The organism is Enterobacter sp. P82 (assembly GCF_037053385.1).
Lineage (GTDB): Bacteria > Pseudomonadota > Gammaproteobacteria > Enterobacterales > Enterobacteriaceae > Enterobacter.
In genome coordinates this window covers 171,974-286,948 of sequence record NZ_JBALHX010000002.1, presented here as the reverse complement: position 1 = coordinate 286,948, position 114,975 = coordinate 171,974, and the positions used below count along the sequence as shown (strand labels likewise).

General features: G+C 54.9%; 111 protein-coding genes, 1 tRNA gene and 4 pseudogenes (2 of these 116 only partly in view). 54 read left to right on the top strand and 62 right to left on the bottom strand.

The annotated features are described in order from the left end of the window. The 13 genes from hpaE to yjiA all read left to right on the top strand — a co-directional run. Positions 1-211: the end of a 5-carboxymethyl-2-hydroxymuconate semialdehyde dehydrogenase gene (gene hpaE / locus WB237_RS14195; protein WP_336214016.1), read on the top strand. 1,256 nt of this gene lie to the left of the window's left edge; only the last 211 of its 1,467 coding nucleotides appear in the window; its start codon lies beyond the left edge, outside the window; the stop codon is at positions 209-211. Position 212: 1 nt separating this feature from the next. After that, positions 213-1,064 (top strand): 3,4-dihydroxyphenylacetate 2,3-dioxygenase, encoded by an 852-nt coding sequence (hpaD, locus tag WB237_RS14190; protein ID WP_316942183.1) that lies wholly within the window; start codon positions 213-215, stop codon positions 1,062-1,064. A 9-nt stretch (positions 1,065-1,073) separates the two neighbouring features. Next, positions 1,074-1,454, top strand: a complete 381-nt coding sequence (locus WB237_RS14185; protein ID WP_336214013.1) for a 5-carboxymethyl-2-hydroxymuconate Delta-isomerase — start codon at positions 1,074-1,076, stop codon at positions 1,452-1,454. A gap of 131 nt (positions 1,455-1,585) precedes the next feature. Then, positions 1,586-2,389, top strand: coding sequence for a 2-oxo-hept-4-ene-1,7-dioate hydratase (gene hpaH / locus WB237_RS14180; RefSeq protein WP_028016557.1), 804 nt, complete (start codon positions 1,586-1,588; stop codon positions 2,387-2,389). Between the two features lie 9 nt (positions 2,390-2,398). Beyond that, entirely contained in the window at positions 2,399-3,196 is a 798-nt protein-coding gene (gene hpaI, locus WB237_RS14175; protein WP_336214010.1) for a 4-hydroxy-2-oxoheptanedioate aldolase, read from the top strand. Positions 3,197-3,217: 21 nt separating this feature from the next. Beyond that, positions 3,218-4,564, top strand: a complete 1,347-nt coding sequence (gene hpaX / locus WB237_RS14170; RefSeq protein ID WP_336214008.1) for a 4-hydroxyphenylacetate permease — start codon at positions 3,218-3,220, stop codon at positions 4,562-4,564. Further along, on the top strand, positions 4,536-5,468 hold the full coding sequence (gene hpaA / locus WB237_RS14165) for a 4-hydroxyphenylacetate catabolism regulatory protein HpaA (RefSeq protein WP_336214006.1): 933 nt from the start codon (positions 4,536-4,538) through the stop codon (positions 5,466-5,468). Before hpaX ends, hpaA begins: the two co-directional genes overlap by 29 nt. Positions 5,469-5,645: 177 nt before the next feature. Beyond that, on the top strand, positions 5,646-7,208 hold the full coding sequence (gene hpaB / locus WB237_RS14160; RefSeq protein ID WP_028015397.1) for a 4-hydroxyphenylacetate 3-monooxygenase, oxygenase component: 1,563 nt from the start codon (positions 5,646-5,648) through the stop codon (positions 7,206-7,208). A 17-nt stretch (positions 7,209-7,225) separates the two neighbouring features. After that, positions 7,226-7,735 (top strand): 4-hydroxyphenylacetate 3-monooxygenase reductase subunit, encoded by a 510-nt coding sequence (locus tag WB237_RS14155; protein ID WP_336214003.1) that lies wholly within the window; start codon positions 7,226-7,228, stop codon positions 7,733-7,735. A 179-nt stretch (positions 7,736-7,914) separates the two neighbouring features. After that, positions 7,915-8,832, top strand: a complete 918-nt coding sequence (locus tag WB237_RS14150; RefSeq protein ID WP_336214000.1) for a helix-turn-helix transcriptional regulator — start codon at positions 7,915-7,917, stop codon at positions 8,830-8,832. Positions 8,833-9,022: 190 nt separating this feature from the next. After that, positions 9,023-11,176, top strand: a complete 2,154-nt coding sequence (locus tag WB237_RS14145; RefSeq protein WP_028016551.1) for a carbon starvation CstA family protein — start codon at positions 9,023-9,025, stop codon at positions 11,174-11,176. A 99-nt stretch (positions 11,177-11,275) separates the two neighbouring features. Beyond that, entirely contained in the window at positions 11,276-11,479 is a 204-nt protein-coding gene (locus WB237_RS14140; protein ID WP_028016550.1) for a YbdD/YjiX family protein, read from the top strand. 10 nt (positions 11,480-11,489) lie between these two features. Then, positions 11,490-12,443, top strand: coding sequence for a GTPase (gene yjiA, locus WB237_RS14135; protein ID WP_336213996.1), 954 nt, complete (start codon positions 11,490-11,492; stop codon positions 12,441-12,443). A gap of 430 nt (positions 12,444-12,873) precedes the next feature. Here yjiA and WB237_RS14130 read toward each other — a convergent pair whose 3' ends face one another. Then, the gene (locus tag WB237_RS14130) at positions 12,874-14,232 is read right to left on the bottom strand and encodes an esterase-like activity of phytase family protein (RefSeq protein ID WP_336213994.1); all 1,359 of its coding nucleotides are present in this window, start codon (positions 14,230-14,232) and stop codon (positions 12,874-12,876) included. A gap of 163 nt (positions 14,233-14,395) precedes the next feature. On the opposite strand from WB237_RS14130, the gene WB237_RS14125 reads away from it, so the two are divergent. Together WB237_RS14125 and WB237_RS14120 are read left to right on the top strand one after the other, a co-directional pair. After that, the gene (locus WB237_RS14125) at positions 14,396-15,139 is read left to right on the top strand and encodes an AraC family transcriptional regulator (protein WP_336213991.1); all 744 of its coding nucleotides are present in this window, start codon (positions 14,396-14,398) and stop codon (positions 15,137-15,139) included. A 48-nt stretch (positions 15,140-15,187) separates the two neighbouring features. Next, positions 15,188-15,826, top strand: a complete 639-nt coding sequence (locus tag WB237_RS14120) for a LysE family translocator (RefSeq protein ID WP_336213989.1) — start codon at positions 15,188-15,190, stop codon at positions 15,824-15,826. 30 nt (positions 15,827-15,856) lie between these two features. On the opposite strand, the gene WB237_RS14115 is transcribed toward WB237_RS14120, so the two are convergent. After that, positions 15,857-16,159: a BrnA antitoxin family protein gene (locus WB237_RS14115; protein ID WP_336213987.1), complete on the bottom strand. Its 303-nt coding sequence runs from the start codon at positions 16,157-16,159 to the stop codon at positions 15,857-15,859. Next, on the bottom strand, positions 16,146-16,433 hold the full coding sequence (locus tag WB237_RS14110) for a BrnT family toxin (RefSeq protein ID WP_336213984.1): 288 nt from the start codon (positions 16,431-16,433) through the stop codon (positions 16,146-16,148). Before WB237_RS14110 ends, WB237_RS14115 begins: the two co-directional genes overlap by 14 nt. A gap of 169 nt (positions 16,434-16,602) precedes the next feature. Here WB237_RS14110 and WB237_RS14105 point away from each other — a divergent pair, with 169 nt between their 5' ends. Next, entirely contained in the window at positions 16,603-17,874 is a 1,272-nt protein-coding gene (locus WB237_RS14105) for a DUF445 domain-containing protein (RefSeq protein ID WP_336213981.1), read from the top strand. On the opposite strand, the gene WB237_RS14100 is transcribed toward WB237_RS14105, so the two are convergent. The 6 genes from WB237_RS14100 to WB237_RS14070 form a co-directional block, all read right to left on the bottom strand. Continuing rightward, positions 17,871-18,947: a DUF2955 domain-containing protein gene (locus WB237_RS14100; protein ID WP_236920804.1), complete on the bottom strand. Its 1,077-nt coding sequence runs from the start codon at positions 18,945-18,947 to the stop codon at positions 17,871-17,873. The genes WB237_RS14105 and WB237_RS14100 overlap by 4 nt on opposite strands. Continuing rightward, complete coding sequence (locus WB237_RS14095; protein ID WP_336214361.1) at positions 18,937-20,004, bottom strand: HlyD family secretion protein; 1,068 nt, start codon at positions 20,002-20,004, stop codon at positions 18,937-18,939. The genes WB237_RS14100 and WB237_RS14095 overlap by 11 nt, the downstream gene beginning before the upstream one ends. Continuing rightward, positions 20,001-20,471 carry a MarR family winged helix-turn-helix transcriptional regulator gene (locus WB237_RS14090; protein WP_336213979.1) on the bottom strand — a complete coding sequence of 157 codons (471 nt, stop codon included), beginning with the start codon at positions 20,469-20,471 and terminating at the stop codon, positions 20,001-20,003. Before WB237_RS14090 ends, WB237_RS14095 begins: the two co-directional genes overlap by 4 nt. Before the next feature lie 51 nt (positions 20,472-20,522). Continuing rightward, on the bottom strand, positions 20,523-20,954 hold the full coding sequence (locus WB237_RS14085; protein WP_336214370.1) for a hypothetical protein: 432 nt from the start codon (positions 20,952-20,954) through the stop codon (positions 20,523-20,525). A gap of 234 nt (positions 20,955-21,188) precedes the next feature. Beyond that, a complete protein-coding gene (locus WB237_RS14075; protein ID WP_336213977.1) occupies positions 21,189-21,782 on the bottom strand; it encodes a hypothetical protein in 594 nt (197 codons plus the stop codon). Continuing rightward, on the bottom strand, positions 21,769-23,940 hold the full coding sequence (locus tag WB237_RS14070) for a hypothetical protein (protein WP_336213974.1): 2,172 nt from the start codon (positions 23,938-23,940) through the stop codon (positions 21,769-21,771). Before WB237_RS14070 ends, WB237_RS14075 begins: the two co-directional genes overlap by 14 nt. 307 nt (positions 23,941-24,247) lie before the next feature. On the opposite strand from WB237_RS14070, the pseudogene WB237_RS14065 reads away from it, so the two are divergent. Continuing rightward, positions 24,248-24,520, top strand: a pseudogene (locus WB237_RS14065) (IS481 family transposase); the annotation flags it as partial. Positions 24,521-24,581: 61 nt separating this feature from the next. Here the strand turns inward: WB237_RS14065 and WB237_RS14060 are convergent. From WB237_RS14060 to WB237_RS14045, 4 genes and pseudogenes are all read right to left on the bottom strand, one after another. Further along, entirely contained in the window at positions 24,582-25,277 is a 696-nt protein-coding gene (locus tag WB237_RS14060; RefSeq protein ID WP_336213972.1) for an ArsR/SmtB family transcription factor, read from the bottom strand. Continuing rightward, a pseudogene (locus WB237_RS14055) lies at positions 25,270-25,422 on the bottom strand (amino acid-binding protein); the annotation flags it as partial. The pseudogene WB237_RS14055 and the gene WB237_RS14060, both read right to left, overlap by 8 nt. Positions 25,423-25,447: 25 nt before the next feature. Then, on the bottom strand, positions 25,448-25,771 hold the full coding sequence (locus tag WB237_RS14050) for an antibiotic biosynthesis monooxygenase family protein (RefSeq protein ID WP_336213970.1): 324 nt from the start codon (positions 25,769-25,771) through the stop codon (positions 25,448-25,450). A gap of 75 nt (positions 25,772-25,846) precedes the next feature. Then, entirely contained in the window at positions 25,847-27,262 is a 1,416-nt protein-coding gene (locus tag WB237_RS14045) for an aldehyde dehydrogenase family protein (RefSeq protein WP_336213968.1), read from the bottom strand. Between the two features lie 100 nt (positions 27,263-27,362). Between WB237_RS14045 and WB237_RS14040 the strand changes: the two genes are divergently transcribed. Continuing rightward, on the top strand, positions 27,363-28,265 hold the full coding sequence (locus tag WB237_RS14040; protein WP_336213965.1) for a LysR family transcriptional regulator: 903 nt from the start codon (positions 27,363-27,365) through the stop codon (positions 28,263-28,265). Here WB237_RS14040 and WB237_RS14035 read toward each other — a convergent pair. Further along, positions 28,252-28,731 carry a carboxymuconolactone decarboxylase family protein gene (locus tag WB237_RS14035; RefSeq protein WP_336213963.1) on the bottom strand — a complete coding sequence of 160 codons (480 nt, stop codon included), beginning with the start codon at positions 28,729-28,731 and terminating at the stop codon, positions 28,252-28,254. The two genes, WB237_RS14040 and WB237_RS14035, sit on opposite strands and share 14 nt — an antisense overlap. Positions 28,732-28,833: 102 nt before the next feature. Between WB237_RS14035 and pdxR the strand changes: the two genes are divergently transcribed. Continuing rightward, entirely contained in the window at positions 28,834-30,222 is a 1,389-nt protein-coding gene (gene pdxR / locus WB237_RS14030) for a MocR-like pyridoxine biosynthesis transcription factor PdxR (protein WP_336213961.1), read from the top strand. A 41-nt stretch (positions 30,223-30,263) separates the two neighbouring features. On the opposite strand, the gene WB237_RS14025 is transcribed toward pdxR, so the two are convergent. Beyond that, complete coding sequence (locus WB237_RS14025) at positions 30,264-30,425, bottom strand: DUF1127 domain-containing protein (RefSeq protein WP_336213960.1); 162 nt, start codon at positions 30,423-30,425, stop codon at positions 30,264-30,266. A gap of 176 nt (positions 30,426-30,601) precedes the next feature. Between WB237_RS14025 and WB237_RS14020 the strand changes: the two genes are divergently transcribed. Beyond that, the gene (locus WB237_RS14020; RefSeq protein WP_049004983.1) at positions 30,602-32,020 is read left to right on the top strand and encodes an aminotransferase-like domain-containing protein; all 1,419 of its coding nucleotides are present in this window, start codon (positions 30,602-30,604) and stop codon (positions 32,018-32,020) included. Between the two features lie 61 nt (positions 32,021-32,081). On the opposite strand, the gene WB237_RS14015 is transcribed toward WB237_RS14020, so the two are convergent. The 4 genes from WB237_RS14015 to WB237_RS14000 all read right to left on the bottom strand — a co-directional run bounded on the left by WB237_RS14015 (position 32,082) and on the right by WB237_RS14000 (position 36,659). After that, positions 32,082-33,203, bottom strand: coding sequence for a ribosomal protein uL16 3-hydroxylase (locus tag WB237_RS14015; RefSeq protein WP_336213957.1), 1,122 nt, complete (start codon positions 33,201-33,203; stop codon positions 32,082-32,084). 135 nt (positions 33,204-33,338) lie between these two features. Next, on the bottom strand, positions 33,339-33,941 hold the full coding sequence (locus WB237_RS14010) for an ATP-dependent Clp protease proteolytic subunit (protein ID WP_128348620.1): 603 nt from the start codon (positions 33,939-33,941) through the stop codon (positions 33,339-33,341). Positions 33,942-34,131: 190 nt separating this feature from the next. After that, positions 34,132-35,526, bottom strand: a complete 1,395-nt coding sequence (locus WB237_RS14005) for an MFS transporter (RefSeq protein WP_336213954.1) — start codon at positions 35,524-35,526, stop codon at positions 34,132-34,134. A gap of 44 nt (positions 35,527-35,570) precedes the next feature. Beyond that, positions 35,571-36,659: a cellulase family glycosylhydrolase gene (locus tag WB237_RS14000; RefSeq protein WP_336213952.1), complete on the bottom strand. Its 1,089-nt coding sequence runs from the start codon at positions 36,657-36,659 to the stop codon at positions 35,571-35,573. A gap of 185 nt (positions 36,660-36,844) precedes the next feature. On the opposite strand from WB237_RS14000, the gene WB237_RS13995 reads away from it, so the two are divergent. After that, positions 36,845-37,852, top strand: a complete 1,008-nt coding sequence (locus tag WB237_RS13995) for a LacI family DNA-binding transcriptional regulator (protein WP_336213950.1) — start codon at positions 36,845-36,847, stop codon at positions 37,850-37,852. Here WB237_RS13995 and fosA read toward each other — a convergent pair. Then, positions 37,838-38,263 (bottom strand): FosA/FosA2 family fosfomycin resistance glutathione transferase, encoded by a 426-nt coding sequence (gene fosA / locus WB237_RS13990; protein WP_023303023.1) that lies wholly within the window; start codon positions 38,261-38,263, stop codon positions 37,838-37,840. The genes WB237_RS13995 and fosA overlap by 15 nt on opposite strands. Before the next feature lie 199 nt (positions 38,264-38,462). On the opposite strand from fosA, the gene trpS reads away from it, so the two are divergent. From trpS to WB237_RS13955, 7 genes and pseudogenes are all read left to right on the top strand, one after another. Beyond that, positions 38,463-39,464: a tryptophan--tRNA ligase gene (gene trpS / locus WB237_RS13985; protein ID WP_336213948.1), complete on the top strand. Its 1,002-nt coding sequence runs from the start codon at positions 38,463-38,465 to the stop codon at positions 39,462-39,464. A gap of 251 nt (positions 39,465-39,715) precedes the next feature. Continuing rightward, complete coding sequence (locus tag WB237_RS13980) at positions 39,716-40,198, top strand: hypothetical protein (RefSeq protein WP_336213947.1); 483 nt, start codon at positions 39,716-39,718, stop codon at positions 40,196-40,198. 3 nt (positions 40,199-40,201) lie between these two features. Continuing rightward, on the top strand, positions 40,202-41,743 hold the full coding sequence (locus tag WB237_RS13975; RefSeq protein ID WP_336213946.1) for a colicin E3/pyocin S6 family cytotoxin: 1,542 nt from the start codon (positions 40,202-40,204) through the stop codon (positions 41,741-41,743). Continuing rightward, entirely contained in the window at positions 41,743-41,994 is a 252-nt protein-coding gene (locus tag WB237_RS13970; protein WP_336213945.1) for a DUF7683 domain-containing protein, read from the top strand. Before WB237_RS13975 ends, WB237_RS13970 begins: the two co-directional genes overlap by 1 nt. A gap of 39 nt (positions 41,995-42,033) precedes the next feature. Next, the gene (locus WB237_RS13965; RefSeq protein ID WP_336213944.1) at positions 42,034-42,291 is read left to right on the top strand and encodes a colicin E3-like toxin immunity protein; all 258 of its coding nucleotides are present in this window, start codon (positions 42,034-42,036) and stop codon (positions 42,289-42,291) included. A gap of 58 nt (positions 42,292-42,349) precedes the next feature. After that, positions 42,350-42,597, top strand: a pseudogene (locus WB237_RS13960) (bacteriocin immunity protein). Between the two features lie 114 nt (positions 42,598-42,711). Further along, positions 42,712-43,083, top strand: coding sequence for a hypothetical protein (locus WB237_RS13955; protein WP_213802444.1), 372 nt, complete (start codon positions 42,712-42,714; stop codon positions 43,081-43,083). 79 nt (positions 43,084-43,162) lie between these two features. Here the strand turns inward: WB237_RS13955 and WB237_RS13950 are convergent, their stop codons facing one another. Next, positions 43,163-43,636 carry a SymE family type I addiction module toxin gene (locus WB237_RS13950; protein WP_336213939.1) on the bottom strand — a complete coding sequence of 158 codons (474 nt, stop codon included), beginning with the start codon at positions 43,634-43,636 and terminating at the stop codon, positions 43,163-43,165. Between the two features lie 401 nt (positions 43,637-44,037). Between WB237_RS13950 and WB237_RS13945 the strand changes: the two genes are divergently transcribed. After that, positions 44,038-45,051: an HNH endonuclease gene (locus tag WB237_RS13945; RefSeq protein WP_336213937.1), complete on the top strand. Its 1,014-nt coding sequence runs from the start codon at positions 44,038-44,040 to the stop codon at positions 45,049-45,051. Beyond that, complete coding sequence (locus tag WB237_RS13940) at positions 45,051-45,635, top strand: class I SAM-dependent methyltransferase (protein WP_336213935.1); 585 nt, start codon at positions 45,051-45,053, stop codon at positions 45,633-45,635. The genes WB237_RS13945 and WB237_RS13940 overlap by 1 nt, the downstream gene beginning before the upstream one ends. A 250-nt stretch (positions 45,636-45,885) precedes the next feature. Here the strand turns inward: WB237_RS13940 and WB237_RS13935 are convergent, their stop codons facing one another. From WB237_RS13935 to WB237_RS13890, 10 genes are all read right to left on the bottom strand, one after another. Further along, positions 45,886-46,728, bottom strand: a complete 843-nt coding sequence (locus WB237_RS13935) for an HNH endonuclease (protein ID WP_336213932.1) — start codon at positions 46,726-46,728, stop codon at positions 45,886-45,888. Then, positions 46,725-48,371: an AAA family ATPase gene (locus WB237_RS13930; RefSeq protein WP_336213930.1), complete on the bottom strand. Its 1,647-nt coding sequence runs from the start codon at positions 48,369-48,371 to the stop codon at positions 46,725-46,727. The genes WB237_RS13935 and WB237_RS13930 overlap by 4 nt, the downstream gene beginning before the upstream one ends. A gap of 22 nt (positions 48,372-48,393) precedes the next feature. After that, positions 48,394-50,106, bottom strand: a complete 1,713-nt coding sequence (locus WB237_RS13925; protein WP_336213928.1) for a restriction endonuclease subunit S — start codon at positions 50,104-50,106, stop codon at positions 48,394-48,396. Further along, positions 50,103-51,692 (bottom strand): N-6 DNA methylase, encoded by a 1,590-nt coding sequence (locus WB237_RS13920; protein ID WP_336213926.1) that lies wholly within the window; start codon positions 51,690-51,692, stop codon positions 50,103-50,105. The genes WB237_RS13925 and WB237_RS13920 overlap by 4 nt, the downstream gene beginning before the upstream one ends. 71 nt (positions 51,693-51,763) lie before the next feature. Beyond that, entirely contained in the window at positions 51,764-55,276 is a 3,513-nt protein-coding gene (hsdR, locus tag WB237_RS13915) for a type I restriction-modification system endonuclease (protein WP_336213924.1), read from the bottom strand. Between the two features lie 943 nt (positions 55,277-56,219). After that, complete coding sequence (locus WB237_RS13910; protein ID WP_336213922.1) at positions 56,220-58,553, bottom strand: primase-helicase zinc-binding domain-containing protein; 2,334 nt, start codon at positions 58,551-58,553, stop codon at positions 56,220-56,222. Between the two features lie 14 nt (positions 58,554-58,567). Further along, positions 58,568-58,888 carry a DUF5375 domain-containing protein gene (locus WB237_RS13905; protein WP_038421034.1) on the bottom strand — a complete coding sequence of 107 codons (321 nt, stop codon included), beginning with the start codon at positions 58,886-58,888 and terminating at the stop codon, positions 58,568-58,570. After that, on the bottom strand, positions 58,885-59,112 hold the full coding sequence (locus WB237_RS13900) for a hypothetical protein (RefSeq protein ID WP_032983269.1): 228 nt from the start codon (positions 59,110-59,112) through the stop codon (positions 58,885-58,887). The genes WB237_RS13905 and WB237_RS13900 overlap by 4 nt, the downstream gene beginning before the upstream one ends. Beyond that, positions 59,109-59,657, bottom strand: a complete 549-nt coding sequence (locus tag WB237_RS13895) for a host cell division inhibitor Icd-like protein (RefSeq protein WP_094917773.1) — start codon at positions 59,655-59,657, stop codon at positions 59,109-59,111. Before WB237_RS13895 ends, WB237_RS13900 begins: the two co-directional genes overlap by 4 nt. Beyond that, positions 59,654-59,920 (bottom strand): helix-turn-helix transcriptional regulator, encoded by a 267-nt coding sequence (locus tag WB237_RS13890; protein ID WP_176521520.1) that lies wholly within the window; start codon positions 59,918-59,920, stop codon positions 59,654-59,656. Before WB237_RS13890 ends, WB237_RS13895 begins: the two co-directional genes overlap by 4 nt. A gap of 539 nt (positions 59,921-60,459) precedes the next feature. On the opposite strand from WB237_RS13890, the gene WB237_RS13885 reads away from it, so the two are divergent. From WB237_RS13885 to WB237_RS13875, 3 genes are read left to right on the top strand one after another with little or no spacing between them, the layout of a single operon-like run. Continuing rightward, a complete protein-coding gene (locus WB237_RS13885) occupies positions 60,460-61,203 on the top strand; it encodes a capsid protein (protein WP_336213917.1) in 744 nt (247 codons plus the stop codon). 2 nt (positions 61,204-61,205) lie between these two features. Next, the gene (locus tag WB237_RS13880; protein WP_014830132.1) at positions 61,206-61,424 is read left to right on the top strand and encodes an ogr/Delta-like zinc finger family protein; all 219 of its coding nucleotides are present in this window, start codon (positions 61,206-61,208) and stop codon (positions 61,422-61,424) included. Positions 61,425-61,452: 28 nt separating this feature from the next. Beyond that, positions 61,453-62,016, top strand: coding sequence for a phage polarity suppression protein (locus tag WB237_RS13875; RefSeq protein WP_336213913.1), 564 nt, complete (start codon positions 61,453-61,455; stop codon positions 62,014-62,016). A 13-nt stretch (positions 62,017-62,029) separates the two neighbouring features. On the opposite strand, the gene WB237_RS13870 is transcribed toward WB237_RS13875, so the two are convergent. Further along, positions 62,030-62,314, bottom strand: a complete 285-nt coding sequence (locus WB237_RS13870; protein ID WP_254925104.1) for a hypothetical protein — start codon at positions 62,312-62,314, stop codon at positions 62,030-62,032. An 11-nt stretch (positions 62,315-62,325) separates the two neighbouring features. Between WB237_RS13870 and WB237_RS13865 the strand changes: the two genes are divergently transcribed. After that, positions 62,326-63,150 (top strand): RES family NAD+ phosphorylase, encoded by an 825-nt coding sequence (locus WB237_RS13865; protein ID WP_094917765.1) that lies wholly within the window; start codon positions 62,326-62,328, stop codon positions 63,148-63,150. Between the two features lie 47 nt (positions 63,151-63,197). Here the strand turns inward: WB237_RS13865 and WB237_RS13860 are convergent, their stop codons facing one another. The 6 genes from WB237_RS13860 to rraB form a co-directional block, all read right to left on the bottom strand. Further along, positions 63,198-64,799: a TIGR04141 family sporadically distributed protein gene (locus tag WB237_RS13860; protein WP_176463066.1), complete on the bottom strand. Its 1,602-nt coding sequence runs from the start codon at positions 64,797-64,799 to the stop codon at positions 63,198-63,200. A 179-nt stretch (positions 64,800-64,978) separates the two neighbouring features. Next, entirely contained in the window at positions 64,979-66,232 is a 1,254-nt protein-coding gene (locus tag WB237_RS13855) for a tyrosine-type recombinase/integrase (RefSeq protein WP_094917761.1), read from the bottom strand. 163 nt (positions 66,233-66,395) lie between these two features. Then, positions 66,396-66,480: transfer RNA gene (locus WB237_RS13850), tRNA-Leu, on the bottom strand. A 106-nt stretch (positions 66,481-66,586) separates the two neighbouring features. Continuing rightward, positions 66,587-67,318 (bottom strand): topoisomerase II, encoded by a 732-nt coding sequence (locus tag WB237_RS13845; protein WP_336213903.1) that lies wholly within the window; start codon positions 67,316-67,318, stop codon positions 66,587-66,589. A gap of 30 nt (positions 67,319-67,348) precedes the next feature. Beyond that, the gene (gene miaE, locus WB237_RS13840) at positions 67,349-68,107 is read right to left on the bottom strand and encodes a tRNA isopentenyl-2-thiomethyl-A-37 hydroxylase MiaE (RefSeq protein WP_336213901.1); all 759 of its coding nucleotides are present in this window, start codon (positions 68,105-68,107) and stop codon (positions 67,349-67,351) included. A 45-nt stretch (positions 68,108-68,152) separates the two neighbouring features. Next, positions 68,153-68,578 carry a ribonuclease E inhibitor RraB gene (rraB, locus tag WB237_RS13835; protein ID WP_025759886.1) on the bottom strand — a complete coding sequence of 142 codons (426 nt, stop codon included), beginning with the start codon at positions 68,576-68,578 and terminating at the stop codon, positions 68,153-68,155. A 99-nt stretch (positions 68,579-68,677) separates the two neighbouring features. On the opposite strand from rraB, the gene argL reads away from it, so the two are divergent. The 3 genes from argL (at position 68,678) to xynR (ending at position 70,831) form a co-directional block, all read left to right on the top strand. Next, positions 68,678-68,773 (top strand): putative translational regulatory protein ArgL, encoded by a 96-nt coding sequence (gene argL, locus WB237_RS13830; RefSeq protein ID WP_213014347.1) that lies wholly within the window; start codon positions 68,678-68,680, stop codon positions 68,771-68,773. Then, positions 68,743-69,747 carry an ornithine carbamoyltransferase gene (gene argF, locus WB237_RS13825; protein WP_336213898.1) on the top strand — a complete coding sequence of 335 codons (1,005 nt, stop codon included), beginning with the start codon at positions 68,743-68,745 and terminating at the stop codon, positions 69,745-69,747. The genes argL and argF (WB237_RS13825) overlap by 31 nt, the downstream gene beginning before the upstream one ends. 325 nt (positions 69,748-70,072) lie before the next feature. Further along, positions 70,073-70,831 carry a DNA-binding transcriptional repressor XynR gene (gene xynR / locus WB237_RS13820; RefSeq protein WP_336213895.1) on the top strand — a complete coding sequence of 253 codons (759 nt, stop codon included), beginning with the start codon at positions 70,073-70,075 and terminating at the stop codon, positions 70,829-70,831. A 4-nt stretch (positions 70,832-70,835) separates the two neighbouring features. On the opposite strand, the gene WB237_RS13815 is transcribed toward xynR, so the two are convergent. The 5 genes from WB237_RS13815 to WB237_RS13795 all read right to left on the bottom strand — a co-directional run bounded on the left by WB237_RS13815 (position 70,836) and on the right by WB237_RS13795 (position 77,649). Beyond that, the gene (locus WB237_RS13815; protein WP_336213893.1) at positions 70,836-72,446 is read right to left on the bottom strand and encodes a glycoside hydrolase family 43 protein; all 1,611 of its coding nucleotides are present in this window, start codon (positions 72,444-72,446) and stop codon (positions 70,836-70,838) included. Between the two features lie 11 nt (positions 72,447-72,457). Beyond that, positions 72,458-73,840, bottom strand: coding sequence for an MFS transporter (locus WB237_RS13810; protein ID WP_181594292.1), 1,383 nt, complete (start codon positions 73,838-73,840; stop codon positions 72,458-72,460). Positions 73,841-74,066: 226 nt separating this feature from the next. Continuing rightward, positions 74,067-76,034: a xylonate dehydratase YagF gene (gene yagF, locus WB237_RS13805; protein WP_336213888.1), complete on the bottom strand. Its 1,968-nt coding sequence runs from the start codon at positions 76,032-76,034 to the stop codon at positions 74,067-74,069. A gap of 14 nt (positions 76,035-76,048) precedes the next feature. Next, complete coding sequence (gene yagE, locus WB237_RS13800; RefSeq protein WP_336213886.1) at positions 76,049-76,957, bottom strand: 2-keto-3-deoxygluconate aldolase; 909 nt, start codon at positions 76,955-76,957, stop codon at positions 76,049-76,051. Between the two features lie 239 nt (positions 76,958-77,196). After that, complete coding sequence (locus WB237_RS13795) at positions 77,197-77,649, bottom strand: YhcH/YjgK/YiaL family protein (RefSeq protein ID WP_336213884.1); 453 nt, start codon at positions 77,647-77,649, stop codon at positions 77,197-77,199. Between the two features lie 675 nt (positions 77,650-78,324). Here WB237_RS13795 and arcA point away from each other — a divergent pair. The 5 genes from arcA (at position 78,325) to WB237_RS13770 (ending at position 83,507) form a co-directional block, all read left to right on the top strand. Beyond that, entirely contained in the window at positions 78,325-79,545 is a 1,221-nt protein-coding gene (gene arcA / locus WB237_RS13790; RefSeq protein ID WP_008501384.1) for an arginine deiminase, read from the top strand. Positions 79,546-79,555: 10 nt separating this feature from the next. Further along, entirely contained in the window at positions 79,556-80,467 is a 912-nt protein-coding gene (arcC, locus tag WB237_RS13785; RefSeq protein ID WP_336213881.1) for a carbamate kinase, read from the top strand. A 25-nt stretch (positions 80,468-80,492) separates the two neighbouring features. Next, positions 80,493-81,497, top strand: coding sequence for an ornithine carbamoyltransferase (gene argF, locus WB237_RS13780; RefSeq protein WP_336213878.1), 1,005 nt, complete (start codon positions 80,493-80,495; stop codon positions 81,495-81,497). A 46-nt stretch (positions 81,498-81,543) separates the two neighbouring features. Further along, on the top strand, positions 81,544-82,947 hold the full coding sequence (locus WB237_RS13775) for a YfcC family protein (protein ID WP_129324112.1): 1,404 nt from the start codon (positions 81,544-81,546) through the stop codon (positions 82,945-82,947). Between the two features lie 80 nt (positions 82,948-83,027). Next, entirely contained in the window at positions 83,028-83,507 is a 480-nt protein-coding gene (locus WB237_RS13770) for an arginine repressor (protein ID WP_028016503.1), read from the top strand. A gap of 3 nt (positions 83,508-83,510) precedes the next feature. Here the strand turns inward: WB237_RS13770 and WB237_RS23050 are convergent. Beyond that, positions 83,511-83,628: pseudogene (locus WB237_RS23050) on the bottom strand (hypothetical protein). Between WB237_RS23050 and WB237_RS13765 the strand changes: the two are divergent. From WB237_RS13765 to ridA, 4 genes are all read left to right on the top strand, one after another. Continuing rightward, positions 83,608-83,712: a pyrBI operon leader peptide gene (locus WB237_RS13765; RefSeq protein WP_022646880.1), complete on the top strand. Its 105-nt coding sequence runs from the start codon at positions 83,608-83,610 to the stop codon at positions 83,710-83,712. The pseudogene WB237_RS23050 and the gene WB237_RS13765 sit on opposite strands and share 21 nt — an antisense overlap. Positions 83,713-83,746: 34 nt before the next feature. Next, positions 83,747-84,679 (top strand): aspartate carbamoyltransferase, encoded by a 933-nt coding sequence (gene pyrB, locus WB237_RS13760; protein ID WP_025759900.1) that lies wholly within the window; start codon positions 83,747-83,749, stop codon positions 84,677-84,679. A gap of 12 nt (positions 84,680-84,691) precedes the next feature. Next, positions 84,692-85,153, top strand: a complete 462-nt coding sequence (gene pyrI, locus WB237_RS13755) for an aspartate carbamoyltransferase regulatory subunit (protein ID WP_028016502.1) — start codon at positions 84,692-84,694, stop codon at positions 85,151-85,153. A gap of 74 nt (positions 85,154-85,227) precedes the next feature. Beyond that, positions 85,228-85,614, top strand: a complete 387-nt coding sequence (gene ridA, locus WB237_RS13750) for a 2-iminobutanoate/2-iminopropanoate deaminase (protein WP_014068687.1) — start codon at positions 85,228-85,230, stop codon at positions 85,612-85,614. A 49-nt stretch (positions 85,615-85,663) separates the two neighbouring features. Here ridA and WB237_RS13745 read toward each other — a convergent pair whose 3' ends face one another. Together WB237_RS13745 and mgtA are read right to left on the bottom strand one after the other, a co-directional pair. Then, positions 85,664-88,048 (bottom strand): beta-N-acetylhexosaminidase, encoded by a 2,385-nt coding sequence (locus WB237_RS13745; protein WP_336213873.1) that lies wholly within the window; start codon positions 88,046-88,048, stop codon positions 85,664-85,666. A 200-nt stretch (positions 88,049-88,248) separates the two neighbouring features. Beyond that, a complete protein-coding gene (mgtA, locus tag WB237_RS13740) occupies positions 88,249-90,957 on the bottom strand; it encodes a magnesium-translocating P-type ATPase (RefSeq protein ID WP_336213871.1) in 2,709 nt (902 codons plus the stop codon). 388 nt (positions 90,958-91,345) lie between these two features. Here mgtA and treR point away from each other — a divergent pair, with 388 nt between their 5' ends. The 5 genes from treR (at position 91,346) to nrdG (ending at position 98,651) form a co-directional block, all read left to right on the top strand. Then, the gene (treR, locus tag WB237_RS13735; RefSeq protein ID WP_336213869.1) at positions 91,346-92,293 is read left to right on the top strand and encodes a trehalose operon repressor TreR; all 948 of its coding nucleotides are present in this window, start codon (positions 91,346-91,348) and stop codon (positions 92,291-92,293) included. Between the two features lie 128 nt (positions 92,294-92,421). Beyond that, on the top strand, positions 92,422-93,840 hold the full coding sequence (gene treB / locus WB237_RS13730) for a PTS trehalose transporter subunit IIBC (protein ID WP_336214357.1): 1,419 nt from the start codon (positions 92,422-92,424) through the stop codon (positions 93,838-93,840). Between the two features lie 51 nt (positions 93,841-93,891). Further along, positions 93,892-95,535 (top strand): alpha,alpha-phosphotrehalase, encoded by a 1,644-nt coding sequence (gene treC / locus WB237_RS13725; protein ID WP_336213867.1) that lies wholly within the window; start codon positions 93,892-93,894, stop codon positions 95,533-95,535. A 372-nt stretch (positions 95,536-95,907) separates the two neighbouring features. Then, positions 95,908-98,046 (top strand): anaerobic ribonucleoside-triphosphate reductase, encoded by a 2,139-nt coding sequence (nrdD, locus tag WB237_RS13720; protein WP_336213864.1) that lies wholly within the window; start codon positions 95,908-95,910, stop codon positions 98,044-98,046. Between the two features lie 140 nt (positions 98,047-98,186). After that, positions 98,187-98,651 (top strand): anaerobic ribonucleoside-triphosphate reductase-activating protein, encoded by a 465-nt coding sequence (gene nrdG, locus WB237_RS13715; protein ID WP_336213862.1) that lies wholly within the window; start codon positions 98,187-98,189, stop codon positions 98,649-98,651. Positions 98,652-98,654: 3 nt separating this feature from the next. On the opposite strand, the gene WB237_RS13710 is transcribed toward nrdG, so the two are convergent. From WB237_RS13710 to pmbA, 14 genes are all read right to left on the bottom strand, one after another. Next, positions 98,655-98,939: a type II toxin-antitoxin system RelE family toxin gene (locus WB237_RS13710; protein ID WP_028016494.1), complete on the bottom strand. Its 285-nt coding sequence runs from the start codon at positions 98,937-98,939 to the stop codon at positions 98,655-98,657. Beyond that, positions 98,929-99,171, bottom strand: a complete 243-nt coding sequence (locus WB237_RS13705; protein WP_336213859.1) for a type II toxin-antitoxin system RelB/DinJ family antitoxin — start codon at positions 99,169-99,171, stop codon at positions 98,929-98,931. The genes WB237_RS13710 and WB237_RS13705 overlap by 11 nt, the downstream gene beginning before the upstream one ends. Before the next feature lie 77 nt (positions 99,172-99,248). Further along, positions 99,249-101,159: a BglG family transcription antiterminator gene (locus WB237_RS13700; RefSeq protein ID WP_336213856.1), complete on the bottom strand. Its 1,911-nt coding sequence runs from the start codon at positions 101,157-101,159 to the stop codon at positions 99,249-99,251. Positions 101,160-101,178: 19 nt separating this feature from the next. Beyond that, positions 101,179-102,315 (bottom strand): lactonase family protein, encoded by a 1,137-nt coding sequence (locus WB237_RS13695; RefSeq protein WP_336213854.1) that lies wholly within the window; start codon positions 102,313-102,315, stop codon positions 101,179-101,181. A 54-nt stretch (positions 102,316-102,369) separates the two neighbouring features. Beyond that, positions 102,370-103,110 (bottom strand): 2-dehydro-3-deoxy-phosphogluconate aldolase, encoded by a 741-nt coding sequence (gene dagF / locus WB237_RS13690; RefSeq protein ID WP_336213852.1) that lies wholly within the window; start codon positions 103,108-103,110, stop codon positions 102,370-102,372. Further along, positions 103,107-104,225: a DgaE family pyridoxal phosphate-dependent ammonia lyase gene (locus WB237_RS13685; RefSeq protein ID WP_336213850.1), complete on the bottom strand. Its 1,119-nt coding sequence runs from the start codon at positions 104,223-104,225 to the stop codon at positions 103,107-103,109. Before WB237_RS13685 ends, dagF begins: the two co-directional genes overlap by 4 nt. Continuing rightward, positions 104,209-105,342 (bottom strand): amidohydrolase/deacetylase family metallohydrolase, encoded by a 1,134-nt coding sequence (locus tag WB237_RS13680; RefSeq protein WP_336213848.1) that lies wholly within the window; start codon positions 105,340-105,342, stop codon positions 104,209-104,211. Before WB237_RS13680 ends, WB237_RS13685 begins: the two co-directional genes overlap by 17 nt. Positions 105,343-105,384: 42 nt before the next feature. Beyond that, a complete protein-coding gene (locus tag WB237_RS13675; protein ID WP_015572508.1) occupies positions 105,385-106,026 on the bottom strand; it encodes a DUF4310 family protein in 642 nt (213 codons plus the stop codon). 13 nt (positions 106,027-106,039) lie between these two features. Further along, positions 106,040-106,816, bottom strand: a complete 777-nt coding sequence (locus WB237_RS13670; protein ID WP_006810337.1) for a DUF4311 domain-containing protein — start codon at positions 106,814-106,816, stop codon at positions 106,040-106,042. Between the two features lie 22 nt (positions 106,817-106,838). Continuing rightward, a complete protein-coding gene (locus tag WB237_RS13665) occupies positions 106,839-107,138 on the bottom strand; it encodes a DUF4312 family protein (RefSeq protein WP_006810338.1) in 300 nt (99 codons plus the stop codon). Positions 107,139-107,140: 2 nt separating this feature from the next. After that, positions 107,141-107,503: an SFCGS family glycine-rich protein gene (locus tag WB237_RS13660; RefSeq protein ID WP_023293430.1), complete on the bottom strand. Its 363-nt coding sequence runs from the start codon at positions 107,501-107,503 to the stop codon at positions 107,141-107,143. A 10-nt stretch (positions 107,504-107,513) separates the two neighbouring features. Next, complete coding sequence (locus WB237_RS13655) at positions 107,514-107,852, bottom strand: glycine dehydrogenase (protein ID WP_236920965.1); 339 nt, start codon at positions 107,850-107,852, stop codon at positions 107,514-107,516. A gap of 320 nt (positions 107,853-108,172) precedes the next feature. Further along, positions 108,173-108,559, bottom strand: a complete 387-nt coding sequence (cybC, locus tag WB237_RS13650) for a cytochrome b562 (protein WP_336213843.1) — start codon at positions 108,557-108,559, stop codon at positions 108,173-108,175. Positions 108,560-108,600: 41 nt separating this feature from the next. After that, on the bottom strand, positions 108,601-109,953 hold the full coding sequence (gene pmbA / locus WB237_RS13645; RefSeq protein WP_032666755.1) for a metalloprotease PmbA: 1,353 nt from the start codon (positions 109,951-109,953) through the stop codon (positions 108,601-108,603). A 95-nt stretch (positions 109,954-110,048) separates the two neighbouring features. Between pmbA and yjgA the strand changes: the two genes are divergently transcribed. Beyond that, positions 110,049-110,600, top strand: coding sequence for a ribosome biogenesis factor YjgA (gene yjgA, locus WB237_RS13640; RefSeq protein WP_008501414.1), 552 nt, complete (start codon positions 110,049-110,051; stop codon positions 110,598-110,600). 72 nt (positions 110,601-110,672) lie between these two features. On the opposite strand, the gene mpl is transcribed toward yjgA, so the two are convergent. Beyond that, positions 110,673-112,046, bottom strand: a complete 1,374-nt coding sequence (gene mpl, locus WB237_RS13635; protein ID WP_028016483.1) for a UDP-N-acetylmuramate:L-alanyl-gamma-D-glutamyl-meso-diaminopimelate ligase — start codon at positions 112,044-112,046, stop codon at positions 110,673-110,675. A gap of 197 nt (positions 112,047-112,243) precedes the next feature. Here mpl and fbp point away from each other — a divergent pair, with 197 nt between their 5' ends. Both fbp and WB237_RS13625 read left to right on the top strand, forming a co-directional pair. Continuing rightward, positions 112,244-113,242 carry a class 1 fructose-bisphosphatase gene (gene fbp / locus WB237_RS13630; protein WP_108089461.1) on the top strand — a complete coding sequence of 333 codons (999 nt, stop codon included), beginning with the start codon at positions 112,244-112,246 and terminating at the stop codon, positions 113,240-113,242. A gap of 150 nt (positions 113,243-113,392) precedes the next feature. Next, positions 113,393-113,749, top strand: a complete 357-nt coding sequence (locus tag WB237_RS13625; protein WP_336213838.1) for a helix-turn-helix domain-containing protein — start codon at positions 113,393-113,395, stop codon at positions 113,747-113,749. Here the strand turns inward: WB237_RS13625 and WB237_RS13620 are convergent. Then, positions 113,721-114,975 carry the 3' portion of a methyl-accepting chemotaxis protein gene (locus WB237_RS13620; RefSeq protein WP_336213836.1) on the bottom strand. 317 nt of this gene lie beyond the right edge of the window, so only the last 1,255 of its 1,572 coding nucleotides appear in the window; the start codon falls outside the window, past its right edge; it ends in the stop codon at positions 113,721-113,723. The genes WB237_RS13625 and WB237_RS13620 overlap by 29 nt on opposite strands.

Here is a 114,975-nt window from a genome sequence, read left to right as displayed (position 1 = left end):
GAGCAAAGTGCTGCGCCTGGCGCGCAATATCGAAGCGGGCATGGTGTTTGTGAACACTCAGAACGTGCGCGACCTGCGCCAGCCGTTTGGCGGTGTGAAGTCCTCCGGCACCGGCCGCGAGGGCGGCGAGTACAGCTTCGAAGTGTTTGCGGAGATGAAGAACGTCTGCATCTCTATGGGCGACCATCCGATTCCAAAATGGGGAGTCTGATATGGGCAAGTTAGCGTTAGCGGCAAAAATTACCCACGTTCCGTCGATGTACCTTTCTGAGCTGCCGGGGAAAAACCACGGCTGCCGTCAGTCGGCCATCGACGGACACAAAGAGATCAGCAAGCGCTGCCGCGAGCTGGGCGTCGATACCATTATTGTTTTCGACACCCACTGGCTGGTGAACAGCGCGTACCACATTAACTGTGCGGACCATTTTTCCGGCATCTACACCAGCAATGAACTGCCGCACTTTATCCGCGACATGACCTACGACTACGACGGTAACCCTGAGCTCGGCCAGTTGATCGCCGACGAAGCGGTGAAGCTTGGGGTGCGTGCCAAAGCGCACAACATCCCGAGCCTGAAGCTGGAGTACGGCACGCTGGTGCCGATGCGCTACATGAATAGCGACAAGCACTTCAAAGTGATCTCCATTTCAGCGTTCTGCACCGTTCACGACTTCGCCGACAGCCGCAAGCTCGGCGAAGCCATCGTCAGCGCGATTGAGAAATACGACGGCACGGTCGCGGTGCTGGCCAGCGGGTCGCTGTCGCACCGATTTATTGACGACCAGCGCGCGGAAGAAGGGATGAACAGCTACACCCGCGAGTTCGACCGCCAGATGGACGAGCGCGTGGTGAAGCTGTGGCGCGAAGGCCAGTTCAAAGAGTTTTGCAGCATGCTGCCGGAGTACGCCGACTACTGCTACGGCGAGGGCAATATGCACGACACGGTGATGCTGCTGGGGATGCTCGGCTGGGACAACTACGACGGCAAGGTGGAGTTTCTCACCGAGCTGTTTGCCAGCTCCGGCACCGGCCAGGTCAACGCTGTTTTCCCCCTGCCCGCGTAAGGAGCCACCATGCCGCATTTTATCGCTGAATGTACTGACAATATCCGCGAGCAGGCCGACCTGCCGGGATTGTTCGCCAAAGTGAACGAGGCGCTGGCCGCCACGGGTATCTTCCCGCTCGGGGGTATCCGCAGCCGCGCACACTGGCTGGACACCTGGCAGATGGCCGACGGTAAGCATGATTACGCCTTTGTGCACATGACCTTGAAAATCGGTGCCGGGCGAAGCCTGGAGAGCCGTGAGGCCGTGGGTGAGATGCTGTTTGAGCTTATCAAAACGCATTTCGCGGATCTGATGGCGGCTCGCTATCTGGCGCTGTCGTTTGAGATCGACGAGCTTCACCCGACGCTCAATTACAAACAAAACAACGTGCACGCGTTGTTTAAATAATACCGGCACGGCCCTAACCCTCTCCCTCCGGGAGAGGGTTAGGGTGAGGGGAAATCACTGCGGCCTGATGCCCTCACCCCGGCCCTCTCCCACGGGGAGAGGGAGAAAACAAACATAAAACAGGATACGCCATGCTCGATAAACACACCCATACCCTGATCGCCCATCGTCTGCACCAGGCGGAGCAATCCCGCGAGCAGATCCGCCAGATCTCGCTGGACTACCCGACGATCACCATCGACGACGCCTACGCCGTGCAACGCGAATGGGTCAGCCTGAAAATCGCCGAAGGCCGCGTGCTGAAAGGGCACAAGATCGGCCTGACCTCCAAAGCGATGCAGGCCAGCTCGCAGATCAGCGAACCGGATTACGGCGCGCTGCTGGACGACATGTTCTTCCACGACGGCAGCGACATCCCCGTCGATCGCTTTATCGTTCCGCGCATCGAAGTGGAGCTGGCCTTCGTGCTGGCCAAACCGCTACGCGGCCCAAACTGCACGATCTTCGACGTCTACAACGCTACGGATTACGTGATCCCGGCGCTGGAGCTGATCGACGCCCGCTGCCACAACATCGATCCCGACACCCAACGCCCGCGCAAAGTGTTCGACACTATCTCCGACAACGCCGCCAACGCAGGCGTGATCCTCGGTGGGCGCCCGATTAAACCCGACGAGCTGGATCTGCGTTGGATCTCCGCCCTGCTCTATCGCAACGGCGTGATCGAAGAGACCGGCGTCGCAGCAGGCGTGCTGAACCATCCGGCGAACGGCGTGGCGTGGCTGGCGAACAAACTGGCACCGTACGACGTGCAGCTTGAACCGGGGCAAATCATCCTCGGCGGTTCGTTTACCCGCCCGGTGCCCGCCAGCAAGGGCGATACCTTCCATGTCGACTACGGCAACATGGGCTCCATCAGTTGCCGCTTCGTCTAGGAGACAACCATGCAAAACGCATTCAAAGCGGCGCTGAAAGCCGGAACGCCGCAAATTGGGTTATGGCTGGGGCTGACCAGCAGCTACAGCGCCGAACTGCTGGCAGGCGCGGGCTTCGACTGGCTGCTGATCGACGGTGAACACGCACCAAACAATGTGCAAACCGTCTTAACGCAGCTACAGGCAATTGCGCCTTACGCCAGCCAGCCGGTCGTGCGCCCGTCGTGGAACGACCCGGTGCAGATCAAACAGCTGCTCGACGTGGGCGCGCAAACCCTGTTGGTACCAATGGTACAAAACGCCGATGAAGCCCGGCTGGCGGTAAGCGCTACCCGTTATCCCCCTGCGGGTATTCGCGGTGTGGGCAGTGCGCTGGCCCGTGCGTCGCGCTGGAACCGTATCCCGGATTACCTGCAACAGGCGAACGATGCCATGTGCGTACTGGTGCAAATCGAAACCCGCGAGGCGCTAAAAAATCTGCCGCAGATCCTGGACGTGGAAGGGGTCGACGGGGTGTTTATCGGCCCGGCGGATCTCAGTGCCGACATGGGTTTTGCGGGTAATCCGCAGCACCCGGACGTACAGGCCGCTATCGAACAGGCCATTGCCCAGATACGCGACGCAGGTAAAGCGCCCGGCATCCTGATGGCGAATGAAGCGCTGGCAAAACGCTACCTCGAACTCGGCGCATTGTTTGTCGCCGTCGGCGTTGATACCACCCTGCTCGCCCGCAGTGCCGAAGCCCTGGCAGCGAGATTTATCGAAAAACCGGTTACGTCAGTTAATAACAATAAATCCGTCTACTAAACGTAAGATCTGGAGCGCACCATGACGACCTCTACCCTGCAAAATAATAAAGCTGTTGAACATCGCGTCATTAACAAACTGTTCCGTCGCTTGATCGTGTTTCTCTTTATCCTGTTTGTCTTCTCGTTTCTCGACCGCATTAACATTGGCTTTGCCGGGCTGACGATGGGCAAAGATCTGGGCCTGACGTCCACCATGTTTGGCCTGGCGGCAACGCTGTTTTACGTCACCTACGTGCTGTGTGGGATCCCGAGCAACATCATGCTGGCAAAGATCGGCGCACGCCGCTGGATCGCCGGGATCATGGTGGTGTGGGGCATTGCCTCGACCTGCACCATGTTCGCCACCAGCCCTGAAACGCTCTACGTCCTGCGTATGCTGGTGGGCATTGCCGAAGCCGGCTTCCTGCCGGGGATCCTGGTCTATCTCACCTGGTGGTTCCCGGCGTATCACCGCGCCCGCGCCAACGCGCTATTTATGATTGCCATGCCAGTGACGATGATGCTCGGCTCGATCCTCTCCGGGTACATTCTGGCGATGGACGGGCTATGGAACCTGAAAGGCTGGCAGTGGCTGTTCCTGCTGGAAGGCCTGCCGTCCGTGGTGCTTGGCGTGGTGACCTGGTTCTTCCTTAACGACACGCCGGATCAGGCCACCTGGCTTGATGATGACGAAAAGCAGGCGCTCAAAACCATGATCGCCCGCGAGCAGGAGCTTGCCGTTGCGCATTCCGTCACGCCACGCTCGACGCTGCGTGAAGTATTGACCCCTGCAGTGCTGCTCTACACCCTGGCCTATTTCTGTCTGACCAACACGCTGAGTGCAATCAACATCTGGACGCCACAGATCCTGCAAAGCTTTAACAGCCACAGCAGCAATATCGTGATCGGCCTGCTGGCGGCGATCCCGCAATTTTGTACCATCCTCGGGATGATCTGGTGGAGCCGCCGCTCCGACAGGCTGAAAGAGCGAAAAAAGCACACCATCCTGCCGTATCTGTTCGCGGCGGCGGGATGGATGCTGGCCTCGGCGACGGATCACAGTCTGATCCAACTACTTGGCATCATCATGGCCTCAACCGGATCGTTTACCGCCATGGCGATATTCTGGACCACGCCGGATCAGGTTATTAGCCTGCAATCCCGCGCGGTGGCACTGGCGGTGATCAATGCCATCGGCAACGTGGGATCTGCCGTCAGCCCGCTGCTGATCGGCATTCTGCGTGATGCGACCGGAAGCTTCAGTTCAGGGCTGTGGTTTGTCGCCGGGCTACTGGTGGTCGGTGCGCTGGTATTAACACGCATCCCGATGACGCACCGGGATCAGCAGAGGAGCGGCCATGTGCCAGAGCCCCATCGCCAACATTGATATCAGCAAGGAGTACGACGAAAGTCTGGGCACCGACGATGTGCACTACCAGTCGTTCGCGCGCATGGCGGCCTTTTTTGGCCGCGACATGCAGGCGCATCGTCACGACCAGTATTTTCAGATGCACTTTCTTGATACCGGGCAGATTGAGCTTCAGCTCGACGATCACCGCTATTCGGTGCAGGCGCCGCTTTTCGTCCTTACGCCACCGTCGGTGCCGCACGCGTTTATCACCGAATCTGACAGCGACGGGCATGTCCTGACGGTGCGTGAGGATCTGATCTGGCCGCTGCTGGAAGTGCTCTACCCCGGCACGCGCGAAACGTTCGGCCTGCCGGGGATCTGCTTGTCCCTGGCCGACAAACCGGATGAACTGGCGGCGCTGAAACACTACTGGCGGCTGATCGAACGCGAATCCACGGAACAGCTGCCCGGACGTGAACATACGCTGGCACTTTTGGCACAGGCGGTGTTCACCCTGCTGCTGCGCAACGCGAAGCTCGACGACCATGCTTCAGGCGGGATGCGCGGCGAGCTCAAACTCTTCCAGCGCTTTACGCAACTGATTGATGCTCACTACCACCAGCACTGGACGGTACCGGAATATGCCAGCGAGCTGCACCTCACCGAATCCCGCCTGACCGATATCTGTCGCCGCTTCGCCAACCGCCCGCCGAAACGGCTGATCTTCGACCGGCAGCTGCGGGAGGCCAGGCGGTTGCTGCTCTTTTCCGACAGCGCGGTCAGTGAGATTGCCTGGCAGTTGGGGTTTAAAGACCCGGCCTATTTTGCCCGCTTTTTTAACCGGTTAGTGGGGTGTTCGCCAAGCGCGTATCGGGCACAGAAAGTACCGGTTTCCCCTGTTCCCCTCACCCCTGCCCTCTCCCAAGGGGAGAGGGAGTAACAGTCCCCTCTCCCTTTGGGAGAGGGTTAGGGTGAGGGAAATCACACTCTGCGATCTCTCGCGAAAAGTACCCGTCGTTGTCCCAATCGTCCCTTCACGTTACGCCTCTCTCACGCTTCAATTAAACAACAAAAACAAAACATAAATTTAACAACCCTATTCCGATACGAGGTCCCTATGAAGCCTGAAGATTTCCGCGCTGATGCCAAACGTCCATTAACCGGTGAAGAGTATTTAAAAAGCCTGCAGGACGGTCGTGAGATTTATATCTACGGCGAGCGCGTCAAAGACGTCACTACCCACCCGGCATTTCGTAATGCGGCAGCCTCCATCGCGCAGATGTACGATGCCCTACACAAACCAGACATGCAGGACACGCTGTGTTGGGGCACTGACACCGGCAGCGGCGGCTATACCCATAAGTTCTTCCGCGTGGCGAAAAGCGCCGACGACCTGCGCCAGCAGCGTGATGCCATCGCCGAGTGGTCGCGCCTGAGCTACGGCTGGATGGGTCGCACGCCGGATTACAAAGCGGCATTTGGTTGCGCGCTCGGCGCTAACCCGGCCTTCTACGGTCAGTTCGAGCAGAATGCCCGTAACTGGTACACCCGCATTCAGGAAACCGGCCTGTACTTCAACCACGCGATCGTTAACCCCCCGATCGATCGCCATAAACCCGCCGATGAAGTGAAAGATGTCTACATCAAGCTGGAGAAAGAGACCGACGCGGGAATTATTGTCAGCGGTGCGAAAGTGGTGGCAACCAACTCGGCGCTGACTCACTACAACATGATTGGCTTCGGCTCCGCGCAGGTGATGGGCGAAAACCCGGATTTCGCGCTGATGTTCGTCGCCCCGATGGATGCCGAAGGCGTGAAGCTGATCTCCCGCGCCTCTTACGAGATGGTGGCAGGCGCAACAGGCTCCCCGTACGACTACCCGCTCTCCAGCCGCTTCGACGAGAACGACGCGATCCTGGTGATGGACAATGTGCTGATCCCGTGGGAAAACGTGCTGATCTACCGCGATTTCGACCGTTGCCGTCGCTGGACAATGGAAGGTGGCTTTGCCCGTATGTACCCGCTGCAGGCCTGCGTACGTCTGGCGGTGAAGCTCGACTTCATCACTGCCCTGCTGAAGAAATCCCTGGAGTGTACCGGTACCCTGGAGTTCCGCGGCGTGCAGGCAGATCTCGGCGAAGTGGTGGCCTGGCGCAACATGTTCTGGGCGCTGAGCGACTCCATGTGCTCTGAAGCCACGCCGTGGGTCAACGGTGCCTATCTGCCGGATCACGCCGCGCTGCAAACCTACCGCGTAATGGCACCAATGGCCTACGCGAAGATCAAGAACATCATCGAACGTAACGTCACCAGCGGGCTTATCTACCTGCCGTCCAGCGCGCGTGACCTGAACAACCCGCAGATTGATCAGTATCTGGCGAAGTACGTGCGCGGCTCTAACGGCATGGATCACGTCGAACGCATCAAAATTTTAAAACTGATGTGGGACGCCATCGGCAGTGAATTTGGCGGCCGTCACGAGCTATACGAAATCAACTACTCCGGTAGCCAGGATGAGATCCGCCTGCAGTGTCTGCGTCAGGCGCAGAGTTCCGGCAACATGGACAAGATGATGGCAATGGTCGACCGCTGCATGTCCGAGTACGATCAACACGGCTGGACAGTGCCGCACCTGCACAACAACAGCGATATCAACATGCTGGATAAGCTGCTGAAATAACGCAGCGGGAGATGACAATGCAATCAGAACAACGTCTGCGTTTTCGCGATGCGATGGCCAGCCTGTCGGCCGCAGTGAATGTTATCACCACTGAGGGTGAGGCTGGTCGCTGCGGGATCACCGCCACCGCCGTCTGCTCGGTAACGGACACCCCACCCTCGCTGATGGTGTGCATCAACGCCAATAGCGCCATGAACCCGGTATTTCAGAGCAACGGCAAACTGTGCGTTAACGTGCTGAACCATGAGCAAGAGATAATGGCTCGCCACTTCGCCGGAATGACCGGTATGGCAATGGAGGAGCGCTTTGCGCTCTCCTGCTGGCAGAACGGCGCACTGGCACAACCGGTGCTGAAAGGCGCGCTGGCCAGCCTTGAGGGCGAGATAAACCAGGTGCAAACCATCGGTACACATCTTGTTTATCTTGTTGAAATTAAAAATATCATTCTGAGTGACGCGGAACATGGCCTGATCTACTTCAAACGCCGTTTTCACCCGGTCATGATGGAGACGGAAGCCGCAGTATAACCCCTCTCGCGCTGGCCTTTTTCTCTGGCCAGCGCCGCTTTCCACAAAAATCCCTAAGGTTTCCACTAAATCACGCCGTTATATAACCATAAGAGAAATTTTCTGTGCCTGAATACTGACATCTGTTGTCAGTGCCATCCGCATCATTCAGCGCATACACAAATATACAGGATCACCTTATGGCTAAAACGACGCGGAGCCGCTCGGCTGAACGTCTGGTCGATATTCTGGTTGAACTACATTTAAACGGTGTGGTAAACCGCAGTGCGCTAATGGAAAAATTTAAAATTACCGAGCGTACCGTCTACCGGGATTTAAATGCACTCTCTCCGATTGTTGAACATACCGGTAATGGGCTATATCGACTGATCCATTCTTCACAATCTCCCGGCGGACAAGGATTACATCACTCACTGGCTAACTTCCTGAATGCTGATAGCTTTTTCCCTGAAAGAAATACGGAATTCTGGCAGAAACTTGAAACACGCGTTGACGAAAACCATATTCTTATCCTTGGAAATGAAGCAGAACACACGGTACAACGCGATATTCGTCGTCATTTAGCGAAAATCGAGAAATCGATTAAGAACCATAATGTTTGCCAGATCGTTTATAAGAGTAAAACCCGTCTGATTAATCCCTATAAACTGATTAACAAAAAAAATATATGGTATTTACAAGCCACCGAAAATGGCAGACTCAAATCCTTCTCATTGAGTCAGATTAGCTGGCTTGATATTCATACGACCACCTTCACTCCTGAAGAAAATGCCCGCGAGCTACTGGAAAAAAGCCTCGACCCCTGGGTATCGGAAGATACTTTCGCAGTGAAAATATTCATTAAAAATAATATTTCACATTACTTCCTGCGCCGCGATCTCCTGCCGAAGCAAGAGTTGCTGGAGGAGCAACACAGCGGCGTCACGCTCCGATGTCAGGCGGCACATGAAAATCAGATCCTGCCGCTGCTTTTCTACTGGCTGCCAGACATTCAGATCCTGGAGCCGAGCTGGCTTAAGGAGAAGCTCATCAGAACACTGGAAAGCTACCTGGCAATGGAGAGCAGCGCGCATAACCAAGTGATCTCAATCACATAATTTCGCCCGCTGGCGGCGAACCGGAACCACTCGCCGCCACCTTTGACCGCTCACCTGGCACTTTCAACCACTCATCCATTTACCCTCCTTTACACACGCGACGTTCTGGCAAGATCCCACCAGCATTAATCAACACCTCCTCACAACGAACCCTGACCCTTTTTTCTTTACATAAAAAACCAGGTCTATTATGGATACTAAAAAACTACTGAAGCACGTGCCCTGGGCCTTACTCGGGATCCTCGGCGCTTTTTGTCTGGCGGTTGTCGCATTACGCCGGGGCGAGCACGTAAGCGCCCTGTGGATCGTGGTCGCGTCTGTTTCCGTCTATCTTGTGGCTTATCGCTACTACAGCTTGTACATCGCGCAGAAGGTCATGAAGCTCGACCCGACGCGTGCCACTCCGGCGGTCATTAACAATGACGGCCTGAACTATGTGCCAACCAACCGCTACGTGCTGTTTGGTCACCACTTTGCTGCTATCGCTGGCGCTGGCCCGTTGGTCGGCCCGGTACTGGCCGCGCAGATGGGTTACCTGCCGGGTACCCTGTGGCTGCTCGCCGGTGTCGTGCTGGCGGGTGCGGTGCAGGACTTTATGGTGCTGTTTATCTCTTCTCGTCGTAATGGCGCCTCTTTGGGTGAGATGGTCAAAGAAGAGATGGGCCGCGTGCCGGGGACTATCGCCCTGTTCGGCTGCTTCCTGATTATGATCATCATCCTCGCGGTGCTGGCCCTGATCGTGGTGAAAGCCCTGGCTGAGAGTCCGTGGGGTGTCTTCACCGTCTGCTCTACCGTGCCGATTGCGCTGTTCATGGGTATCTACATGCGCTTCCTGCGCCCAGGACGCGTGGGTGAAGTGTCGGTGATTGGTATTGTGCTGCTGGTGGCCTCCATCTACTTCGGCGGCGTGATTGCGCACGACCCGTACTGGGGCCCGGCACTGACCTTTAAGGACACCACCATTACCTTCGCGCTGATCGGTTATGCGTTTATCTCCGCTCTGCTGCCGGTATGGCTGATTCTGGCTCCGCGTGACTACCTGGCGACCTTCCTGAAAATCGGCGTGATCGTCGGTCTGGCGATCGGTATCCTGGTGATTAACCCGGATCTGAAAATGCCAGCAGTGACGCAGTACATCGACGGTACTGGCCCACTGTGGAAAGGCGCGCTGTTCCCGTTCCTGTTCATCACCATCGCGTGTGGTGCTGTATCGGGCTTCCACGCGCTGATCTCTTCAGGTACCACACCTAAGCTGCTGGCGAACGAGAAAGACGCACGTCTGATCGGTTACGGTGCCATGCTGATGGAATCCTTCGTGGCGATCATGGCGCTGGTTGCTGCGTCCATTATCGAACCGGGTCTCTACTTCGCGATGAACACGCCTCCGGCGGGTCTGGGCATTACCATGCCAAACCTGCATGAGATGGGGGGTGACAACGCGGCGCTGATTATGGCGCAGTTGAAAGACGCAAGCGCACATGCTGCAGCGACCGTCAGCTCCTGGGGCTTCGTGATTTCGCCTGAGCAGATCATGCAGACCGCGAAAGACATCGGCGAACCGTCCGTGCTGAACCGTGCAGGTGGTGCTCCGACGCTGGCTGTTGGTATCGCACACGTGTTCCACAAAGTGCTGCCGTGGGCGGACATGGGCTTCTGGTACCACTTCGGTATTCTGTTTGAAGCCCTGTTCATCCTGACCGCGCTGGACGCCGGTACCCGTGCTGGCCGCTTCATGCTGCAGGATCTGCTGGGTAACTTCGTGCCGTTCCTGAAGAAAACCGATTCTCTGGTTGCGGGCGTTCTGGGCACGGCGGGTTGTGTTGGCCTGTGGGGTTACCTGCTGTATCAGGGCGTTGTCGACCCACTGGGCGGCGTGAAGAGCCTGTGGCCGCTGTTCGGTATCTCTAACCAGATGCTCGCAGCCGTTGCTCTGGTGCTCGGTACTGTTGTCCTCGTGAAGATGAAACGCACCAAATACATTTGGGTCACCGTGGTCCCTGCACTGTGGCTGCTGCTCTGCACCACCTGGGCGCTTGGCCTGAAACTGTTCAGCGCCAATCCGCAGCTGGAAGGCTTCTTCTTTATGGCTAACCAGTACAAAGAGAAGATTGCCGCAGGCGGCGCGGACCTTACTGCGCAGCAGATTGCCAACATGAACCATATCGTGGTGAACAACTACACCAACGCGGGTCTGAGCATTCTGTTCCTGGTGGTGGTGTACAGCATCATCTTCTACGGCATCAAAACCTGGCTGAAAGTGCGTAACGCCGAGGGTCGTACGGATAAAGAAACCCCGTATGTGCCGGTGCCGGAAGGCGGCGTGAAGACCTCTTCACACCATTAATCCGCAATCCTCCCCCTCTCCCTTTGGGAGAGGGTTGGGGTGAGGGGAACACAAGCCCAGCGGACTCACATCGCCGGGCTTTTCTATCTGGAACCCACAATGTTTGGTAACTTAGGCGAAGCAAAAAAATACCTCGGTCAGGCGGCGAAAATGCTGATTGGCATTCCGGACTATGACAACTACGTTGAGCATATGAAGGCCAACCATCCGGATAAGCCGTACATGACCTACACCGAATTCTTCCGCGAGCGTCAGGAAGCGCGCTACGGCGGAAGTGGAGAAGGCGGCGTCCGCTGCTGCTAAAGGAGACACCATGACCCCGATTGCCGTCACCCTGCTGACCGGTTTCCTCGGCGCAGGTAAAACCACCCTGCTGCGCCATATTCTGAACGAGCAGCACGGCTTCAAAATCGCCGTTATCGAAAACGAGTTTGGCGAAGTTTCGGTAGACGATCAGCTGATTGGCGATCGCGCCACGCAGATCAAAACCCTGACCAACGGCTGCATCTGCTGCACCCGCTCTAACGAACTGGAAGACGCTCTGCTTGACCTGCTCGACAGCCGCGATCGTGGTGAAATCAATTTCGACCGTCTGGTGATTGAATGCACCGGCATGGCTGACCCCGGCCCAATTATTCAGACCTTTTTCTCCCATGAGATCCTCTGTCAGCGCTACCTGCTGGACGGCGTGATTGCACTTGTCGATGCCGTCCACGCCGACGAACAGATGAACCAGTTCACCATTGCTCAGTCTCAGGTGGGTTATGCCGACCGCATTCTGCTGACCAAAACCGACGTGGCGGGCGAGAGCGAAAAACTGCGCGAGCGCCTGACGCGCATCAACTCCCGTGCCCCGATTTACACGGTGACGCACGGGGATATCGACCTGTCTCAACTGTTCAACACCAACGGCTTTATGCTGGAAGAGAACGTCACCACGAAGCCGCGCTTTCACTTTATGGCCGACAAGCAAAACGATGTGTCATCGATTGTCGTCGAGCTGGACTACCCGGTGGATATCAGCGAGGTCTCCCGCGTGATGGAGAACCTGCTGCTGTCGTTTGCCGACAAGCTGCTACGCTACAAAGGGATGCTGTGGATTGACGGCGAGCCGAACCGCCTGCTGTTCCAGGGTGTGCAGCGCCTGTACAGCGCCGACTGGGATCGCCCGTGGGGAGAGGAATCGCCGCGCAGCGTGATGGTGTTTATTGGCATCCAGCTGCCGGAAGAGGAAATTCGGGCGGCGTTTGCAGGGCTGAAGAAATAACCGCTATGCATCCCCTCTGCCCTGTAATTTATTAACCTGAAGCGATGAATTTTGTATCAGGAAAATGAATAAATTACAGCGATGTCCTGGTCCGGCTGTAAATCGCCGAAGCGTTTCCGTAGGGCCGGGGCGAGGCGCAAGGATGCGCCGAGAGGGCGTGGCCTGCAGGGATGCAGGCTCATGCCCGACCCGATAGCCCGAAGGAATAAGCTGAGGGAACCGCGAAGCGGCGATTTACCGCCGGGAGCCCGGGTCGCCAGGGTGGTGGCGATTGAGCCACCCTGGCACGTTCACAGGTCATGCCGTTCCAGAGTAGCAAGGAACATAAAGTGAACGGAATAACCTCCACAGCCGTATGTTCCCCCTCACCCCAGCCCTCTCCCTCAAGGGAGAGGGGGCCGTCTGTGCAGGCATTATTTTGTGGGGAAACTTATTTCACCGCCTCCGGCAGCGTCACAATCCACAGCTCGCTGTCTGAGTCCGGCTTCTTCAGCGGCTTCACGCTGAGCGTGGTTTCCACCGGTTTATCATCCAGCGTCAGCTTGCCTTCCCCATTCACTCGATAATCCTTGAGCTTCTTGCCCTCGACCGGGTTTTGCATTACCGCTTTCACACCAAAGTCGTTATCGTTCGCCACCGCCAGCGTTTTGCTGTCGATCAGCGCCATCCCTTCGGCCTTCTCCTGCTGCCAGCCGAGGGCGCGTAAATCGACGACCTGCGTTTTCTCCGCAAGGGTTATGCCGCGCTGCGCCAGGGTCTTCTCATCATCAAACTCGGGGTACTCGCCCGGCTTGTCAAAGGCGGAAAGGTCGCTCGCCTTGCTGAGATCCACCTTGTAGATCAGGTTACGCATCCCGTCGTTTTTATCGCTTCCCTGCTCAATCAGCAGGATGTGCTGGTCATCGAGCGCCACAATGTCGCCAATTTTGGCATCACTGTTTTTACTGTAGGCGGAGCTGTCGATGGGATAACCGTACATCGCGGTTTTCCCGGTCGCCGGATCGAAGCTGACCAGACGCGTAAACAGCGCCTGTTTTTTACTTTTACCGTCGATATCCAGCGTGCTTTGCACAGCGGCAATAATGCGCCCATCAGGCATACGGGTCAGGCCTTCAAAGCCCCGGTTCGGTTGACGCCATTTGATAATGTTTGGCAGACCGCCCGCGATGGATTTTTCCCCTTCCGCCGCCTGCGGCCCGTGGATCGCCAGGATTTTCCCTTTGCTGTCGACGTTTATCAGGAACGGACCATACTCATCGCACAGCCAGTACCCCCCTTTTCCGTCCGGCGTGATGCCTTCCGTGTCCAGCCCACGGTTATCACCTTTCAGCGTTTTTAACGTGTCGCTTAACGCGACCTCATTAGTGGAGCCAATCACGCCGCTTTGCAGTGGCAGACCGTTAATCTCGCCTTTATCGTCATGCAGAGGACGGGCGTCCGTTGCTTCTGCTTTGCCGTTCTCGACGCGGATAGTCATCAGCAACGGCGCGAAATCCGGCGTAACAAAAATTTTGGCTTCGTTTTTACCCATTTTTGGCGCGTCCGCATTCGGACCGCGATCGGTAACCGTCACGAAGGTCAGCGCATCGCCCTGCTTGCCGGTGAACAGCAGGCCAGAACCGATTCCGACAGGAAGTCCATGCGGAAAAGCATCCGCAAACGCCCCGCTGTAGTTCACGTGGGAGCCTTCGGGAAAGCTAACGACATAGTGTTCAGCACCAGGCTGTGCTGCCAGACCAGAGAAAGAGAGCGCACAACCGATGAGTACAGGAATAATTTTTCTTTTCATATTGTTAGCATCCATAGAGTGAAGCCAACACCGTAAAGAATAAACGTGTCAGAAAAATGACATCTGACTATGGACGTCAAGTTGGGTATATCCGGAAGCTTCTTAATGAAGCGCTGCCAGACGGTAGTCTGACGTGGTATAAAAAAGTCCAGAAGGAGTTCCCATGACCAATACCCGACACATCCGCCAGACGTTTCACCGCACCTCAGGGCTTGAGTTGCGCAGTACGTGGCAGAGCACGCAAGCGTACAAACGTCATTGTCATCCTCAGCTCTCCATTGGCGCGATAGTAGAAGGCCAGACCAGCTGCATATGCCATGACAGAGAGTACATCCTCCAGCCCGGGGATCTGATTGTGATCCCGGCTTATGTGCCGCACAGCTGCAACCCCGTCGCCGGGAAGACGCGCAGCTACCACATGCTCTATATCGACACCGGGCTTCCTTTGGCGCTTCAGGTGGTTCGCGACCCTACGCTCTTTAAGCACTACCTTGATATTGTTGAGGTGATGTCTCCGGCATCCGTGAGCACGCTGCTTTCTGCCCTTCCCCGTTGTGCGGATCATGCAGAGTCGCTTCGCTCAACCAGCCAGCAGGTTCAGCAGGCGTTTCTTGACGACCTTGCCGCACCGCCTTCCCTCGACGAACTTGCCCAACGATTCTCGCTGCGCAAGGAGACGCTGATCCGCACTTTCAGACAAGATACCGGCCTGACGCCGGGTAGCTTCCTCAACATCTCCCGCGTGGAGTATGCCAAAGCGCGGCTGCGCGCCGGGGATAATATCGCCGACGTCGGCTACCAGAGCGGGTTTGCCGACCAGAGCCATTTTCATAAGACCTTCGTGAGCTATACCGCCGCCACGCCGCGCCAGTACGCCACGGGCCGATCAATATCAGACAATAAATAGGTTCTGCCTTTCCGTAGTCTGTACCCGGTTTTGCATTCTGAGGTCGCTATGGAACTGTTCTTCCCTTCCGCTTTTCTCGCCCTGGCGCTGGCGCACTTTGTTGCCCTGTTAAGCCCGGGCCCGGATTTCTTCCTGCTTGTGGGCTACTCGGCGCGCTATCGGCTGCGCGGCAGCGCCGGGCTGTGCCTCGGTATCGCTGCGGGCAACGGGTTGTATATCTTACTGGTCATTATCGGCTGGAGCGCGCTGCGCCAGTTTACGTGGCTGTTTACGCTTATCGAGCTTTGCGGGGCGCTGTACCTGCTGTGGATCGGCTCGCATCTGGTGCGCAGCGGCCAGCAGGCGCTGGCGCTGAATGAAACTCGCCAGCGCTTCCCTTCGCTGCGTAAGCAGATCTTTTTGGGGCTAGGTTCCGCGCTGCTTAATCCGAAGAATGCGTTGTTCTATCTGGCACTGATGACGGCGCTACTGGGACCGGACGTCACGCTGCTTCAGCAATCGATCTGCGGTGTCTGGATGGTGATGGTGGTGCTGGTGTGGGATCTGGCACTGGTGTCGGTGATGGGGTTGCCCGCCGTTCAACAGAAGCTCAGCCGCTCGCTCTGGTTGATTGAACGCGCGGCAGGAGTAGTGCTGATGGGGTTTGGTGGGTGGGTGTTGTGGCGATTGGTGGAAAATGCACGCTGAGAGAGCGGGCAGCCCAACGCTGCCCGCTATTTATTTTTTGTTTTGATCGCGCAGCATCGCTTCACGCAAAATAGCATTCAGCCGCGTCTGGTAACCTTTTCCAGGCCGTTTAAGCCACTCCATCACGTCAGCGTCAATGCGTACAGATGCCTGAGTTTTGAGTGGTCGATAAAATTTCCCTCGCACCGCCCCTGACCACTGTTCATCGTCCATAGCAGGGATATCGCTGTAATCAATCTCTGCTTCTGGTTTTTCAGCTAATGCTTTGAACTCAGCCTCACGACGAGGGCTTACCTCAGACGCACTACCTCGTTTATGTTTAACGATGCTCATAACGGCTCCTCTCTTTGCGGTCCGCCTTTCGTGCGCTAATTATACGGATGATTTCTCCTCCGCTTTCAAAACGCACCGTATGTGCGACCAGAATAACAAGAAGGCCTTGCACAAGGCCGATGGTTTGCCAGCGAAATTCACCGTTCTCATAGCGATCCTGAATAGACAAATGATAAGGATCGTCGAAAACCATAACCGCATCCTCAAAGCGTATGCCATGTTTTTGCAGGTTACTTTTCGCCTTATTGCTATCCCACTCATACTCCATTGGCATAGTGTACTCTTCCCTGTTTGTATATACAAAAAAGCATATACAAATTACACAAGGATTAAACACAATATGCAAAAGATGTGTTTACTTCCGGAAGGCAGATTCCAGAAGCGGGAAAGACATAACGCTCCCTGCTTTGCACTTTCCTCCCGTCTCCCTCTATCCTTACCCCATGGAAAAAATAACCGAACTCAAACGCGCCAAGCTGTTGGCGCTGTCGCTGCTACTGCTGGCCACTGCGGCGTTTATCATCACCCTGTTCCTGCCGCAGACCTTCTGGGTGCGCGGCGTTAAGGCCATTGCTGAGGCGGCGATGGTCGGCGCGCTGGCAGACTGGTTTGCCGTTGTCGCGCTGTTCCGCAGAGTGCCCATTCCCTTCATCTCGCGCCATACGGCAATTATCCCGCGCAATAAGGACAGGATCGGCGACAATCTTGGCCAGTTCGTGCAGGAAAAATTTCTTGATACCCAGTCGCTGGTGGCGTTGATCCGCCGCTATGAACCCGCGCAGATGATCGGTGCCTGGTTCAGTAAACCAGACAACGCCCAGCGCGTCGGGCTGCATCTGATGCAGGTAATGAGCGGTTTTCTCGAACTCACCGACGACGGACGCATTCAGCGTCTGCTCAAGCGCGCGGTGCATAAGGCTATCGACAAAGTGGATTTCACCGAAACCAGCGCCGTGATCCTCGAAAGCATGACCAGAAATAATCGCCACCAGGTGCTGCTGGACGCCATCATCAACCGCCTGATTACCCTGATTCAGCGGGAGAGCACGCGGGACTTTATTGCCGACCAGATTGTCCACTGGCTGAAGACCGAGCATCCACGTAAGGCAATGGTGCTGCCCACCGAGTGGCTGGGCGATCAGAGTGCGGAGATGGTATCGAACGCGGTAAACACCCTGCTGGATGATATCAGCCATGACCGCACACACCAGATCCGCCAGGCGTTCGACCGCGCCACGCTGAAGCTTATCGACAATCTGAAAACCGATCCGGAGATGGCGATAAAAGCCGACAACATCAAACACTATCTGAAGAACGACGAGGCGTTTAACCGCTATCTGGGTGAGATGTGGGCTGACCTGCGCCAGTGGCTAAAGACGGATATGCAAAGTGAAGACTCGCGTGTGAAGCAGCGTATCGCCAATGCCGGGCAGTGGTTTGGCGAAACGCTAACAAACGACGCCAGCCTGCGCGCATCGCTGAACGAGCATCTGGAGCAGGCCGCGCACCGCGTCGCACCGGATTTCGCCGCGTTCCTGACGCGACATATCAGCGACACGGTGAAAAGCTGGGATGCCAAAGATATGTCCCGTCAGATTGAGCTCAACATCGGCAAGGATTTACAGTTTATCCGTGTCAACGGCACGCTGGTGGGCGGGACGATTGGCCTAATCCTGTTTTTACTCTCTCAGCTCCCCGTCGTACTGAGGTTCTAATCTTCTTTGGGCGGCGCGATAACGTAGCGCGTCGCCTCGAAGCGATTGAGGATCAGGTGTACCAGAAAGATCATCGTCAGCGTCGCCACCAGCGAAAAGGTGACGGAGGTGATGCGATAGAGATCGCTGAACACCAGGTCGCTGTCCGGGTGCATGTTTTGCCCGAACATAATGCCGATGGTGGTGATGCTGGAAAACCCCACCCCGGCCCCCACTTTCTCCATCACATGCAGACGCGCACCAAACGCCAGGCCGAGGCCAATAAGTGGCATCATCAGCAGCATATGGCTGCTGTGATCGTAGAGGATAAGCTGGACGACCAGAATATAGAGACAGCCCAACACCACGCCAGCCACGCGCCAGATGGAGCTCATCACCGCGCCGCGATAGTGCATCGGGAACAGAATCAACACCCCGGCCATTAGCGCGGAAAGGGAGTCACTCAAATCACTTATCTGGAAAACCACGAAAATCAGCGTTGCGACTGTGCCGGAAAGCAGCGACTCGTGTCGCACCCGGGCGTCATCTTTCTCAATCAACGGCGGTGGCTTGCGTGGCTCCACATCCGGCAGGAGATAATTCATTAACGCGCTCAGGCACACGGCCATGACGCTCGCTTCAATGTTCGAAAACAACAGCGTGTGCCAGTTAGTCGTGGGATAGCTCATAAAATTGAGCATCACGCTCTGACACACCACTCCCATCGAACCGAACAGGAACAATGGCCCCTTGCTCATAAAGCGAAAACGCATCACGTACAGGGCAAACACCACCAGCGTCATAATGAGCGGCCATTGCGACAGATAGCCGATGATAATCACCATTTCAACGCAGTTGAGCGATGCGCTGAAGATAAACTGCTTCGCCACGTGACGGTTAAACACCGGGACCAGCGACAGAAGCATGATCGGGTAGACCACATAAAACACGCCGTAGCTGGTGTTGTAGAAGCTGGAGATGCTCAGGGCAATCATCCCGGCAAAAACGATGCGCAGTGTCTGACGAAAATCGTTTGCCGTGTAGACGATATTACCGTGCGGGGTAAATACCCGTGCCAGCGTATTAATAGACATAGTGCAGCAGGCTTACCAGATGGATCTGCATCCCGGAGAAGAAGCGCGCAAACGGACCTTCGCTGTTGTAGAGCTGCACGGTCGCGCGTGCCCCGGTTGGCAGATGCTTCGGCAGCGTTTCATCCAGCGTCACGTGAATGCGCATCCGCTGGGCATCACGTACCCAGCGGTTAGAGGTTTCCGGCTCTGACAGTTGGCCGTTAACGGCCTCCTGGCCCGCCAGGATCCCCGCATCGCTGCTGGTCACGTGGGCGCGGAAAACGTGCCCCGGAAAAGCGTCAAACACCACAGCCGCGTCAGTGCCCTGATGGGTATGACGCAGACTTTTTTCACGGAAATCGGCCACGATATCGGTCTGATTGTTCACCAGTGCCAGCGCGGCTGAGCCTGACGAGGCATAGAAGCCGGGGCTTAACTGCAGGTTACTCACCGTACCGTCCGCAAGCGCGTAGACCTTCGTCCAGCCGAGATTCAGTTCTGCGTCATCCAGCGCGTTACGGTATTTTTGCAGCGTCACATTGCGGTGTTCTTCCCGTTCGCCACGCTGGATACGCAGGTTCTGGATATTGGCTTGAATCGAGCTGACAGACTGTTCGCTGCTCTGCCAGGTGGTACGGACTTTATCCAGATCCGCCTGCGAGACGTTCTGCAGGGTGCTCAGCTTCTGATAACGATCAAACGTGACTTTGTCGTTACGCGCGGTCAGGACCGCGGTCTTCAGGTTGGCCTGCACGGCGGCGATCTGCGCGTCCAGCTGTTCGTTGGAAAGGCGAGCCTGCTCCAGTGCGATTTGCGCCGCTTCCACTTTATTGCGAAACGGTGTGTCATCCAGTTCAAAGAGCAGATCGCCTTTCTTCACCTGGCTGTTGTTGTGGACGTGAACTGCCGCCACGTAGCCGGAGACGCGTGGAGAAACCGGCGTCACCACGCGCATCACGGTGGAATCCGGCGTCAGCGGGATCCAGATATCCGCGACGATAAAGTAGACAAACATCAGCAGGAAAGAGGCAAAACTCACCCTTACCCAGCGGGCAAACTTTTGTTCAGGCGTCATTATTTTTCGATCTTGTTATCTTCTTCGCGGATTGTCCGCAAATTGCAGGCGAATTGATTCAGGGTGGCGCTGAAAATGTCGATATGTTCCGGCGCGATGTTTTGCGATACACGCGTCTGATATGTCTCAATCACCTGAGTAAGCCTTTTTAATATGGCCTTTCCCTCAGGTGTCAGCGTCAGAAGCCGGATGCGCTTGTCATAAGGCGATACAATGCGCAACAGGTAGCCCTGTTTTTCCAGCTGTGTCAGGGTTCGCATCAGCGGCGGCAGTTCAATGCCCTGCACTTCCGCCAGTTCACTCACCGAGACGTTATCCCCAAGTTGATGAAGCTGCATCATTACTGTCCAGCTCGACTGGGTTAACCCGGTATCGAGAATGGCATCGTCAATGACGGCACGCCACTGACGCACGATCATTGCCATCCGCATGCCCATCGGCCTGCGGCTAAACAGCTCTTCTTCACTCATGGGGAAACCTCTCGTCACACGCGGCCACGATAATAGTTATCAGGGTAAGCATCAAGAAACGAGAGGTAAAAGCGCAGGAATTGCGAAACGATATCTCCCTTTGGAGGATGATCTGGCAATGGTAAATCTATTGAAATTAAAAGGATTTTTGATTGTTCGATAAAATTTAACCCCCAAAATCGCCCCCAACTGGTTTTGTTGTCGCTGAAATGGACTTTTACAACTGGCTGGCGTTTCAGGAGTGGACGCCAGTACAGTATCAAAAATGCGGGACTGTAACGCTTCGTAGGTTGTCGCTAGTGGGTAAATATCATCGAGCTCCGGCACAATGGCGGCGGCCTCGTCAGGGTCTGTCTGAATGGTCTGATATTTCTCCTGCGAATAATCCTGCGTAGCTTTCGGTGAGATGTTGACCAGCCTGCTATCGTCGAACCACGCTGCCGGAATATCGGTGTTTGCTGTTTTTTGTTCGGTGGCGCTCACGTCAATTTTTGCGCCCACCCGCACAAGCTCGCTTTTTTATCTGGTTGTAAACAGTCTGACGGCTTACGCCTTTGTGTCTGGCGTAGGCGGCTTTGGCCATGAGCATGATGAATACCCCATGTCATTATTATGTTATCGTTCAATGTAGTTTAGGTGGAGCTATATTTGGTAGCAAAAAGGAACGATAACATTCCTTTTTGCTATTGTTATTTCTTTTTGAAACGAAGGTGATGCTCAATGACCATAAATAACGTTTTGTTCGGATAATTTACAGCCATTGCTCACTTCATTGAGTGTATCAAAATCTGAACCGTTAAAACGATACGTGATCAAACGACATTCAGGAACTGCAAAATCCCCATTATCACGCTGAAGCGGTGCATTAGCAGCGCGTCCTTGGATGGTTAATTCTTTACTATCTCCTTTAGCGGTATATTTAAATTTTAACCCTGTAGATGTACCATCATCAACAGCTTCAACATAACTGTCCCCCCCTTCTGGAGAGCGGGGGAGTGTAGAGACAACTTTGCCTGTTAACTTGTCAATAACCCATCCGCAGATCCAATAGTCGTGCAAGCACTCACTGCCGTGTCCTCCAGAGGTAACAAATAGTCGGTAATGCCCGGCAAAGTTTACGGGATTATTCAATTGTGTATTTATTTGTTTTTTCCACCAGCTTGAATAATTTTCTTGCTCTGTATTTAGAGATACTGACTGTGCGAATGGCCCTTTGCTAATTTGCATTGGTTTTTCAGCACTTCTAACATCTGTTATAAAGGGACATAGCGAGAAGAGTAGGCTAAAAGCCATATATTTATTTTTTCCCATTTTTTGAAACCTCAAGTATTGAAACCATTTCATCTGGCATAATGTGAGATCTATTTAAACCATCACCAGAGTAATAAGACACACCTTCAATGTGTGCTGTACGTCCTTTACTTATTATCTTACCTTTACGCACCCCAGCAGAAGCAAACTCCATTGCCCAAGCGTAAATAGCATCCTCTACGCTTCCATTTCCGTCAAGATAATTAATAATAGACTCACGTTTAATTTTAATAAGATATTCTTCAAAGATCTTATCCTGCATAGCCTCGTCATACTGTGCATTTACATCCAGGTTTAACACTCTCACCGCTTCTTTAAGAGTATCCGGGATTATTTGAAAACGTCCGGTCGCGAACATATCGAATTTTCTTTGGGCCGCCATAACCTCCCCAAGCGTCATTGATGTCAAATTTGTCTTATAGTGCGCCTCAGTGTGTTTGGGATGAGGGTGCGGCCATGTCCGGTTGTACGCAGTGTAATCATTTTTCGATTCAACATTCCCCAGTAAATCCGCAAACGGTGAATGTGCCCAGCCCTTCGCCTTCGGTGTGCTTATCGCGTCCAGAAACACCACTGGGTGCATATGCCAGATAGCCTGACCCTTATCAAACGACGGAACCTGACTCATCCATTCGTGCGTGTCGCACCACTGTTTCATGTAATTAATGCGCAGCGGGTCATAGTTCTGGAAAAACGTCTCCCATTTGTGATGGCTGCTGCCGCCGAACCATTCAGAGTCGTGTTTCACCACCAACCGTGACACTATCTTACGCACGCCCATTTCCGGGTGGTGTATCGCCTGGAAAAGCTCCCGCCCACTCAGTTCGCCGTCCTGGTCAGTATCCAGTTTATCCATCATTCCCCTGTAGTACCGGGATACCATGCCCTGCCGCATTCCTTTTTCCGGGTTTATCCGCTCAGCCAGCCAGTTGTAAGTGTCACGCATCCAGCCTTCCCGCAGGGAGTTTTTCATGTCACTGTCGGACTCCTCCACCAGCGCACAGAACTCTCGCCCGGCAAGGTCGAACTGCTCCATCTCCTTCACGTCATATCCATTCATCCAGGAGTGCGGGCTTATCTGATACCACGTCAGACCGCCCGAGGTGTAAGGATTGCATTTATCCCGCTCCAGCAGTTTTTCGCCATCCTTTTCTGTCATGGCTTTTGCCTGGGTAAACGTGTCACCGTTGCGGATATACACTGGTTTATTCAGCCCGACCTGGATAAATTTTTTCCCCGTCGTGACTTTTCCGGGATTGCCGAGAAAGTCGGGCATCCGGGTATCCACACTCAGCACCTCGATATGGCTGAAATGGCTGGTGTCTGTTTTCCCCATTCCCACCGGGTCGGTCTCTTCCTGTAAAAAGCCCACTGCATCCCCGGCTGCAATGGCAACAGGAGCCGACGGTTTCACCACGCTGTCAAAGCGTCCCGCACTGAGGGCGTGCTGCATCCATCCCGGCAGGGCGGCGTACTGCTCCCCGTCCTGCGTCATGTACTCCGGTAACAGCGTTACCAGAAACGCCTCCCCGGTGGCCTCACCGCCGTCGGTCAGGCATTTTACCAGCCCGAACGGCTGTACCTCGCCGTGGTTGCGGAACGGCATTTCTTTCAGAACGATAACCCGGCAGCCCTGATTCAGGCTGCCGTGCGACGGCGGAATATCTGCCACCCCGTCAGCCGGGGCGCTGCTGGCATAGCATCCCGCCGGGTGACGAAGTACCGTGGTGCGTGCAACCATCGTCCTGCGTTTCGGGTAGGCAGAGAGTGGGGCTAACCCCATATACAGGGAGTAAAATTCCAGCCAGGTGCTTTCCTGCTGCGGGTCAGGTTTACAGACGGATTTCACCAGCAGAAAGCTGGTGGAGTATTGCAGTGCCTTACCGATATAGTTGCCTTTCAGGTAATCCTGATTCACCCGCCAGGCGGCTATCTCACCGTCAGCCATACACTGGAGAGGCACGGCGGTATCGGCATTGTCTGCGGTCAGTACCGCGCCGGGTGCCGTGACCGGGGTCAGGTGGATACCGCCGTGCCACATGGTGTTGGTGCCTGCCAGCCATGAGCCGTGCGGCTCACGTCCGATACAGTCCATTATCTCGTTGACGCTGGCATACTGCGTCCCGTTCTCTTTACGTGCCGGAAAACAGATATTCATGATACTGCTCCTCAGTAAGCTTTTTATTCAGCGCACCAATACTTAACGCCTTAAAAATAAAGGAAAATTACGAAGAACATTATTACGACACACCACCATGCCAACAATGCGGTTTATATTTATAACGGCGGTTATTGGTAATCATTTGTAACCAGCGAGGTTTATACAGCGCTGTACCGGATGCGTTATTTTTCTCTGTCCGGCACGACCCGGCGCGGGTCACTTTCTTCGAACATTTCCGTCACTATCCCGCCGGGCCTGCCTGGCTGTATTGTCATTTGCCTACCACCAGCGGTCCGGACAGTTTCCGGCCTCGCGATATCAGCCGTCTGCGCGGCAGTACAGCAGCAACACAGTGGCACCGGAATATGACGAAGGGGTGATGGTCAGGAAAGTGGATATCAGCGGTAAGCTGAGCATCAAAGGAGTCCGCCTGAGTGCAGGAAAGGCGTTCAGGGGAGAACAGGTCGGGCTTAAGGAGACGCAGGAGGATGGCTGCTATGACGTGTGGTGGTACAGCACGAAAGTGGGGGTGATCGACCTGAAGAAACAGTCGATCACCATGGGGAAAGGATGTTAAAAAGTGTTCACCATGTCCCCGGACTGTACAAGGGTGAGGGGGGAACATACGGCAGCGGAATTTAACGGCTAAAATGTTTGGTAATGGCATCCTTCCCCAATGCCGTCACCACCACCTCCCGATACCCCACCACCCGCTGGATCCAGCCTTTACTTTCCAGATGAGTAAGCAGCGCCGCGCCCGCCTCTCCGCCAAGATGAAACCGCCGCTCGCTCCAGTCGAGACAGGCGCAGCAGGCCTTCCGCCGCGGATGAGCGCTTAACGAAATGCCGAGCGTCAGGAACTGCTCCCGGCCATACAGGGTCAGCGCTGAACCGTCTGCCTCCAGCCAGCCTTCAGCCTGCATGAAATCGTAGATCTGCACCGCCACCGTACCCGCCAGATGGTCGTAGCAGGTTCGGGCTTCCCGCATGGCTTTCGGCGCGGTGGTTTCCGGTGGAGTAATGCGGCTCCACGAAAGCCCCATCATCTGCTCCACCAGCGCCGCCACGTCGTGCCCGGCAAGGCGATAATAGCGATGCCGCCCTTGCGACAGGCAAGTAATCAGTTGCCCTTCAAGCAGCCGGGCGAGATGCCCGCTGGCGGTCGACGGTGCGACATCTGCCGCCGCGCTCAGTTCGGTAGCCGTCCACGCGCGTCCGTCCATCAGCGCGCAGAGCATTTTCACGCGCGACGGATCGGCCATTGCCGCCGCCACCGCGACAATCGCCTTTTCCAGCATCGCGCTGTTGTCAGGGGGTAAACTCGTCTTAAGCATGGGCCAGCCAGGGTTCGGTGATCTCAGCGGACAGCTTATCATCATCCGTCAGCAGAATAAGGTGATTTGCGTGGTCGCTGTACTGAGTAAGAATAGACACACCGCGTGCCGCCAGCGTCGCCGCGATATCGCTTAACTCGCCGGGCCCGTCGCTGAAAATCACGTGAAGGTCATACATCGGCATGCCCTCCGGTTTCGGAACTATACTCCCGCACCATCTGTGCCACCCGAATGCGGTAGTACGCAAAAATTGACGCTCGTCCTTCAGCCTGCGCCGCCTGGTGAAAAACGTTCTGCTTCCAGTGACGGATAGCCTCTTCGTCACGCCACCAGGAAAGGGACAGAATTTTGCCGTTGGTGGTCAGGCTCTGGAAACGTTCGATATCAATAAAGCCGTCGATGTCGGCCAGCAAAGGCTTAAGCTCTGCGGCAAGCTGAAGATAGCGCGCCTGATGGGCTGGCGCGGCTTTGGCTTCGAAAATGACTGCGATCATGAGGGTCTCTCCGTAGTGATGTTGAGGAGAGCATGCGGGATGGAAAAGCACAATGCTTCGGTGAATAGCGAAGTTTTAGCCCAGAATTGACCTCGGCTCCATAAACGCCCGAATTCCCCACTCGCCCATCTCACGCCCCACGCCAGAGTGCTTAAACCCGCCGAACGGTGCTTTCGGTTCATGAGCAAGCGTGTTTACCAGCACGCGACCGGAAACAATCTGCTGCGCCACGCGACGCGCACGCTCCACATCATCGCCCAGCACCACCGCACTCAGGCCATACTCGGTGTCGTTGGCAATGGCAACAGCCTCCGCCTCGTCCTGATAGGGGATCACGCACAGCACCGGGCCAAAAATTTCGTCGCGGGCAATCGTCATCTGGTTATTCACGTCCGCAAACAGCGTCGGGCGCACAAACCAGCCGTCCTGCGTGCCTTCCGGTCGCCCTTCACCGCCTGCCAGCAGGCGTGCTCCCTCTTCTGTGCCCTTGCGGATATAGCCCTGCACCCGCTGCCACTGCTTTTCGCTGACCATCGGGCCGACATCCGTTTCGCTATCGCGCGGGTCACCGGATTTCACCGCCGCCACTGCCTGCGCCAGCGCGGTTTCGATCTCCAACTTACGCGACTGCGGCACCAGAATGCGCGTTCCGGCCACACACGCCTGCCCGCTGTTCATAAACCCGGCCTGAATCACAAGCGGGATCGCCTGAACCAGATCCACATCATCCAGCAGGACCGTCGGCGATTTACCGCCTAACTCCAGGGTCACGCGCTTAAAGCTTTCCGCCGCGTTGCGCAGGATAGCCTTACCGGTATTCGTCGAACCGGTGAACGAAATTTTTGCCACGTCCGGATGGCGGCTGATGGTGTCACCCACCGTCTCGCCGCGCCCGGTGACGATATTAAACACGCCCGGCGGCAGCGCGGCATCACGCAGCGCTTCGGTGACAATCTGGGTTTGCAGGGCGCTCATTTCGCTCGGCTTGATAACTGCCGTACAGCCCGCTGCCAACGCGGCTGCCAGCTTGCCGCAGATAAAGCCCGCGTCGCTGTTCCACGGCGTAATCAGCCCGGCTACACCCAGCGGGGTCATCTGCACCGTTGCTGCGCCTGCGAGGGTAACGAATTCAAACGCCTCCAGCGCCTCTATCGCCTGAGCAATAACATCTGCCGGATAGCTGGCCATCCACGCCGAGCGCGAGGCCGGCGCGCCGTACTCTTTGATGACGGCTTCCAGCAAATCGTCATGACGGGCCACCACAGCCGCGTGCATACGCTTCAGCGCTGCGATGCGCTCCTGCTTTGAGGTCTGCGACCATGCCGGAAAGGCCGCTTTTGCCGCCGCGATGGCGCGCCCGGCGTCAACCTCATCCGCCAGGCGGACCTGCCCTATGACCTGCGCCGTCGCCGGGTTGTACAAATCAAACCGTTCGGTGCCGTGCGGGGTAACAAATTCTCCGTTAATAAAGATCTGCTCGATAGTGTGCATATAACCCTCCTGAGGCTGTGTGAGGACAGTCTGGCACGGCTTTTCCGTTGCGATAATCCACGCTATGCTGCAAGGGTTGTTTCGATTTTCAGGATAATCTATGCATCGTTCAGGTCTGACAGAGCTGGAAGTGGTAATGGCCGTCGTGCGGCGCGGTAGCTTTCGCGGCGCGGCGCAGGAGCTGGGGATGTCCGCCACGGCGGTGAGCAATGCCATCGCCGGGCTGGAGAGTCGCCTTGATATCCGCCTTTTTAACCGCACCACCCGCAGCGTAGCGCTCACCGACGCGGGACAGCGCTACGTGGCACGTATTGGCCCAGCCCTGCAGGAGATCCGTCTCGCCAGCGAGGAGATCCACAGCGATACCGGGGAACCCGCCGGAACGCTGCGTCTGAACGTGCCAAACAATATCGGCACGCTATTCCTTGATCAGTTGCTGATCGACTTTATGATCCGCTACCCGAAAATGCGCGTGGAAACAGTAAGCGAAGCAAAGATGATCGACATCGTTGCTGAAGGCTATGACGCGGGGATCCGCCTTGAAGAGTCCGTGCCTCAGGACATGATCGCCGTGCCGCTGACAGGAGAGATCCGCCAGCTTGTCACCGCTACGCCGGGCTATTTCGCCCAGTACGGCATACCCGAGACGCCGGACGATCTGCTGCAACACCAGGGGATCGGCATGCGTATGGCCCACGGCGGGATCTACCGTTGGGAGCTGGCGCGTCGGGGTGAAACGTACGCGCTTGCCGTGCCGCCGCGCTTTGCGACGTCCGATCTTTTTGCTTCGATTCGCGCCGTGAAAGCGGGATTAGGCGTGGGATTTTTGCCGGAACTGTATATTCGGGAAGAGCTTGAGAGTGGAGAACTGGTGAGCGTCCTGAACGACTGGGCGCAGCCGTTTGCCGGGCTGCGCCTGTATTACCCCGGCCACCGCCACGTCCCGCCAGGACTACGGGCGCTGGTGGCGATGATCCGCGAGCGCGGGATTATTCCAGGTTAGCCTTATTCAGCCCGTAAGCCGCGTCCAGCGAGCCAGGTGCCATGCGGGACGTGATCCCCAGGCGGTTCCAGGCGTTGATGGCCACGATGGCGAAATTCAGCTCTGAAATCTCGACGTCCGAGAAGTGCTCCGCCACGCTGCGGTAGAGCGTATCGCTCACACCATGCACACCAATCTGGGTCAGCGCTTCGGTGAAGGCCAGCGCGGCTTTTTCGCGGGCGCTGAACAGCGGGGATTCACGCCACGCGGCCAGATGGTACAGGCGCAGCTCGCGCTCGCCGGCAATTTTGGCCTCTTTCGAGTGCATATCCAGACAGAAGGTGCAGCCGTTCAGCTGCGACACGCGAATGTCGATCAGGTGCTTCAGCGCCGGGTCGATGGAGGTTTTCGCCACCTCCATGCTCAGGGCAGACAGCGCGTTGGCGAGGGCGGGAGTGGCTTTATGGTGGTTAACGCGAGTGCTCATTGTCTTTCCTCTTTTTTGTGCGGCATATGTCATGCGATGAGGCAAATCTACGCCGTTCATGACATAGTAAAAAGATACAAAAGACGTGAAATGAGGTAGGACATGAAGCCGGGCTATCACGAGATCTATACCCGCTATCGCGACAACATCACGCGCGGCGTGCTGAAGCCCGGCGACAAAGTGCCTGCTATTCGGGTTCTGGCCGAAGAGCTGAAAGTGGCGCGCAAAACCGTCGAAACGGCCTATGCCATCCTGACGGGCGAAGGGTATCTGGTGAGTCAGGGTGCGCGCGGCACGCGGGTCAACCCGGATTTACTGTTACCGGATAAAAATGCCCCTGCGGAACAGCCCACCGGTACGCTTCCGGAATCGCTTATCAGCCAGCGCGAACGGGCCGGTTTTCTGCGCCCGGGCATCCCCGCGCTCGACAGCTTCCCGTATAAAAAATGGCTGCTGCTGGCAGGCCAGGCAACGCGCGCCATGCGCCAGGAGGAGATGCTCAACCCGCCTGTCCTGGGCTGGTATCCACTGCGCCAGGCCATCGCCAGCTACCTCAACATCTCGCGCGGGCTCTCCTGCAGCGCCGAACAGGTGCTGATCACCAGCGGCTACAGCGGCAGCCTGCGCCTGATCCTCGACACCCTCGCCAGCCGCAGCGATAAGGTGGTGTTTGAAGATCCGGGCTACTTTATGGGCCAGCAGTTGCTCAAGCGGATCGTCCCGCGCCTGCACACGGTGCCGGTCGATCGCTGCGGCATCGATACAGAGTATCTACTTCGTCACCATCGCGATGCGCGTTTTGCCATTGTCACCCCGTCGCACCAGAGCCCACTGGCGGTGACGCTCTCCCTGCCGCGTAAACAGCAGCTTCTCGACTGGGCCAGCCAGAATGAAGCGTGGATTATCGAAGACGATTACGACGGCGAATTTCATTACACCCGCAAGGTACTGCCTTCGCTGAAAAGCCTCGACCAGCACGACCGGGTGATCTTTATGGGTACCTTCAGTAAAACCATTATGCCGTCACTGCGCATGGGTTATGTGGTGATGCCCGCCAGCACCGTCGGGGCGTTTACCGACTGCGCTGACATCACCACCAGCGGCCAGCCGGTGCTGACGCAAAAGATCCTCACCGCGTTTCTCAACGAAGGCCATTTTTTCCGTCACCTGAAAAAGATGCGCGCGCTATACCAGACCCGCCGCGACTGGATGATTGCCGCTCTGCGCGAGGTGTATGGCGATCTGTTTTTCACCGAGCAAAACGATGGCGGGATGCATATTGTGGCCTTTCTGGCGAAAGGCAGTTGCGACAGAGAAATCGCCCGTTGCTGGCAGGAACAGCAGTTGCAGGTGAATGCACTCTCGGAGTGGTATCGCGGGTCGGGTAAACGCTATGGGCTGGTGATGGGGTATAACAACGTGCGGACATATCAGGAGGCTATTGAGCTGCTGGAAAGGCCGAAACGGCAGACGCTTGCGCTGTTGAGCTGAACATTGCCGGGTAGCGGCTACGCCGTACCCGGCCAGGACGATCACACATCATGCCGCGACAACCCAACATCCCTGAGCTGCTCGTCGCTCATCTGACTCAGAATGCGGCGGGTACGGTTGATGCGGTACCAGTTGCGTAGCGTTTTCGCGATCCAGACAAACGCAATAAACGGACGTTTTGAACGATTCTCATAGAATTCCATGATGCTCTCCTCGCTGTGCCAGTGGGGATATCATCAGGGAAAACAGCATGCACAATACAGATTCAAAAACAGCTTTTGTTTAACATACAGATCCGCTAAAACAGTATCTGCATGCCGTTTTTTGCGGCAATCTGTACTGGTTTTACAATCTGTATGGTGAAAACAAAGGATACAGCATGACGCGCTACCAACATCTTGCCAACCTTCTGGCAGAACGCATTGAACAAGGGCTGTATCGCAGCGGGGAACGTTTACCGTCGGTACGTGCGCTGAGCCAGGAGCACGGCGTGAGTATCAGCACCATACAGCAGGCTTATCAGATCCTCGAAAATCTCCAGCTGATCACCCCCCAGCCGCGTTCCGGCTATTTTGTCTCACAACGTAAATCCCAGCCCCCCGTTCCGGCCATGACGCGCCCGGTGCAGCGGCCCGTGGACGTGACACAATGGGATGAGGTGATGATGCTGCTGGATGCCCGCGCCGACAAAGAGATGATCTCCTTCGGTGGCGGCTCACCGGACATTAACCAGCCCAGCCTGAAGCCTCTGTGGCGCGAAATGAGCCGTATCGCGCAACATAACCCGAGCGAAATGTTGAGCTATGACGTACTCGACGGCCGTCTTGAGCTGCGCGAGCAGATCGCCCGCCTGATGCTGGATGGCGGCTCGACCGTAGCGGCGAATGAGATTGTGATCACCAACGGCTGCCACGGCGCGCTGTCGATTGCTCTGCTCTCAGTCTGCAAGCCGGGTGATATCGTGGCAGTCGAGTCGCCGTCGTTTCACGGCACCATGCAGATGCTGCGCGGCTTTGACATCAAGGCGATTGAAATTCCCACCGATCCTGAAACCGGGATCAGCATTGAAGCGTTAGAACTGGCGCTGGAACAGTGGCCGATTAAAGCGGTGATCCTGGTGCCAAACTGCAATAACCCGCTGGGATTCATCATGCCGGAAGCGCGTAAAAAGCAGGTTTTGGCTCTGGCCCAGCGGCACGACATCGTGATTGTGGAAGATGATATCTACGGTGAGCTGGCGGCGGAATATCCGCGCCCGCGCACCATTCATTCGATGGATATTGATGGTCGCGTGATCCTCTGTAGCTCATTTACCAAAACCGTTGCGCCGGGTCTGCGCGTCGGCTGGATTGTCCCGGGACGCTATTACGACCGGGTGATGCACATGAAATACGCCGCAGGTGGCTTTAACGTGCCCGGCACCCAGATGGCGGTGGCGGCGTTTATTCGCGACGGCCATTATCATCGCCACGTGCGCCGTATGCGTCAGATTTATCAGCAGAATATGGAAACCTACACCTGCTGGGTACGGCAGTATTTTCCGGCAGGGATTTGCGTGACGCGACCGCAGGGAAGTTTCCTGCTGTGGGTTGAGCTACCAGAGAAAGTGGATATGGTGTGCGTCAGCAAACAACTGTGTCGGCTGAAGATCCAGGCGGCAGCCGGGTCGCTGTTTTCCGCCTCCGGGAAGTATCGCAACTGCCTGCGGATCAACGTGGCGCTACCCCCGACGGACAAAAATCGTGATGCACTGAAGAAGATGGGTGAGGCGATTGTGATTGCGATGGAGGAGGGCTAGTGCGGCCTGATGCCCTCACCCCGGCCCTCTCCCACAGGGAGAGGGAGAAAACCGTGCAGCACTACTCGTCGAAGTACCAGTATCCCTGGTTAATCAGCCCGGTGAGCTCGTCGACAAACGCCGGGTTTTTCAGCGCATCGCCCAGCTCGGCCTGACCAAGTTCGGTGTAGCGGCACAGCGCATCTGCGGCCTTCGTATCTACCGTTTCCAGCAGTTCGCTGTTGATAAAGAAGCTGCCGTTAATGTTCAGCACGCGCAGCCCGCTCAGGCGAGATAACCTTTCGCCACCCTGCAGCGCATCGAGCACCTCTGCTGTTGAGTACGGCGGTTCCGCAGCAGCAATATCCAGCTCGTGACGCGGCGTAGATACAAAGCTGCCGAACCACTTCGTAAAATCGTCAGGTTTGCTGATCATGTCGATCATCATCTGGCGAATACGATCGAGTTCATACTGCTCCACGCGGCCGGGGTGTTCGCGGCAGGTCAGATCCGGATCGCTGTAATGCTCTCCCCCCAGATCGTTTTCCAGCGCGTAATCGGCAAAACTGCTGATCAGATCGCGGCCATTTGGCCCACGGAAACCGACCGAGTAGTTCAGCGCGGTTTCATGGGTAAAACCGTCGTGCGGGAATCCTGGTGGAATGTAGAGGATATCGCCCGGAGCCAGATCTTCGTCGATGATCGGCTCAAACGGATCAACGTGCAGCAGCGCCGGATGCGGGCAGAACTGACGCATTGGCAGCTTGTCGCCCACGCGCCAGCGGCGGCTGCCCATCCCCTGAATGATAAACACATCGTACTGATCGATATGCGGGCCTACGCCACCACCCGGAACAGAGAAGGAGATCATCAGGTCGTCCAGACGCCAGTCTGGCAATACGCGAAACGGACGCACCAGCTCCGCCGCAGGCATATGCCAGTGGTTCACCGCCTGCGCCAGCAGCGACCAGCCGGTTTCACCCAGACCGTCAAAGTGCTCGAACGGACCATTGCTGGCCTGCCATTTACCGTTGAAATGGCTCACCAGACGGCTATCGACTTCCGGCTCCATCGCCAGGCCAGCCAGCTCATCCGGGGTAATCGGGTCAACAAAATTCGGGAAGGCATTTTTCAGCACAACGGGTTTTTTCTGCCAGTATTTTTCGAGAAATTCCGGCCAGTTCAGGTTCAGTTGATACGCCATGGGTAGCACCAGTGAGAGGGGAAACAGGCGCGATTATAGGGGAGACGGTGGAGGGGGAACTTGTCATGGGTCAAACGAGCTCGCGTAGGTCGGGTAAGGCGAAGCCACTACCCGACACATACACGATTTTAACGCTTAATCGAGCTTCAGCTCGTCATAATGGGTAATCAGTTTACCCACGATACCGTAATCCAGCGCTTCAGCCGGAGACATCCAGAAGTTACGGTCGGTGTCTTTTTTCACTTTTTCCAGCGGCTGGCCGGTGGCGTCAGCGATCAGCTTGTTCACGCGATCCAGCATGCGGATGATCTCACGCGCTTCGATTTCGATATCCGTCGCCTGACCACGTACGCCGCCCAGCGGCTGGTGGATCATGAAGCGGGTATTTGGCAGCGAGTAGCGGTGTTCTTTTTTCGCCGCCAGGAAGATGGTGATCCCGGCGCTCGCGACCCAGCCGGTGCCAATGATGTGCACGTCCGGACGGATAAATTTAATGAAGTCGTGGATGGTATCACCCGCTTCCACGTGGCCGCCCTGGCTGTTGATGTACAGTTTGATCGGATCGTTACTTACGCTTTGCAGCAGGATCATCTGGGTGATAACTTTCTGCGCCAGTTCCTGGTTGATCTCACCAGAGATGACAATCGAACGGGATTCCAGCAGTTTTTGCTGCAGTGCGCCTGCGCCGTTTGCCCCTTCTGCCTTATCCTTGTCACTTTCTTTCAGTGTGTAGTGCATTGTTATTTCCTCAGCTTATCGCGCTCAAAACCAGAGTGTAGCCTGTTTTACGGGTCAAAGTCCTCTGAGACAGACAGCGAGGGAGTTTATAAGATTGCAGCTACCGCACCGGGTTCCGAACGGCAACACAGATTGAGCTGGTCGGAGCAAACGATTAAAAGCGAAGCCTTTTGGGCTTCGCTTATCTGACCTACAAGGGTTGGTTTTGTAGTCCGGGTAAGGCACAGTCGCTACCCGGCGCTTTCGCAGATGCGTTCCGCTCCGCCAGCAGACGACAAATCTCCGCGTGTTTCTCCTCGGTAAAGGTAAAGCGCGACATAAAGCCAATACGGATCAGCGACCCTATCGCCGGCAGCAGACAAATCCCGAAGAACAGCCCAGACAGCACGCTCTCGCTCTGGATTTGCGCCTGCGGCACGTAGCCAATCATCGTCAGGAACACGCCGATTAACCCGCCGCCCACCGCCACAGACATCTTGCCGGTAAAGGTCTGCCCCGAGAAGGTGATCGCCGCGCAGCGCTTGTTAGTGTGGTACTCCGCGTACTCGATGGTGTCGGCAATCATCGACGAGGTGAGGATGTTAGTCATCATCACGAACAGCGTGCTCAGGCCGAGCAGAATGAACAGCATCGTCACCTGCTGATAGCCGACAAACCACATCACCACGCGCACCGCCACGTCCAGCCCGCAGAGGATCATAAACAGCTTCCGCTTCTGCATGCGCCGCGTCAGCATCGGGGCGACCAGGCACAGCACCGCCGCCACGATCCCCATCACGCCAATCGCCATTTGCAGGCTACCGTCGCCCAGGTTGTTGATAAAGAAGTAGATATAGAGACCGCCTGCCACGTTGTGGAACACGCAGAAGAAGAACGACAGCAGGACGATAAACAGCGGCTTGTTCTGGCGCAGGTTGTGGAAGGTATCACGCATCGTCACCTTTTCCGGGCTTGGCGGCACGCGCTCTTTGATCTGCATAAAGCCGTTGAGCATCAGCGGCAGCCCCACCAGCATCATCACCAGCGCTGCCATAAAGTAGCCTTTATCGTTGCTGTGCTGAGCAAAAAACGCCGCCAGTTTCGGGAAGAAGATGTTGGCGCAGGCAATCCCGGCGTTTACCCCCAGCATCGCCGCCGTTACCGCGCGGGTGCGCTGGGCGGAGTCGTTGGTCATCACCGATGACATCGACCAGAACGGGATATCAGAGATAGCGTACAGCGTTCCCCACAGGATGTAGGTCACCCCGGCGTAGAGGATTTTGGTGGTCATGTCCGCTTCGATTTTATAGAACGACAGCAGCGTGACGCCGGTGATCAGCAGCGGCGCAATCAGTAAAAAGTGGCGAAACTTGCCGAACCGGCTGTTAATGGTGTCCATAATGCTGGCAAACAGCGGATCGTGAACCGCGTCCCATGCGCGGGCAATCAGGAAAATGGTACTCGCCGCCAGCGCCGAGATCCCCAGCACGTCGGTGTAAAAATAGTTAATAAACGAACCCACTAAACCAAAGCTAAAACACTGACCTAAACCATAACCAAAATAAGACCACAACTCGCGAGACGGTATTTTCATTATCGTTGCCATAGTGCGTACCTGATTACCCGGCGACAGGCGCCGGGTCAATATGATTAGCCCTGCGCTTTCGGGGCGATCTGACGAAACTTCTGCATCAGCGCGATTTCACGGCGCGAGAACGGAATACCGTTCTCCTCGAACACGTCGTGGAACCACAGGCGGCAGTAGTCTGGGGACTCCTTCATCACCACCGGCCACGGCAGCCACGTCTGGGTTTTGCCGCGCACCAGCCCCCACTGATACGGCGCGACTTTCGCCATGTACATCAGCGGGAGTTGCTCTTCGATGGTGCTGCCCACGTGGCGCGCCAGCCATTCGGTGCAGAACAGTGGGCGCCCAAGCGCCTCCAACTGCTGGATAATCGCCGTCATCCGCCCGGTGTTGGTGTAGGCGTGGAAGCTCACCACGTCCGAGAGCGCCAGCGCGGTCTGGTCCAGCGGATGCTGGAAGAACGTCTCGCCCTCCTCTTCCGGCGGGACTCGCCACGCGCAGACTGTGAGCGGCTGGGTTGGGTCTTCTTCACGCACCCACTGGAACGCCAGCTTCATGAGCTCGTGGGCGCAGGTCTCCAGCTTCGCGTCGTACTGCACCTCCTGTGTACCCGTCGCGAAAATGCCACGGTTGCCCGGCTCGTTATAGAGATCCCACAGCAGCACGCGCCCGTCTTCACGAAACTGGCGAACAACGTCGCGGATATAGCGCTCAATCTGCGGCCAGCAGTCGCGATCGCACACTTTGTCACGTCCCGGGCTCGCCGCTGCCTGGCTGTTGTGCTTGCCCGGCACCGGTGGCTTTTGCGGGCCGAGATACGGCTCGTCGCCGGAGAAGCCGCAGTCGTCCATCAGGGTCAGCATGGTGCTGAACCCGTGACCGTCGGCAATCGTCAAAAATCGATCGATGCGCGCCATCAGCCCGTCGCGGTCATGCTCCCAGACGATAAACGGCAGGTTGATGCGCAGGGTGTTGTAACCCGCGTCCGCCGCCCAACCCAGTTCGCGGTCGATGGTTTCGGCATCGAAAGTCTCTTCCTGCCAGATATCAGTCCAGTTCACCGCCGTCGACGGCAGGTAGTTAAACCCGCACAGCCAGCCTTTTTGTTCATACCACGCCTGTGCCTGCTCCCTGCTCCACTGCTCTTTCATTACGCGTCCTCTTACTGATAATATTTAGCTAATAAATATTAGTTGCGGGATAAATGCGCAGTTTCTCGCACGAAGAAAAGCGATGCCCCTCACAAAGTTCGCGCTTCGATGAATGAGAAACGTGATCGACGGCGCTAAAGCGTGCGGTTAGGGTATGATGCGAAGTCGCGAAAGGGAGAGGACGGATGAAGCGAAAAACGAAAGTGACGATGAACGATATTGCGCGGGCGGCAGGGGTGTCGCAGGCGACGGTATCGCTGGTGCTTAACCAGTCCCGCAACATCAAGCTTAGCGACGACACCCGCCAGCGGGTCATTAATGTGGCTACTGAGCTCGGCTACGACCGCCTCCCCGCCGTACACGCCCCTCGCAACCAGGAAGAGATCGCCCTGCTGGTCAGCTCGCTGCAAAGCTTCGACCCGTTTATCGACGCCATCAGCCAGGCACGGGAAGCGGCGTGGCGCAACGAGACCCTGCTCACCGTCTACGACTACGGCGACGACATCGAGCTGGCGCTGAACATCATCCGCCAGCTGGAGAAGCGCAACTGCATCGGGATTATTCTTGCTTCCCCGGTCACCACGCTGGTGGACATGACGGCGTTCCAGGACTGCACCCGCATCCCGCTGGTGCTGCTCAACCAGCGCGACCCCGGCTCGCCGCTGCTGCCGTCGTTTATCCCGGACGACTACGCCAACGCTTTCCAGGTGACGAAACACCTCATCGCCTGCGGGGCCACGCGCATCGCCCATATCACCGGCGAGAGCTGGATGGAGGCCTCGCGCCAGCGTCTGGCGGGCTACCAGGCGGCGCTGCAGCAGGCCGGACTCGCGTGCGACGACGGCCTGGTGCGCCAGACCAACTGGCAGTTCAGCGAGTCCTTTACCGCGACGACCTCTCTGCTGGAACTGGCCGAGCGCCCGGACGCCATCTTCTGCGCCAGCGACTGGCTGGCGATTGGCTGCTACCAGGCGCTGGCGGTGAACGGCGTGCGCATCCCGCAGGACATGCTGCTGGCGGGCTACGACGACCAGAAGATCTCCGAGCAGCTCACCCCGCCGCTGACCAGTATCCAGCTGCCCTACAGCGAGCTGGGACGGCTGGCGATGGAGTACCTGTGCAATCAGGAAGATGCCGCCACGCACGTGACGCTGGCGGGCAGGCTGAAGGTGCGCGCCTCAAGCCTCGTCTGAGGTAAACACCATGCCCGCGTAGGGCTTCTCGCGACACGCCGCCAGCCGCGCGGCGAGGCTGCCCACGTGCAGCTCCAGCTTGTGCCCGTCCGGGTCGAGAAAATAGAACGATGCCCCCTCGCTTTTGTTCTGCTTCCAGACGGTGACGCCCGCCTGCTCGAGCCTTTGCGAGAACGGTTCAAAATCCTCCTCCGCCACGGTAAACGCGTAATGGGTATAGTCGCTCTCCTGCGGCGGAACATACTGGCGCGCCTCGTCGTACGACAGGCAGACCCACAGATCGCCGCAGGTGAGATAGGCCCCGGTATTCCAGCGGGCGTGCAGCGCAAGCCCCAGCAGCTCGTGCCAGAAGGTGACGCTTTTTTGCAGGTCGCTGACCGCGAGTGTCAGATGGTTGAGAGATTGCAGCATGACGTGCCCTTTTGTTTTTCGCGCCGGACGTGGTACGGTAAAGAGATGAACATAAACCACGCCGTGCTCACCGTAAACCGCTGGTGGCTGCCTTCTTAAAGGCGGCACGGAGTAGTTTTCCCCATTTTCAGATAGCCGCCGAAAGGCGGCTTTCACATTTCTAAGACCCCTTTCGGCAATTGCACATTAAGGAGTCTTTATGAACGCTCAAACCATCCTCACCGGCGACCGCCCAACCGGCCCGCTGCACCTCGGACACTTCGTCGGATCGCTGCGCCAGCGCGTGGCGCTGCAGCAGACACACAACCAGTTTGTGCTGATTGCCGACCTGCAGGGGCTGACCGACAACGGCAGCAACCCGCAGAAGATCCGCGACAACATCCCCGAAGTGCTGGCCGACTACCTCGCCGCCGGCATCGACCCGAACCTGACCACTATCTGCCTGCAGTCCGCCCTGCCCGCCCTCGCCGAGCTGACGATGCTGTATATGAACATCGTCACCGTCGCCCGCGTGGAGCGTAACCCGACGGTGAAAAACGAGATTGCGCAGAAGGGTTTCGTCCGCTCGCTGCCGGTCGGGTTTATGGCCTACCCCATCAGCCAGGCGGCGGACATCACCGCGTTTAAGGCCGAGTGCGTGCCCGTCGGCGACGACCAGCTGCCGATGATTGAGCAGACCAACGAGATTGTGCACAAGATGAACAGCCTGCTGCCCGCCCCTGTGCTGCGCCACTGCAAGGCAATGCTGAGCGATACCAGCCGCCTGCCCGGCATCGACGGCAGCGCCAAGATGTCTAAATCGCTGGGCAACACGCTGCACCTTTCGGCCAGCGAAGAGACGATCCACCGTGCGGTCAGCGCCATGTACACCGACCCAAACCACCTGAAGGTGAGCGACCCGGGGCAGATTGAAGGGAACGTGGTGTTTACTTACCTCGACGCGTTTCATCCGGACAAGGAGAAAGTGGCGGCGATGAAGGCACACTATCAGGCAGGCGGGCTGGGTGATCGGGCGTGCAAGAACGAGCTGGAGGGGTGCCTGCAGGAGCTGATTGCGCCGATGCGGGAGCGGAGGGCGATGTATATGCGTGACAGGGGCGAGCTGATGGCGATGCTGAAGCGCGGGACCGAACAGGCGCAGGGGGTGACGCAGGCGACGCTGAGGGAGGTGAAGGTGGGGCTGGGGGTGCCGGTGTTTTAAAATAACGTCATACAGCGTATGTATTCAAATAATACATGCGCTGCATAATATTATTTATCGGCAATCCAGCAAATATTACATTTATTATTAACAGGAACCATTACCATCCCTTCTTTAAAAGATGACCAATATCAATCTGGATATTTATTTCGGATTTTAGCCCGGCTTATTAACCACTTTATGTATATTCGCCTTACAGTCTAAAACCTAGCATTGCTGCATTTACTCTTCTGCCCCTACAAGGAATTGTCATGCAGCTTTATACCAATGAATTCACAGCTGAATTAAAAGCGGAAATAGATTGTTCGCCTTTTTCCGATGAAGAACTGGCCGCCATGCCTGAGGACGCGCGCGCCATTATTGCCGAACAGGAAGCCTTTCATCGACAACATCCCGTCACCGCCATCTGGCGGATCGCCACGGCTGGCAGCCAGACCCGACTGGGCGGCATGGTACTTCCCGTCGATCGTGAAGCCACAATACTCATGGACGATGGGAGTTACACCAGCGTGATCGTCGAAGGCGACTGTGTGGCCTATCCGGATGGAACGCTCGCCACGATTATGACCTCAGCTGGAGAAGCCTTTTCCTGGAGGCATCAGGGCGTTGCGCTGGTCGGCAGCTTGCTTGATAACGATGACGAGATTATCAGCACACCGCTCGGCAGTACTTATCTGGTCACCCGCGAAGGGATTCCACCTCAGGAGGATTTCTTAACCTGGCCCGGAGAATAGGCCATGGGCTACCGTTCAACGAACTACGGCCGCGGTCAGGCGCTGCACGGCGACAGAACGACCACCGGCGCAATATGTTGTAGCACCCTGCCCAACTGCACCGAGCACGGTCGCGGCGTTATCCGCGTTGGCGATAAAACTACGGCATGCCCTAAATGCGGCAAACAGGGCGTTGTTGCAGACGGCGAACCTCGCGTTAACTGGATGGGACAAACCTCAGCCGTCGATGGTTCTGTCGTCATTTGTGGCTGCCCGCACGGAACCAACCGCGTGATCGCCCCATCGGGAGAGTGGCTCGGCTCCAGCCCCTCTCCTGAACAGATCGCACAGGAAAAGCATCAGGCCATGCTCGCAGCACGCCGAAAAGAGCAAGAGGCCGAAGCGCAGCGACAAGCAGAAGAACGCGATCGCAACCGGGTCTTTGCGAAATCCTGCCTGCGCGGTGAAGGATGTAACGATGCAGGCACCGGAAGTGAGCCCCACACCAACTTCGCCGAGATGGCGTTTTACCAGGCCATACCCAACAATGCCCCACAACACGCCCAGGCGGCAAAGCGTAAGGCGCTCCCAAAACCCAAGCAACGCAGCGCGCTTTATCTCTGGTGGAATGGGCATCACGAGGAGATGGACTATCAGGCTGCCGTTGCAGCCGAAGAAAGGGCCTGGACAGCGCGGAACGCGATAGCCGATGCCAGCGAACTCGCACTCGTTGGCGGGCGCACCATCACTTCCGGCACATGGGCCGTGCGCGGCGCTGCACTTGGTGAGATAGCGACGGGAGGCCTTGGTGCACCTGTCGCAGGGCTGCTCATAGGGATGTATCCCGGCAAGCTGAACGACGGAGAGCAGGATTTTATCGACCGCATGCGCGCCGAGCAGATGCGGGAAGCCCCTACCCGCGTTCGCTTCACCTGGGAGAACGACGCCAGCGGTAACCCGACACCGCGCGGCTGGCATACGCCGCCGGGCAAAGACAGCGTGCGCGTTCGCAGGATGGAGTGGGATAGCCAACGCAAGGCATATACCTTTACTACCGAAGAAACCCCCGGTATCACCCTCATCTGGACACCGGACCGCACCGGAGAGAATAAGCCGTGGGATACGGGCAATCATAACCCGGTACGGATACCGAACCCGGTTGTGGTTGATCCGCTGCCTGAGGATACGGGGATTGGTGCGACTACCAGCCCGACACCGGAAGAGAAGACGTTTGCGGATTATATTCTGATTCTGCCGGTGGGCGGGGTGCCGCCGATTTATGTCTATATTAATTCAGATCACAAATACCATGCACCTCCTAAAGGAAATCCTCCTTTATCTGCATTTCCTGATGCTAAGAAAGCTCAAGCGAAAACACCAGTTAAAGGGGGAGGAAAACTGCGTACCCGTTGGAAGGATTCAAAAGGTAAAATTTACGAGTGGGACTCTCAGCACGGTACAGTTGAGGTCTATGATCGCTCAGGACGCAGTCACCTCGGTGAGTTTGATCCCACTACGGGTAAGCAAACTAAACCAGCAGACCCAACCAGAAAGGTAGAAAAATAATGATTGTTTACACAATTGATGCCTACAGTAAAACGGATGAAAATTTGCTTTTCGAAATCGAAATACCGCATCAAAACCTCAATGATCTATGCATGATTATGGGAATGAATGCAGAAGATAGAAGCGATTTTTCGCATGGTATTGGCGTCTATAATATCAATGAGCATCAGGCACATCTTTTAGAAAGCCTTCTTGGAAGAATATTTTATTCTGATGATTTAAACTTTCAGCTTTCTGGAGGGGAGATTTAACCTAACTTTAGAATCAATAATTTAAAAAAGAGGGCTACCGTGGGGTTGAAGATTAGATTGCAATGGTATGATTTGAGGACTGAACTAGGTGAAGGTACAGAATTTTCGAACGATTTCGGCGATAATGCGGAGATCATGACCATAGGTCTTCGTATACCGACTAAGAACAATGTGAATAATGGTTTTTTTGATGTTGAAGCCGAATGGATACCCGTTCTTCAACCCCACTTCGTACATAAAATAACCCCCACTATTTATGACTATCAGGTTTCTTTCGACTATAGGGATAATTGGTGAGAGACATTGCCCGATAATCGTATCGGGCATACTAAAAGATCTCATCTAAGATGAAAAAATGGATAAAATTGAAGATTACACAGAAAAACAATTTTTGGAATTTGTAAGAAAATTTTTTGATGTATCTGGTACCACTGAAGCTGAAGATATAAAAAACATCCTCGAATTCAAACGATTGACTGAGCACCCTGATGGTTCCGATCTTATTTACTATCCACGAGAAGATAGAGAAGACAGCCCCGAAGGCGTAGTTCAGGAAGTAAAGGAGTGGCGTAGGGAAATGGTAAATCCGGTTTCAAACCATAGCAGAGATAATCATGCTTTCTGGACCAGTACTCTACTTCGCACCTTATCGAATAGCGGGTGACTGTTAAGTTCCGGATAGCCAATTGAAACTAACGAGTACGGAATACTTTGTAAATGGAACCTACTCTCGCACAAGTTATTGAGGTCGTACGTGAGTCATCTGGGATACATCGTAAACCTATTGATAGCAACACCTGGATTGAGGCCGATTTGCATATTTGCGGTATGGATGGCGAAGACCTACTGGAAGACTGCGAAGAAGCTTTTGGCGTTCAGCTTGCCACAGAAGAAGATGGCTATATGAAAACGTTCTCTCTTGCTGAGAACGAGTATCTGTTTACGGGTGAGGGTATAGATTTTTTTGGCATCTGTAGATTTATGCGCTGGGTGCGTGGCATACCCGAACCTGTGATACGCGATTTAACCGTTGGCGAACTTCACGCTGTGCTGGTTAAGGCTGTGAAAGAGCAGGTTAAGCACGAGTGATTTCTGAAGATTACGGGCATGGGATAACATGCCCGTATCGTTTTATTGCTTCAAGAATTACATGAGGTGGGAGGCACGGTTACTCCGACATCGCCTGCCCTGTTCCACGCTTAACAGCCGGTATATCGCCTGTATCATTCAGCGCTCCCGGAAACGTCTTCAACCACTGCGCGACTTTCTGTTTATTTATATTCACCACGCTCATCCCTTCCAGACATCCCCATAATTCTCTTGTATGCTGCGGCGTAATCACAATGCAGTCTTTCATGGCGCGGATTTTCACGGGCATACCGTTGATAAAGCCCGCGCGGGTTAACCAGTCGCCACCCAGCAGAAGATATTTCATATCGATGCGCGCATACAGTTCGCAGCAGGCGGCACTGTCCTGCGGCGTTTCCGCGCGAGGGTGGACGGGCGCCGCGTTGGGCTGGTTGCCGTGAAGACGGCGGGCGCTGTTTTTGCGTATCAGCTCGCGGTTTTCAATCATGCCGGTGAAAGCGTCTGATTCTGTTTTGCAAACAGTAAACTCTGGCTTAAAATTCGTCGCAGCCATTTTCAACTCCTGTCTAGTTGGTTGTGGTTAGCGGTATGGGGGTGTTGCAGCACCTTCATATCGCGAATTCCTCGTTAAATTCTCTTTGATACTTCCTTTGCCATTCGGCGTAATTTCTGGTGCTCATTATACAGGGCTGAATATAAATACAGCGGTTTTGGGTGGAGTAAATTTGGAATTTGCGAAGGGGATTCAGGAAATAACGGTAGGTATTTTTTAAATCGAGGAACAACAACGCTTCGGCCTGAAAATCACTTCAACTCCCCCCCTTTTCCTCTCAGACCTCTCAAAAATTCATCAAACCTATAGATTAACGATTTACATCACCCTTATTTTGTTATGTGATCCTTTTACAGGCTTTAGTAACGCCCTGCCCAGCCAACCGTAACAGGACTTCATAGATGGAATTTTATCAGGCCGATCCGACGCTTGAGAACTACTGGCGTGGTGTGATCCTCTTTGGAAGGAACGTCGCATCTTACAAATTTGCGCTGGCGTCAGCGTTGTATGAAGTGGATAAGACGGGCAGCGATTTGATTAAGCTCGACCAGCTTGCTGTGCCGTTTAGCCGCTATCTTTGCGAGCACCTGAAGCATGCGCCAAAACAGATCACCTCTCGCAGCAGCCAATTCCTGGAAACCTGTCTGAAATTCAACAGAGGTGAAATCACCCACGCCCAACTCATTGAAGCGACGGTGCGCCTTGGCTTTAACAACGTAATCGATGCCTTTCACTACGTGAACCAGGGTGAGATCGATAAACGTTTTTTCCTCGATGAGCGCAAAACCCACAACGGGATCCGCCTGACGGATAACTTCTTTTTACTGGGCGAACGCCTGCAGTATAAAAACCTCGCCTTTGAAACCAATGCCCGCTGGAACCTGGTGGAACAGGCCTGGTCGATGGGGATTTCACGTAACCTCGTGGGCGTGGAGTTTGACGAAGATAATCAGCTGCTGTTCACGAGGGTGAACGCGCGTCGCGTAGACATCACCAGCTGTCGCCACAGTCTGAATGGATACCAGAAAGGACGATGCTTTTACTGCTTCAAACCCATCAGTCTGCTAACGGGAGACGCAGCTCTGGCGGACGTCGACCACTTTATTCCCTGGGCTGCCCGCAATGAAGTGAGCAATATTAACGGCGTATGGAACTTAGTGCTGGCCTGCCGGTGTTGTAACCGTGGCGTCGAAGGTAAATCTGCACGGATTCCCGACCTCAGGCTCCTGCAGCGGTTACACACCCGCAATGAGTATTTTATTCAGAGCAAACTGCCGTTACATGAGACGATTGTTCTACAGACAGGGCAACGTCCTGAAGCACGGAGAAGCTTTCTTCAGCGTAACTGGCAGGCTGCGCTGGACAAACTTATCCATACCTGGAAACCCAACGCGGAAGGCGAGGCAACGTTTTAATGACACTTCACTACTATCAGAACCACGCACAGGATTTCTTCGATGGCACGGTCAATGTCGATATGACCCCGCTATACGAGGCCTTTACCCAACGTCTGCCTCACGGCACACGGGTTCTGGATGCGGGCTGCGGTTCAGGCCGGGACGCAAAAGCCTTTCATGAGATGGGTTATCAGGTGGATGCTTTTGATGCCTCTTCCGCGATGGTGGAGCTGGCAAGGCAACATACCGGGTTACCCGTGCAGCTGATGACGTTTTCAGAGATCGACGGTAAAGAGCAGTACGATGGGATCTGGTGCTGTGCATCTTTGCTGCACGTTCCCTCTTCTGAGTTACCTGCGGTGATGCAAAAGCTTGCGGATGCGCTTAAGCCTGGCGGCGCCTGGTATGTGTCCTTTAAGTATGGCAACGGTGAGCGCGTGCAGGGTGAAAGACGGTTTACGGATCTGGATGAAGAGGGATTGCGGGAGTTGCTGAGGGCGGTTCCGGGGATAGAGATAGCTTCGCTGTGGGCGACTCAGGATAACCGCCCGGACAGGGATGAGACATGGCTGAATGGGGTATTACGAAAAAAAACCGCTTGAGCATCAGGCGGTGCTAATCGAAACGGAGTAAGTGAGTTCAGTAATTCATCACTTTAGTCAGCTCAACTTCACCCGTGGTGGCGTTGAAGTACAGATAGAAAATGTCCCCTTTTACCTGATCGGGTTTTGACCAGATTTCCGTTTCGCCCAAGCGACGTTTTATATTGACTGATATGCTAAAAAAGGAAGTGATAAAAGAAAAAATACTAAAATGTGGTCATCTATAATTGACCACATTTTTAAACGTATCTTACTCAGCATCTAAGCTTCGATCGATCAAATAATCATCCGCACCAATTTTTATAAGCTGAGTACGGACTGCACGACTAAATGGAGCATCAGCTCGAGTTTTCATTCTTAATTGTTCAATTTGACGTTCTATAGATCTCATTGGAGCATCATCGCCAAATTGCTCTAATTCTAGAGCAGACTGCTGAATGATTTCAAATAACTCTTTTGCATCCTTCATAACCTCGAACCGAGCCTCTCTCATCTTCTCCAAGTTAAGGCCATAAAAGATTGCGGATGACCTAACTCTTAACGCTGGTATTCCAACACAAAGCTGGCTTGGCTTAAACCTACCATTATCATCATAGTCTATATAAATCAGGTCAGTTTTGAGGACAGGGTCCAATAAAACGACCATTTCATTCTCAATACATCGATTATCCCATGAAGCTTTAGGGCTTCCTTGCAGTAATGGAAACCAACTACCTTTGCCGTGAGTTTCCCCTTTATCGTCAGTATTCAGTCGATTACAGTTTTGTGCAGAAAGCCGGAAGTTGTCCCAATCAAATGCAAGCCACGAATATCCGTCAGCATCGACGGTCTCTTCGGTTCTTCTTGCTTCAGCTTTAGGTCTGAAATGATCAACATCAAAATTTGCACCTGCATCCTTCGCCTCTGAATACCAACACTTTCCATAAGACATTTTTGCCAGATATTTTGAAAACCCTCTCCAAATATATGACTTTTTCTTAATGAATTCTTTTCTTTTTTCAGGTGATAATTTCTCAAGATCGCTTTGTGCTCGCAGGGCAACATCCAAAACCTTCTTGGGAATAAGAGCTGCATCACGTCTAATGAAAATCATGATTCATCCTTCTTAGTTAGGATTACCTCAATTACTTTTTTCATCGCTAAGCGACGTTGAGCCGCCTTATCTGGTGTTAACAGAGGTTTGTCCGAATACCGTAAATCCTGCCAAGCCAAAAGAAAATCACTATATAGAGGGTCTCTATTTTCAAACGAAAAGCCTAATCTATTCAAATGGTCATTAATTAGGTCAAGTTGATTGTTCTCATCCTCTGAACGATTTTCTATGTGGGCAAGTTCGTTTCTCTGATCCAGTAAGCTTTGTGTTTCTAGGTCTAATGTAGTGTTGAGACCGAAAATCTCAGTAAGCGTTGCCATAAAACCGGCACCACGGGGATCAATATAGGGCTCTTGTGAGTGGACTTTATAATCATCATCACGCCACATAACCTGTACTTGTTGTTTTTTTAGCTCTGCGATTGCAAGTGGATGATGCGTTACCATTAGCAAATGACTAGTTTCATGATTAGGTACGAACTCACGCAAAAACTTAAGGTATTTCACAGCCCAAGAAGGATTGAGGTGGGTATCGGGTTCATCCAGTAGGAATAATGAATCCTTACCACCAGTAAATTTGAGTAAGCCCAATACGGTAAGTAATTGTTGTTCGCCTTCACTTAATTCACGAAAGGTGAGTGGCTCTTCACTGCTGGATACCTTAACCCGAATGCTGACTTCAGAAATAATTTCAGACAACAGTGTGCTCTCAAGCATTTTAAACAGTTCATCAGCGCTGAGGTCCTTGGCGAAATCGCGTAAAGCATATTGGTCAGGTAAGAAAAGATGGAAAAATTCATTACGAATATTGCTTCCAGTTAAGGAAGTGTCTTCCTGTCGGGTAATTTTCACCGGTGATAATGTGTATTTAATCAGCTCATCTAAAAAACGGCGCACCACGCCACGAGCCCCCCAAAATAATTCTCCCTTTTCCTTAGCCCAACCGGGCTGGCGCATCACAAAGTGAATGCTATCCAAACCGTCGATACCTAAATGCTCACGTAAAAATGCTTTTTCTTTGCTGTCTTGGTCTGATAAGAAAAAAGCCAGCAATACAAATTGACTATGATGAGGTTTGGCGTAGAAAAGTGGCCGAATATCCCCCTTCAGATCTAGTTCATTTTTTAACAAGCTTCGATAAAAATCTGTTCTATGTTTTCTAAAATATCTTTCCAGCCTATCACTAGGCCCAGAATAATAAGCGAACACATATTTAGGAAGATAAGGCGCAGCCCCTTCTTTATCACGTTTAACCTTAGAAAAAGGTATCGTTATCCCTTGTGGTTTATCAGCGAACATATCCGCAGGTGTTTCACCACTTAATAAGTCTCGAACACAAACTTCATATTGCTTCGCCAGAGTGCCACGAGTTGGGTCGGCATCGATGATTACCTCCAACCACCGGTCACTGGGTTGGTCTATACTGTGCGGCTCACCCAGTCTATAAACCAACTCATAAGAAAACGGTGGTGCCTCCCCTAAATCTAGATTGCGAAATATGGAAACCAAGGCTTCTAAAACATTGGATTTTCCCGAGCCATTACGGCCAACAATTACCGTCATTAGATGGTCTTGATCAAAGTCCACCGTCACGTTCTCGAGATTTTTAAAACGCGAGCGAATGTGCAGTTTATCGACTTTCATAAGCCTACCTTAGAATTTGACGTTATTCATTAGAGCCCACCTCTGCCAAGGAAAACCAATCCTGACCATCTTCACTACGCTCCAGTTTCACAATAGACTTTTCGACTATAAGCGCTTGACGAATATCGAGAAAGAACTTTTCTAGATCGTCTGTATTGCTATCGCCAGGATAGCCTGCAGCAACTAACAATTGTTGGCCACTAAGGGGTTCACCTGCTTGTGTCAAGGCTTCGACCACTTTGATGATTTGTTTGCTCATGCGTTTACCTGTCTTTTTTTTTATGGCGGAGCGCTTTGGTTTAGGAAGTCTTTTTATAGCTTCCCGCTCGTCCTTAATTTTTTTCAGCAAAGCAGCCGCGCTATTTTCACCGGTAATAAGCTCAGGATTTTCTGCTCGCCATTGCGAAGACAATTCACCACGAAATGCTTTTGCCAATATTGACTGAGTAAGATTGTTGACGCGCGTCAAAGCATTATTGACCTGTTTTTCAATGGTATCAACATAGACAAAGAGCTGTTCGACACGACGAACGATTTCTTGTTGTTCAGAGAGTGGAGGAAAGGGAATAGCTAAGCTACGTATATCATCGAGTCCAAGACCAGCCTTAGTTGCTCCTTTTTTAAAGAATTGAATTTGCTTCACACCTATATTTTGCGATGCAATACATAAAGCAAAATATTCTGAGTCAATATTTTTGGTTGGCCTTACCAAGGCAAGATGTTGATTTATGTAAGCTTCACCTAGGTCTTTATCTATTCTCGCAACTCGCCCAACATCAGCAGTAAGAGATATGATTAGATCATCAACTTTTACATGTGAACGCTTACCTTCTACACTGCCTGGCAGGTTAACAAATTGCAAATCATCCAGATCCAATTTAGTTGTATTATAGCGTACATTACTCATCCGAAGAAAAAGAGCCCCCTCAGTAGAGTAATAATCCGCCCAACCTCTTGAACCACTAGTGATATATTCGATCAAATGAGCAGAGGGGATTATCTGCCATGAACTAGGTATTTCAGGAACTGATGATTTTGCTTGTTCAAAGAGTCCATTATTAGGCTTATACTTACTTACTGAAATATTATTTATATCTATATTGCAATGTTTATTCCGCCACGCTTCTGTTAAATGACCACTCACAGCTGCAGCCATCAGGGCCTGACGAAAACGTTTAAGGATTTGTGGGATTTGCTCAAGACGTGCTTTGGTGCTGTCTACCTGCGCCAGCAGCGTATCAAGTTTTTCGGCGATTATTATTTGTTCAACAAGTGGAGGTATTGGTACTATAAGAGTAGATAATTTTTGGGCATTCACATTTTGGACGGCATTTCCTGCCGACATTGAGGAAAGCTGATTCCAATAGTTTCCAGACTCTAAAAAACGCTTAAGGTAGAGCTCTGAAAAAAAATCAGATGGTTTAAAACGAATAAGATAGGAAGCGAACACTGCATTACTTGGTGGATTCTTCAATAAGGAACTAAAACCTATTGACCCAGCCCGAGATATAACAATATCCCTATCATGTAATTGATATTTTGATACATCATCAGGGATATCTAAACAATACGGTACATTAGACCAATTGACAGCCCCCTTTGTAATATCGGTAGTTCTTAAATATTTTATTTCCCCTGAAGCACTGGACTTAGTTGTATACCCATATTGCGGCTTACTACATATTTCAGAAAGCTGGCTTTCAACCCACCCCTCCGGCAATTTCCCTGCACTCATTCCTTCACCTCTCCAAATGCTTCGTTCAGCAACTGGCGCTGAGCATCCGCCACATCGTCCGCCCCCAGTTCACGCATCAACGCATCCAGCTCACCCAACGCCTGTACCAGCTCGCTCATAGCTTCTGCCGCTAATACATCCGGCTCCGGCAGATTGTCGGCGTCGATGCTGTCTTTGTCCTTCAGCCATGAGATATCCAGCGAATCAGACTTGGCAGTACGGATCCACTCGCGGCTGAATTTACGCCAGCGGCTGGTGGCCTGGTGCTGGTCGATATTTTTGTTCTCTTCATTATCAGCAACTTCAGCCTCTTCGGCGTTAAAGCTCCACTCGCCTTCAGGGCGCGGGCTAAGGCCGTGTGGATCCACGCCGTAGACAGTTTCAAAGGGCTGCAAATGCTGCTCGGTGAATGGTGTGCGCTTGCCAAAGCTTGGCATATTGGTACGCAGGTCATATACCCAGACATCGTCAGTGCAGTTCTTATCCTGGTTAGGATTTGCCACCGTGCCTTTAGTAAAGAACAGCACATTGGTTTTTACACCCTGGGCATAAAAGATGCCGGTCGGCAGACGCAGAATGGTATGTAGATGACACTTGTCCATCAGGTCGCGACGGATATCAGTTCCCTTCCCACCTTCGAACAACACATTATCAGGTACAACTACTGCGGCACGACCACCAGGCCGCAGCGTCTCGATAATGTGCTGCATAAAGCACAGCTGTTTGTTGCTGGTTGGGTGAACAAAGGTACGGGTAATGTTAGTACCTGCGGCACTGCCGAACGGTGGGTTGGTCATCACCACATGAGCCTGCGGCAGGTTTTCACCGTCGCTACCCAGCGTGTTACCAAGGCGGATGGCACCACCGTGATCAAGGTTGCCTTCAATATCGTGTAACAGGCAGTTCATCAATGCCAGACGACGGGTACCTGGTACCAATTCTAGGCCGATAAAAGCGCGATGGATCTGGAAATCCTGAGTGTCACCGTCAAGATCATCCAGATCGTTAGTTTGTGATTTTATGTAGCGGTCGGCTTCAATCAAAAAACCTGCCGTACCCGCCGCCGGATCCTGGACAATTTCACGCGGCTGTGGCTTCAGCAGATGAACGATAGTTTTAATCAATGGACGTGGGGTGAAATACTGGCCTGCGCCGGATTTGGTTTCGTTGGCATTTTTCTGCAACAGCCCTTCGTACATATCGCCGAAGTCATCGCGAGATTTACCATCAGTTCCGTTGTACCAGTCGAGCGAGTCCATGTTGCTGACCAGCTCAGTCAACTGTTTTGGCTGAGTGATGGTGGTATTAACGTTCTGGAAAACCGCTTGCACGAGCTTCTGTTCATCCGTCCCCAAATGCACCAACAGGTTACGGTAGAACTGTAATTGCTCTTGCCCGATACGCGATTTCAAGTCATCCCAGCGGTAGCCTTCCGGCAGGTAGTCCGCTTCCTGGCCGGTCTCTTTACACATTTTCAAAAACAGCAGCGAGGCGAGTTCATTGACGTAGTTTTGATAGGAGACGCCGCCGTCGCGCAGGTTGTCGCACAGTTTCCACAGCTTGGCGACCAGATCGTTATTGTTCATCGAAGATCCCATGTAAAACAGCGGCCCTTATCGGGGCCGCAGAAGAAGAAATTGCCGGGGATGATAACGCGTCAGGCGAGCTCATCCCAGATGTAATCGCTGAACTTATCCAGCACGCTGTCGAGGTTGCCGTCAAAGGTGCGCTGTAACATTGGCTTACCACCGCGACGGTGGAAATTGCCGGTTTTGAAAACGTCGTCGTCGAGCACCACTTTCTCTTTTAGCGCCTGCGCTAAACGGTCGAGCCAGCTTATCTGCTCATCGCTCCAGTCGTTTTCGCCTTTGATGCGCGCCAGCGCGTGATCAACACGCTCGTCGAACGGTTTGAGCGCATCGCCCACTGCCGCACGACGGATATGGCCGATCAGCCGGGCGGCGATATCCTGATTGCGCGTTGCTTTCCACGCGCCACGCAGGGACGACTCTTCAAAATGCTGGCGGTCAAACCACTCCTGCAATTCCACCAGCCCTTTACGGGTGAGGTCGCGCGGGCGATTGATCACCGCCTGAAGCGCGGGCTGGCCGTTCGGGGCATGCTGTACCAGCGCATCGAACGCTTCGAGGAAATCCTGCGGCGTGTCGTAGTCACCGTACAGCGATTTGACGGTCACCACCTCATCGTCAATATCGAGGAAGATAGGCGCGTCGCGCAGGGCGTTGATATCGGTTTTCAGCCTTTCCAGCCGGGCGATAAAGCCGGGGAGCTTATTGAAAATCTCTGCGCTCCAGTGCGGCCCTTTTTCCCGCAGGCGGGAAGCCAGGCCACCGAAGTTGACGCCCGCGGCATCCTGACACAATTCGTCCAAACGGCGAACCTGCTTATCCACCGCTTCGCTGCGATCGCGGTTATAGGCGGCGAGGCCGATAATCCGCTGCAGCTTGGCGACCAGCTGTTCATGGCTGTGTTCGGCAAAACTGCGACCATCCGCTTCAACGGTTTTGTAGGTTTCTGAGTCGGTAATTTCATTGACCAGCGTTTGCAGTTCCACCTGCGGACGCACAACCACCGGGCGCATGGTGTCGACGCTTTCCAACGAGCTGTAGATATCAACACAGTCGAAAATCTTAAAGCTGGTTTTCCCTACTGACGGGCACAGACGCGTGGCACGGCCCTTCATCTGCTCGTAGAGAATGCGGCTTTTGACTTTGCGCAGAAACACAATATTACAGATAGACGGAATATCCACGCCGGTAGTCAGCAGATCGACGGTAACCACAATATTGGGTAGCCGCTCTTTGTTGAAGCGGACGATCATGCTTTGCACTTTCTTCGCGTCTTTATCGGCATCACCGGTGATCTTGATAATGGCGTCGTGTTCAAGCTGCGGAAACTTTCTCTTAAACGCGGTGCGCAGCTCGTCAACCACCATGTCGGCATGGGCGTTGGTGACGCAGAACACCAGCGTTTTTTGCTGGCCGGTGGGATCCAGGTATTTGGTGAGCTCACCGCATACCGCACGGTTAAACGCCGGGATCACTAGGCCGCGGTTAAAATCGGCGACCTCAAAATCCTGATCGTCAGCCAGCGTGTCGTTGATCAGCTCGCCTTGCGGGTTCAGGCGTTCCACCTGTTCACCTTCTGATAGATAAACTCCATCCTGCGCGTTGCGGGTGACGATCTGAATAGGGGGATCCTGGTCAATCAGGTAGCCATCGATCACCGCCGTACGGTAGGTGTAGCGGTATACTGGTTCGCCGAAAATATCAACCGTGTGCAGGGCTGGCGTGGCGGTCAGGGCAATTTTTACCGCGTCGAAGTGGTCGAGAATGCGACGGTAGGCGGAAACGTAATCCAGCTGGCTACGGAACTGCAGCTCGCCTTCGGTCTGCTCTTTATCAAGAATGTAGCCGCGGTGTGCTTCGTCAACCACGATACAGTCGTAGCGGCCAACCGGCATCGGTTCATCGGATTGCAGCGTACGCTTGACCAGAGACTGAACCGTAGCGACGTGAATTTTGGTGCTGTCTTCCGGGAATTTGTCGGTCAAGCCTTTGATATCGAAAATGCTGTTAAAAGTGTCGCCGTTAATCCGCGTATCTTCGAACGATCCCAGCGCCTGCTCGCCGAGCGAGCGACGGTCGACCAGAAACAGGATGCGTTTGAAACGTTGCGACTGGATCAGGCGGAACATCAGGGCGATGGCGGTACGGGTTTTACCGGTACCGGTCGCCATCGCCAGCAGGATCTCTTGTTGGCCGTTAACAATGGCCTTCTCTACCGCGTGAACGGCATCCTCCTGGTAATAACGCAGGCCCAGTTCGCTCATTCCGGGGTTATCGGCAAACCACCGATTCTGTTTTTGCGGGTCACTGCCCAGCATATCCACCAGCTCTTCCGGGCGATGCCATTCCGGCAGCGCTTTCGACATATTGGTGGTGTGGCGGACGTCGCGATACCAAATACCGCTTTTGGTCTTCATCGCCGCGCGATATTCACGCCCGTTGGTGGAGTAGCAAAAGGGGATTTTAAAACGCTGTGTGCCGCTGGTATCTTGCCAGCTGATTTCGTAAACCGGTAGGGCTTCGTGTATATCGTCGGGGGTAAATTGCTCCAGAAGCGTATCGCGCAAAAACGCATTATCGAAATATTTACTGTATCGATAAGCCTCATTCAGCTTGCCGGGAACATCAATATTTTTACGTTTTGCTTCGACAACGGCGATGGGCTTGAGGCCAACGAACAGAACATAATCCGCAAATCCTTGCTTACCCGTTTCATCTACGCCCGTAGGCCATTCGGCAATCGCTTTATTGATACCCGGTTCCGGGCGAGCACCTTTGGCAAAGCGCAGCATTTTACTATCCGCCTGCCAACCCGCTTTACGTAACTGAGCGTCAATCAGGAAGCGACTCTCCTCTTCATTGAGATTCAGTGTACGCTTGACGGCCTGGTCGGTAATTTCTTTATGGTAGGCTTTTCTTTCCTGTTCCGTGAGCTTAGCCAGCTTCGCATTTTTCTCAGCTAACTGCGCTTCCAGAGCTGAGAAACGAGCCAATGTCTGTGCTTCAGTTTCCTGCTGCTTACCTTCAAGAATGGCAATATAGCCGTTCAGAGCAATCAGTTTCTGCTGCTGTGCTTCGAGTTCAGCCTGACTGAGTGCTTTCTCACGTGACTGCTCTTCTAGCTTTTGTTTTAACGTCAGTACTTCCTGACGGTAAAGATTTTCTCCGCGCTCCGGTAAAACAAAAACAGGCACAGGGAAGTCATAATCTTTCGTAACCAAACGGTAGTACCAGACCCCCAGCCGAAAACCCAGCCGTAAGCACATCTGCGCGTCATCAAGATCGTTATGGTATTCGTGGACAGCCTGGTTACCAATACGACGTAATTTATGAAAAACGGAAAGAATGCTGTCGTCAACGAAGGCAATTTTGCCAAGCTCACGCAGGAGTTCGTGCTGATTTTCACAGGGAGGAATGTCCAACAGCAGGCCAAGATGTTTTGCCGTCGCTTCGCCAAACATACGCATTTTTACCAGCGCAGTATTGGGATCATCCGGGTAGTTATTTTCCGCCGCGCATGCGATGGCATAGGTGAAATCGTTCACGCCCTTCAGGAACTCAAAATTGGATTTATTCATCATTGTTATGCAGGCCTGCGCATACATTTTAGGAACATAATTTTTACTTTAACTTTCTGAAGCTTCCCGAGCAATGACCAAAATCACAGCAAGTTAATCAATGATGGAGAAAGTTTGGGGTTCGTTACAGCAGATGAGCGATATTTAAACCATGCGGGATATGCATACATTCCTTTTCCAGGTAAAGCGGAAAGCGTCAGGCTAAGACAAATAACCTTTCAAAATCACCGGAAAGCTTATGCACAAATATGACAATTATCGAATGAGAATATATTCTGTTCTATACTTATAAGAAATTTGATATTGGCTGAATCAGATTGTCTTCCGTTGAAAGGAAAACTTTACGTGTATTTCAGACACAAAAAAAGCCGCCCTTAAGCGACTTTGATTTGCATCTTTATGGTGCGAAGGCCGGACTCAAATCACAACTTAAGCAACTGAAATACAATAACATTCACAACAATCATAAGTAATATGCCCCCTTTTGTGCCCCCAACGATTTTTTTGAACATATCAAACTTAGCTATTTGATATTGCTACCAAATTCAAGATTAACGCCCTATTCGGTTAGGATCCGAAATCCGGATCCTAACCGGGACTCAATGCCACAAAAAAAGTTTTTTTGCATTTTACTGTTCACACTGTTCACCTCAGTTATTTCTCATTTTATATCATGAAGTTAAGTGGTGATGAGTTGGTGAAGGGTGAACAGTCGACTCTTCACCTTTGTTCGTTTTGCTCGTTCTGGCTGCGCCCGGTCAGGCAATACACGGGGGGTATAAAAAGTTTTTTCCGGTTTTACTGTTCACACTGTTCACCTTTGATTTTTTATCAATAATTTCATAGTGATACAGGGTGAATATACGGTGAAGGGTGAACAGTGGAGTGTTCACCTTATGACAATGGCCGGAAAGAAAAAGACCGGCTGTTGCCGGTCTGGAGTGGGTTATGTCGCTGCAGGTTCGTCGCATTTCGGCAGCCAGTCGCCGTAGCTTTCCTCTTTCAGCGACAGATTGGTCTGTATCCCCAGCTTTGTGTGCCGCTTCTCATAATTCAGGCCGTACTCTTTCAGCATCATGGGCAGCCCCAGCCCGAACATTTTCAGGCTGAGCACGTTCCTGTACCCGTTGGCCTCCATATAGGCCAGATACGCGTGATAGAGATACTTACGGTAATTACGCGGGACAATGCTGGCATTGCCCATAAACATCCCGTTAGTCTGCGGCAGCATTTCCAGATAGCCGCAAAAATCAAACGTCGGGTCTGCGTCGCGCTTGATGCTGAGCGCCTCGTCGGAGTTCTGCTGCGACTGGAGCAGTGCGCGCGCTGCCATCGGGTCGCTGAATTTCTGCATAAGCTGGCGCACGATAACGGCCAGCTCGCGCGCAATTTTATCCCTGAGCTGCGGGTCGCGTTCCTCCGGGGCAATCTGCTCCGGGAAATGAATAATCACCCGGCGACGCGACACACCGCCACTGCGGTCGGTGAAGCGCATTGGGTTATTGTTCACGGCCAGAATCACCGCCGGGATATGCGTTGAGTACGGATTCTGGTATTTCGGGTCAACCGAGACCGCATCGCCGCCGGTGATGGCCTTCAGCCCTGCACCGTCACCGCTCCATTTTTCCTGGTCAGGCAGACGTATCAGCGAGAAGCCAATCAGGGATGCACGTTTACGCGGGTCTTCCAGCGTGTCGATGTCGGCCGACGTGGCGTTATCTTCCCCGGCAAGCAGGGTCGCGATTTCGGCCAGAATACTTTTGCCGCTGCCACCCGGACCGGTGACTTCGAGAAAGAGCTGCCAGTCGTAGCGGTTCGCCAGCACCATAAACAGCGCGGCCAGAATCACGTCGCGTTTTTCTGGTCTGCTACCGGCAGCACGGTCGAGCCAGCGCCAGAAATTCGGGGCATGGGTTTCCAGTGTTTCGCCTTCCACCGGCGGGGTAAAATCCACGTCGCACAGCGTGCGCAGCCAGTGCGATTTACTGTGTGGGCTGAACAGGCCGCTTTGGGTATCGAGTACCCCGTTGCGAAAACCAATCAGACGGCGTGCCGGTGCGGCCTGCTGAGGAATAATCAGCTTCAGCGTCTCCACCACTGAGGTGATTCTCCCCGACGAGAACGGGGCGCGCAGGCGCTGGAAAAGCCCGGCTACGTCGCGTTCGAAACTGGACGGCTGAACGACTTTCCATATCCCTGCTTCATAACGGGACAGGAGCTGGCCGTTCGCATCCACCGCCAGCGCTTCGCCGTAATGCTCATGCACCCGCAGAGCCTTGTCGCTGGCGCTCATGGCGGTAAATTCCGCCTCGCTCATGGTGTCGAACGGGCTTTGTGCCGGTGGCCGGATGGCGTCATAAATCGCTTTTCGGGTGGCCTCCCCGCCATTCTGCATAAACGCATCATTCCAGTCACCGAACACCGGCGGCAGGGCGACAATGCCCTCACAGGCTTCTGCGGCCGCGGCGGCTTTTGTCTGACCATCGCCGTTAAGGTCACGGTCAGCAGCGAGGACAATCTGACAGGCCGGGTGTTTCTGACGGGCAAGGCTCGCCAGAGAAAGGAGGTTCACGGACGACAGCGCCACCATGACGGTTTCGCCGGTCAGGTGATGCACGGTGAGCGCGGTTGCATAGCCCTCTGCAATCCACAGGCGTTTTCCTGCCTGTTTTTTCCCTTCGATAGTGTGGCACGCCCCTTTTACCGTCCCGCCTTTCAGGGTGCGTTTGAGCCCCTCAGAACTGATAAGCTGAAGGTTAACCAGTGCGCCGGTATCGTCATACAGCGGGACAACCACATCACCGGCGCGGAACGTCAAGCCGCCGGTTTTATGCATGACCGACAGTACCGGACATTCCCGGTCAGGGAAGCCCTTGCGGGTCAGATAGACGTTGCCACTGGCCGTGCGGGTTTTCTCCATCAGTCTGACGGCCAGCGCGGCGGCCGCTTTACGGTCAGCTTCGGTTTCAGCCTCTGCGGTCGCAATCACTTCCGGGGCAACCGGCGGCAGGTTGCCGGTCACGGCGTTCACCTTCCCGGCAGCCTCTGATGCGGTCATGCCGAACACCTTCTCAACCAGCTTAAGCCCGTCACCCGCACCGCACTGGTTACAGAACCATGTGCCGCGCCCCTCTTTATCGTCAAAGCGGAAGCGGTCAGAGCCGCCGCACACCGGACAGGCCTGATGCCGGTTTTTAATGACCTTCACGCCCAGCGCCGGGAGAATGCGCGGCCAGTGGCCGCACGCCTGTTTTACAGTTTCCGTTACGTTCATTTTCATCGTTATTTTCTCCCTCAGTGCATAACAGGCGATGTGATATGACGGGCACAGAGTTCATCCATCACGGCGAGTCCCAGAAAGGACAGCGACGGGGTTGCCTTGAGCGGTCCGGCTTCCATTAAATCTTCCAGCAGCGCACAGGCAATCTGGCGGCCTTTTTCCTCGCCGTGCTGGCGCAGGTAGAAGCCCTCCAGCTCGGCGGCAATGGCGCTTTCCAGCGCGTCGAGGGTGAGGTGCGGGTAGCGGCGCTGGCGTTCGCATACCGTCAGCCATGCACAGGCCACGGCGCGACGATACAGCGCGGCGCGTAATACGGGGGGTAATGGCTTTTTCATACGTTATCCTCCCCGGTCAGCCAGCGCTTTTTGCAGCGCTCGACCACGCCGTCGAGCTGGGCGGTCATGAGGTAAATCACGGAGGTGAGCTGCAACTGCTGCGCCGGGTCGCGACAAACGGAGGTTGAGTCCTGCACCTTCATCAGCTCGTCAACGAGCTGGCCGAGATTACGCATATGCTCAAGGCACTCGATATCATGAGGGGTGATAAGGGTCTGTTTCATGGTCGCACCTCCGTAACCGGCAGGCGGCCAGCGAACGACAGAACGTAGTCGCGAACGAGGGACAGGCGTGCGGCGTGTTCATCACCGGCAACGGTGCGGAGCATACAGATACGGGGTTTACGGTCTGCGCGACGAACGGCGGCAAACACAAAGACAAACTGCGAATGTGACGGGGTGAGGGTCGTAGCCATGATGGCAGCCTCCATTGAGTAGCGGTTAACGCCACCACCGGAGTTCTCACGCTCGGGTGGTAGCCCAGACGGGGGTGAGAAACCGGCCTCAATGGGTACCGGCCAGCCCGAAGGCTGCCCCGCCTGAGCCACCATTACGCAGATACAGCAACGGCTCAAGAACCGATGCGTAAACAACAGGTGCACATAGGCATAGACACAAAAAAAGACGCATGGCGCGTCCGGTGTCGCCACTGAGTAACTCGGGTTCTCACGCCCGGCTGCCGATTTTGCGACAGCGGGAAAACTATACCTGGAAACAGCGACAGGAAGCAAGCCAGAAAAAGGGGCTGTTTGCTGAACGGTCATCATCATGCCACATAACCCCGGTTGCGCTCGGCAATGCGATCTGCCATCCATGCGGTGATTTCAGACTGCGCCCACGCCACGTTTTTTCCGCCCAGGCTGATTTGTTTCGGGAAAGCCTCCCGGCTGATGAGGTCGTAAATGGTCGACCGGGACAGACCGCACAGATGCATCACTTCGGGCAGGCGGATAAAGCGTTCCTGAACGGCATCAGAGACCGGCATCATCGGGGCTGCAGGGGCAGAAGACGGGGAAGAAAAAGCGGTGTGCATCGGGCTACCTCATAAAGTCCATACTGTGCCGGTCGTGTCCGTCCGGCCTCGGGTAGCTCTCTATTTTGTGAATATTTACCCTCAGGGCAACAAGTCTTTTACGGACGATTTTGCATCCAGACCGTTGATTTATCGAATGTGGCAAACCCGTGGCAACTGCTGGCAATCAGTGGCAATTGATGGAAAACCCATGATTACTTTTACTGATTAAAACTTCCTGTATTGACCGGAATAAAATATAAAAGCCCTGAGATAAGCCAGAACGGCAGGTGAACAGTGGTGAACAGACGGTGAACAGTCAGACCTGCAACTGTTCACCCTTTAACTTACTGTATTATTTATATTTTTATTTATGGTGAACAGTGGTGAATAGTTATCAGTAAAAAAACAAACGATGAGTAAGGTTTTGCTGAGACCTTTCTCTGGCAAGCCGGGTTTTGAGTGCTGTTTGTGCCAGAACTGCCACAACTGCAATGAATCGAGATGTTGTGTGATGAAGGGCAGAATCATTTCAGGTTGAACACACGGAGAGCCTGAACATGAAACCCGAAACAGTCATTACCGCCCTGCAGAATGTAGCCGCTCAACAGTCAGCAGAGAGCAGCCAGCGCATCACCGACAAGCTGAGCGCATTCACTGCGGCCAGAGACACGCACGCGGCCAGCATGCAGGAACTGAAAGAGATTGATACGTCCATTGAACGCTGTAAGCAGGAGCGGCAGACCGCCCTCAGTGAGAGTGCAGAGGCGGAGCAGGACTGGCGCAGTCGCTTCCGCAACCTGCGCGGCAGTCTCACCCCTGAAATGAAAGCTGAGCACAGCAGGCGTATCGCCAGTCGCGAGCTGGCCGACGAGTTCACCGGCCTGATTGCGGAGCTGGAAACCGACCGGACACGCGCCATGCTGAGTGCCTGCTCCACCGCCAGTAAATACCTGTCAGCGCATGATGATGCCTTTACCGCTTATGCCGGTGCGGAATGGGCTCAGGCGGTCAACACGCTCTCCGTCGCGCTCATCCGCGCTTTCCTGCTGCGTGTTCGTGCCCTCGAAATGCAGGGTGACAGCGCACCGCAGTCCGTGGCCACCGGCGAGCTGCGCGATGCGCTGAGCCGTCAGGGCAGCCTGTATCACTTCGATATGAAGCAGGAGCCGGTATTGTCCGTGACGGGCATGCACCGGCCGCAGATTAACGGTGTCGATATGGAGCTGTTACGCAGCCCGGCGAAGAGAATGATGCTCGCCAGAAAACTGGCTGATAATGGCGAGACAAAAGCGGAGGTATAAGCATGTTTCACTGCCCGTTCTGCAAAACCAGTGCGCACGCCCGCACCAGTCGCTATCTGTCTGAGAACGTCAAACAGCGCTATCACCAGTGCGTGAACGTCGAGTGCTCGGCAACCTTCCGTACGCTTGAATCCGTTGACGGGATTATCCGTTCACCGGTTACTGAGCCGGTTATCCCTGTACCCGCACCGGCGGCCACCGTTAACCGTGCCGGTGCGTGAGCACGGCCAGACATCAGGAGAGATATACGTGACCACACTGACGCTACAGAAAGCCTTTGAGGCCTGTCAGGCAAATAAATCCGCATGGCTGCAATGCCGGGATGAACTGAAGCAGGCCGAACAGGCATACCGAGAACAGCTTGCCGGTAACGGCCACAGCGGCCGGAGCCTGCAAACCCTGCGCGAAATTATCGACGTGAAAAAGTGGGAAATAAATCAGGCTGCCGGGCGTTATATTCGCTCGCATGAGGAGGTGCAGCGAATCAGCATCCGTAACCGTCTGAATGATATTATGCAGGCACATGGCGCGGAGCTGGCCGCCGCCCTTGCCCCGGAGCTGATGAATTATTCCGGGCAGCATTCCGCCATTCAGCGCTGCGCCATGCAGCACTCACTCGACTATCTGCGTGAGGCGCTGCAGGTCTGGCTGGCCGCCGGTGAAAAAATTAATTATTCGGCGCAGGATAATGACATTTTAACGGCCATCGGATTCAGACCTGACGCGGCTTCACGCGATGATAATCGTGAAAAATTCACACCCGCACAGAACCTGAATTACACCCGCCGACGCGCAGAGCTGGCCGCGCAGTAGTCCTTTCAAAAATTCACGAAAATCCCGCCTTTTCCCCTAAAAAAGCCATGCATGCATAAGGTGCATGGTTTTGCATGCGTTTTACCGATACTGGAACCCCCGCCAGCGCCAGCACTGGCGCGCCCTGAGGCCGGTCATGCACCTGCATTAAAAGCGCCCCCTTAAGCGGGCAGGCGTGGCGGGGAGAGCATTGCGCGCTGACGACCAAGTATTTTTTTCTCCATGTGTAGAATTGGCTACGCAATTGACTTTGAAAATCATAAATTGCAAGATCGATTAATAAACACTGATGATGCATAAGGTTATGCTGTGACTCTTAATAAGAAACTATTGCAGATTGAATACTTAAATGAAATTGCAAGTGAGATAAAAAATAGCCAGTCCGAAGAATTTATAAAAAACAAACTTGGTTATTTACTAGAATTTTACGATTTACTCAATTTTTCATTTAGCTATGAAACCCCATACTTCCGTGCAAGAAAAACCATTGATGGGAAACCGTACGTATCTACCAGTGATACTTACTACCCACCCAATAATTTGACAAGCGCCGGTAGATTAAACGAGAGAGGCGATTCATTTCTTTATTTAAGCATGTCGCTTGACACCGCACTTTCAGAGATTAATGCAACAGATGGAGATATAATTCAAGTCTCTGCATATGTAACAAAAAGAAAATCATTAACACTTGGTGTAATTGGTGAGTTTTATCGATCATCAAGAGGCTCAGCAAGTCTTTTAGATAAGACCCACTCATTCAAAATATCTAATTTCGTTCGCGAATTAAGCCTCAAAGATAGAGGTTTGGCGCTTTCATTTCTATACACAGATCTGTTTTTTGATGAACTCCTTCGTTCTCCAAATGCAGTTAAAAATGAATACCTACATTCTAGGGTGTTATCTAAATTAATTTTCGAAAAGTATCCTTTTCTTGATGGGTTGATTTATCATAGTGTTGCAAGTGAAGCAAACTTTAATTTAGGACTACCTAATAAAAAGGCTGACTCCGCTGTTGCTTTAACAAGCACAATGCTTATGAAAATCAAAAAACGATACCCGTACGGGTTATATGACATTGAAGCTTATAAAATACCAATAGAAATAAAAAGAAATGGAGACATAATATGGGAGTGATTAATTTCAATGACCGACAGTCTTTAATTGGAAAATTAAATATAGATTTATGTGGATTTAAATTTCTTCAACTTTTCGAGAGTAGGATGAACTTTTATCTGTGCAATTTTAATTGTAAATCCTAGGTTCTCCAGTGATTTCACGGTGTTTTTCAATGTTATCTTGGAAAACAATGGAAGTTTATTAGGTATAGCCCTGTTGATGGCAATTGCATAAATAACCACGAATTTTTGAGTATCAGGTCTCTTGTTGACATCCGTTAGTTTAATTTCATCTGGAAGTAATTTATTTAATTTTGCACGAAACCCTGGATCGCTTACAAATAGCTCTAGAGATACATAGGCTTGAGCAAATAAATGACTTAATGTGCTTGAACTTCTGTAATATTTTACATGAATAAACTCACATCCTTTACGTAAAACATCTGCAAATTCAAACTTGCTCCCCCGTCCTCCATGATGAATTAGTTTTTTATCCAAAATTAGACAATCATCTAGGCTTTCACAAACAAACTTATTATATTGATCTTCACGCTCATGGTTATACAGGGGCAACTCAATTTCATATGGGATGATATTTTTTAATGATCTATCAACAGATGCGACAAAATCGACATTAACTGTATACCAAGTACCATTCCTAAGAATATAGAGCTCGTCATTACTAGTAACTTCTGCATATAAGCAATTATATGCAGACCATGAATCAAAGGTGGTTTCATTCTCTTTAATAATATGTATATTAGTTCTTTTTAAAGAATCACAGCTTAAAGTTTGCCCAGTAGATACGATGTAGTCTTTGAGAACATCAAATGATAATGTTTGGTGTATCGGCGCTCGCGAGGAAACACGACCAATAATATATCCAATTTGCAAAGACCAATCGACTAATTCAGGCTCACCTATCCAAAAATCTTCACTTTTATTTTCATCAATCAAATAGTCATTGAGCTCAAGCTCAAGCACTTCACATAATGTTTTATCTTTTATTTTGCTAATATTATCAATCCATTCAAATTCTTTGGGCAGTTTGCTTTTGAACTTCTTCAATGCTTCATCTAGAATGCTTCGGATGGAGTTAATGCCTAGTGGTGGCACAATCGTCAGAGAATCCTTACCAGTGACAATTTCGCCAAATATTTCAACATTAGATTTTCCTGTTAGAGTAGATAATATTTCCAATTCGGAATCTATATTAAGCGACGATATATCAACTTCTTTAGCTGATTGGTTTCGTGTATTTAATGGCGTATCTTGATAGTTGCTTTTATCAAGACTTTTTAACTTATCAGGATCAACTGAATTCAGCGTTACTCTCAACCCAAAATCTCTTTCTATACTATCTTTCTTTACCTTGTGATGACCGCCACCAAAGGTCATGAGAAAGATATATCCGTCGAAAGATAAAACTATTACAGCGGTTTCACTCTGACACTTTGAAAAATCCTCATAGCTAACATTACTTTGAGAGCTAATGATATAATTAACCCAATCAGGATATTTGGCAGGTTTAGGCTGGTGAATATATATATAAGATTCAGTGCCAGGTATATCCAAAGGTATTGCCCGCTTCATCCTATCAAGATCAAGTATATGATTATGGTCAATGATCCCCTTTTTAACTAGAAATATAGATAATCTCTGTTTCATTGTCATACCTTCCTTGACCATGTCAACTATCGATTATATCATCAGAAAAAAAATGTCAATAAAGAGTTAAATTGCCAATGAAAAAATGTGATCCATCTAAAAAACAATTACAACTTAAGTGAAATTTTGGTGATTTGACGAAAGTTACAAAATCATTTGGAACTCAAATAATTTTTACCCTATAACTTTGCAAAATCATAAGGCCCTATGTGATTCCCCTGATTCGCATCAAGATAATCAGCCCACCACTGTACCATTAACCTTCGTTCATCCAGATGCTCAGATGTGTGGATATAAGCTGCACGTACGTTATTCCGCTCCGAGTGACTCAACTGCCGCTCTATAGCGTCATCGCTCCATAACCCTGACTCACCGAGCGCACCACGCGCCATCGTCCTAAAACCATGCCCACAAACTTCAGTTTTTGTATCATACCCCATCGCTCGCAAAGCGCTATTTACAGTGTTTTCACTCATTACCTTCGTGGCGTCGTGATCCCCCGGAAAAAGCAGCTTTTTATCCCCACTTATCTGCTTTAACTGGTTTAGCAAAATCATCGCCTGCCGGCTAAGCGGAACGATATGCTCCTCTTTCATCTTCATCCCACGGTACGAGTAACGCACACCTTTAATTTCTTCTCGTTTTGCAGGTACGCGCCAGAGAGATTTATCGAAGTCGAACTCATCCCAACGCGCGAAACGTAACTCACTGGAACGCACAAAAGTGAGTAAAGAAAGCTCGACTGCGATCCGCGTCATTACACGGCCACGATATGCTGCAAGACGAGCAAGAAACTCAGGGAATCGGCTAGAGGGTAAAGCGGGGTAATGTCGCGCTTTGGTTGTCGAAAGCGCACCGGCCATATCACTGGCTGGATTTGAGTCGATGTAATCGTTCTGTACGGCATAACGCATAATGGCCGTAACACGCTGTTGCAGGCGCTGAGCAACATCATGCTTACCACTGGCATCAACTTTTTTAATCGGGGCTAACAGGTGACTAGTTTTGAGCTGGCGAATGTCGGACGAACCAATATGAGGGAAAATATAAAGCTCAAGATAGCGAAGTACACGCGATCGATGATCTTCACTCCAGCGCTTGTTACTAGCATGCCATTCACGAGCGATAGTTTCGAATGTATATGCCCCCGAATTCTCGGCCTGAGCCTCTTTCTGTTCTGCTTTAGGGTCAATGCCCTGCACTAACAGCTTTTTGGCTTCATCGCGCTTTGCCCTAGCCTGAGCCAGAGTCACGGTAGGCCAGACACCAAAAGCGAGGCGATCTTCTTTTTTGTCTGAGGGGCGTCTGTATTTCATGCGCCAGTATTTAGCACCCTTGGCCGAAACCTCGAGATACAAACCGCCGCCATCGGCCAATTTGTAGGTTTTGTCTTTTGGCTTTGCGGTCTCGACCTGTCTGGCGTTGAGCTTCATTTGGGGGCACATTTCTAATCGAAGTTAAGATGCCCCCAATTATGCCCCCAATAACATCCGGATTTCAACGGACTATCTCGGACAACTCAGGACGTTAAAATCGCTGCAAGCATTGATTTTAAAGGGATAATTGGACATTCTCGGATGGTCTTGGAAATGCTAATGGTGCCGAAGGCCGGACTCGAACCGGCACGTATTTCTACGGTTGATTTTGAATCAACTGCGTCTACCGATTTCGCCACTTCGGCACTGAAGGGGATGCGGAAACGTTGTGGATTATACCTGTCGCGCGCCGCCATGCAAGCGGCGACACGCTAAACCCGCGCTAAGTGCCCAAAAAACCAGCGCCCTTCATCAATCCAGCTCCGAAACCGCCAGCCGAATCACCCTCGCCGCCTTCTGCTCCGGCAGCGCCAGCACCTTCGCCCACATCTCCTGCACCATATTGCAGGAGAGCTTCTCTTTGCCCACCGCGTTCTCCGGCATCTGCAGCAACTGGATGTCCTCGCCGTACTTATCGGCAAGTTCCTTCATAATGGGTCGGACATCCACGATAGCCGCCTCGCGTTCGGCCGGGGTCACGGTGTGGCTGTTTTTGCCGTAGGCTGCGCGCATCATGTCGGCGTCGGCCTGCATACGGCGGGACATCATCTGTTGATCGAGCACGCGCATCGGGTTGACGCCGCCTTTCACCGCTGGGTAGAGGAAGCGGAAACAGGCGTCGTCACTCACCTTCTGGATGGCGGCAGTCTGCTCCATGTTGACCTTCATATATTCCACCACGTTGGCGTCCGGGGCATGCTGCAGGCGTGACATCTGCAGGGTCAAAATCTGCGGCTGGATGACGTCGATAATGTGCTGTTCAGACTCGCCCGCTTTCTGCATGGTGAGAATCTGCTCGCGGATGCGTTTCTGGAACGCGGGTTCCTGCTCTTTAATCACCTGCCAGGCGGGCATCGTGTTGAGGGTGGTATCAAGCTGCTGTTCGGGGGTGCGCTGCATACGCTGTTTGTCGAAGTACACCCAGAACGCCACGGCGGCGGCCGCGACGACGACAATGACAATACGGGTCCACGTTTTATTCATCTCGCATCCTTATCCTTGAGTTGTGCCGGTTTACACCGGCACGCCACTGTGGAAGCGAAACTCGTTGTCCGGTGTCGAGATAAGTGTGGCTTCAATTTCGCCAAAAAGCTTTATGCGAGGTGAGATATCGTTATCGCTCACCTGCTGGGCCAGCGTCAGGTAGTCCTGATAATGGCGCGCTTCCGAGCGCAGCAGCGAGAGATAGAACTTCTGCAAATCATCGTCGAGGAACGGGGCCAGCGCGGCGAAGCGTTCGCAGGAACGGGCTTCGATGTACGCGCCGCAGATCAGCTTGTCGATCAGCGTCAGCGGTTCGTGAGTGCGTACTTCTTTCAGCATTCCTTTGGCGTAGCGGCTGGCGGCGATTTTGACGTACTGAATGTCGCGCGCCAGCATCGCCTCGCGCACCTGCCAGAAGTGGTGCAGCTCCTCTTTGATCAGCAGCACCATGCTGTCGATAAGCGCCTGGCCCCACGGGTCGTCGGTTTTGGGCATCACGCTTTTGCCAATCTGCTTGTGCAGGGCGATGAAATCCGGCTCCGGGCCGTCGCGGAAGGTGAACAGTTCGTAGGGTTTGAGCCAGTCGAGCAGCGCGTCAGCACCGCTTTCGTCGGCAACGTATTTACGCACCAGCAGCAGCGCGGTCTGGGCGGCCTTGAGCTCGCACACCATGTGGTCGGTGAGCAGCAGCGGCAGGTTCGCCGGGTCACGGGCTTTATCAATCCATGCTTGCGGGGTCGGGCACTGGAGGAAGTTGAGTACGGGGGCGAGTATCTGCGGGTAATCCATGTTTAAACCTTGAAAGCGGCAGCATGCACTGCCGCTTGAACGCTATTAGTGACGCACGCCGTCGTCGTCTTCGTCGATGTAATCTTCGTCGTCGCCTTCTTCGCCGTCTTCACCGTTTGGATCTTCGAAGTAGGTTCCCCAGCCGTCGTATTCCACGTCGAACTTCTCGGCCAGGTTCATCAGCTGTTCAACCTGTGCGTCGATAAGCTCCGCCTTCAGCGCGCCTTCGCTCAGGATGTCGCAGCAGATGACGGTGTCGCCCTCTTCCACTTCCAACTCTTCCGGCTCGGTCACTTCGTAACCCAGTTTGAAGGCTTCCACCGCCATTTTTTCCAGCGCGTCGAAATCATCCGCAGAGAAATGGTGCTCGATGGTGTACAGCGCGTCCGGATCGCTACCGTCTTCCAGCAGCTCTTCAATAATCAGACGCGTCTCTTCGCGTTGCTCTTCCAGGTGTTCCGGGTTTGCCATGGCTCAATCCTCTTTAAAGTGCGGCAGATACTTCTATTTTCACACACGGACGTGTTTGCCTCCACCTTTGTGAGAAAGATTTGTTAAACGGGGTTGCAAATGAATAATTACACATATAAAGTGAATTTTAATTCAATAAGTGGCGTTCGCCATGTGAGGATAAAATGTCTGATTTGTACAAGAAACACTTTCTGAAATTACTCGACTTTACCCCTGCACAGTTCACTTCTCTGCTGACTCTTGCCGCACAACTCAAAGCCGATAAAAAAAATGGCAAGGAAGTACAAAAGCTTACCGGTAAAAACATCGCGCTCATCTTCGAAAAAGACTCAACCCGTACACGATGCTCTTTCGAAGTTGCCGCATTTGACCAGGGCGCACGCGTCACGTATTTAGGGCCGAGCGGCAGCCAGATTGGGCATAAAGAATCAATTAAAGATACCGCACGCGTGCTTGGCCGTATGTACGATGGCATTCAGTACCGTGGTCACGGTCAGGAAGTGGTTGATACCCTGGCACAGTATGCGGGCGTGCCGGTGTGGAACGGGCTGACCAACGAGTTCCACCCGACGCAGCTGCTGGCGGACCTACTGACCATGCAGGAGCACCTGCCGGGCAAAGCGTTTAACGAGATGACGCTGGTTTATGCAGGCGATGCGCGCAACAACATGGGCAACTCGATGCTCGAAGCCGCGGCGCTGACCGGGTTGGATCTGCGTCTGGTGGCCCCAAAAGCCTGCTGGCCGGAAGAGAGCCTGGTGGCAGAGTGCAGCGCGCTGGCCGCGAAGAACGGCGGGAAGATCACTCTGACGGAAGATGTGGCAGCAGGCGTGAAAGGCGCGGACTTCATCTACACCGACGTATGGGTGTCGATGGGCGAAGCCAAAGAGAAGTGGGCGGAGCGGATTGCGTTGCTGCGGAGCTATCAGGTGAATAGCCAGATGATGGCGCTGACCGGCAACCCGAACGTGAAGTTCCTGCACTGTCTGCCGGCGTTCCATGACGACCAGACTACCCTCGGCAAGCAGATGGCGAAAGAGTTCGATCTGCACGGCGGGATGGAAGTGACGGACGAGGTGTTTGAGTCGGCGGCGAGCATTGTGTTCGACCAGGCGGAAAACCGGATGCATACGATTAAGGCGGTGATGGTGGCGACGCTTGGGGAGTGATTGGGTCCTCTGCGCGCTGGTGCCCTCACCCCAGCCCTCTCCCACGGGGAGAGGGAGAACACCCAACCCGTAGGCCCGTGCAAGCGTAGCGCCGCCGGGCGAATCAGGCGGCGCTGCGGCCTGATGCCCTCACCCCGGCCCTCTCCCACGGGGAGAGGGAGAAAACCCGGCCTGTAGGCCCGTGCAAGCGAAGCGCCGCCGGGCGAATCAGGCGACGATGCGGCCTGATGCCCTCGAGAGGGAGAACATCGGCTCCATTTCATTGATTTTTCACCCCGAAAAAGGTACGTTTTCGCCTTAATTCCAGCGTGGACATACCAGCATTATGCCGATTATTCAGTCTGTTGAACGTGCGTTGCAGATCCTCAACCTGTTCAACGAGCAGGCCACCGAGCTTAAGATCACCGACATTAGCAAACTGATGGGGCTGAGCAAGAGTACCCTCCACTCGCTGCTGAAAACCCTGCAGCTTCACGGCTATATCGATCAGAACCCGGAGAACGGTAAGTATCGCCTCGGCATGAAGCTGGTCGAGCGCGGTCATTTTGTCGTGGGCTCCATCGATATTCGTCAGAAGGCGAAAGGCTGGCTGACGGAGCTGTCCCAGCGGACCGGGCAGACCACCCACCTGGGGATCCTGGACGGGCGTGAAGGGGTCTATATCGAGAAGATTGAAGGCAAGCTGGCCGCCATCGCCTATTCGCGCATCGGCCGCCGCCTGCCAGTTCATGCCACCGCCATCGGCAAGGTGTTGATTGCCTGGCTGGGCGAGCCCGAGCTGAACGCCCTACTGGAGGGCTATCAGTACACCACCTATACCCCATCCACTCTTGCCTCTCGCGAAGCCTTAATGAGCGCCCTGGCGCAGACCCGCGAGCAGGGTTTTGCCCTGGACCGTGAAGAGAACGAGCAGGGCGTGCGCTGCGTGGCAGTGCCGGTGTGGAACCACGAGTCCCGCGTCATCGCCGCCCTGAGCCTGTCGACGCTGACCTCCCGCGTGGACGACGCCGAGCTGGCTAATTTCCGCGAGCAGCTTCAGCAGGCCGGGCTCCAGCTCTCACGCGCGCTGGGCTACCCGGCCTGAGCCGTTAAACCGGCTCGTAGGTGAAGTAGTCGAAGTCCGCATAGCAGCCGTCGCCGCTGATGTCCTCGCAGTGCAGCCCCACAAACGCGCCGGTGAAGAAGCCGCGCCCGCCGATGTAGTCATCCGACAGTTTCCACGCCTCATACGTTACCGGCACGGCGTGCCACGTCTCGCCGTCGAACGAGTAGCTGTAGCGGTAGACCAGCGTATCCACGTCCACGCGCAGCCAGACGCTCTCCGCATGTTCCGGCACCGGAATCGGCTGCTCATGCAGCGGCCACGACGGCACGTTGTGGTCGAGCTGAATAACCTTGATGGTTCTGCCCTGCCCCTCCTCGTAGTCCACAAAGCAGTAGCTCCAGTTTTTGCTGTTGTAGTAGCAGGTCAGCCCCGCGCTCTGCTGGAAGTGGACCGGCGAGAACTGCATCCGCGTTTCTGAGCGGAAAGCGAAGTGCTGCCAGCGGCGCGCCACGGTCGACTGGGTGAAGGTCGAGTTGAGCGAGTCGTTGCCGTAGAGCCGTAAGTAGCCCGGCCGCACGGTGAGCGAGCCGAGGGTGTCGTCGAACGGAATGCGCAGGGTCTGCAGCTCCGGGTCGAGCGAACCGGAGTCAAAATCTTCCCGCCAGTTGCCCTGAACGGCAGCGGGCTGTTCCACCACCTGTGGGCCTTTTACGGTCAGCTGCGCGTGCTTGCCGCCTTCCACGTACGGCCAGCCGTCGCGCCACTCAATGCGGGCGATGCCGGTCTCGCGCCCCAGCGGGCAGTAGCCACGCCCGCCGGAGGCCAGCAGCGGCACGCCGGGCAGGCGCAGCGGGCGGCTGGTGAGGTAGGCCATGTACCATTCTCCCGTATGGGTCTGCAGCAGCGAGCCGTGCCCGCTCTTCTGCAGCGGGTTCTCCGGCAGGTGCCAGCTGGTCATCATCGTCACGTTCGGGTGCAGCTCGTACGGTCCGTCGATGTTTTTGGAACGCAGCACCACGACGGCGTGCTCGTAGCTGGTGCCGCCCTCGGCGACCATCAGGTAGTACCATCCCGCGTGGCGATACAGGTGCGCCCCTTCGGTGTAGCAGAGCGGCGTGCCGGTAAACAGGGTTTTGCGCTCGGGCGAGAGCGTCCCGGTCTGCGGGTCAAACGCCTGCATCACAATGGTATTGTGCGGGTTGCTGTGGTGGCGCGGCCCCCACGGACGGTAGAGGTAATATTTGCGGCCATCGTCGTCGTGGAACAGGGACGGGTCGAACCCGCCGTTGCCCATCGGGATCGGCTCGCTCCATGGCCCCTCAATGGACGGCGCGGTGACGAGGAAGTTGCGGCCGTTTTTCCATGGCGAATCAACAATTTTCACGTCGGTGTAGAGCAGCCAGAATTTGCCGTCGGCGTAGCTCAGGCACGGCGCCCAGATACCGCCTGAGTCCGGGTCGCCCTTCATGTCCAGCATCGACACGCGGTCCAGCGGGGTGCTGACCAGCGACCAGTTTTTCAGGTCGCGGGAGTGGTAGATGCGCACGCCGGGGAACCACTCGAAGGTCGAGGTGGCGATGTAGTAGTCCTCGCCCTGGCGGCACAGGGACGGGTCCGGGTTGAAGCCGGTGAGTATCGGGTTAGTGATTTCCATGTTGCCTCCGGTTAATGGGATGCTGCTGTCGCAGCGTCGGGAACGACCTCGCCCTGCGCCGCGCGGTGCTTGATCAGCTGCTGGCTGATGGCCTCCACGCGGGCGTCGGTGAGCTTGTAGAACGACAGCATGATGAACATGCCCGCGTAGAGCACCACCGGCACCACGCAGAACAGAATTTTGATGGTGGTCAGCACCTCGACCGGCTGCACGCTGCTGCTGGCGGAGTAGTTCACATACGCCAGGATCCAGCCCACCACCGCTCCGCCAATCGCCAGGCCAATCTTCAGGCTGAACAGGTAGGTGGAGAACACCAGCCCGTCGAGGCGGCGACCGCTGCGGCTCTCCTCGTAGTCCACCACGTCAGAGGCCATCAGCCACTGCAGCGGCGTGGTGGTGTTGAAGACGAACAGGAACAGAATGTTGAGGGCAAAAATCAGCGCGATGTGCTCGGCCGGGGTGACGAAAATCAGCAGACTAATCAGAGAGTAGGCGACGATGATCCACTTGAAGGCGGTGACGCGGTCGAAGCGCCCCAGCAGGCGGGAGGAGCAGAGCGAGCCGAACATAGTGGCGAGGCTGCCGTAGAGTAAGAACTGGGTCGCCATCTCCGGGTGATCCATCACGTATTTCACGAAATAGAGCGTCGCCCCGCCGCGCACCACGTTGGAGCAGGTCGCCATCATCTTGAACGCGCACATGATGCGCCACTGGCCGTTGCCCAGCAGCAGCTTAAGATCTTTCGCCACCGACGAGCCCGGCTGCACCTCAAAGGTGTAGCGCTCTTTGGTGGTAAAGAAGCAGACGTAGAGCAGCACCACGCCGCTCAGGCCCAGCACGCACATGGCACCGAAATAGCCCACCTGCTCGTTCCCTTTACCGATGATGCTCACCAGCGGCAGCGCGATGCCGCTGATGGCGAGCGAGCCCGCCGCCGCCAGGAAGAAGCGCCAGGACTGCAGGGCGTGACGCTCTTTCGGGTCGGCGGTGATGACGCCCGGCATGGCGCAGTACGGGACGTTAACGAAGGTGTAAACCAGGGTCAGGAGAATGTAGGTTACGCAGGCGTAGATGATCTTGCCCTGCGCGGAAAAGTCCGGCGTGTAGAAGGTCAGCACGCAGACGATGCCGAACGGGATGGCGCCCCACAGCAGGAATGGGCGGAACTGGCCGTGCCGCGTGCGGGTGCGGTCTACCAGCAGCCCCATCAGCGGGTCGGTCACGGCGTCGAGCACGCGGGAGACCAAAAACAGCGTGCCCATAATCCCCGCCGACAGGCCGAAGACGTCGGTGTAGAAGTAGGCCAGCAGGAACATCGTAGCCTGCCAGACGAAGCCGCAGGCGGTGTCACCCAGCCCGTAGCCAATTTTGTCTTTCATGGTTAATTGCGTCATCAGAATTACACCCTTATGTAGTGTGCTGAATTACAACATCGTGTTAATGGAGTGTAATGAGCTGTTCAATTAACCAGCAATGGTCATATCTTATTTCTGAATTACGTTATTTTGCTTTTGTGACGCCACCGATATATCGCAAAATATTGTTTATATTAATAAATAACAGGAACAGCAAAGCCACCCGCGGAATATTTCCCGCAGGCGTTTTTATCTCAGAAAATAATTAAATGCCGAGCGCTTTTTTACCGGCGTTAATTACCTCAATGATTTTATCGGTGTCATAAATACAGCCTTTCCAGGTGCCGCCGCTCACCGACTGCAGCGCCGCCCACAGCCGGGTATCGTCCGGCAAAAAGTCGTGGGCGTGCAGGTCCGGGTGCGTCGGCCTGACTGCCAGCTCGCGCGCCCCCTCTTCCGGCGTCAGCGGGTTGTCCGCCGTGCCGATAAAGTTCACGCTGCCAGTTAACGTCAGACGATCCACGGCAATCTCGATGATGTCGTTATCGCGCAGCTTGCCAATCGGCCCGCCCGCCAGCGCCTCCGGCGACACGTGGCCGAAGCAGGCGCCCGTCGACACGCCCGAGAAGCGCGCATCGGTGATTAACGACACCGTCTTGCCCCACGAGATGTGTTTGAGCGCGGAGGTGAGCTGGTAGGTCTCTTCCATGCCGGTGCCGGACGGCCCCCCGCCGATCACCACCATGATATCGCCCTGCTTAATCTCTTCCCGCTTGATGGCCTTGATCGCCTGTGCTTCCGAGACAAACACCCGCACCCGGCCGGTGTGGCGGTACATGCCATCGTCATCCACCACCGACGGGTCGATCGCCGTGGCCTTGATCACCGACCCTTCCGGCGCGATGTTGCCCGTCGGGAAGCAGACCGTCGATGTCAGCCCTTTCGCTTTTGCCTTCTCCGGCGGCAGGATCACGTCATCCGGATCCACGCCGTCGTGCTCGCGCAGGCACTGGCGGAAGCGCGCCCGGCGCTCGGACGCCTGCCACCAGTCGAGGTTCTCGCCCACCGTCTGGCCGGTGACGGTCATCGCATCAAGATGCAGCAGGCCGAGATCGCGCAGATGGAGCATCACCTCCGGCACGCCGCCCGCGAGGAACGCGCGCACGGTCGGATGATAGTCCGGGCCGTTGGGCAGCACGCTTACCAGGCGAGGCACCCTGCGGTTAACGCGCGTCCAGTGTTCAACGTCCGGAATAGCGCAGCCCGCCGCGTGGGCGATGGCCGGAATGTGCAGCAGTAAATTGGTGGAGCCGCCGAACGCCGCGTGGATCACCATGGCGTTTTCTATGGCTTTGTCGGTGAGGATATCGCGCGTGGCGATGCCGCGGTTATCCAGCTCGCTCACCGCCCGCGCCGACTGGCGGGCGATCTCCAGCCACACCGCCTGTCCGGACGGCGCCAGCGCAGAATGCGGCAACGCCAGGCCCAGCGCCTCCGCGACCACCTGCGAGGTGCCCGCCGTGCCGAGGAACTGACACCCGCCGCCCGGCGATGCGCAGGCGCGACAGCCAAGCTCGGCGGCCTCCTGCAGGGAGAGTTCGTGGTTGGCAAAGCGCGCGCCGATGGTCTGGACCTTGCCCGCATCTTCGCCGACGGTCGGCGGCAGCGTTGCCCCGCCCGGTACCAGAATGGTCGGCAGGTCGTGCATTGCGGCCAGCGCAATCATGGTGGCGGGCAGCCCTTTATCGCAGGTCGCTACGCCGATCACCGCCCGACGCGTCGGCAGGGAGCGGATCAGGCGGCGAAACACGATCGCCGCGTCGTTGCGGTACGGCAGGGAATCAAACATGCCGTGCGTGCCCTGAGAACGGCCGTCGCACGGATCGCTGACGAAGGCCGCAAACGGGATCCCGCCGTTGCGCGTGATCTCCTTCGCCGCCGCCTGCATCTGCATGCCGATCTCCCAGTGCCCGGTGTGGTAGCCCAGCGCGACCGGGCGTCCATCTCCGGCGCGGATGCCGCCCTGGGTGCCGATAATCAGCACCTCTTTGCCGGTGAGCTTGTTGGCATCCCAGCCCATCCCGGCGTTCTGCGTCATACCGAACAGGTTGCCGCTGGGAGATTCCATCAGCATCTGCGGGGTCAGCGGCAGTGCGCCTTGTGGCCCCGCCGCGTGGGTGATCACCGCATAAAACGCATCGTCCTGTGGGGTGAAAATTTTCTCGATGGTCATGGTTATCGTCCGGCTCAGCAAAGCTTAAGCTGTTGCAGCAGGGTTTTCAGCTGCGCCTTACGCGGCTCGTCCAGCGCAGAGGCGGGCGGCAGCACGTGCGTGGAAATCGGGCGGCCGCAGAGCACTATCGCCTCTTTAATGACGTTCACAAACGGCGTATCCAGCTGATACATCTGCGGTATTTGCAGTAAGGTCTGATGATACTCAGCCGCTTTCGCCACGTCTTTCTCCCGCCAGGCTTTCAGAAGATTCACCGACACCTGCGGCGCAAAGTTGCCGCTGGCCGAGATCGCCCCGTCGCCGCCGAGCAGCAGGGTATTAAACAGATGGTCATCGTAGCCGCAGAGCACGGTGAAGTGCGGATGTGCGGCTTTGACGGTGTGGATCATGCTGCGCAGGTGGGCGACGGAGTCGATGGTATCTTTAATGCCGACGATGTTGCTGCGCGAGTCGGCCAGGGTTTTGACCAGCGCTGGCGTCAGATCCTGCCCGGTCAGCGCCGGGAAGTTATAGAGCATCACCGGCAGGGTGACGCTGTCGGCCACCTGCTCGAAATAGCGGATCAGGTTCGCTTCCGACACTTTCCAGTAGTAGGGGTTAATCACCACGATGCCGTCCGCGCCCGCCTGCTGCGCGTGCTGGCTCAGCTCAATGGTTTCCCGGGCGTTGGTGCCGCCGGTGCCGATCAGCACCGGCACGCGACGATCGACGTGATCGATAGCAAAGCGGGCAATGGTTTTACGCTCTTCGCCGCTGAGCTGGGAGAACTCGCCGCCGCTGCCCAGGAAGAACAGACCGTCAACGCCTGCCTTGATGAGATCGTCGATCAGCGCGGCGGTGCCCTGCTTATCGAGCTGGCCGTCGGCGGTAAAGATGGTGGAGACAGGGGGAATGATTCCCGTGAACAACGCGGACTGCGGCATGAGATCTCCTTGTTGAATCATTTTGTTCTACATTATAGAACAGCGTTCATTAATTTAACGATCATACTATGACGCAGAAAAAGCGCAGGTAAATGGGAGATGAGGAGGGAGTGCGGGAAGTTTAAGCTGGATCACATTATGCGTGGGTGCGGTCTGGTGCCCTCACCCTAGCCCTCTCCCACAGGGAGAGGGGACTTTTACACCCTCTCCCTCTGGGAGAGGGCCGGGGTGAGGGAAAATTACTCCACCAGCATTTTAACGACCACTTTCCTGACCTTAGCAGGCGCCCCCACCGCGCACAGCGGCTTGTGCACTTCGCCCGGCCAGAACACCACAAAATCCCCTTCGCTCAGCACCACGGTTTTCTCCTGCTCACCTTCCGGCAGAAACGCGATGTCTTTATCCGCCAGCCAGTCTGTGTCCGGTGTGCCGTGCGGCAGAGTGCTGAAGGTCATCCCTTCTTGCCCCTTCATAATGATCTGGATATCCAGATAACGCGCGTGGTACTCGGCGCGGCGCTCGGCGAACGGCTGGGTCATGTCTTCCGAGACCAGATAAAACAGGTTGTTGCCGTCGATATCATGCTTGCCCAGTGGAGTGGCGTCGGTGACGTGGGCTTTAACGTGTTCAATGGCCTGGCGCAATTCGTCAGGGAGCCAGGATTGCAGATGGTGGATGTTGCCGATAAGCATAAACAAACCCTCAATATAAAACATCGTTTCATTTTAATCTTTTATACGAGAATTCTCACTGCCATACCACCGCTTTCTCGACAGGTTTTGCGCCAGCGCATGTTTATCGGGAAATGTGTTAATTTGCTGTTAAGCCCTCGCAGACATTTATGCAGTCGTTATGCATAACCTCAGATCTTCATTGTCACGGCATCGCGCTAACTCACTGATCGTATGGCGTTAACAACAAAACTCTCTCCGGGCTCACACTTTATCATTTTGATAATTTGCTATTAAATCCCATAATTATTTATTGATTTTCCTTAAGTTAAAAATAGTTAATTGCTAATACTGCATAGCCATTCCGCTAATGATTTTTATTCATTTAAAATCAACTAGATAACAAAACATTTCAAATGATTAAATTCCACAAAATAATAACAACTTCAAATAACCCCAGCGTATCCTGCTTAGCTATTCACCCGGCAATTATATCCAATTAATCATTATCTGATGCGAATCATGCAAATGAAAACAAACCGCTTAATATCCAGTTTCACGTGAGCGATATCACAATACGGATTATTTAACCGCCTAGTATGAACCTCGAAATCAATTGAGCTTAGCCGCCATGGAAATAATCACATCACATGGCGCATGCCCTTTTTATTCTGAAAAACAGTTAAAGGAATAATTATGGAAAAGCATTACGTCGGTTCTGAAATTGGTCAATTGCGTAGCGTTATGCTGCACCGTCCAAATTTAAGTCTGAAACGTTTAACGCCGTCGAACTGTCAGGAATTACTCTTCGATGATGTGCTCTCGGTTGAACGGGCGGGTGAAGAGCATGATATTTTCGCAAACACACTGCGCGAGCAGGGTGTGGAAGTCCTGCTGTTGACAGACCTTCTCACTCAAACGCTTGATATTGCAGAAGCAAAAGCCTGGCTTCTCGAAACCCAAATCTCTGACTACCGCCTCGGGCCAACCTTTGCAGGTGATGTGCGCGGCTGGCTGGCGGATATGCCGCACCGTGAACTGGCGCGCCGGTTAAGCGGCGGATTAACCTACGGTGAAATTCCGGCAGCCATTAAAAATATGGTGGTAGATACCCACACAGCGAATGATTTTATTATGAAGCCGCTGCCTAACCATTTATTTACTCGCGACACTTCCTGCTGGATTTATAACGGCGTGTCCATTAACCCAATGGCTAAACCGGCTCGCCAGCGTGAAACCAATAACCTGCGGGCCATATATCGCTGGCATCCTGCGTTTGCCGACGGTGATTTTATTAAGTATTTCGGTGACGAGAATATTAATTACGATCACGCGACATTAGAAGGTGGCGATGTATTAGTGATTGGACGCGGTGCGGTATTAATTGGCATGTCAGAACGCACCACCCCGCAGGGCGTGGAGTTTCTGGCCAACAGCCTGTTTAAACACCGCCAGGCCGAGCGCGTGATCGCCGTTGAATTGCCAAAACACCGCTCCTGCATGCACCTCGACACCGTGATGACCCACATCGACGTGGACACCTTCTCCGTCTACCCGGAAGTGGTGCGCAAAGATGCCCAGTGCTGGACGCTCACCCCGGACGGACGCGGCGGTCTGCTGCGTACTCAGGAAACCGACCTGCTCCACGCCATCGAAAAAGCCCTCGGCATTAACCAGGTGCGCCTGATCACCACCGGCGGCGATGCCTTTGAGGCCGAACGTGAACAGTGGAACGACGCCAATAACGTTCTGACCATCCGCCCGGGCGTGGTGATTGGTTACGAGCGCAACGTCTGGACCAACGAGAAGTACGACAAAGCGGGCATCACCGTGCTGCCGATCCCGGGTGACGAACTCGGACGCGGTCGCGGCGGCGCGCGCTGCATGAGCTGCCCACTGGAACGTGACGGAATTTAAAGGAGCCATCATGGAACAAAAACCCACTCTGGTTGTGGCGCTTGGCGGTAACGCGTTACTGAAACGCGGCGAACCGCTGGAAGCGGAGATCCAGCGCCAGAACATTGAGCAGGCCGCCCGCACCATCGCCGGGCTGACGGAGCAGTGGCGCGTGGTACTGGTTCACGGCAACGGCCCGCAGGTCGGGCTGCTGGCATTGCAGAACAGCGCCTACGACAAAGTCACGCCCTACCCGCTGGACGTTCTCGGCGCCGAAAGCCAGGGAATGATCGGCTACATGCTCCAGCAGGCGCTGAAAAACAATCTTCCCCAGCGCGAGGTGAGCGTGCTGCTCACCCAGGTAGAGGTGGATGCCGCCGACCCGGCATTCAGCAATCCGACCAAGTACATCGGCCCGGTGTACAGCGAAGCCCAGGCGAAAACGCTGGCTGCGGAAAAAGGCTGGGTGTTTAAGGCCGACGGCAGCTACGTCCGCCGCGTCGTTCCCTCCCCGCAACCCAAACGCATCGTCGAGAGCGACGCGATTACGGCACTTATCCAGCGCGATCACCTGGTGATCTGTAACGGTGGCGGCGGCGTGCCGGTGGTGGAAAACGCCAATGGCTATCGCGGCATTGAAGCGGTGATCGACAAAGACCTCTCCGCCGCGCTGCTGGCGCGCCAGATCGAGGCCGATGCCCTGCTGATCCTTACCGATGCCGACGCGGTGTATCTCGACTGGGGCAAACCGACCCAGCGCCCGCTGGCACAGGTAACGCCGGCACTGCTCAGAGGCATGCAGTTCGACGCTGGTTCGATGGGACCAAAAGTGGCCGCCTGCCGCGAGTTTGTTGAAACCTGCAACGGGATTGCCGGGATCGGTGCGCTGGCTGACGGCGCGGAGATCCTCGCGGGCGAGAAAGGCACGTTAATTCGCAACTAATTCAAATTTCAAAAAGGATTTACCCATGACCATCAACCTGAAAAACCGCAACTTCCTGAAACTGCTGGACTACACCCCTGCAGAGATCCAGTACCTGATCGACCTTGCCATCGAACTCAAGGCCGCCAAAAAAGCCGGACGTGAAAAGAAAACCCTGGTCGGGAAAAACATCGCCCTGATCTTTGAAAAAACCTCCACCCGCACCCGTTGTGCCTTTGAAGTCGGCGCGTTTGACCAGGGCGCACAGGTCACTTATCTCGGCCCAAGCGGCTCGCAGATCGGCCATAAAGAGTCGATGAAAGATACCGCCCGCGTGCTGGGCCGCATGTACGACGGTATTGAGTATCGCGGCTACGGCCAGGCGATTGTCGAGGAGCTGGGCGAGTACGCGGGCGTACCGGTGTGGAACGGCCTGACCGACGAGTTTCACCCGACCCAAATCCTCGCTGACCTGATGACCATGCTTGAGCATGCGCCAGGGAAAACCCTGCCGGAGCTGAGCTTTGCCTATCTGGGCGACGCGCGGAACAACATGGGCAACTCTCTGATGGTTGGCGCAGCCAAGATGGGGATGGATATCCGCCTCGTGGCACCGAAATCTTTCTGGCCGGAAGCGGGGCTGGTTGAGCAGTGCCGCGCCATCGCCAAAGAAACTGGCGCGCGCATCACCCTCACGGATGACGTGGAAGAAGGCGTTCAGGGGACCGATTTCCTCTACACCGACGTGTGGGTCTCCATGGGTGAACCGAAAGAGGCATGGGCCGAGCGCGTCAGCCTGATGAAGCCTTACCAGATTAACGCTCAGGTGATGAAAGCCACTGGCAACCCGAACGTCAAGTTCATGCACTGCCTGCCGGCGTTCCACAACGAGCACACCAAAGTGGGCCGTGAAATCGAGATGGCTTACGGCCTGAAAGGGCTTGAGGTGACGGAAGAGGTCTTTGAATCACCGAACTCTATCGTCTTTGACGAAGCAGAAAACCGCATGCACACCATTAAAGCGGTCATGGTGGCGACACTCGGCGACTAATCACCGCCCGGCGCACCACGGGGTGCGCCGGGTTCAGGAGAACATCATGGGCAAGTTCAAGTTTCCCTCCGCTTACACCATTCTCTTTTTTCTGATTGCCGTTGTGGCGGCGCTGAGCTGGGTTGTTCCGGCCGGTCAGTACCAGATGGCGATGAATGAAACCCTTGGCAAAGAAGTCCCGATTGCCGGAACGTACGCGCACGTGGCGGCGCACCCACAGGGGCTGGTTTCCGTCCTGATGGCCCCCATTGCCGGGCTGTACGATCCCGTGTCCGGTCAGGCTGGGGCAATCGACGTGGCGCTGTTTATCCTGATCATCGGGGGTTTTCTCGGGATCGTCACCAAAACCGGGGCGATTGACGCCGGGATCGAACGGGTAACGACCCGCCTGCGCGGACGCGAAGAGTGGATGATCCCGATCCTGATGGCGTTGTTTGCCGCAGGCGGCACGATCTACGGCATGGCCGAAGAGTCACTGCCTTTCTATACCTTGCTGGTGCCCGTCATGCTGGCCGCCCGTTTTGATCCGGTGGTTGCCGCCTCTACCGTGCTGCTCGGGGCGGGGATCGGCACGCTCGGTTCCACCATTAACCCGTTTGCCACGGTGATCGCCGCCAACGCCGCCGGGATCCCCTTCACCCACGGTATCGCCCTGCGCGTGGCGCTGCTGGTGATCGGCTGGATCATCTGCGTGGCATGGGTGATGCGCTACGCCCGTAAGGTTCGTCAGGATCCGTCCCTCTCTATCGTCGCAGACAAACAGGAAGAAAACCGCGCCCATTTTCTCGGCAACAAGGGTGAACAGTCGCTGGAATTTACCCCGGTGCGCAAAATCATTCTGGTGATCTTCGCCCTCGCCTTCGCGGTGATGATCTACGGCGTGGCGGTGCTGGGGTGGTGGATGGCAGAGATCTCGGCGGTGTTTCTCGCCAGCGCCATTATCGTGGGGCTTATCGCCCGTATGAGTGAAGAGGAGCTTACCTCAACCTTTATCAACGGTGCGCGAGATTTGCTGGGTGTCGCGCTGATTATCGGCATTGCGCGCGGTATCGTAGTCATCATGGATAAGGGCATGATTACCCACACCATTTTGCACAGCGCGGAAGGTCTGGTCAGCGGGTTGTCCACGGTGGCGTTTATCAACGTGATGTACTGGCTGGAAGTTGTTCTGTCGTTTCTTGTGCCTTCTTCGTCCGGCCTGGCCGTACTGACGATGCCGATCATGGCACCGCTAGCCGATTTCGCTAACGTCAACCGCGACCTGGTAGTTACGGCTTACCAGTCGGCCTCCGGCATCGTTAACCTGGTCACGCCAACCTCAGCGGTGGTGATGGGCGGGCTGGCTATCGCCCGTGTGCCTTACGTGCGCTACCTGAAATGGGTTGCGCCGCTGCTGGCGATCCTGACGGTGGTGATTATGGTGGCGCTAAGCCTGGGTGCCTTGTTGTGATTTGCCGGATGGCACTGCGCTTATCCGGCCTACGGATCGGTGCAGTGCCACCGGTTATTTCAGGAACTGATATGGGAAACATGATGGATTACGAAGCGTACTCTCCCAAAGAACAACTGCAGCTAACGGTGTGCCAGCGTCTGATCGCCGAAAAGAGCTATCTTTCACAGGAAGAAATTCGTCGCGATTTGCAGGAGAGAGGGTTTGACAGCATCAGCCAGTCGACCGTTTCGCGTCTGCTGAAATTGCTCGGCGTCATAAAAATTCGAAATGCCAAAGGGCTAAAGATTTATTCGTTGAATCCCCAACTGCGCCCTGCCCCCGATGCCGCGCGTACCGTTTCTGAAATGGTGGTGAGCGTGGAGCACAATAGCGAGTTTATCCTCATTCATACTGTCGCCGGATATGGCCGCGCGGTGGCGCGTATTCTGGATTACCACCAGTTACCGGAAATTTTAGGCGTGGTGGCCGGCAGCAGTATCGTCTGGGTCGCCCCCCGGGTGGTGAAGCGTACCGCGCTGGTGCATAAGCAAATTAATTATTTACTCAGAACGAATTAATATTCACAAAGAACCGTTTGCATTGAGTAAAGCGTGCATTAAATCGCTTGATCCGAAAATCGGGGTGCGTATAATGCCCGACAATTTGCCGGGAGGAAGCATGGTCAAGCGTGTACGACATAACGTCTTACCGCGTCTGAAATCAGACGCTGGCCTGCCGTTTTTCTTCCCGTTGCTAAACCTATTCCCAGAGCCCCTCATTTGAGGGGCTTTTTTTTGCCCGGCGTCAGGAGATAAACATGAATCCGCTTTATCAAAAACACATCATTTCCATAAACGACCTCAGCCGCGAAGAGCTGGAACTGGTTCTGGAAACCGCGGCAAAACTGAAAGCTAATCCGCAACCGGAGCTGCTGAAGCACAAGGTGATTGCGAGCTGCTTCTTTGAAGCCTCTACCCGTACGCGACTCTCCTTTGAAACGTCTATGCACCGCCTGGGCGCGAGCGTGGTCGGCTTCTCTGACAGCAGCAACACGTCGCTGGGTAAAAAAGGCGAAACGCTGGCGGATACCATTTCAGTTATCAGTACTTATGTCGACGCGATTGTCATGCGTCACCCACAGGAAGGGGCGGCGCGTCTGGCGACCGAGTTTTCCGGTGGTATTCCGGTACTGAACGCAGGAGATGGTGCCAACCAGCACCCGACGCAGACCCTGCTGGATCTGTTCACCATTCAGGAAACCCAGGGCACGCTTGAAAACCTGAACATCGCGATGGTTGGCGACCTGAAATATGGCCGTACCGTCCACTCACTGACCCAGGCGCTGGCGAAGTTTAACGGTAACCGTTTCTTCTTCATCGCCCCGGACGCGCTGGCGATGCCGCAGTACATTCTCGACATGCTGGACGAGAAAGGCATTCAGTGGAGCCTGCATGCGAGCATCGAAGAGGTGATGAGCCACGTCGATATTCTGTATATGACCCGCGTGCAGAAAGAACGTCTGGATCCGTCCGAATACGCCAACGTGAAGGCGCAGTTCGTGCTGCGTGCCAGCGACCTTGAGGGCGCGCGCGACAACATGAAGGTGCTGCACCCGCTGCCGCGTATTGATGAAATCACCACCGACGTGGATAAAACGCCGCACGCCTGGTATTTCCAGCAGGCCGGGAACGGCATTTTCGCTCGCCAGGCGTTACTGGCACTGGTTCTGAATCGCGAATTGGCTCTGTAAGGGGAAACGACAATGACACACGATAACAAACTCCAGGTTGAAGCCATCAAACGTGGCACTGTGATTGACCACATCCCTGCACAGGTGGGCTTTAAGTTACTGACGCTGTTCAAACTGACCGAGACTGACCAGCGCATCACCATCGGTCTGAATCTGCCGTCAGGCGAAATGGGTCGTAAAGACCTGATCAAGATTGAGAACACTTTCCTGACCGATGAGCAGGTAAACCAGTTATCCCTGTATGCGCCGGACGCCACCGTCAACCGCATCGACGAATATGAAGTGGTCGGCAAATCCCGTCCGAGCCTGCCGGAGCGCATCGAAAGCGTGCTGGTCTGCCCGAACAGCAACTGCATCAGTCATGCTGAGCCGGTTTCTTCCAGTTTTGCAGTGAAAAAACGCGCTGATGACATCGCACTCAAATGCAAATACTGCGAAAAAGAGTTTTCTCATTATGTGGTGCTGGCCAACTAATTGAGGTTGGTAAAGGATCCCGGCCTCCCTATAATGGCCGGGAACATTTAATCAGCTGTTATTCTGGAGAAATCATGACCAAAGTACTCGCGACGGAAAATGCACCAGCGGCTATCGGCCCATACGTTCAGGGCGTTGATCTGGGTAGCATGATTATTACCTCTGGCCAGATCCCGGTGAACCCGAAAACCGGCGCTGTGCCGGAAGACGTGGCGGCACAGGCGCGCCAGTCGCTGGAAAACGTGCAGGCAATTGTGGAATCTGCCGGTCTGAAAGTTGGCGATATCGTGAAAACCACCGTTTTCGTGAAAGATCTTAACGATTTCGCGACCGTTAACGCCACTTACGAAGCCTTCTTCACCGAGCACAACGCGACATTCCCGGCGCGCTCCTGCGTGGAAGTTGCACGTCTGCCAAAAGACGTGAAAATCGAAATTGAAGCGATTGCGGTTCGTCGCTAATTCGCTTTTTCGATAAAAAAGGCAGCCTGGCTGCCTTTTTTGTTGCCTGCTATTGGTTGCGCGTCGCGCGCAGCAGCGTCTCCAGCGGATAAACCGCCGCAATCACCACTTCATCCTGAACCTTCGCCGCGTTATCCAGCTCGCGTTGAATCGACGCAATCTCTTTATCATCCAGCGTCCCCTGACGAGCCACCAGATCCGTCAACCTCAGACCAATGGAGGCAAGCTTGTCCACCTCCTGGATAACCGGTTTTATCGCCTTCAGCTGGTAGCTATTTTCGCTTAACGCCAGCGCATCGCTGGTGTTGCTCTGCCAGCGGTTGAAGACATGACGCAGCGCGTCAGCACTTTCCGTGTCTTCGACATCGCTGACCAGACGGTCAGCCCATTTGTTCATCTGGCGCACGGTGGTGCTTTCGGCGTTCAGCGCATCGGCGAACCGGTTAAGCGGCTCAAACTGATGATAGTTTCCGGCCTGGAACTTCAGATGCTGACGCGTGTAATACTGTGCCGGCTCTACCGCCTGGGCGAGGATTTGCAGCGGCAAGGTGTCGGCATTGTTCGCCAGCCGCGTGAACTGCACCTGCTGCTGGGTATGCTGCTGCAACCCGACCGATACCGTCGACCAGCTGTCCATTGCCTGCAGACGGGTATACATGTTGTCGACATCGTTGACGTCCTGCGCGGACCACAGCCGCTCCGCCACCGCAAAAGTACGCGGCCACAAACGGATATCCAGCACCGGCGCCACCACGTTTTCCGCCCACAGCGCGGCTTCACCACCGAGCAGGTTGGCCTGATTCGCTACGTCCGGCACGACGGGCGCAATGCCTTTCGGCACGTCGTCCAGACGCGCGCCGCTAATCGGGTAGCGCGTATTCCCCACCAGGAAATAGCCGCTCAGCTTGTCGTTATCAACGGAAACCACCGGCCGCGTTTCGCCCATCCAGGTATCAACTGTAAACGTCACCTGGCTGTCATCACGCCATTCAATATCCTGCACCGCGCGACGGGACTTCCCGGCGAAATCAATAAACCCGCGCCAGCCAGATTCCCCTTTCACCAGGGTGAAACTCCCTTCTACCGGCTTACCTTTCAGACGCGGCATAGAGAAGGCCCAGCTCTGGACGCTGTCGGTGTCGGCAATCACATCCACACCGTTTAATCCCTGCGGGACGATTTCATTGCGATAGTGATAGGCCGTGGACTGAGGCTGGTCGAGATAGAAGCCCGTCGAGAGAATACCTTTGTAGCCGCTTTGTGCCACCTGCCCCAGCGCGTCCTGCCCCTGCCAGGACTGGATCAGAATACTTTTTGGCAGATCCGGGTGGAAAATCTCGTCCCAGCCGACCATCTGGCGGCGATGTTTTTCAAGGATCGTCTCCAGCTTGCGGTTAAAATACGCCTGCAATGCGTGGCTGTTTGCCAGTTTGTGATCGCGCATAAACTGTTGAATGGCAGGGTTCGCTTTCCACTGGCTGTCATCCACCTCATCACCACCGATATGCAGATACGGATCGGGGAAGATCGCTGCCAGTTCGCTGACCATCGCATCAGCAAAAGCATAGGTAGCGTCTTTAGTGGGATCCAGCACCGGCTTGAGCACGCCCCAGTTACGCTCCATTTTGTATGGCCCCGGCGCACTCATCAGTTCCGGGTAAGCCACGGCAATGGCCGACGCGTGGCCTGTCATGTCGATCTCTGGCACCACACGAATACCGCGCTCGGTCGCATAGCGAACGATCTCGCGCATCTGCTCAGGCGTATAAAACAGCCCGTCACTGGCAAGTTGAGTGAGTTTTGGATAGCGCGTCGAGCTGAAGCGCCAGCCCTGATCGTCGGTCAGGTGCCAGTGCAATACGTTAAGTTTTGCGGCAGCCATACCGTCGATCTGGCGCTTGATATCCGCCAGCGGAATAAAGTGACGCGCCGAATCAAGCAGCAGCCCGCGCCACGGGAAGCGTGGCGAATCTTCAATGGCAACCCACGGTAGCGAGGTGTTTTCCGCGCCGTTCTGCATCAACTGGAGCAGGGTTTCCATGGCGCGCAATGCGCCGAAACGGGTGTTGGCGGAGATATCGACGCCGCTGGCATCCACCGTCAGCTTATAGCTTTCATCGCTATCCGGCAGTGGTTGTGGCTTGACCTTTCTGGCGATGGCAATGCGGATGGTCGGTTTTTCCGGCTTTTCAGCCTGCGGCTGGAGCGTCCAGCCCGTTTGCAGGGCGATGCGCTGGCGAAGGCGGTTGATGGCGTCACCGAGATCGTCCCCGCTGACGCCAATGGAAACGTTGTTGCTGAACACCAGCGCGCCCTGAGTCGTCGGGCGTTCAACCTTCGCAGGCCAGGGCATCAGGGGAAGGTCGCCTGCCGGCGCGGCAAAAGCGGAGGCGCCGAGCATAAGCCCGGCGGTTAAGAGACTGTACCGTAACATGAATGTTCCTTATCTGACGGGCCAAATACAGGCAAAACATTCTGTTAACATGCGTACAAATTGTCGTCAAGCGAATGCGCCGACGGAGATCACAGGTTGTTGAATTTGGGAGGAAAGCCAGCTGCCGGGTGGCGGCTTCGCCTTACCCGGCCTACGTTCGGATCGTAGGCCCGGTAAGCGCAGCGCCACCGGGCTTGCCGTTACTGCCATCCATACCGACGGCTGTAGAATCCTTTCACCATCTGCGTCAGTACCATGTAACCCGCAAGGATCGCCACCAGCCATGGGAAGTAGCTCAGCGGCAGCGCCTGCAGCTGCAGGTAGCTCGCCAGCGGCGAGAACGGCAGCGCGATCCCGAGCGCCATCACAATCCCCGTCATCACAATCAGCGGCCACGCGGCACGGCTCTGGATGAACGGAATGCGGCGGGTGCGGATCATATGCACAATCAGCGTCTGCGACAGCAGCCCCACCACAAACCAGCCAGACTGGAACAGCGTCTGGTGTTCCGGCGTGTTGGCATGGAACACAAACCACATCAGGCAGAAGGTCAGGATGTCAAAGATGGAGCTGATCGGGCCAAAGAACAGCATAAAGCGCCCCAGATCGGCCGGGTTCCAGCGCTGTGGCTTCTGGATCTGTTCATCGTCCACGTTATCAAACGGGATCGCCACCTGAGACACATCGTACATCAGGTTCTGGATCAGCAGATGCAGCGGCAACATTGGCAGGAAGGGCAAAAATGCACTCGCCACCAGCACGCTGAAGACGTTACCGAAGTTGGAGCTGGCGGTCATTTTGATGTACTTGAGCATATTCGCAAAAGTACGACGCCCTTCGATAACCCCTTCCTCCAGCACCATCAGGCTCTTTTCCAGCAGAATGATGTCGGCCGCTTCACGGGCAATATCCACCGCACCGTCCACGGAGATGCCAATATCCGCTGCTCGCAGGGCAGGCGCATCGTTGATGCCATCGCCCATAAAGCCCACCACGTGACCTTCACGACGCAGCAGGGTGACAATACGTTCTTTGTGCATCGGCGTCAGGCGGGCAAACAGCGTGGTGTGCTGCGCCAGTTTTGCCAGTTCGTCGTCGGAGAGATGCTCAATATCGCTCCCCACCACCACATCACCCGCGTCCAGCCCCACTTCGTGGCACACTTTCACCGCCACCAGTTCGCTGTCCCCGGTGAGGATTTTCACGGTAATCCCGCTCGCCTTCAGCGCTTTCAGCGCCGGTGCGGTGGTCTCTTTCGGCGGATCGAGGAAGGCGATGTAGCCCTCGAGGATCAGATCGGATTCGTCAATACGCTGATAATCCCCCTCGCGGGCTGGCAGGAACTTGCTCGCTACCGCCACCACGCGCAGCCCCTGGCGGTTCAGGTTGTCTGTGACGCGCTTGATGCGGCGCAGCATGGTGTCGTCCAGCGGCACGATGTCACCGTTATAGCGCACCTGCGTTGACACATTCAGGATCTCCTGCAGCGCGCCTTTGCAGATCAGCTGATGGACATCCGCCTGCTCGCTCACCACCACCGACATACGGCGGCGCTCGAAGTCGAACGGGATCTCATCCACCTTCTGCCAGCGGCCGGAGAGCGTGCGGGCAGACTCTTCATCCACCCCTTCCAGTACGGCGACGTCGAGCAGGTTTTTCAGCCCGGTCTGGTAGTGGCTATTGAGCCACGCGCTGTGCAGGACACGCTCGCTGGTTTTGCCGGAGATATCGGTGTGGTTCTCCAGCACGATTTTGTCCTGCGTCAGGGTGCCGGTTTTATCGGTGCAGAGAATGTCCATCGCGCCAAAGTTTTGAATGGCGTCGAGGTGTTTAACGATCACTTTCTGTTTAGAGAGCTTCACCGCCCCACGCGCCAGCGTAGAGGTGACGATCATCGGCAGCATTTCCGGCGTTAAGCCGACGGCCACGGAGAGCGCAAACAGCGCCGCTTCCCACCAGTCACCTTTGGTGTAGCCGTTGATCAGCAGTACGATCGGCGTCATCACCATCATAAAGCGGATCAGCAGCATGCTGACGCGGCCAATCCCTTTCTGGAAGGCATTAGGTTCACTCTCCTGCTCGCTGACGCGCCCGGCAAGCTGACCAAACCAGGTGTTGCCCCCGGTGGCGGTAACTATCGCCTGCGCCGTACCGCTCACTACCGTGGTACCCATAAAGCAAAGAGTGTCACATTCCAGCGGGTTCATCTGCTGCGGGTCGCGGGTTCGCGCCACCTTTTCAACAGGCAACGATTCCCCGGTCAGGGAGGCCTGCGCGACGAACAGATCGCGTGCCTGGATGATGCGTAAATCCGCCGGGATCATATCCCCTGCGGCAAGCTTCACCAGATCACCCGGCACCAGCTGGTCGATGGGCAGTTCCACCCAGGCGTTTTCGCCGAGATCGTTAATCACGCGCGAGACGGTCGCGGTGTTACTGACCATCGCCTTCAGGGCATCCGCCGCTTTGGTGGAACGGGCTTCCTGAATAAAGTTCAGTAGCGTGGAGATCCCCACCATCAGGGTAATCACGCCTGCGGCAAACAGATCTTCCGTGGCATAAGAGATGATGCCGAGCACGGTCAGCAGCAGGTTGAAGGGGTTGCGGTAGCAGAGCCACAGATGCACCCACCACGGAGACGGTTTTTGCGCCGGGATCTGGTTATCGCCATGCACGGCGCGGATTTTTTCCACTTCGGCCGCATTCAGCCCTTCCGGGTGTCCGCCAAAGGCGCGCCAGACTTCGTTTTCATCCATTGCTGCCACATTCAGGCAGCGCTCGGTCAGGGAAGCGGGGATCGCCGCGCCAGCCATGTTTTTGGCATTGGGCAGCGGGTCGCGCTGAACCAGGCGATGTGGCAGGTGGCGGCTTAACAGGGCCTGTAGTTGCCGGGTAATATTTTTCAACATAGTCATTCCTCCACATCCGCAAACGCGGACGCAGCATTTCCTTCAGGCGTGGCAAGGCCGTACCTGGCAGGCACTTAATTTTTTAAGCAGGAACGCTGATGGCGTTGCTGCCTCACACCGGTGAGACAGCAAAAGGCTGGCTTACCGGAAAGAACGTCTTCTCCCGTTCAGGAGAGGTGTGGGATCGGGATCCATGAAGCCTCCGGTAAGTAAAAAACAGGGTGTCGCCGCGCAGTATAAGGATTTAGGCGTACCCTTTGTGATGGTTCGGGCGGTATTATACTCCCCTGCAAATAAACCGAACGTAAACCAGACTTTGCCCATAGCGAAATCGTGCTCAGTCATTAGGCTCAATTAACCACTTTGTCGTTGTTACAGGGAATACAGCATGCAGAACCGCCTTACGATTAAAGACATCGCGCGTTTAAGCGGCGTGGGGAAATCCACCGTGTCGCGAGTGCTGAACAACGAAAGTGGCGTCAGCGAGCGTACGCGTGAGCGTGTTGAAGCGGTGATGAATCAGCACGGTTTTTCCCCTTCCCGCTCTGCGCGTGCTATGCGGGGACAGAGTGACAAGGTGGTGGCCATCATTGTTTCGCGCCTGGATTCGCTGTCGGAAAACCTCGCCGTTCAGACCATGCTGCCCGCCTTCTATGAACAAGGCTACGATCCGATCATGATGGAGAGCCAGTTCTCTCCCCAACTGGTTGAAGAGCATCTGGGTATGCTTCAGCGACGCAACATTGACGGCGTCGTGCTGTTTGGTTTCACCGGCATTAAAGAGGAGATGCTGAAACCCTGGCAGCCTTCTCTGGTGCTGCTGGCGCGCGATGCCCACGGTTTTGCCTCCGTTTGCTATGACGACGAAGGCGCGATTATCACCCTGATGCAGCGACTATTCGATAAAGGTCATCGCCACATTAGCTTCCTCGGCGTGCCGCACGCGGACGTCACTACCGGCAAGCGCCGTCATGAGGCCTACCTGGCATTTTGCAAAAAGCACAACCTCTCTGCCGTGGCCTCCCTGCCTGGGCTGGGGATGAAGCAGGGCTACGAGCAGGTCGCCAGCGTCCTGACGCCGCAGACCACCGCACTGGTGTGTGCCACGGATACCCTGGCGCTGGGTGCGAGCAAATATTTGCAGGAACAACGCATCGACGATCTGCAGGTCGCGAGCGTGGGCAGCACACCGCTGATGAAGTTCCTGCACCCGGAAATTATTACAGTCGACCCGGGCTATGCCGAGTCCGGCAGACAGGCCGCCACACAGCTGATCGAGCAGATCAACGGGCGAACTGAGCCGCGCCAGATCGTTATTCCTGCCCACCTCTCTTAACCCCCGCTCAACGGTTTATTGTGATCTTCGCCTGATTTCGGGAACGTTCCCATTTTCGCCGTCACGCTGAAGGAGTAGGCTTGCGCTCAGGTCATTACCCCCCTCAACATCTGTCATGAGGTTTCATGATGAGTAAAGTCAAACAAGCAGATATCGATCAGCTGATCGTCCTGGTCGGCGGGCGCGAAAATATCGCGACAGTCAGCCATTGTATTACCCGCCTGCGCTTCGTGCTGAACGATCCGGCCAAGGCTAACCCGAAAGCCATTGAGGAACTCTCCATGGTTAAAGGCTGCTTCACTAACGCCGGGCAATTCCAGGTCGTTATCGGTACCGAAGTGGGCGATTACTATCAGGCTCTGCTGGCGACGACCGGGCACTCTTCTGCCGATAAAGAGCAGGCAAAGAAAGCCGCGCGCCAGAACATGAAGTGGCATGAGCAGCTGATTTCCCACTTCGCGGAAATCTTCTTCCCGCTGCTGCCAGCGCTGATCAGCGGGGGCTTAATTTTAGGCTTCCGTAACGTCATCGGTGATGTGCCGATGAGCGACGGCAAAACCCTGGCGCAGATGTACCCGGCGCTGAAAACCATTTACGACTTCCTGTGGCTGATTGGCGAAGCGATCTTCTTCTACCTGCCAGTCGGGATCTGCTGGTCTGCCGTGCGCAAAATGGGTGGTACGCCAATTCTGGGTATCGTACTGGGCGTCACACTGGTCTCTCCACAGTTAATGAACGCTTACTTACTTGGTCAGCAGGTGCCGGAGGTGTGGAACTTTGGTCTGTTTACCATCGCTAAAGTGGGCTATCAGGCGCAGGTCATTCCGGCGTTGCTGGCAGGTCTGGCGCTGGGCTTTATTGAGACTCGCTTAAAACGCATCGTCCCGGATTACCTTTATCTGGTGGTGGTTCCGGTTTGCTCACTGATTATTGCCGTATTCCTGGCGCATGCCTTTATCGGTCCGTTTGGCCGCATGATCGGCGACGGTGTGGCCTTCGCGGTTCGTCACCTGATGACCGGCAGCTTCGCGCCGATTGGTGCCGCGCTGTTCGGTTTCCTGTACGCCCCGCTGGTGATCACCGGTGTACATCAGACCACGCTGGCCATTGATATGCAGATGATTCAGAGCCTCGGCGGCACGCCGGTCTGGCCGATTATCGCCCTGTCTAACATTGCGCAGGCGTCTGCGGTAACCGGCATCATCATCGTCAGCCGTAAACATAACGAGCGTGAAATCTCCGTTCCGGCTGCCATCTCCGCCTACCTCGGCGTGACCGAGCCGGCGATGTACGGTATCAACCTGAAATACCGCTTCCCGATGCTCTGCGCGATGATCGGTTCCGGTCTGGCTGGGCTGGTGTGCGGTCTGAACGGCGTAATGGCGAACGGCATCGGTGTTGGCGGTCTGCCGGGCATTCTCTCCATCCAGCCCGCTTTCTGGCAGGTGTTTGCCCTGGCGATGGCCATCGCGATTATCGTCCCAATGGCGCTCACCACCGTGGTTTACCAGCGTAAGTTCCGTCAGGGCTCGCTGCAGATTGTTTAACTTTATCTTTCGGGGCGCAGTTGCGCCCCTTCGCATTTGCAGGAACGCATTATGAATACCCTTCCTCACTGGTGGCAGAACGGCGTCATCTATCAGATCTATCCAAAGAGTTTCCAGGACACCACTGGCAGCGGCACCGGTGATTTACGCGGCGTGACGCAGCGTCTGGACTACCTGAAAACCCTCGGCATTGACGCCATCTGGCTGACGCCGTTTTATATCTCCCCGCAGGTGGATAACGGCTACGACGTGGCGAATTACACCGCCATCGACCCGTCCTTTGGCACACTGGATGATTTTGACGAACTGGTCGCCAGGGCGCATGAGCGCGGCATTCGTATCGTGCTGGATATGGTGTTTAACCATACGTCAACGCAGCATGCCTGGTTCCGCGAATCACTGAATAAAGAGAGCCCGTACCGCCAGTTTTATATCTGGCGCGACGGTACCCCGGAGCAGCTTCCCAACAACTGGCGCTCCAAGTTTGGCGGCAACGCCTGGCGCTGGCACGCCGAGAGCGAACAGTACTACCTGCACCTCTTTGCTCCGGAGCAGGCGGATCTCAACTGGGAAAACCCTGAAGTGCGCGCCGAGCTGAAAAAGGTGTGCGAGTTCTGGGCCGATCGCGGTGTGGACGGTTTACGTCTCGACGTGATTAACCTGGTCTCAAAAGATCAGGATTTCCCGAATGACGAGACGGGTGATGGCCGTCGTTTCTACACAGACGGGCCGCGCATTCATGAATATCTGCGGGAGATGAGCCGCGACGTCTTTACGCCGCGCAATCTGATGACGGTGGGCGAGATGTCCTCGACCTCGCTGGAAAACTGCCAGCAGTACGCCTCTCTTGATGGCAGTGAATTGTCGATGACCTTTAACTTCCACCACCTGAAGGTGGATTATCCCGGCGGCGAAAAGTGGACGAAGGCGAAACCGGACTTCGTGGCGCTAAAAACCCTCTTCCGCCACTGGCAGCAGGGCATGCACAACAAAGCCTGGAACGCGCTGTTCTGGTGTAACCACGACCAGCCGCGCATCGTGTCGCGCTTTGGTGACGAAGGCGAATACCGCGTTCCGGCCGCGAAGATGCTCGGCATGGTGCTGCACGGCATGCAAGGTACGCCGTATATCTATCAGGGTGAAGAACTTGGCATGACCAACCCGCACTTCAGCCGCATCACCGATTACCGTGACGTGGAAAGCCTGAACATGTTCGCCGAACTGCGGGCCAGCGGGCTCGATCCGGACGAATTACTGGCGATTCTGGCGAGTAAATCCCGCGATAATGGCCGCACGCCAATGCAGTGGGACGCTTCGCACAATGCGGGCTTCACCGAGGGTGAGCCGTGGATTGGCGTTTGCGACAACTACGAGACGGTAAACGCCCGCGCCGCGCTGGACGACCCGGATTCGGTGTTTTACACCTATCAGTCGTTGATTAGCCTGCGTAAAACCCTGCCGGTGCTGACGTGGGGGGATTATGAGGATCTCCTGCCAGAACATCCTTCTCTCTGGTGCTACCGTCGTCAGTGGCAGGGGCGGACGCTGATTGTGGTGGCGAACCTCAGCGGTGAGAGCCAGACATGGCAGAATGACGTCCTCAGTGGCGAATGGCAGCCAGTAATGAGCAACTATGCCGCGCCACAAACCACCAGGCTACGCCCGTTTGAAGCCGTCTGGTGGCTGCAACCGTAATGCGACGCCGGGCACAATACCGTGCCCGGCTTATTTTACTGTTTTTGTTGAATAATTAATCAGATTTTTCCTGCCCGTATTTACAATCGCTGAAGCGCCCGTCGTTTGTACTCTCGTCTTTTTACTTTGTTCTGAATCAAATAAAACGCAAACATGTTTGATGCAAATCACTATATGTAGCACTTAAAATGCACGCCGACCCTACATATTGTATTTATCGTCTACTATTCCAACAACAAGACGGCGACTCAGCTCTCCGGAATTGTGGATAACAAATGTCGGGAACGAGGGAAGTCACTCACCTGGCTGACAATACAGCCTCTGAATGCTTCTCCACCTCTGTGGATAACCTGTTTTTAAAATGGAGTGATCATGACACCGCATGTGATGAAACGTGATGGCTGTAAAGTGCCGTTTAAATCAGAGCGCATCCAGGAAGCCATTCTGCGTGCAGCTAAAGCAGCGGGAGTCGATGACGCAGATTACTGCGCCACCGTCGCAGAAGTCGTTAGCAGCCAGATGAATGAACGCAACCAGGTGGATATCAACGAGATCCAGACCGCGGTTGAGAACCAGCTGATGGCGGGCCCCTACAAGCAGTTAGCCCGTGCCTACATTGAATACCGTCACGATCGTGACGTTGAGCGTGAGAAGCGCGGCCGTCTGAACCAGGAGATCCGTGGCCTGGTAGAGCAGACCAACTCCGCCCTACTGAATGAAAACGCCAACAAAGACAGTAAAGTGATCCCGACCCAGCGCGACCTGCTGGCCGGTATCGTCGCTAAACACTATGCCCGCCAGCACCTGCTGCCGCGCGACGTGGTGTCGGCGCACGAGCGCGGTGAGATCCACTATCACGATCTCGACTACTCGCCATTCTTCCCGATGTTCAACTGCATGCTGATAGACCTGAAAGGCATGCTGACCCACGGTTTTAAAATGGGTAACGCCGAGATTGAACCGCCAAAATCAATCTCCACGGCCACCGCGGTCACGGCGCAGATTATCGCCCAGGTCGCCAGCCATATTTATGGTGGCACCACCATTAACCGCATTGATGAAGTGCTGGCCCCGTTCGTGGCAGCAAGCTTCAACAAGCATCGTAAAACGGCCGAAGAGTGGCAGATCCCGGATGCTGACGGCTACGCCCATTCCCGCACCGAGAAAGAGTGCTACGACGCCTTCCAGTCGCTGGAATATGAGGTGAACACGCTGCACACCGCCAACGGCCAGACGCCGTTTGTGACCTTCGGTTTTGGCCTGGGCACTAGCTGGGAATCGCGCCTGATTCAGCAGTCGATCCTGCGCAACCGTATTTCCGGCCTCGGCAAAAACCGCAAAACCGCCGTGTTCCCGAAACTGGTGTTCGCCATCCGCGACGGCCTGAACCACAAGTTTGGCGATCCGAACTACGACATCAAACAGCTGGCGCTGGAGTGCGCGAGCAAGCGCATGTACCCGGACATCCTGAACTACGATCAGGTCGTCAAAGTGACCGGTTCGTTTAAAACGCCAATGGGCTGCCGCAGCTTCCTCGGCGTGTACGAGGATGAAAACGGCGAGCAGATCCACGACGGGCGTAACAACCTCGGCGTCATCAGCCTGAACCTGCCGCGCATCGCGCTGGAAGCCAAAGGCAATGAGGCTGAGTTCTGGAAATTGCTGGACGAGCGCCTGCAGCTGGCACGCAAAGCGTTGATGACCCGTATTGCGCGTCTGGAAGGGGTCAAAGCTCGCGTGGCGCCAATCCTCTACATGGAAGGGGCCTGCGGCGTGCGTCTGAAAGCGGACGATGACGTGTCTGAGATCTTCAAAAATGGTCGCGCGTCGATTTCGCTGGGCTATATCGGCATTCACGAGACCATCAACGCATTGGCTGGCGGCACGCATATGTATGACAGCGAAGCCCTGCGTGAGAAAGGCATCGCCATCGTTCAGCGCCTGCGCGACGCCGTTGATCAGTGGAAAGAGGAAACCGGCTACGGCTTCAGCCTGTACAGTACGCCGAGCGAAAACCTCTGCGACCGTTTCTGCCGTCTGGACACCGCCGAGTTCGGGATTGTGGAAGGGGTAACCGACAAAGGTTACTACACCAACAGCTTCCACCTCGACGTGGAGAAGAAGGTGAACCCGTACGACAAAATCGACTTTGAAGCGGCGTACCCGCCAATCGCCAGCGGCGGCTTCATCTGCTATGGCGAGTACCCAAACATTCAGCATAACCTGAAAGCGCTGGAAGACGTGTGGGATTACAGCTATCAGCACGTGCCGTATTACGGTACCAACACGCCAATCGACGAGTGTTACGAGTGCGGATTTACCGGTGAGTTTGAGTGCACCAGCAAAGGCTTCACCTGCCCGAAATGCGGCAACCACGATGCGGCTCGCGTCTCTGTCACCCGCCGCGTGTGCGGTTATCTCGGCAGCCCGGATGCGCGTCCGTTCAACGCCGGCAAGCAGGAAGAGGTGAAGCGCCGCGTGAAGCATTTGGGGAATGGGCAGATCGGGTAAGTTCTTCGCCGGGTTTTCCCCCTCACCCTACCCCTCTCCCTCAAGGGAGAGGGAACCGATCGAGCACATTGCAAGCCTGACGCCGGTTTTCTCCCTCTCCCTGTGAGAGAGGGCCGGGGTGAGGGCATCAGGTTAACGCTATGAACTATCACCAATACTACCCCGTCGACATCGTCAACGGTCCCGGCACCCGCTGCACCCTGTTCGTCTCAGGCTGCGTCCACGAATGTCCCGGCTGCTACAACAAAAGCACCTGGCGTTTAAATTCTGGTATGCCGTTCACCACAGAGATGGAAGACCGGATCATTAACGATCTGAACGACACTCGCATCAACCGCCAGGGGATTTCACTCTCCGGTGGCGACCCGCTCCACCCGCAAAACGTGCCGGAAATCCTGAAGCTGGTGAAGCGCATTCGGGCAGAGTGTACGGGAAAAGATATCTGGGTCTGGACAGGCTACAAGCTGGATGAGCTGAACGCGGCTCAAAGGGAAGTGGTGGATCTGATTAACGTGCTGGTTGACGGCAAATTCGTGCAGGATTTAAAAGACCCGGCGCTGATCTGGCGCGGCAGCAGCAATCAGGTTGTGCATCATCTGCGGTGATCGTTAGAGCCGTTTGTTTGCATCATGATAAACGGCTGCTTTCTCTCTCTTACCGATAGCGATAACAAATACCGTTACAACGTTTTCCTGAACCTGATAGACCAAACGATAACCCTGGGATCTGAGTTTTATTTTGTAGCAATCCGGTAGACCATGCAGGCGGGCCGATTCGACCCTTGGGTTCACCAATACGTCCGCTAGTTTCTTCTTAAACTGGTCTTTTACAGTCTCCCCCAGCTTGCTCCATTCTTTTAACGCCCTCGGATCAAATGCCAGTTCATAAGTCATCCAGACTAACCTTAATTCCCTTTTGCGGATTAGCCAGCCGCTCCCGGACTGCCTGTATCAGTTCATCTTCATTGTCGCTAATGGTGAGCGTTTTCACCGGCATACGTCCCGTCTCCGCGACGTACTGAAACAGTAATCGCACGGCTTCCGTTGGGGTGATATTGAGTTTTTCCAGCACGGCATAAGCCTCGTTTTTGAGTTTGTCATCCAGACGGACGTTCAGCGTGGCCATTATGCCTCCAGTAAAATCGAATTTGTAATGCAGTTTAGCATTACATTTGCATTACATCGAATTCTGGATAACGCCTCTCAAAACCGGCTCAAACTCTCCATCGCCACCGCCTTAAACTCGGCAAAATCTCCGCAGCTACAGAGCCGCGACATCGCCCGTTCACGCAGGAAGGTGACAAAGATATCGTAAATCGCCATCGCCTCTTCGTACTCGCTTTTGCTGATAGCGAGCAGGAAGATGACGTGCGCGGTTTCGTCGCCCCACGGGATGCCGTGCGGAGCCAGCACAGTATAGACCACCGTTTTTTGCGCCAGCAGGCCGAGGGAGTGCGGCAGCGCAATTCCCTCACCGAGCATAGTGCTGACGATAGCTTCACGCTCGACGACCGAATCCAGGAATTCCACGCCGACAAACCCCTCGCTTTCAAGCTGTTCGCACAGCTCACGGAACAGCGTTTGCTGGTCGATGGGCGTGTTAATAATACGGAAATGGGCCGCGTCGAAATATTTATCCAGCATCCACGGGCGGGTACGGTCTACCAGCACCAGCTTGCCGATCTGTTCTAACTGATAATCGGTCGGGAATGGGGCGATCATTACCACCGGTTTGGACTTTTCACTGACGCGGGCAGTGGAGATCACAAAATCTTCGCTGATGGATTCCGCCAGTTCGTACTCTCGCAGAGTGAGCGTGCGCGTCACCTCAATCTGCGGGTATTTACGCTGAAGCACCGCCTCAATCATACGCACCATCGCATTCCCGGCGTCGCACACCAGCAGCACCCGCGGCTGTCGCTGGTAGCCAATGTTGTAGTGGCGCTCCAGCCCAACGCCAATATGTAATACCAGAAAACCAATCTCGTTTTCGCTGATCACATACGGTGTGTATTTGCCCCAGCTCGACACCGCCGCGAGGGTCATATCCCATGCCATCGGGTAGTGCTGCTTGATGTTTTCCAGCAGCGGATTGGGGATCATGATTTGGTACCGCACCCGGGTGATCATGGTTTTAATGTGCGTGAGCAGATCCGCGTGCAGTTGCTCGTCACTGAGCAGGTTGTAGTTATAGTGGGTGTTGATGTAACGCAGGATGTAGTTGACCAGCGCTTCGTCGTCGTCAGCGTTGATCGCGCTGGGTGCTATCTCCTGGATCTGCCGTGCGGCAATGTGTACGCAAAGCCAGCTCTCTTCGGACGGCGAAAGCGTTTTGCCCGCCAGATGCTGAATGGACACTGCGATATCTTTCGCGGCTTCACGCACGTTCTCTTCCACATCTTCAGCATGGAATTCCGGTAGTGGATAGCCTTCGCTGATACGACGTACCGATACCGCACAGTACAGGCGCAGGAACAACTCACCTTCGTCGGTCAGGCGGATATGGTGGCGTGTTAGCGCATCGTGCAGTACAGGCACCATCTGTTCTGCCACACCCGCATTGAGCGCCACGTCGGTCACCAACGGGTTCAGACTGTCCTGCTGTGCCAGCTCCCAGAGCAAGTCCGTCAGGCAGGCACGGGTCGACATCTCGCTGCCAAACAGCTTCATACCATGGCGCGGTCGGGTTTCCAGCGTCAGATTATAACGGTGGAACCACTCGCGCACTTCCGCCATGTCGCTTTGCAGCGTGGCGCGGCTGACGAACCACTCATCAGCCAGATCCTCAAGTTTGAGAGAAAATGCCGAGGTAAGAAAACGCACCACCAGATAATGCACGCGCTCCATCCCGGTTCGGGGAATACGCAGCGCGCGCGGGTGGGAGGCCTGCAATTGCTGATAACGCTCGGCGTCATCAATTTTAAGCTGATAACCATTCCCCCGGCTCAGAATAAACTGCGCGCCGTGGCTCGCCAGCAGCGCGTTCAGGGCAGTGATATCAGCGCGGACGGTTCGCGTGGAAACCGACAGCCGCTGCGCCAGTTCATCCTGCGGCAGCGTCTCGTTTTGCAACAGATCGAAAAGTTGCGCTAAACGTTGATTCGGAAATCGCACGTCGTTGTCCTCTTACGGCTTAGGGTGAAATGACCATCTGAGATGGGCTACCGACCGGCGTATAGTCTGGCTCAAAGCTGAGCTTGCCGTCCTGCGCCACGCGGAAACGGGTAATGTTGTCGCTGCGTTGATTCATGACGTACAGCCAACGCCCCTGTTTATCGAGCGTCAGGGTGCGCGGGTAGTCGCCACGGGTCCAGACATCATCCTGATGCGTCAGCGTGCCTTCCGCTGTTACGGTAAAGTGCCCGATGCTGTTATGCAAACGGTTAGCCACATACAGTTGCTTACCATCCGCACTTAACGCCAGACCTGCAGCAAAACTGGTGCCTTTGTAACCTTTCGGCAGGGCGGAGAGCGTTTTGCCCTCTTTCAGGATGCCGTTTGCATCCACAGTATAGTGAGTCAGCGTAGACGCCTCTTCGTTAATCAACCACAGAGCATCGCCTTTTGGCGTAAAGACAAAGTGGCGCGGCCCGGCCCCTTTCGAGGAGGCGTTGATAAACGGTGGATCGTTCGGCGTCAGCTTTCCCGTTTGATCGTCAAAGCGATACTGATAGATGCGATCCAGCCCCAGATCGGTTGAAAACACATATTTTCCGCTCGGATCGGCGGCGATCATGTGTGCATGCGGCCCGTTATGATCGCTGATAGCGAAACTGCCCTCCGCAGCGGCTTCCGGCTTCGCCGCACCCGGTTCGCCCTGATCCTGATGTTTGTCCGTGGCATCACCCAGGCTGCCATCGGCTTTGACCGGCAGAACGGCAATCGATCCGCTGACGTAATTTGCCACCAGCAGATGGCGACCATTCGGCGTCAGCGAAAGATAAACCGGCCCTGCACCACCGGAAGCCACCTGATTGAGCTCACTCAGCTCACCGTTGTCATTCACCCGCAGCGCCTGCACCACGCCCTGCTCTACTTCACTCGCCAGATAGAGCGTTTTGCCATCATGCGAGACAGTAAGCTGTGCAGCATTCGGCAACGTGCTGACCAGCGTTTTATCCGCAAGCGCGCCGCTTTGCGGATCGACGGTAAAACGGTACAGCCCTTCACCGTTAGGATTATAAGTTCCCACCCAGGCGTAATGAGTCTGGGCAACGGCGGAAGTAGCAAGCAGAGAGAGTGAAGCAACAAGCAGGTTACGGGTGTGCATGGTGGCTCCTGATCATTATCCCCTCTCCGGGTGGGAGAGGGTTAGGGTGAGGGACTACTTAACTAACTTTTTCGTCATCGCAAGCAACGTGCGCACATCTTCCGGGCGCGTATCGCCGCTGTCTTTGTCGATAATCGAGCTGTAGATATGCGGGATGATTTTGCTCACACCCGCGTCCAGGGCGATCTGCAGGATCTCTTCGTAATTTTCCAGATCGATGCCGCCGGTTGGCTCCAGCCAGAAGTCGTGACGCGCACAGGCTTCCGCTACCGCTTTGTACTCATCACGGCATTTCAGGCCGCCCATCGGGAAATATTTAATGGAGCTACCGCCAAAATCTTTCAGCAGAGCAATTGCCGTTTCCACCGGAACGATACCGTCCGGTGCCGCGCTGCTCAGCGGACCGGTAGAGATTTTCACCATGCCGACGGTTCCGGTTGGAGAAACCAGACCGTTGACCACGGAGTCGTTTTGTCCCAGCAGCGCGCGGCTGGTTGCTACGCCAGTAAAGACCTGGTTCACGTGCTGCGGCTGCACCTGGCGGGAAATTTCACTCACCATCGCCGACTGGTTCGGATCGCCCGCCCCCAGGCCAATGGACAGCGCGTTATCAATAAGCTGAGCGTATTCACGCATATCAGCAACGGCGCTTGCCACATCCGGGTAATTTTTGGAGAGCACGCCCACCAGCACATGACCTTCTGCCGCTTCGTAAATGGCGCTGGCATTGGCTTTAGAGCCCGCCAGTACGTTCAGGCAGACGCGGTCACGGTAAAAGTTGGGGGTCAGTTTCATGCGTTTTTCTCCTGTCCTAATACTTCACTAATGCGGCGGTAAACAATGTTTAGCTGGTCAGCATTCACGCTGCGCACGTCCGCTTCGATAATCCCTTCGTTGGCCTTGTAGCCACGGAAGTAAATGGCGTACTCACCCTGCTTGAGTTTCGCTACCAAATCCCCGGTGCCGACACCGGTTGTCGCTTCATCGAACTTAATTTCGGTGCGGGCGATATCGCGCCCGGCGCTGTCCCAGACCACGCGTGCCGTCACGCCGTTCAGGGTGTTGAGCGCCTCGATAAACGGCGTCATCTTCGCCACCATCTCTTCGCCGCTCTCTTTGGTTGCCGTGAGGTAATGTTCGATGGCGCAGGTCAGGCCCAGAATGCCCTCTTTGCCGACCTTCATCGCACGGCCAATGCCCGCCGTCTGGCGTTTCACCCACTCAACGTACTGGGTTTTGCCGATCACCAGACCACTGGTTGGCCCTTCAATCGCCTTCGCGCCGCTGTAAATCACCAGGTCTGCACCGGAACGGTAGTAAACGTGCAGATCTTCTTCCGCCGCCGCATCGACAATCAGCGGCAGGTCGTGCTTACGCGCCACCACGGCCGCCTGTTCTACGCTGAGCATGCTTTTCTGCACACAGTGGTGAGATTTGATGTAGAGGATCGCTGCCGTGCGCGGGGTAATCGCCGCCGCCAGCTGATCGGCTGAACATTCATTGGCATAGCCCGCTTCCACCAGCTTACCGCCGCCCAGTGCGACCATCGTGCCTACCGGCGCGCCAAAGTTCACGTTGTGGCCTTTAGGCAGCACGATCTCGTTGTTCTCAATCGGGGTAACGTGCAGGTTTTCCAGCAGCCAGTCGCTGTCTTTCACCAGCACTGCAGCCACGGACTGGGCAATCCCTGCTGACGCGCAGGAAACCACTGTCGCGCCTTCTACATCCAGCAGTTTCGCGATGTATTCACCGGTTTTGTTGACCAGATCCTTCATCTCGAAATAGTGATTCATGCCGTCCATCGCCGCCTGCACCACTTCCGGGCGCGGCGTGGAAACACCCAGCGCCGTCATGCGGCCAGAGGTGTTGATGACTTGCTTTAAGTGGTATTTCTCATAAATCGAAGGCATGTTCCGTGCTCCCTTGTTCTGTCATGTAACCCTTGCCCGCGCGGATCGCGGCAAGCGGTACCAAAATGTGTTCAGCCTGCAGGCTGTCGTTTTCGGCATCGGTTAATACCGTTGGCTGGCGCTTAATGGTGAACAGCGTCAGGTCGGCGTCGAGACCCGCCTGAATGCGGCCTTTACGCGCCAGGCGCAGGCCGTCGGCGGCGTTCGCGGTCACGCAGTCAATCACCTGCGGCAGCGACATACCGATGGCGAGGAATTTCGACATCACGCTCGCCAGCGACCCTACCGGGCCATTAATGCGGTTACGGCAGTAGATATCCGAGCTGATGGTGTGCGGCAGAATGCCCATCGCGATGGCGCGTTTTGCCACTTCAAAGCTAAAGCTCGCCGTGCCGTGGCCGACGTCCAGCCGCACGCCGCGTTTTAGCGCAGACGTAATGGACGCTCGCAGCTCGCCGGACGGCGTCAGAATGCGGTTGGGTTTGCCGTTGTAGCAGTGGGTAATGATGTCGCCGGAACTCAGCAGCTCGGCAATTTCGTCGAGGTTCGGCGGGTTGTTGCCAATGTGAACCATCAGCGGCAGGTCGCCGTTCTCTTTCTGAATTTCTTTGGCGCGCTCCAGCGGCGTAATGCCGTTTTCACCCACCACACTGCTGCTCATACGCGCTTTCAGACCGACAATGAAATCCGGGTGGCGTTTTACCGCCTGCTTCACGGCATCTGCATCAATATTCGCCATGTTGGCCAGTTCGTTCTGGGCTATCAGCCCCACGCGGGAGATGTTCAGCAGGGCAAAGACGTCGGTTGAGGCTTTGCGGGTAATTTCGTAAAAATCGTCCACGTCATCCGCGCCGGTACTGCCTGCATCCACCACGGAGGTGACGCCAGTAGCAATACCTACGCTGTCTGGTTCGTCGTGATAAATCGGGGAGTTCGGGTAACAGTGAACATGGGAGTCAATCCAGCCTGCGCTGACGAACACATCGCCGTTCAACTCAACCGTTTTACGGGCAGGGGCAGTAATCTCGCCCAACGCCGCGATTTTCCCTTCCTGAATGGCGATATCGGTCAGGGTATCGTCGGCAAGGCGCGCACGGCGCAGGAGTAAATCAAACATGAGGATCTCCTGATAAGACGGGCGCCGGAGCGCCCGTGGGTATTAAAGGGCGACCGGGAACAGCCAGCCCAAAATCATTGCGCCGAGGATGGCGCCACCGGTAATCGGTTTCTGCCAGATGTAGAACAGCAGCGCGCCCACCAGCGAACCGACGCCGATAGGAATGGAGGCAGTCATGGCGCTGAGGATAATCAACGGCCCGAGGAAGCGGCCGGAGGCATTACCCGCGCCCATCATCACGTCCGCTCCGTAGGTGGAGTTGCTCTGGTTAATGGTGAACTTACGCGCCAGGATGATGACGTAGCCAATCGCCAGACCAATCACCAGGCCGGTGATCAGCGCGGCAATAAAGTTGGTCACCGGGAACATGATGCCCGCGCCCAGCAGCAGCGCCGGGACACCGAGGCCCACGCCGGTCTGGATCGCCCCGCCGATATCGAGAATACCGACCAGCGAGCCTTCGATAATACGGGCGAACAGGAAGCTCGCACCGAAGGCCGCCACAGCGCCGTACACGCCGGTATCAATCCCCGCTTTCAGCATCGCCACGAAGGCCACTTCGTTGAACGCGCCAATGCCGTAGAGGTAGTACATGTGCGTCCCGGCGAACACGCCGGAGGAGAGCAGGCCAACGAAGATCGGGAACGACCAGTCGGCATACCAAAAACCTTTATTCTGTTCCATTTAGAGGCTCCTGTTATTTACCGCTGAGCGAGTTGTGGATCATATCGAGCCAGTTCGGCACGGTCAGATGGAAGGATTCGATCATCTTCATGTCGAAGCCGCGGAAGAAGCCGCTCAGCACGAAGAGCAGGACGATAGCCGCCATCATTACTTTGGTGACGTGGTTCCAGCCGCTCTCTTCGACGCCTTTACCGATCAGGATCCCCAGTACCAGGCCCGGTACGGCGTTCCCCATAATCAGCTGCGCCGCGCCGCCGAAAATGGTGGCCCAGAAGCCCGACTTTTTGCCCGCGTCGATAGCCGCCAGCCAGAAGATCACTGGCATCACGGTATTCACCAACAGGTTTGCCGCCGGTACCAGTACCTTCACGGCGGTGACCTGCAGTGCGGCTGGAACAGACGAGGCAGTCAAGTTAAGAAAGGTGACGACAATCATGCCGATGATGCCGCAGGCAATCGCCATTTTGCGGGGATCATGCAGCGTTTCGCCGACATTACGGTTTTTGATCATCAGTGCAGCAGCACCCCAGTTTGGGATGATGCGGTGGTCAACGTCCTGTGTGAAGGCGCCAGCGGCTACGGAAGAGGCCCAGGCGTTAAAGAAGAAGCCTAACCCAAAGGAGAAGTGAGAAGCCGGGTCCCCTTCGCAGGAGTTAAGTTCTCCCAACGTACGAAACGCGCCCATACCCTGTGTGGTAGGCGCATGAAACATGCGTGCAGCCCCGGCTCCGACACCGACGCCAACCAGGCCGCCAATGATGAGCGATTTTATTAATATAATTAAGAACATCAGTCTGCCCTTTTATGAATAATCAGCGTTGCGTGACGAAATCCACCTGATCGAGATTGATGGCAGTCACGTTGACGGTCACATCCAGCTCCACGCTGTAGGTGCGTCTTTCCCGGCGCAAAAAGAAGAACAGAAACGCTTCTTTACGCACCGCTTCTTGCGCCTGAACGACCTGCACATCCTGTGGCTCAATACGCAGTAAGATATGCGGTGAGGCTTTCATCACCGCGGCCTGAACGTGGTTGAGCGCGTCGGCAAAGGCGCGCGCTTTGGCGTCGCCTTTACCCTTCACTCTCACCGTGGTCGTGAATTGTTCTTTCATGCTTATGCGCCGTATTTCTTCTGCCACGCCTGTACCAGACGCTCGCCCAGCTCTTCTTTATCCATAAAGCCAAAGCCCAGCACGTTGCAGCCTTCGTTGATAGCGGTCACGCCCTCTTCCACTGAACGCATACCGTATTTGGCCTTGTAGCCATATTTGGTTTGTGCAGTGATGGCACCCGCGCCGCCGCTGCCGCAGAAGGAGATGCCGAAGGTGGCGTTTTCCGCTTTCATGACGTCGCCCAGCTTCATGTCTGCCGCCATACCCGGTACGACAACCGCGCGTCCACCGGCTTTTTCCACACCTGCAGCCACTTTCTGACCTTTACCCAGGCGATCGCCAATCACGACTGTAATCTGTTCCATGTATTGCTCCTTAAAGGTTGTCTTTTGCGACTTCAAAGTGAACGGAGAGCAGCCAGGCTTCTTCATCAGGAAGATTGCCAAACTGCGCGACCACTTCACGGGCGAGCCGCATTGAATCCGGTGAAATTTCGTCAAACAGTTCCGCTTCAACCTCCGGCAGCGGCTCGCCGGTCACCGACCGGTGCGCCATTGCGCGAACGTGGGAGGTCAGCATCTGTTCCTGTACTGCGTTGGGGATGATGTTGTGCCGGGCCAGCAGGGCATAAACCTGCTGCAGCATGGTGTTAGCGAGCTGTTCTGTTTGCTCCGCCTGATCCCCAACGTCGTTCATTACCGCTCCGTTAATCACTCGTCTTACCCCGTTAATGGCTCTGGAATAAAACTAACGTTGGGTGGGAAATGTTTGTAGCGAGTTGTTTTCCACTTCGAAGTGGAAAGGCGAGCCGCAGCAGTGATCTGTGCCACATAAATGCGGTGAATAATGACAATTAGCTGGATTTACGTGATGAATATCACGCAATCCATTGGCAAAACGGCAGGGAAGAAAACGAAAACATCTGGCAAGGGAGTCGCAGAAATGTGACAGCGATAGGGTTTACTTATTACGACGCATAAAAAAAGCGAGGGCATTTCGCCCTCGCCTTGCTGTTGTGTCAGATGCAGTCTCTGTTAGCGGTATTTTTGGTGGTAGGTATTGCGGGTGGTCACGAACTGCTCGGCCGCCGCCTTCGCCTCTTTCACTTTACCTTCGTTCGCCAGCTTCAGCGCACCGTCAATCTGGCCGACCAGGATATCAAAACCGTGGCGGTAATCTTTCATTTCCGCGCTGTCTGCCGCTTTGCTTTCCAGCTTCGGCGGTGTCGCTTTCTGGGCGTCCAGCGCCGCTTCACGCATTTTGGTCAGTGCGTCTTTCATTTCCGCCGCATTGTCCGTTTTCTGCACCACCTTCAGGTTTTGACCGAGGATGCCCATGTCTTCTTCAAGATCGGCAGCAAACGCAGAAGAGCCAATAACCAGCGTTGAAGCCGCGACGATCGCTAACAGATGTTTACGCATTGCTCACTTCCTTTTTTATTATTAAAACGCCTTTACGGGTATTACTGACCGGCGATTTTCATTTCCGGCAGAAGTACAGAACCACACTGTATATTGCTACGTGTTTCAATATCGTTACCGACCGTAACAATATTGCGCCACATATCTTTCAGGTTTCCGGCGATGGTAATTTCGCTTACCGGATACTGGATTTCGCCGTTTTCCACCCAGAAGCCCGCCGCACCGCGAGAGTAATCCCCGGTAATACCACTTACGCCCTGGCCCATCAGTTCGGTCACCACCAGACCGGTGCCCATCTCTTTGAGCATTTGCGCAAAGTTGAGGCCCTGTCCGGCGATACGCCAGTTATGGATACCACCCGCGTGACCGGTGCTTTTCAGCCCCAGCTTGCGCGCGGAGTAGTTGGTCAACAGCCACTGGGTCAGAACACCATCTTTGACGATGTCGCGACGTTCCGTGCGCACCCCTTCGCTGTCGAACGGCGTGGAGGCCAGCCCTTTCAGCAGATGCGGGTGCTCTTCGATGGTCAGCCATTCCGGCAGGATCTGCTTGCCCAGTGAGTCGAGCAGGAAGGTTGATTTACGGTACACAGAGCCACCGGCAATGGCCCCGACCAGGTGACCAAACAGGCCGGTCGCCACTTCATTGGCAAAAATCACCGGGGCTTTCATGGTGGAGAGTTTGCGCGGTGACAGGCGTGACAGCGTGCGTTCGGCACACTCTTTACCCACCCACTCCGGAGACTGCAAATCACCGAGCGCGCGGCCAATGGTGTAGGCGTAGTCACGCTCCATGTCACCATTCTCTTCGGCGATGACGCAGCTGGAGAGTGAATGACGGGTTGAGCAGTAGCCCTGCAGCATGCCGTGGCTGTTGCCGAACACTTTGATACCGTAGTGGCTGTTGAAGCTGCCGCCTTCGGTATTGGTGATGCGTTTATCCGCCTGCAAAGAAGCCTGTTCGGCACGCGCCGCCAGCTCGATCGCCTCGTCCGGGGTAACTTCTGCCGGGTGGAAAAGATCGAGATCCGGGGCGTCAAACGCCAGCAGATCTTTATCAGCAACGCCGGCGTAAGGATCCGGGGAGGTATAACGGGCGATATCCAGCGCCGCCTGCACCGTACGAGCAATCGCATCCGGGCTGAGATCGGTCGATGACGCGCTGCCTTTGCGATTCTGGTGATACACCGTGATGCCAAGCGCGCCATCACTGTTGAATTCTACATTCTCCACTTCGCCATAGCGGGTGCTCACGCTAATGCCGGTGGTTTTGCTGACCGCCACTTCGGCGCCATCTGATTTACCTGAAGCGAGCGTCAGCGCGGTGGAGACGGCTTCTTCCAGAATCTTACGCTGCGCTTCAACTTGTGAGGTTACTTTCATCGCAAATGCCATACTGTAAGAGAGAGTTAACTGAAGTCTAACAGAGAACCGTTTTTCAGTGCGCGTCTTAACTGGTAACATTAGCCTCTTTTTTTAAGGAGCCTGACATGACTAAGCAGCCCGAAGACTGGCTCGACGACGTTCCCGGTGATGACATCGAAGACGAAGATGATGAGATCATCTGGGTCAGTAAAAGTGAAATTAAACGTGACGCCGAAGAGTTAAAACAGCTTGGCGCAGAAATGGTAGAACTGGGTAAAAACGCGCTGGATAAGATCCCGCTCGACCAGGATCTGCGTGATGCCATTGAACTGGCACAGAAAATCAAAAAAGAAGGCCGTCGTCGCCAGCTTCAGCTTATCGGTAAAATGCTGCGTCAGCGCGACGTTGATCCGATCCGCCAGGCGCTGGACAAACTGAAAAACCGCCATAACCAGCAGGTTGCACTGTTCCATAAGCTGGAGCAGATCCGCGATCGTCTAATTGAACAGGGTGATGATGCGGTACCGGAAGTCTTAAATCTGTGGCCAGACGCCGACCGCCAGCAGTTGCGTTCATTGATCCGCAACGCGAAGAAAGAGAAAGAAGGGAATAAGCCGCCGAAGTCCGCGCGCCTGATTTTCCAGTATCTGCGCGAGCTGTCAGAGAACGAAGAGTAATCCCCTCCCCCCATAGGGGCGAGGGAGAAAAGAATGCAGGCCCGGTAAGCGCTAGCGCCACCGGGCTCTTTTTTACTCTGCGGCCTCGGCTTTCTTCGCCAGACCATCAAGCAGCTTCTGGTGGATGCCACCAAAACCACCGTTGCTCATCACCAGAATGTGGTCGCCAGGCTGCGCGGCTTTCACCACCATATCCGCGAGCGCATCCACATCTGCACTCCAGTGCGCAGGCTGAATGCAGGCATCAGCCACTTCCGCCACCTGCCACGGAATATGCTGCGGCTGCAGCAGGAAGACCTCATCGGCACGGCCTAACGACGGCGCGAGATCGTCTTTGCAGATGCCCATTTTCATGGTGTTCGAGCGCGGCTCCAGCACCGCCAGAATACGGGCTGTGCCGCCGACCTTGCCACGCAGGGCGGCAAGCGTTGCCAGAATGGCCGTTGGGTGGTGTGCGAAATCGTCATACACCGTGACGCCATTGGCCTCACCACGCAGTTCCAGACGACGACGGGCGTTGATAAACGAACCCAGAGCATTGGCCGCATCCGCAGGCAGAACACCCACATGGCGTGCAGCAGCAATCGCCATCAGGCCATTGTGCATATTATGCTCGCCCACCAGACCCCATTTCACCTCACCCACTTTTTCCCCGTCGAGCAGGACTTCCCACTCGGAGGCATCGGCGTTGAGTTTTTTCGCCTGCCAGTGGCCCTGCTCACCCACCAGCTCCTGTTCGCTCCAGCAGCCCATCGCCATGGTCTGCTTCAGGTTGATGTCGTTTTCCGGCAGGATGATGCGCCCCTGGCCCGGAACGATGCGCACCAGGTGGTGGAACTGTTTCTGAATCGCTTTCAGATCGTCAAAAATATCCGCATGGTCGAACTCAAGGTTGTTGAGGATCAGCGTGCGCGGGCAGTAGTGAACAAACTTGGAACGCTTGTCGAAGAACGCGCAGTCATATTCGTCGGCCTCGATCACAAAGAACGGGCTGTCACCCAGGCGTGCAGAAACATCGAAATTACCCGGCACACCGCCAATCACGAAGCCCGGCTTGTAGCCACAGGCTTCAAGGATCCAGGTCGCCATACCGGCGGTCGTGGTTTTGCCGTGCGTTCCGGCAACAGCAACCACCCAGCGGTCACGCAGGACGAAATCATGCAGCCATTGTGGGCCGGACATGAACGGAATATTGCGTTCCAGCACCGCCTCAACACATGGGTTTCCACGCGTCATGGCGTTACCAATGATCACCAGATCCGGTTCAGGATCCAGCTGGCTGGCATCGTAGCCCTGAATCAAAGAGATGCCCTGTTTCTCCAGAAGTGTGCTCATTGGCGGATACACATTGGCGTCCGAACCTGTCACTTCATGGCCCAGCGAGCGCGCCAGCATTGCCAGTCCGCCCATGAAAGTGCCACAAATCCCCAATATATGAATGCGCATACGTCACTATCCTTCTTTAATGTGGCGCACATTTTACTCACATGTTAGCGGCTGTGAAATGCATTTCAGGTAAATCCGTATACTGCTGGCGCGATTCACCACTGCGCTACTATTTGAATATTTGTTAAGATTGTTGGGCTTTAGTCGTTTTAGTGAACATACAATCGCTCTACTCACAAAGATGCAGGGAAAGTGTTATGAAAACGTTAGGTGAATTTATTGTCGAAAAGCAGCACGAGTTTTCTCATGCTACGGGTGAACTCACTGCTTTGCTGTCGGCAATAAAGCTGGGCGCTAAGATCATCCATCGTGATATCAACAAGGCCGGTCTGGTCGATATCCTGGGTGCCAGCGGTGCCGAGAACGTTCAGGGCGAGGTTCAACAGAAACTCGATCTGTTCGCAAATGAAAAACTGAAAGCTGCACTGCGCGCGCGCGACATCGTGGCGGGTATCGCCTCCGAAGAAGAAGATGAAATTGTTGTTTTCGACGGGTGTGAACACGCTAAATACGTTGTTCTGATGGATCCGCTGGACGGCTCCTCTAACATCGACGTTAACGTTTCTGTCGGTACCATTTTCTCCATCTACCGCCGCGTCACGCCTGTTGGCACGCCGGTGACCGAAGAAGATTTCCTGCAGCCGGGCATTAATCAGGTTGCTGCCGGTTACGTCGTGTATGGCTCCTCCACCATGCTTGTGTATACCACCGGGTGTGGGGTTCACGCCTTTACGTACGATCCTTCACTGGGCGTTTTCTGTCTGAGCCAGGAACGTATGCGTTTCCCGGAGAAGGGCAATACCTACTCCATCAACGAAGGAAACTACATCCGATTCCCGAACGGCGTGAAGAAGTACATCAAATTCTGCCAGGAAGAAGATAAAGCCACTCAGCGCCCTTACACCTCCCGCTATATCGGCTCTCTGGTCGCGGATTTCCACCGTAACCTGCTGAAAGGCGGTATCTACCTCTACCCAAGCACTGCAAGCCACCCGGACGGGAAACTGCGCCTGCTGTACGAATGCAACCCGATGGCGTTCCTGGCCGAACAGGCTGGCGGCAAGGCGAGCGACGGTAAAGAGCGTATTCTGGAAATCGTGCCAGAAAGCCTTCACCAGCGCCGTTCGTTCTTCGTCGGCAACAACCATATGGTTGAAGACGTTGAACGTTTTATTCGTGAGTATCCGGACGCGTAATACCTTTCCTCAGGGGAGCCCATCCGGCTCCCCTGGTCATTTATATATTTAAACGTATAAGTGTTTATAAAAAACACGCTTTAATATTCATCACTGCTCCTGCATTATTTCCATAACAGTTTGGCAAATATTTCGTGGAGCAAAATCGCAATGAAAAATTATTCCCGTGCTAATACCGGCATTGATTTAAATCTTATCCCGGTATTTATTGAAGTTGTCCGCTGCGGCAGCATGGCGAAAGCCTCTTTGCGCCTGGAGATGTCCCGTCCTGCGGTCAGTCTGGCGTTGAAGCGCTTTAATCAACTGTTTGATGAACCGCTATTTTTCCGCAAAGGTTTATACCTTGAACCGACGGAAAATGCGTTAGCCTTAACCAGCGCACTGGAAATGTTAGTGGGTAATATTCATGATAATATTGCCGAAGTAAATTCAGGGAAGAATAAAACCCCGGCACATAATACACCGGGGCTGAATAATATTATGCTGCAGTCTGAGCCGACAGCTTGAATGATGACATGGCTTCCATCAACTGGCGCGACTGCTCCTCAAGGGAGCGAGTCGCGGCGGAGGATTGCTGTACCAGCGCCGCATTCTGCTGCGCGGTCTCATCCATCTGATTCACCGCAATATTCACCTGCTCAATGCCGCGACTCTGCTCCTGGGATGCAGTCGCAATTTCGCGCATCAGTTTCGTCATGCGCAGCACTTCGGTTGCGATCTCATCCATGGTTTCGCCAGCCTGCTGGGCCAGTTCACTACCCTCGCTGACGTGGGTCTGGGAATCACTGATAAGCGCTCGGATCTCTTTCGCTGCATCGGCACTGCGGCTGGCAAGGTTTCGCACTTCGCCCGCGACGACGGCAAACCCGCGTCCTTGCTCACCCGCGCGCGCCGCTTCCACGGAGGCGTTCAACGCAAGGATATTGGTCTGGAAGGCAATACCGTCGATAACACTGAGAATGTCCGCGATACGTGCCGAACTGCCGGAAATATCACGCATTTTTTCAATCACGTAGCAGACCATTTCGCTGCCGTGATCGGCCGTGTCCGACACTGACTTCGCCAGCTGGTGAGCCTGCTCGGCATTATCGGCGTTGAGTTTCACCGTCGCGGTGATCTGTTCCATACTGGCGGCGGTCTGCTCCAGCGACGTGGCGGTCGATTCCGTACGCTCAGCAAGATCCCTGTTCCCCGCCGTCAGCTCACGGCTGCCGGTATCAATTTGCGAGCTGGCATCACGTACCCGCAGAACCGAGTTCATCAGCGAATGGCGCATCTCTTCGATTGCCGCATTCAGGCGATTAAATTCCTGGCTTGCCGGTGGATTCAGCGTGTGGGTTAAATCGCCTGCCGCCACATTCTCCAGTTGAGCAATAGAGGTCGAGAGCGGTTTGAGCAACATGTGGCGTAGTACCAGCCAGGCCAGCACAATAATGCCCGCCGTCAGCAGAGCCGCCACCACGATCAGGATCAGAACCCGATTTTTGCTGGACTGCACGGCACTCACTTCCGCTTTGCCCCGCGCTTCACTCCATTTCTGGAAGGCCTGCATATCGTTATCAAATTGGGAGGCCACTGGAATCAGCTTGTTTTCCAGTAGATCGTAATAGCTGTCCGCGCTCTGTTCGTTCAGCGCTTTCAGCATCGGGTTGATCCCCTGCTGGTTATACGTCGCCAGGCTGGCCGCCACTTTATCAAGCAGTTGTTGGCCTTGCTCATCGGCCACACCGCCG

Bases quoted from the DNA above. Each gene is read 5' to 3' on its own strand.
- hpaD (WP_316942183.1), top strand. From the start codon at position 213: ATGGGCAAGTTAGCGTTAGCGGCAAAAATTACCCACGTTCCGTCGATG.
- WB237_RS14185 (WP_336214013.1), top strand. From the start codon at position 1,074: ATGCCGCATTTTATCGCTGAATGTACTGACAATATCCGCGAGCAGGCC.
- hpaH (WP_028016557.1), top strand. From the start codon at position 1,586: ATGCTCGATAAACACACCCATACCCTGATCGCCCATCGTCTGCACCAG.
- hpaI (WP_336214010.1), top strand. From the start codon at position 2,399: ATGCAAAACGCATTCAAAGCGGCGCTGAAAGCCGGAACGCCGCAAATT.
- hpaX (WP_336214008.1), top strand. From the start codon at position 3,218: ATGACGACCTCTACCCTGCAAAATAATAAAGCTGTTGAACATCGCGTC.
- hpaA (WP_336214006.1), top strand. From the start codon at position 4,536: ATGTGCCAGAGCCCCATCGCCAACATTGATATCAGCAAGGAGTACGAC.
- hpaB (WP_028015397.1), top strand. From the start codon at position 5,646: ATGAAGCCTGAAGATTTCCGCGCTGATGCCAAACGTCCATTAACCGGT.
- WB237_RS14155 (WP_336214003.1), top strand. From the start codon at position 7,226: ATGCAATCAGAACAACGTCTGCGTTTTCGCGATGCGATGGCCAGCCTG.
- WB237_RS14150 (WP_336214000.1), top strand. From the start codon at position 7,915: ATGGCTAAAACGACGCGGAGCCGCTCGGCTGAACGTCTGGTCGATATT.
- WB237_RS14145 (WP_028016551.1), top strand. From the start codon at position 9,023: ATGGATACTAAAAAACTACTGAAGCACGTGCCCTGGGCCTTACTCGGG.
- WB237_RS14140 (WP_028016550.1), top strand. From the start codon at position 11,276: ATGTTTGGTAACTTAGGCGAAGCAAAAAAATACCTCGGTCAGGCGGCG.
- yjiA (WP_336213996.1), top strand. From the start codon at position 11,490: ATGACCCCGATTGCCGTCACCCTGCTGACCGGTTTCCTCGGCGCAGGT.
- WB237_RS14130 (WP_336213994.1), bottom strand. From the start codon at position 14,232: ATGAAAAGAAAAATTATTCCTGTACTCATCGGTTGTGCGCTCTCTTTC.
- WB237_RS14125 (WP_336213991.1), top strand. From the start codon at position 14,396: ATGACCAATACCCGACACATCCGCCAGACGTTTCACCGCACCTCAGGG.
- WB237_RS14120 (WP_336213989.1), top strand. From the start codon at position 15,188: ATGGAACTGTTCTTCCCTTCCGCTTTTCTCGCCCTGGCGCTGGCGCAC.
- WB237_RS14115 (WP_336213987.1), bottom strand. From the start codon at position 16,159: ATGAGCATCGTTAAACATAAACGAGGTAGTGCGTCTGAGGTAAGCCCT.
- WB237_RS14110 (WP_336213984.1), bottom strand. From the start codon at position 16,433: ATGCCAATGGAGTATGAGTGGGATAGCAATAAGGCGAAAAGTAACCTG.
- WB237_RS14105 (WP_336213981.1), top strand. From the start codon at position 16,603: ATGGAAAAAATAACCGAACTCAAACGCGCCAAGCTGTTGGCGCTGTCG.
- WB237_RS14100 (WP_236920804.1), bottom strand. From the start codon at position 18,947: ATGTCTATTAATACGCTGGCACGGGTATTTACCCCGCACGGTAATATC.
- WB237_RS14090 (WP_336213979.1), bottom strand. From the start codon at position 20,471: ATGAGTGAAGAAGAGCTGTTTAGCCGCAGGCCGATGGGCATGCGGATG.
- WB237_RS14075 (WP_336213977.1), bottom strand. From the start codon at position 21,782: ATGGGAAAAAATAAATATATGGCTTTTAGCCTACTCTTCTCGCTATGT.
- WB237_RS14070 (WP_336213974.1), bottom strand. From the start codon at position 23,940: ATGAATATCTGTTTTCCGGCACGTAAAGAGAACGGGACGCAGTATGCC.
- WB237_RS14060 (WP_336213972.1), bottom strand. From the start codon at position 25,277: ATGCTTAAGACGAGTTTACCCCCTGACAACAGCGCGATGCTGGAAAAG.
- WB237_RS14050 (WP_336213970.1), bottom strand. From the start codon at position 25,771: ATGATCGCAGTCATTTTCGAAGCCAAAGCCGCGCCAGCCCATCAGGCG.
- WB237_RS14045 (WP_336213968.1), bottom strand. From the start codon at position 27,262: ATGCACACTATCGAGCAGATCTTTATTAACGGAGAATTTGTTACCCCG.
- WB237_RS14040 (WP_336213965.1), top strand. From the start codon at position 27,363: ATGCATCGTTCAGGTCTGACAGAGCTGGAAGTGGTAATGGCCGTCGTG.
- WB237_RS14035 (WP_336213963.1), bottom strand. From the start codon at position 28,731: ATGAGCACTCGCGTTAACCACCATAAAGCCACTCCCGCCCTCGCCAAC.
- pdxR (WP_336213961.1), top strand. From the start codon at position 28,834: ATGAAGCCGGGCTATCACGAGATCTATACCCGCTATCGCGACAACATC.
- WB237_RS14025 (WP_336213960.1), bottom strand. From the start codon at position 30,425: ATGGAATTCTATGAGAATCGTTCAAAACGTCCGTTTATTGCGTTTGTC.
- WB237_RS14020 (WP_049004983.1), top strand. From the start codon at position 30,602: ATGACGCGCTACCAACATCTTGCCAACCTTCTGGCAGAACGCATTGAA.
- WB237_RS14015 (WP_336213957.1), bottom strand. From the start codon at position 33,203: ATGGCGTATCAACTGAACCTGAACTGGCCGGAATTTCTCGAAAAATAC.
- WB237_RS14010 (WP_128348620.1), bottom strand. From the start codon at position 33,941: ATGCACTACACACTGAAAGAAAGTGACAAGGATAAGGCAGAAGGGGCA.
- WB237_RS14005 (WP_336213954.1), bottom strand. From the start codon at position 35,526: ATGGCAACGATAATGAAAATACCGTCTCGCGAGTTGTGGTCTTATTTT.
- WB237_RS14000 (WP_336213952.1), bottom strand. From the start codon at position 36,659: ATGAAAGAGCAGTGGAGCAGGGAGCAGGCACAGGCGTGGTATGAACAA.
- WB237_RS13995 (WP_336213950.1), top strand. From the start codon at position 36,845: ATGAAGCGAAAAACGAAAGTGACGATGAACGATATTGCGCGGGCGGCA.
- fosA (WP_023303023.1), bottom strand. From the start codon at position 38,263: ATGCTGCAATCTCTCAACCATCTGACACTCGCGGTCAGCGACCTGCAA.
- trpS (WP_336213948.1), top strand. From the start codon at position 38,463: ATGAACGCTCAAACCATCCTCACCGGCGACCGCCCAACCGGCCCGCTG.
- WB237_RS13980 (WP_336213947.1), top strand. From the start codon at position 39,716: ATGCAGCTTTATACCAATGAATTCACAGCTGAATTAAAAGCGGAAATA.
- WB237_RS13975 (WP_336213946.1), top strand. From the start codon at position 40,202: ATGGGCTACCGTTCAACGAACTACGGCCGCGGTCAGGCGCTGCACGGC.
- WB237_RS13970 (WP_336213945.1), top strand. From the start codon at position 41,743: ATGATTGTTTACACAATTGATGCCTACAGTAAAACGGATGAAAATTTG.
- WB237_RS13955 (WP_213802444.1), top strand. From the start codon at position 42,712: ATGGAACCTACTCTCGCACAAGTTATTGAGGTCGTACGTGAGTCATCT.
- WB237_RS13950 (WP_336213939.1), bottom strand. From the start codon at position 43,636: ATGGCTGCGACGAATTTTAAGCCAGAGTTTACTGTTTGCAAAACAGAA.
- WB237_RS13945 (WP_336213937.1), top strand. From the start codon at position 44,038: ATGGAATTTTATCAGGCCGATCCGACGCTTGAGAACTACTGGCGTGGT.
- WB237_RS13940 (WP_336213935.1), top strand. From the start codon at position 45,051: ATGACACTTCACTACTATCAGAACCACGCACAGGATTTCTTCGATGGC.
- WB237_RS13935 (WP_336213932.1), bottom strand. From the start codon at position 46,728: ATGATTTTCATTAGACGTGATGCAGCTCTTATTCCCAAGAAGGTTTTG.
- WB237_RS13930 (WP_336213930.1), bottom strand. From the start codon at position 48,371: ATGAAAGTCGATAAACTGCACATTCGCTCGCGTTTTAAAAATCTCGAG.
- WB237_RS13925 (WP_336213928.1), bottom strand. From the start codon at position 50,106: ATGAGTGCAGGGAAATTGCCGGAGGGGTGGGTTGAAAGCCAGCTTTCT.
- WB237_RS13920 (WP_336213926.1), bottom strand. From the start codon at position 51,692: ATGAACAATAACGATCTGGTCGCCAAGCTGTGGAAACTGTGCGACAAC.
- hsdR (WP_336213924.1), bottom strand. From the start codon at position 55,276: ATGATGAATAAATCCAATTTTGAGTTCCTGAAGGGCGTGAACGATTTC.
- WB237_RS13910 (WP_336213922.1), bottom strand. From the start codon at position 58,553: ATGAAAATGAACGTAACGGAAACTGTAAAACAGGCGTGCGGCCACTGG.
- WB237_RS13905 (WP_038421034.1), bottom strand. From the start codon at position 58,888: ATGAAAAAGCCATTACCCCCCGTATTACGCGCCGCGCTGTATCGTCGC.
- WB237_RS13900 (WP_032983269.1), bottom strand. From the start codon at position 59,112: ATGAAACAGACCCTTATCACCCCTCATGATATCGAGTGCCTTGAGCAT.
- WB237_RS13895 (WP_094917773.1), bottom strand. From the start codon at position 59,657: ATGATGATGACCGTTCAGCAAACAGCCCCTTTTTCTGGCTTGCTTCCT.
- WB237_RS13890 (WP_176521520.1), bottom strand. From the start codon at position 59,920: ATGCACACCGCTTTTTCTTCCCCGTCTTCTGCCCCTGCAGCCCCGATG.
- WB237_RS13885 (WP_336213917.1), top strand. From the start codon at position 60,460: ATGAAACCCGAAACAGTCATTACCGCCCTGCAGAATGTAGCCGCTCAA.
- WB237_RS13880 (WP_014830132.1), top strand. From the start codon at position 61,206: ATGTTTCACTGCCCGTTCTGCAAAACCAGTGCGCACGCCCGCACCAGT.
- WB237_RS13870 (WP_254925104.1), bottom strand. From the start codon at position 62,314: ATGCATCATCAGTGTTTATTAATCGATCTTGCAATTTATGATTTTCAA.
- WB237_RS13860 (WP_176463066.1), bottom strand. From the start codon at position 64,799: ATGAAACAGAGATTATCTATATTTCTAGTTAAAAAGGGGATCATTGAC.
- WB237_RS13855 (WP_094917761.1), bottom strand. From the start codon at position 66,232: ATGAAGCTCAACGCCAGACAGGTCGAGACCGCAAAGCCAAAAGACAAA.
- WB237_RS13845 (WP_336213903.1), bottom strand. From the start codon at position 67,318: ATGAATAAAACGTGGACCCGTATTGTCATTGTCGTCGTCGCGGCCGCC.
- miaE (WP_336213901.1), bottom strand. From the start codon at position 68,107: ATGGATTACCCGCAGATACTCGCCCCCGTACTCAACTTCCTCCAGTGC.
- rraB (WP_025759886.1), bottom strand. From the start codon at position 68,578: ATGGCAAACCCGGAACACCTGGAAGAGCAACGCGAAGAGACGCGTCTG.
- argL (WP_213014347.1), top strand. From the start codon at position 68,678: ATGAATAATTACACATATAAAGTGAATTTTAATTCAATAAGTGGCGTT.
- argF (WP_336213898.1), top strand. From the start codon at position 68,743: ATGTCTGATTTGTACAAGAAACACTTTCTGAAATTACTCGACTTTACC.
- xynR (WP_336213895.1), top strand. From the start codon at position 70,073: ATGCCGATTATTCAGTCTGTTGAACGTGCGTTGCAGATCCTCAACCTG.
- WB237_RS13815 (WP_336213893.1), bottom strand. From the start codon at position 72,446: ATGGAAATCACTAACCCGATACTCACCGGCTTCAACCCGGACCCGTCC.
- WB237_RS13810 (WP_181594292.1), bottom strand. From the start codon at position 73,840: ATGACGCAATTAACCATGAAAGACAAAATTGGCTACGGGCTGGGTGAC.
- yagF (WP_336213888.1), bottom strand. From the start codon at position 76,034: ATGACCATCGAGAAAATTTTCACCCCACAGGACGATGCGTTTTATGCG.
- yagE (WP_336213886.1), bottom strand. From the start codon at position 76,957: ATGCCGCAGTCCGCGTTGTTCACGGGAATCATTCCCCCTGTCTCCACC.
- WB237_RS13795 (WP_336213884.1), bottom strand. From the start codon at position 77,649: ATGCTTATCGGCAACATCCACCATCTGCAATCCTGGCTCCCTGACGAA.
- arcA (WP_008501384.1), top strand. From the start codon at position 78,325: ATGGAAAAGCATTACGTCGGTTCTGAAATTGGTCAATTGCGTAGCGTT.
- arcC (WP_336213881.1), top strand. From the start codon at position 79,556: ATGGAACAAAAACCCACTCTGGTTGTGGCGCTTGGCGGTAACGCGTTA.
- argF (WP_336213878.1), top strand. From the start codon at position 80,493: ATGACCATCAACCTGAAAAACCGCAACTTCCTGAAACTGCTGGACTAC.
- WB237_RS13775 (WP_129324112.1), top strand. From the start codon at position 81,544: ATGGGCAAGTTCAAGTTTCCCTCCGCTTACACCATTCTCTTTTTTCTG.
- WB237_RS13770 (WP_028016503.1), top strand. From the start codon at position 83,028: ATGATGGATTACGAAGCGTACTCTCCCAAAGAACAACTGCAGCTAACG.
- WB237_RS13765 (WP_022646880.1), top strand. From the start codon at position 83,608: ATGGTCAAGCGTGTACGACATAACGTCTTACCGCGTCTGAAATCAGAC.
- pyrB (WP_025759900.1), top strand. From the start codon at position 83,747: ATGAATCCGCTTTATCAAAAACACATCATTTCCATAAACGACCTCAGC.
- pyrI (WP_028016502.1), top strand. From the start codon at position 84,692: ATGACACACGATAACAAACTCCAGGTTGAAGCCATCAAACGTGGCACT.
- ridA (WP_014068687.1), top strand. From the start codon at position 85,228: ATGACCAAAGTACTCGCGACGGAAAATGCACCAGCGGCTATCGGCCCA.
- WB237_RS13745 (WP_336213873.1), bottom strand. From the start codon at position 88,048: ATGTTACGGTACAGTCTCTTAACCGCCGGGCTTATGCTCGGCGCCTCC.
- mgtA (WP_336213871.1), bottom strand. From the start codon at position 90,957: ATGTTGAAAAATATTACCCGGCAACTACAGGCCCTGTTAAGCCGCCAC.
- treR (WP_336213869.1), top strand. From the start codon at position 91,346: ATGCAGAACCGCCTTACGATTAAAGACATCGCGCGTTTAAGCGGCGTG.
- treB (WP_336214357.1), top strand. From the start codon at position 92,422: ATGAGTAAAGTCAAACAAGCAGATATCGATCAGCTGATCGTCCTGGTC.
- treC (WP_336213867.1), top strand. From the start codon at position 93,892: ATGAATACCCTTCCTCACTGGTGGCAGAACGGCGTCATCTATCAGATC.
- nrdD (WP_336213864.1), top strand. From the start codon at position 95,908: ATGACACCGCATGTGATGAAACGTGATGGCTGTAAAGTGCCGTTTAAA.
- nrdG (WP_336213862.1), top strand. From the start codon at position 98,187: ATGAACTATCACCAATACTACCCCGTCGACATCGTCAACGGTCCCGGC.
- WB237_RS13710 (WP_028016494.1), bottom strand. From the start codon at position 98,939: ATGACTTATGAACTGGCATTTGATCCGAGGGCGTTAAAAGAATGGAGC.
- WB237_RS13705 (WP_336213859.1), bottom strand. From the start codon at position 99,171: ATGGCCACGCTGAACGTCCGTCTGGATGACAAACTCAAAAACGAGGCT.
- WB237_RS13695 (WP_336213854.1), bottom strand. From the start codon at position 102,315: ATGCACACCCGTAACCTGCTTGTTGCTTCACTCTCTCTGCTTGCTACT.
- dagF (WP_336213852.1), bottom strand. From the start codon at position 103,110: ATGAAACTGACCCCCAACTTTTACCGTGACCGCGTCTGCCTGAACGTA.
- WB237_RS13685 (WP_336213850.1), bottom strand. From the start codon at position 104,225: ATGCCTTCGATTTATGAGAAATACCACTTAAAGCAAGTCATCAACACC.
- WB237_RS13680 (WP_336213848.1), bottom strand. From the start codon at position 105,342: ATGTTTGATTTACTCCTGCGCCGTGCGCGCCTTGCCGACGATACCCTG.
- WB237_RS13675 (WP_015572508.1), bottom strand. From the start codon at position 106,026: ATGGAACAGAATAAAGGTTTTTGGTATGCCGACTGGTCGTTCCCGATC.
- WB237_RS13670 (WP_006810337.1), bottom strand. From the start codon at position 106,816: ATGTTCTTAATTATATTAATAAAATCGCTCATCATTGGCGGCCTGGTT.
- WB237_RS13665 (WP_006810338.1), bottom strand. From the start codon at position 107,138: ATGAAAGAACAATTCACGACCACGGTGAGAGTGAAGGGTAAAGGCGAC.
- WB237_RS13660 (WP_023293430.1), bottom strand. From the start codon at position 107,503: ATGGAACAGATTACAGTCGTGATTGGCGATCGCCTGGGTAAAGGTCAG.
- cybC (WP_336213843.1), bottom strand. From the start codon at position 108,559: ATGCGTAAACATCTGTTAGCGATCGTCGCGGCTTCAACGCTGGTTATT.
- pmbA (WP_032666755.1), bottom strand. From the start codon at position 109,953: ATGGCATTTGCGATGAAAGTAACCTCACAAGTTGAAGCGCAGCGTAAG.
- yjgA (WP_008501414.1), top strand. From the start codon at position 110,049: ATGACTAAGCAGCCCGAAGACTGGCTCGACGACGTTCCCGGTGATGAC.
- mpl (WP_028016483.1), bottom strand. From the start codon at position 112,046: ATGCGCATTCATATATTGGGGATTTGTGGCACTTTCATGGGCGGACTG.
- fbp (WP_108089461.1), top strand. From the start codon at position 112,244: ATGAAAACGTTAGGTGAATTTATTGTCGAAAAGCAGCACGAGTTTTCT.
- WB237_RS13625 (WP_336213838.1), top strand. From the start codon at position 113,393: ATGAAAAATTATTCCCGTGCTAATACCGGCATTGATTTAAATCTTATC.